Origin of the sequence: Arthrobacter terricola (assembly GCF_004354015.1) — a bacterium.
In the GTDB taxonomy this organism is placed as follows: Bacteria; Actinomycetota; Actinomycetes; order Actinomycetales; family Micrococcaceae; genus Arthrobacter; species Arthrobacter terricola.
The window spans coordinates 1-111692 of the sequence record NZ_SMRU01000012.1 but is presented as its reverse complement, the minus strand read 5'-3'; the positions used below and the strand labels follow the sequence as shown (position 1 = coordinate 111692).

Annotated in this window: 115 protein-coding genes, 5 tRNA genes, 4 pseudogenes and 1 riboswitch (1 of these 125 running past the window's edge); of the genes and pseudogenes, 62 read left to right on the top strand and 62 right to left on the bottom strand. The window is 62.0% G+C overall.

The genetic code is table 11. From position 1 onward, the window contains the following. The 6 genes from E1809_RS11805 to bcp form a co-directional block, all read right to left on the bottom strand. Positions 1 to 463 carry the beginning of an LLM class flavin-dependent oxidoreductase gene (locus E1809_RS11805; protein WP_133204425.1) on the bottom strand. 662 nt of this gene lie to the left of the window's left edge, so the window shows 463 of its 1125 coding nt (coding positions 1-463); its start codon is at positions 461 to 463; its stop codon lies off the left edge, out of view. Between the two features lie 167 nt (positions 464 to 630). Then, a complete protein-coding gene (locus tag E1809_RS11800; RefSeq protein ID WP_133204424.1) occupies positions 631 to 3870 on the bottom strand; it encodes an efflux RND transporter permease subunit in 3240 nt (1079 codons plus the stop codon). Positions 3871 to 3933: 63 nt separating this feature from the next. Next, on the bottom strand, positions 3934 to 5439 hold the full coding sequence (locus E1809_RS11795) for a malate:quinone oxidoreductase (RefSeq protein ID WP_133204423.1): 1506 nt from the start codon (positions 5437 to 5439) through the stop codon (positions 3934 to 3936). A gap of 79 nt (positions 5440 to 5518) precedes the next feature. After that, positions 5519 to 7159, bottom strand: coding sequence for an ABC transporter substrate-binding protein (locus E1809_RS11790; RefSeq protein ID WP_251599890.1), 1641 nt, complete (start codon positions 7157 to 7159; stop codon positions 5519 to 5521). A 163-nt stretch (positions 7160 to 7322) separates the two neighbouring features. Continuing rightward, a tRNA-Leu gene (locus E1809_RS11785) sits at positions 7323 to 7404 on the bottom strand. Positions 7405 to 7573: 169 nt separating this feature from the next. Beyond that, on the bottom strand, positions 7574 to 8047 hold the full coding sequence (bcp, locus tag E1809_RS11780) for a thioredoxin-dependent thiol peroxidase (RefSeq protein WP_133204422.1): 474 nt from the start codon (positions 8045 to 8047) through the stop codon (positions 7574 to 7576). A 119-nt stretch (positions 8048 to 8166) separates the two neighbouring features. Here bcp and E1809_RS11775 point away from each other — a divergent pair, with 119 nt between their 5' ends. Next, entirely contained in the window at positions 8167 to 8655 is a 489-nt protein-coding gene (locus E1809_RS11775; protein ID WP_133204464.1) for a MarR family winged helix-turn-helix transcriptional regulator, read from the top strand. 212 nt (positions 8656 to 8867) lie between these two features. On the opposite strand, the gene E1809_RS11770 is transcribed toward E1809_RS11775, so the two are convergent. The 3 genes from E1809_RS11770 to E1809_RS11760 all read right to left on the bottom strand — a co-directional run bounded on the left by E1809_RS11770 (position 8868) and on the right by E1809_RS11760 (position 10430). Further along, a tRNA-Lys gene (locus E1809_RS11770) sits at positions 8868 to 8943 on the bottom strand. A gap of 69 nt (positions 8944 to 9012) precedes the next feature. Further along, positions 9013 to 9088: transfer RNA gene (locus E1809_RS11765), tRNA-Lys, on the bottom strand. 319 nt (positions 9089 to 9407) lie between these two features. Beyond that, positions 9408 to 10430, bottom strand: coding sequence for a sunset domain-containing protein (locus tag E1809_RS11760; RefSeq protein WP_133204421.1), 1023 nt, complete (start codon positions 10428 to 10430; stop codon positions 9408 to 9410). A 222-nt stretch (positions 10431 to 10652) separates the two neighbouring features. Between E1809_RS11760 and ilvD the strand changes: the two genes are divergently transcribed. The 12 genes from ilvD (at position 10653) to E1809_RS11700 (ending at position 27943) form a co-directional block, all read left to right on the top strand. Then, positions 10653 to 12374 carry a dihydroxy-acid dehydratase gene (gene ilvD, locus E1809_RS11755; RefSeq protein ID WP_133204420.1) on the top strand — a complete coding sequence of 574 codons (1722 nt, stop codon included), beginning with the start codon at positions 10653 to 10655 and terminating at the stop codon, positions 12372 to 12374. A 358-nt stretch (positions 12375 to 12732) separates the two neighbouring features. Next, positions 12733 to 14634: an acetolactate synthase large subunit gene (locus E1809_RS11750; protein ID WP_133204419.1), complete on the top strand. Its 1902-nt coding sequence runs from the start codon at positions 12733 to 12735 to the stop codon at positions 14632 to 14634. Between the two features lie 3 nt (positions 14635 to 14637). Next, positions 14638 to 15150, top strand: coding sequence for an acetolactate synthase small subunit (gene ilvN, locus E1809_RS11745; RefSeq protein WP_133204418.1), 513 nt, complete (start codon positions 14638 to 14640; stop codon positions 15148 to 15150). A gap of 92 nt (positions 15151 to 15242) precedes the next feature. Beyond that, on the top strand, positions 15243 to 16268 hold the full coding sequence (ilvC, locus tag E1809_RS11740) for a ketol-acid reductoisomerase (RefSeq protein ID WP_133204417.1): 1026 nt from the start codon (positions 15243 to 15245) through the stop codon (positions 16266 to 16268). A gap of 192 nt (positions 16269 to 16460) precedes the next feature. Next, entirely contained in the window at positions 16461 to 18056 is a 1596-nt protein-coding gene (serA, locus tag E1809_RS11735) for a phosphoglycerate dehydrogenase (RefSeq protein WP_133204416.1), read from the top strand. A gap of 212 nt (positions 18057 to 18268) precedes the next feature. Beyond that, entirely contained in the window at positions 18269 to 21073 is a 2805-nt protein-coding gene (locus E1809_RS11730) for an ABC transporter permease (protein WP_133204415.1), read from the top strand. Continuing rightward, complete coding sequence (locus tag E1809_RS11725; protein ID WP_133204414.1) at positions 21070 to 21825, top strand: ABC transporter ATP-binding protein; 756 nt, start codon at positions 21070 to 21072, stop codon at positions 21823 to 21825. Before E1809_RS11730 ends, E1809_RS11725 begins: the two co-directional genes overlap by 4 nt. A gap of 77 nt (positions 21826 to 21902) precedes the next feature. Next, complete coding sequence (gene metG, locus E1809_RS11720) at positions 21903 to 23462, top strand: methionine--tRNA ligase (RefSeq protein WP_133204413.1); 1560 nt, start codon at positions 21903 to 21905, stop codon at positions 23460 to 23462. Positions 23463 to 23877: 415 nt separating this feature from the next. Next, positions 23878 to 24705, top strand: a complete 828-nt coding sequence (locus tag E1809_RS11715) for a hypothetical protein (RefSeq protein WP_133204412.1) — start codon at positions 23878 to 23880, stop codon at positions 24703 to 24705. A gap of 69 nt (positions 24706 to 24774) precedes the next feature. After that, on the top strand, positions 24775 to 25563 hold the full coding sequence (locus tag E1809_RS11710; RefSeq protein WP_133204411.1) for a class F sortase: 789 nt from the start codon (positions 24775 to 24777) through the stop codon (positions 25561 to 25563). 87 nt (positions 25564 to 25650) lie between these two features. Continuing rightward, positions 25651 to 26715, top strand: a complete 1065-nt coding sequence (locus tag E1809_RS11705; protein WP_133204410.1) for a 3-isopropylmalate dehydrogenase — start codon at positions 25651 to 25653, stop codon at positions 26713 to 26715. Positions 26716 to 26830: 115 nt separating this feature from the next. Continuing rightward, positions 26831 to 27943, top strand: a complete 1113-nt coding sequence (locus E1809_RS11700; RefSeq protein ID WP_133204409.1) for a branched-chain amino acid aminotransferase — start codon at positions 26831 to 26833, stop codon at positions 27941 to 27943. 157 nt (positions 27944 to 28100) lie between these two features. Here the strand turns inward: E1809_RS11700 and E1809_RS11695 are convergent, their stop codons facing one another. Beyond that, positions 28101 to 28808, bottom strand: coding sequence for an SGNH/GDSL hydrolase family protein (locus tag E1809_RS11695; RefSeq protein ID WP_133204408.1), 708 nt, complete (start codon positions 28806 to 28808; stop codon positions 28101 to 28103). A gap of 77 nt (positions 28809 to 28885) precedes the next feature. Between E1809_RS11695 and E1809_RS11690 the strand changes: the two genes are divergently transcribed. From E1809_RS11690 to E1809_RS11665, 6 genes are all read left to right on the top strand, one after another. Beyond that, positions 28886 to 29668, top strand: a complete 783-nt coding sequence (locus tag E1809_RS11690; RefSeq protein WP_235835556.1) for an MBL fold metallo-hydrolase — start codon at positions 28886 to 28888, stop codon at positions 29666 to 29668. 56 nt (positions 29669 to 29724) lie between these two features. Beyond that, positions 29725 to 30501 (top strand): fumarylacetoacetate hydrolase family protein, encoded by a 777-nt coding sequence (locus tag E1809_RS11685; RefSeq protein ID WP_133204407.1) that lies wholly within the window; start codon positions 29725 to 29727, stop codon positions 30499 to 30501. 106 nt (positions 30502 to 30607) lie between these two features. Beyond that, on the top strand, positions 30608 to 32128 hold the full coding sequence (gene gltX / locus E1809_RS11680; RefSeq protein ID WP_133204406.1) for a glutamate--tRNA ligase: 1521 nt from the start codon (positions 30608 to 30610) through the stop codon (positions 32126 to 32128). 12 nt (positions 32129 to 32140) lie between these two features. After that, positions 32141 to 32854, top strand: coding sequence for an HAD family hydrolase (locus E1809_RS11675; protein WP_133204405.1), 714 nt, complete (start codon positions 32141 to 32143; stop codon positions 32852 to 32854). A 200-nt stretch (positions 32855 to 33054) separates the two neighbouring features. Next, positions 33055 to 33126 (top strand) — tRNA-Gln (locus tag E1809_RS11670). Between the two features lie 138 nt (positions 33127 to 33264). After that, positions 33265 to 33337: transfer RNA gene (locus E1809_RS11665), tRNA-Glu, on the top strand. A gap of 97 nt (positions 33338 to 33434) precedes the next feature. Here the strand turns inward: E1809_RS11665 and E1809_RS11660 are convergent. After that, entirely contained in the window at positions 33435 to 33986 is a 552-nt protein-coding gene (locus E1809_RS11660) for a DUF1697 domain-containing protein (protein ID WP_133204404.1), read from the bottom strand. 36 nt (positions 33987 to 34022) lie between these two features. Next, positions 34023 to 34742 (bottom strand): IclR family transcriptional regulator, encoded by a 720-nt coding sequence (locus tag E1809_RS11655; RefSeq protein ID WP_133204403.1) that lies wholly within the window; start codon positions 34740 to 34742, stop codon positions 34023 to 34025. A 112-nt stretch (positions 34743 to 34854) separates the two neighbouring features. On the opposite strand from E1809_RS11655, the gene leuC reads away from it, so the two are divergent. Together leuC and leuD are read left to right on the top strand one after the other, a co-directional pair. After that, positions 34855 to 36309: a 3-isopropylmalate dehydratase large subunit gene (leuC, locus tag E1809_RS11650; RefSeq protein ID WP_133204402.1), complete on the top strand. Its 1455-nt coding sequence runs from the start codon at positions 34855 to 34857 to the stop codon at positions 36307 to 36309. A gap of 9 nt (positions 36310 to 36318) precedes the next feature. After that, the gene (leuD, locus tag E1809_RS11645; RefSeq protein WP_133204401.1) at positions 36319 to 36921 is read left to right on the top strand and encodes a 3-isopropylmalate dehydratase small subunit; all 603 of its coding nucleotides are present in this window, start codon (positions 36319 to 36321) and stop codon (positions 36919 to 36921) included. Between the two features lie 197 nt (positions 36922 to 37118). Here leuD and E1809_RS11640 read toward each other — a convergent pair whose 3' ends face one another. Further along, positions 37119 to 38060: a hypothetical protein gene (locus E1809_RS11640; protein WP_133204400.1), complete on the bottom strand. Its 942-nt coding sequence runs from the start codon at positions 38058 to 38060 to the stop codon at positions 37119 to 37121. A gap of 321 nt (positions 38061 to 38381) precedes the next feature. Between E1809_RS11640 and murA the strand changes: the two genes are divergently transcribed. From murA to E1809_RS11620, 4 genes are read left to right on the top strand one after another with little or no spacing between them, the layout of a single operon-like run. Next, positions 38382 to 39707: a UDP-N-acetylglucosamine 1-carboxyvinyltransferase gene (gene murA, locus E1809_RS11635; protein WP_133204399.1), complete on the top strand. Its 1326-nt coding sequence runs from the start codon at positions 38382 to 38384 to the stop codon at positions 39705 to 39707. A gap of 11 nt (positions 39708 to 39718) precedes the next feature. Then, on the top strand, positions 39719 to 40507 hold the full coding sequence (locus tag E1809_RS11630; RefSeq protein WP_133204398.1) for a lysophospholipid acyltransferase family protein: 789 nt from the start codon (positions 39719 to 39721) through the stop codon (positions 40505 to 40507). Then, complete coding sequence (locus tag E1809_RS11625; RefSeq protein WP_133204397.1) at positions 40504 to 41556, top strand: NAD(P)H-dependent glycerol-3-phosphate dehydrogenase; 1053 nt, start codon at positions 40504 to 40506, stop codon at positions 41554 to 41556. The genes E1809_RS11630 and E1809_RS11625 overlap by 4 nt, the downstream gene beginning before the upstream one ends. A 17-nt stretch (positions 41557 to 41573) precedes the next feature. After that, positions 41574 to 42731, top strand: a complete 1158-nt coding sequence (locus tag E1809_RS11620) for a D-alanine--D-alanine ligase family protein (RefSeq protein WP_374102694.1) — start codon at positions 41574 to 41576, stop codon at positions 42729 to 42731. Positions 42732 to 42801: 70 nt separating this feature from the next. Here E1809_RS11620 and E1809_RS11615 read toward each other — a convergent pair whose 3' ends face one another. Beyond that, a complete protein-coding gene (locus E1809_RS11615; protein ID WP_133204395.1) occupies positions 42802 to 43308 on the bottom strand; it encodes a DUF3515 domain-containing protein in 507 nt (168 codons plus the stop codon). Between the two features lie 141 nt (positions 43309 to 43449). Between E1809_RS11615 and thiL the strand changes: the two genes are divergently transcribed. Genes thiL through rsmD form a run of 4 tightly spaced genes read left to right on the top strand, consistent with a single transcriptional unit; the run spans position 43450 to position 48413 of the window. Next, positions 43450 to 44487: a thiamine-phosphate kinase gene (gene thiL, locus E1809_RS11610; RefSeq protein WP_133204394.1), complete on the top strand. Its 1038-nt coding sequence runs from the start codon at positions 43450 to 43452 to the stop codon at positions 44485 to 44487. Between the two features lie 22 nt (positions 44488 to 44509). Continuing rightward, positions 44510 to 45541 carry a DAK2 domain-containing protein gene (locus E1809_RS11605; protein WP_133204462.1) on the top strand — a complete coding sequence of 344 codons (1032 nt, stop codon included), beginning with the start codon at positions 44510 to 44512 and terminating at the stop codon, positions 45539 to 45541. Next, entirely contained in the window at positions 45531 to 47807 is a 2277-nt protein-coding gene (locus tag E1809_RS11600) for an ATP-dependent DNA helicase RecG (protein ID WP_133204393.1), read from the top strand. Before E1809_RS11605 ends, E1809_RS11600 begins: the two co-directional genes overlap by 11 nt. Positions 47808 to 47846: 39 nt before the next feature. After that, complete coding sequence (gene rsmD, locus E1809_RS11595) at positions 47847 to 48413, top strand: 16S rRNA (guanine(966)-N(2))-methyltransferase RsmD (RefSeq protein ID WP_133204392.1); 567 nt, start codon at positions 47847 to 47849, stop codon at positions 48411 to 48413. A 6-nt stretch (positions 48414 to 48419) separates the two neighbouring features. Here rsmD and E1809_RS11590 read toward each other — a convergent pair whose 3' ends face one another. Both E1809_RS11590 and E1809_RS11585 read right to left on the bottom strand, forming a co-directional pair. Continuing rightward, on the bottom strand, positions 48420 to 49208 hold the full coding sequence (locus tag E1809_RS11590) for a spermidine synthase (protein WP_133204391.1): 789 nt from the start codon (positions 49206 to 49208) through the stop codon (positions 48420 to 48422). A gap of 2 nt (positions 49209 to 49210) precedes the next feature. Next, positions 49211 to 50524, bottom strand: coding sequence for an aminotransferase class I/II-fold pyridoxal phosphate-dependent enzyme (locus E1809_RS11585; protein ID WP_235835555.1), 1314 nt, complete (start codon positions 50522 to 50524; stop codon positions 49211 to 49213). A gap of 20 nt (positions 50525 to 50544) precedes the next feature. Between E1809_RS11585 and coaD the strand changes: the two are divergent. The 7 genes and pseudogenes from coaD (at position 50545) to ftsY (ending at position 58583) form a co-directional block, all read left to right on the top strand. Next, positions 50545 to 51046 (top strand): annotated as a pseudogene (gene coaD, locus E1809_RS11580) (pantetheine-phosphate adenylyltransferase). A 131-nt stretch (positions 51047 to 51177) separates the two neighbouring features. After that, the gene (locus E1809_RS11575) at positions 51178 to 51705 is read left to right on the top strand and encodes a YceD family protein (RefSeq protein ID WP_133204389.1); all 528 of its coding nucleotides are present in this window, start codon (positions 51178 to 51180) and stop codon (positions 51703 to 51705) included. Between the two features lie 32 nt (positions 51706 to 51737). Continuing rightward, the gene (rpmF, locus tag E1809_RS11570) at positions 51738 to 51941 is read left to right on the top strand and encodes a 50S ribosomal protein L32 (protein ID WP_133204388.1); all 204 of its coding nucleotides are present in this window, start codon (positions 51738 to 51740) and stop codon (positions 51939 to 51941) included. 24 nt (positions 51942 to 51965) lie between these two features. Then, the gene (gene rnc, locus E1809_RS11565; RefSeq protein ID WP_133204387.1) at positions 51966 to 52697 is read left to right on the top strand and encodes a ribonuclease III; all 732 of its coding nucleotides are present in this window, start codon (positions 51966 to 51968) and stop codon (positions 52695 to 52697) included. 6 nt (positions 52698 to 52703) lie between these two features. Beyond that, a complete protein-coding gene (gene mutM, locus E1809_RS11560; protein WP_133204386.1) occupies positions 52704 to 53654 on the top strand; it encodes a bifunctional DNA-formamidopyrimidine glycosylase/DNA-(apurinic or apyrimidinic site) lyase in 951 nt (316 codons plus the stop codon). Positions 53655 to 53754: 100 nt separating this feature from the next. Further along, complete coding sequence (gene smc, locus E1809_RS11555; protein WP_205754164.1) at positions 53755 to 57348, top strand: chromosome segregation protein SMC; 3594 nt, start codon at positions 53755 to 53757, stop codon at positions 57346 to 57348. Positions 57349 to 57368: 20 nt separating this feature from the next. Continuing rightward, entirely contained in the window at positions 57369 to 58583 is a 1215-nt protein-coding gene (gene ftsY, locus E1809_RS11550; protein WP_133204385.1) for a signal recognition particle-docking protein FtsY, read from the top strand. Positions 58584 to 58614: 31 nt separating this feature from the next. Here ftsY and E1809_RS11545 read toward each other — a convergent pair whose 3' ends face one another. Continuing rightward, positions 58615 to 59862, bottom strand: a complete 1248-nt coding sequence (locus tag E1809_RS11545) for an MFS transporter (RefSeq protein ID WP_235835560.1) — start codon at positions 59860 to 59862, stop codon at positions 58615 to 58617. A gap of 226 nt (positions 59863 to 60088) precedes the next feature. Here E1809_RS11545 and E1809_RS11540 point away from each other — a divergent pair, with 226 nt between their 5' ends. Both E1809_RS11540 and E1809_RS11535 read left to right on the top strand, forming a co-directional pair. After that, positions 60089 to 61417, top strand: a complete 1329-nt coding sequence (locus E1809_RS11540) for an ammonium transporter (RefSeq protein WP_133204383.1) — start codon at positions 60089 to 60091, stop codon at positions 61415 to 61417. After that, positions 61414 to 61752 (top strand): P-II family nitrogen regulator, encoded by a 339-nt coding sequence (locus tag E1809_RS11535; protein WP_133204382.1) that lies wholly within the window; start codon positions 61414 to 61416, stop codon positions 61750 to 61752. Before E1809_RS11540 ends, E1809_RS11535 begins: the two co-directional genes overlap by 4 nt. 62 nt (positions 61753 to 61814) lie before the next feature. Here the strand turns inward: E1809_RS11535 and E1809_RS11530 are convergent, their stop codons facing one another. After that, complete coding sequence (locus E1809_RS11530; RefSeq protein WP_235835554.1) at positions 61815 to 63215, bottom strand: glucose-6-phosphate dehydrogenase; 1401 nt, start codon at positions 63213 to 63215, stop codon at positions 61815 to 61817. A 204-nt stretch (positions 63216 to 63419) separates the two neighbouring features. Between E1809_RS11530 and ffh the strand changes: the two genes are divergently transcribed. Both ffh and E1809_RS11520 read left to right on the top strand, forming a co-directional pair. After that, the gene (gene ffh / locus E1809_RS11525) at positions 63420 to 64985 is read left to right on the top strand and encodes a signal recognition particle protein (protein ID WP_133204380.1); all 1566 of its coding nucleotides are present in this window, start codon (positions 63420 to 63422) and stop codon (positions 64983 to 64985) included. Between the two features lie 61 nt (positions 64986 to 65046). After that, entirely contained in the window at positions 65047 to 65796 is a 750-nt protein-coding gene (locus tag E1809_RS11520) for an alpha/beta hydrolase (RefSeq protein WP_133204379.1), read from the top strand. Here E1809_RS11520 and thiC read toward each other — a convergent pair whose 3' ends face one another. Next, positions 65797 to 67620: a phosphomethylpyrimidine synthase ThiC gene (gene thiC, locus E1809_RS11515; RefSeq protein WP_133204378.1), complete on the bottom strand. Its 1824-nt coding sequence runs from the start codon at positions 67618 to 67620 to the stop codon at positions 65797 to 65799. After that, positions 67616 to 67723: riboswitch (TPP riboswitch) on the bottom strand. (Overlaps the previous gene by 5 nt.) A gap of 107 nt (positions 67724 to 67830) precedes the next feature. Here thiC and E1809_RS11510 point away from each other — a divergent pair. The 14 genes and pseudogenes from E1809_RS11510 to E1809_RS11445 all read left to right on the top strand — a co-directional run. Next, entirely contained in the window at positions 67831 to 68931 is a 1101-nt protein-coding gene (locus E1809_RS11510) for an amidohydrolase family protein (protein WP_133204377.1), read from the top strand. 73 nt (positions 68932 to 69004) lie between these two features. Then, a complete protein-coding gene (locus E1809_RS11505) occupies positions 69005 to 69877 on the top strand; it encodes a VOC family protein (protein WP_133204376.1) in 873 nt (290 codons plus the stop codon). A gap of 87 nt (positions 69878 to 69964) precedes the next feature. Beyond that, positions 69965 to 70408, top strand: a complete 444-nt coding sequence (locus E1809_RS11500; RefSeq protein ID WP_205754163.1) for a hypothetical protein — start codon at positions 69965 to 69967, stop codon at positions 70406 to 70408. 193 nt (positions 70409 to 70601) lie between these two features. Beyond that, positions 70602 to 71018 (top strand): 30S ribosomal protein S16, encoded by a 417-nt coding sequence (gene rpsP / locus E1809_RS11495; RefSeq protein WP_133204374.1) that lies wholly within the window; start codon positions 70602 to 70604, stop codon positions 71016 to 71018. A 1-nt stretch (position 71019) separates the two neighbouring features. Continuing rightward, entirely contained in the window at positions 71020 to 71262 is a 243-nt protein-coding gene (locus E1809_RS11490; RefSeq protein WP_133204373.1) for an RNA-binding protein, read from the top strand. A 143-nt stretch (positions 71263 to 71405) separates the two neighbouring features. Then, positions 71406 to 71951 (top strand): ribosome maturation factor RimM, encoded by a 546-nt coding sequence (gene rimM, locus E1809_RS11485; RefSeq protein ID WP_133204372.1) that lies wholly within the window; start codon positions 71406 to 71408, stop codon positions 71949 to 71951. Beyond that, on the top strand, positions 71952 to 72770 hold the full coding sequence (gene trmD / locus E1809_RS11480; RefSeq protein WP_133204371.1) for a tRNA (guanosine(37)-N1)-methyltransferase TrmD: 819 nt from the start codon (positions 71952 to 71954) through the stop codon (positions 72768 to 72770). It abuts the gene before it with no gap. Positions 72771 to 73055: 285 nt separating this feature from the next. After that, the gene (rplS, locus tag E1809_RS11475) at positions 73056 to 73415 is read left to right on the top strand and encodes a 50S ribosomal protein L19 (RefSeq protein ID WP_133204370.1); all 360 of its coding nucleotides are present in this window, start codon (positions 73056 to 73058) and stop codon (positions 73413 to 73415) included. A gap of 78 nt (positions 73416 to 73493) precedes the next feature. Next, complete coding sequence (lepB, locus tag E1809_RS11470; protein WP_133204369.1) at positions 73494 to 74168, top strand: signal peptidase I; 675 nt, start codon at positions 73494 to 73496, stop codon at positions 74166 to 74168. After that, positions 74169 to 75065 carry a signal peptidase I gene (gene lepB / locus E1809_RS11465; RefSeq protein WP_133204368.1) on the top strand — a complete coding sequence of 299 codons (897 nt, stop codon included), beginning with the start codon at positions 74169 to 74171 and terminating at the stop codon, positions 75063 to 75065. Beyond that, positions 75065 to 75760: a ribonuclease HII gene (locus E1809_RS11460; RefSeq protein WP_235835553.1), complete on the top strand. Its 696-nt coding sequence runs from the start codon at positions 75065 to 75067 to the stop codon at positions 75758 to 75760. Before lepB (E1809_RS11465) ends, E1809_RS11460 begins: the two co-directional genes overlap by 1 nt. 81 nt (positions 75761 to 75841) lie before the next feature. Then, entirely contained in the window at positions 75842 to 76195 is a 354-nt protein-coding gene (locus E1809_RS11455; RefSeq protein WP_133204366.1) for a DUF2469 domain-containing protein, read from the top strand. A 109-nt stretch (positions 76196 to 76304) separates the two neighbouring features. Beyond that, the gene (locus E1809_RS11450; RefSeq protein WP_133204365.1) at positions 76305 to 76661 is read left to right on the top strand and encodes a YraN family protein; all 357 of its coding nucleotides are present in this window, start codon (positions 76305 to 76307) and stop codon (positions 76659 to 76661) included. After that, positions 76662 to 77600, top strand: a pseudogene (locus E1809_RS11445) (YifB family Mg chelatase-like AAA ATPase); the annotation flags it as partial. It abuts the gene before it with no gap. Between the two features lie 100 nt (positions 77601 to 77700). Here E1809_RS11445 and E1809_RS11440 read toward each other — a convergent pair. Further along, positions 77701 to 78201 (bottom strand): hypothetical protein, encoded by a 501-nt coding sequence (locus E1809_RS11440; protein WP_133204364.1) that lies wholly within the window; start codon positions 78199 to 78201, stop codon positions 77701 to 77703. A 278-nt stretch (positions 78202 to 78479) separates the two neighbouring features. Here E1809_RS11440 and E1809_RS11435 point away from each other — a divergent pair, with 278 nt between their 5' ends. Further along, complete coding sequence (locus E1809_RS11435) at positions 78480 to 79358, top strand: hypothetical protein (protein ID WP_133204363.1); 879 nt, start codon at positions 78480 to 78482, stop codon at positions 79356 to 79358. Here E1809_RS11435 and E1809_RS11430 read toward each other — a convergent pair. Then, a complete protein-coding gene (locus tag E1809_RS11430; protein WP_133204362.1) occupies positions 79331 to 80221 on the bottom strand; it encodes a PIN domain-containing protein in 891 nt (296 codons plus the stop codon). The two genes, E1809_RS11435 and E1809_RS11430, sit on opposite strands and share 28 nt — an antisense overlap. Positions 80222 to 80318: 97 nt before the next feature. On the opposite strand from E1809_RS11430, the gene E1809_RS11425 reads away from it, so the two are divergent. Both E1809_RS11425 and E1809_RS11420 read left to right on the top strand, forming a co-directional pair. Beyond that, entirely contained in the window at positions 80319 to 80504 is a 186-nt protein-coding gene (locus tag E1809_RS11425) for a hypothetical protein (protein WP_133204361.1), read from the top strand. A 233-nt stretch (positions 80505 to 80737) separates the two neighbouring features. Continuing rightward, positions 80738 to 81055 (top strand): hypothetical protein, encoded by a 318-nt coding sequence (locus E1809_RS11420; RefSeq protein ID WP_133204360.1) that lies wholly within the window; start codon positions 80738 to 80740, stop codon positions 81053 to 81055. Positions 81056 to 81229: 174 nt separating this feature from the next. Here E1809_RS11420 and E1809_RS11415 read toward each other — a convergent pair whose 3' ends face one another. From E1809_RS11415 to E1809_RS26665, 34 genes are all read right to left on the bottom strand, one after another. After that, on the bottom strand, positions 81230 to 81715 hold the full coding sequence (locus E1809_RS11415) for a DUF3846 domain-containing protein (protein ID WP_165962284.1): 486 nt from the start codon (positions 81713 to 81715) through the stop codon (positions 81230 to 81232). Further along, complete coding sequence (locus tag E1809_RS11410) at positions 81712 to 81933, bottom strand: hypothetical protein (protein WP_133204358.1); 222 nt, start codon at positions 81931 to 81933, stop codon at positions 81712 to 81714. Before E1809_RS11410 ends, E1809_RS11415 begins: the two co-directional genes overlap by 4 nt. Positions 81934 to 82005: 72 nt before the next feature. Then, positions 82006 to 82383, bottom strand: coding sequence for a PDDEXK family nuclease (locus E1809_RS11405; protein WP_133204357.1), 378 nt, complete (start codon positions 82381 to 82383; stop codon positions 82006 to 82008). 43 nt (positions 82384 to 82426) lie between these two features. Beyond that, complete coding sequence (locus tag E1809_RS11400; protein WP_133204356.1) at positions 82427 to 82606, bottom strand: hypothetical protein; 180 nt, start codon at positions 82604 to 82606, stop codon at positions 82427 to 82429. 567 nt (positions 82607 to 83173) lie between these two features. After that, a complete protein-coding gene (locus E1809_RS11395) occupies positions 83174 to 83572 on the bottom strand; it encodes a hypothetical protein (RefSeq protein WP_133204355.1) in 399 nt (132 codons plus the stop codon). Then, positions 83565 to 83693: a hypothetical protein gene (locus E1809_RS27725; protein ID WP_268908676.1), complete on the bottom strand. Its 129-nt coding sequence runs from the start codon at positions 83691 to 83693 to the stop codon at positions 83565 to 83567. Before E1809_RS27725 ends, E1809_RS11395 begins: the two co-directional genes overlap by 8 nt. A gap of 122 nt (positions 83694 to 83815) precedes the next feature. Next, on the bottom strand, positions 83816 to 84055 hold the full coding sequence (locus tag E1809_RS11390) for a hypothetical protein (RefSeq protein WP_133204354.1): 240 nt from the start codon (positions 84053 to 84055) through the stop codon (positions 83816 to 83818). Beyond that, positions 84055 to 84390 carry a hypothetical protein gene (locus E1809_RS11385; RefSeq protein ID WP_133204353.1) on the bottom strand — a complete coding sequence of 112 codons (336 nt, stop codon included), beginning with the start codon at positions 84388 to 84390 and terminating at the stop codon, positions 84055 to 84057. Before E1809_RS11385 ends, E1809_RS11390 begins: the two co-directional genes overlap by 1 nt. Then, complete coding sequence (locus E1809_RS11380) at positions 84387 to 84584, bottom strand: hypothetical protein (protein ID WP_133204352.1); 198 nt, start codon at positions 84582 to 84584, stop codon at positions 84387 to 84389. Before E1809_RS11380 ends, E1809_RS11385 begins: the two co-directional genes overlap by 4 nt. Before the next feature lie 49 nt (positions 84585 to 84633). After that, entirely contained in the window at positions 84634 to 84852 is a 219-nt protein-coding gene (locus E1809_RS11375) for a hypothetical protein (RefSeq protein ID WP_133204351.1), read from the bottom strand. Positions 84853 to 84966: 114 nt separating this feature from the next. Continuing rightward, positions 84967 to 85752 carry a zincin-like metallopeptidase domain-containing protein gene (locus E1809_RS11370; protein ID WP_133204350.1) on the bottom strand — a complete coding sequence of 262 codons (786 nt, stop codon included), beginning with the start codon at positions 85750 to 85752 and terminating at the stop codon, positions 84967 to 84969. Between the two features lie 1030 nt (positions 85753 to 86782). Beyond that, complete coding sequence (locus E1809_RS11365; protein ID WP_133204349.1) at positions 86783 to 87028, bottom strand: hypothetical protein; 246 nt, start codon at positions 87026 to 87028, stop codon at positions 86783 to 86785. A gap of 192 nt (positions 87029 to 87220) precedes the next feature. Further along, entirely contained in the window at positions 87221 to 87460 is a 240-nt protein-coding gene (locus tag E1809_RS11360; RefSeq protein WP_133204348.1) for a hypothetical protein, read from the bottom strand. Then, positions 87453 to 88115 (bottom strand): hypothetical protein, encoded by a 663-nt coding sequence (locus E1809_RS11355; RefSeq protein ID WP_133204347.1) that lies wholly within the window; start codon positions 88113 to 88115, stop codon positions 87453 to 87455. The genes E1809_RS11360 and E1809_RS11355 overlap by 8 nt, the downstream gene beginning before the upstream one ends. Next, positions 88112 to 88603, bottom strand: a complete 492-nt coding sequence (locus tag E1809_RS11350) for a WhiB family transcriptional regulator (protein ID WP_133204346.1) — start codon at positions 88601 to 88603, stop codon at positions 88112 to 88114. The genes E1809_RS11355 and E1809_RS11350 overlap by 4 nt, the downstream gene beginning before the upstream one ends. Continuing rightward, complete coding sequence (locus E1809_RS11345) at positions 88593 to 88961, bottom strand: hypothetical protein (protein WP_133204345.1); 369 nt, start codon at positions 88959 to 88961, stop codon at positions 88593 to 88595. Before E1809_RS11345 ends, E1809_RS11350 begins: the two co-directional genes overlap by 11 nt. Further along, complete coding sequence (locus tag E1809_RS26680; RefSeq protein ID WP_165962282.1) at positions 88958 to 89119, bottom strand: hypothetical protein; 162 nt, start codon at positions 89117 to 89119, stop codon at positions 88958 to 88960. The genes E1809_RS11345 and E1809_RS26680 overlap by 4 nt, the downstream gene beginning before the upstream one ends. Then, a complete protein-coding gene (locus E1809_RS11340) occupies positions 89116 to 89337 on the bottom strand; it encodes a helix-turn-helix domain-containing protein (RefSeq protein WP_215279586.1) in 222 nt (73 codons plus the stop codon). Before E1809_RS11340 ends, E1809_RS26680 begins: the two co-directional genes overlap by 4 nt. 94 nt (positions 89338 to 89431) lie before the next feature. Then, positions 89432 to 89578 carry a hypothetical protein gene (locus tag E1809_RS26675; protein ID WP_165962280.1) on the bottom strand — a complete coding sequence of 49 codons (147 nt, stop codon included), beginning with the start codon at positions 89576 to 89578 and terminating at the stop codon, positions 89432 to 89434. Positions 89579 to 89629: 51 nt separating this feature from the next. Beyond that, positions 89630 to 90400 (bottom strand): prohibitin family protein, encoded by a 771-nt coding sequence (locus tag E1809_RS11335; protein WP_133204343.1) that lies wholly within the window; start codon positions 90398 to 90400, stop codon positions 89630 to 89632. Positions 90401 to 90430: 30 nt separating this feature from the next. Further along, on the bottom strand, positions 90431 to 90766 hold the full coding sequence (locus tag E1809_RS11330; RefSeq protein WP_133204342.1) for a hypothetical protein: 336 nt from the start codon (positions 90764 to 90766) through the stop codon (positions 90431 to 90433). 101 nt (positions 90767 to 90867) lie between these two features. Further along, entirely contained in the window at positions 90868 to 91953 is a 1086-nt protein-coding gene (locus tag E1809_RS11325) for an AAA family ATPase (protein WP_133204341.1), read from the bottom strand. Beyond that, complete coding sequence (locus E1809_RS11320) at positions 91953 to 92201, bottom strand: hypothetical protein (RefSeq protein WP_133204340.1); 249 nt, start codon at positions 92199 to 92201, stop codon at positions 91953 to 91955. The genes E1809_RS11325 and E1809_RS11320 overlap by 1 nt, the downstream gene beginning before the upstream one ends. Positions 92202 to 92368: 167 nt before the next feature. After that, entirely contained in the window at positions 92369 to 93022 is a 654-nt protein-coding gene (locus E1809_RS11315; RefSeq protein ID WP_133204339.1) for a recombinase family protein, read from the bottom strand. Beyond that, entirely contained in the window at positions 93023 to 93745 is a 723-nt protein-coding gene (locus tag E1809_RS11310; RefSeq protein ID WP_133204338.1) for a sigma-70 family RNA polymerase sigma factor, read from the bottom strand. A 229-nt stretch (positions 93746 to 93974) separates the two neighbouring features. Then, a complete protein-coding gene (locus tag E1809_RS11305; protein WP_133204337.1) occupies positions 93975 to 94475 on the bottom strand; it encodes a hypothetical protein in 501 nt (166 codons plus the stop codon). Between the two features lie 20 nt (positions 94476 to 94495). Continuing rightward, complete coding sequence (locus E1809_RS11300; protein WP_133204336.1) at positions 94496 to 94738, bottom strand: hypothetical protein; 243 nt, start codon at positions 94736 to 94738, stop codon at positions 94496 to 94498. Continuing rightward, on the bottom strand, positions 94735 to 95067 hold the full coding sequence (locus E1809_RS11295) for a hypothetical protein (protein ID WP_133204335.1): 333 nt from the start codon (positions 95065 to 95067) through the stop codon (positions 94735 to 94737). Before E1809_RS11295 ends, E1809_RS11300 begins: the two co-directional genes overlap by 4 nt. 229 nt (positions 95068 to 95296) lie before the next feature. Then, the gene (locus E1809_RS11290) at positions 95297 to 96088 is read right to left on the bottom strand and encodes a Rad52/Rad22 family DNA repair protein (RefSeq protein ID WP_133204334.1); all 792 of its coding nucleotides are present in this window, start codon (positions 96086 to 96088) and stop codon (positions 95297 to 95299) included. 102 nt (positions 96089 to 96190) lie between these two features. After that, entirely contained in the window at positions 96191 to 96451 is a 261-nt protein-coding gene (locus tag E1809_RS11285; RefSeq protein WP_133204333.1) for a hypothetical protein, read from the bottom strand. A 395-nt stretch (positions 96452 to 96846) separates the two neighbouring features. After that, positions 96847 to 99066 carry a type IV secretory system conjugative DNA transfer family protein gene (locus E1809_RS11280; RefSeq protein WP_133204332.1) on the bottom strand — a complete coding sequence of 740 codons (2220 nt, stop codon included), beginning with the start codon at positions 99064 to 99066 and terminating at the stop codon, positions 96847 to 96849. Between the two features lie 96 nt (positions 99067 to 99162). Next, positions 99163 to 99339 carry a hypothetical protein gene (locus E1809_RS26670; protein ID WP_165962279.1) on the bottom strand — a complete coding sequence of 59 codons (177 nt, stop codon included), beginning with the start codon at positions 99337 to 99339 and terminating at the stop codon, positions 99163 to 99165. After that, on the bottom strand, positions 99332 to 99559 hold the full coding sequence (locus E1809_RS11275; RefSeq protein ID WP_133204331.1) for a hypothetical protein: 228 nt from the start codon (positions 99557 to 99559) through the stop codon (positions 99332 to 99334). The genes E1809_RS26670 and E1809_RS11275 overlap by 8 nt, the downstream gene beginning before the upstream one ends. Before the next feature lies 1 nt (position 99560). Beyond that, complete coding sequence (locus E1809_RS26665) at positions 99561 to 99725, bottom strand: hypothetical protein (protein ID WP_165962278.1); 165 nt, start codon at positions 99723 to 99725, stop codon at positions 99561 to 99563. 172 nt (positions 99726 to 99897) lie between these two features. On the opposite strand from E1809_RS26665, the gene E1809_RS11270 reads away from it, so the two are divergent. After that, positions 99898 to 100509, top strand: coding sequence for a hypothetical protein (locus tag E1809_RS11270; RefSeq protein ID WP_133204330.1), 612 nt, complete (start codon positions 99898 to 99900; stop codon positions 100507 to 100509). A gap of 1 nt (position 100510) precedes the next feature. Here the strand turns inward: E1809_RS11270 and E1809_RS11265 are convergent, their stop codons facing one another. Then, entirely contained in the window at positions 100511 to 101968 is a 1458-nt protein-coding gene (locus E1809_RS11265; protein ID WP_205754162.1) for a recombinase family protein, read from the bottom strand. Positions 101969 to 102030: 62 nt separating this feature from the next. Here E1809_RS11265 and E1809_RS11260 point away from each other — a divergent pair. The 4 genes and pseudogenes from E1809_RS11260 to E1809_RS11245 all read left to right on the top strand — a co-directional run. Next, positions 102031 to 102642 (top strand): annotated as a pseudogene (locus E1809_RS11260) (ATP-binding protein); the annotation flags it as partial. Between the two features lie 11 nt (positions 102643 to 102653). Next, positions 102654 to 103877, top strand: a pseudogene (gene dprA / locus E1809_RS11255) (DNA-processing protein DprA). An 86-nt stretch (positions 103878 to 103963) separates the two neighbouring features. Further along, complete coding sequence (locus E1809_RS11250; RefSeq protein WP_133204459.1) at positions 103964 to 104893, top strand: tyrosine recombinase XerC; 930 nt, start codon at positions 103964 to 103966, stop codon at positions 104891 to 104893. A gap of 291 nt (positions 104894 to 105184) precedes the next feature. Continuing rightward, on the top strand, positions 105185 to 105688 hold the full coding sequence (locus E1809_RS11245) for a DUF3145 domain-containing protein (protein WP_133204328.1): 504 nt from the start codon (positions 105185 to 105187) through the stop codon (positions 105686 to 105688). Between the two features lie 110 nt (positions 105689 to 105798). On the opposite strand, the gene fabF is transcribed toward E1809_RS11245, so the two are convergent. The 6 genes from fabF to E1809_RS11215 form a co-directional block, all read right to left on the bottom strand. Beyond that, on the bottom strand, positions 105799 to 107034 hold the full coding sequence (gene fabF / locus E1809_RS11240) for a beta-ketoacyl-ACP synthase II (RefSeq protein WP_133204327.1): 1236 nt from the start codon (positions 107032 to 107034) through the stop codon (positions 105799 to 105801). Positions 107035 to 107174: 140 nt separating this feature from the next. Then, positions 107175 to 107420 (bottom strand): acyl carrier protein, encoded by a 246-nt coding sequence (locus E1809_RS11235; protein WP_028267518.1) that lies wholly within the window; start codon positions 107418 to 107420, stop codon positions 107175 to 107177. Between the two features lie 97 nt (positions 107421 to 107517). Then, entirely contained in the window at positions 107518 to 108579 is a 1062-nt protein-coding gene (locus E1809_RS11230) for a beta-ketoacyl-ACP synthase III (RefSeq protein WP_133204326.1), read from the bottom strand. Next, positions 108576 to 109505, bottom strand: coding sequence for an ACP S-malonyltransferase (locus E1809_RS11225; protein ID WP_133204325.1), 930 nt, complete (start codon positions 109503 to 109505; stop codon positions 108576 to 108578). Before E1809_RS11225 ends, E1809_RS11230 begins: the two co-directional genes overlap by 4 nt. Before the next feature lie 88 nt (positions 109506 to 109593). After that, complete coding sequence (locus tag E1809_RS11220) at positions 109594 to 110838, bottom strand: PucR family transcriptional regulator (protein ID WP_133204324.1); 1245 nt, start codon at positions 110836 to 110838, stop codon at positions 109594 to 109596. Between the two features lie 204 nt (positions 110839 to 111042). Beyond that, the coding region (locus tag E1809_RS11215) for a transketolase-like TK C-terminal-containing protein (protein ID WP_407921057.1) at positions 111043 to 111692 on the bottom strand (650 nt) is incomplete at its 5' end.

Here is a 111692-nt window from a genome sequence, read left to right as displayed (position 1 = left end):
ACTTGCCGCTCCAGTTCACGGTGTCTTCATCCCAGAGCCGGCGGAGGAGCGAGTAGTTCTCGATCGCGAGTTCGATCCCGTCCTGGATGTTCTTGCCGAACCACGGGTACACGGGCGCCGTATTTCCCCGGCCCATGATGAGGTCCACGCGGCCGTCCGCCAAGTGCTGGAGCATCGCGAAGTCTTCCGCGACCTTGACGGGATCGTTGGTGGTGATCAGGGTGGTGGCGGTAGACAGGGTGATGCGTTCGGTCTGCGCCGCGATGTAGGCCAGGGTGGTAGTGGGGGAGGACGAGAAGAACGGGCGGTTGTGGTGCTCGCCGATCGCGTAGACGTCCATGCCGATCTCTTCGACCTTCTTGGCGATGGCCACGGATGCCTTGATGCGTTCGTTCTCGGTGGGGGTCCGGCCCGTGGTGGGGTCAGTGGTGATGTCGCTGACGCTGAATACGCCGATCTCCATGATGTTTGCCTTTCTGCCTGCCCTGCTGGTGTTGAGGACCTACCAACAGTCTATCCCAAGATAGATGCATTTGCATGTATCGATGGCTGTAACAGGGCTGGGCAGCTATTTGTTCCCGGTGCCTCGGCGGTTCCCTGCGGCCTGTCCTAGTGCCCTATCCTGCGGATCTACTCGGCGGATCCGGACGCGGACCGGCGGCCACTGATCTTCGGAACCATTCCCGTCGTCCAGTCCAATTGCTCGCCTTGGGCGTTGGCCGGTCCGCCGTCCTTCGCCCCGTCGCCCTTAGTGACGTCGGGGCGATGGATCAGTACCTTGAGCAGGGCCTTCTTTTCGCGGCGGCCCTCCACCAACTTGTAGAGGACGGGCACCAGGACGAGGGTCAGCGCCGTCGACGAAACAAGGCCGCCGATAACCACGATGGCCAGTGGCCGGGAAATGAAGCCGCCTCCACCCGTGATGCCTAGCGCCATCGGAGTCAAGGCGAACACCGTGGCTAGGGCGGTCATCAGGATGGGGCGCAAGCGTTGGCGGGCGCCGTGCGTGATCGCCTCGGCCACGCTCATTCCCGGGGTGCCGTCGTGGGGTTTTCGGTATTGGTTGATGAGGTCGATCAACACAATCGCATTCGTGACCACGATGCCCACCAGCATCAGCATCCCGATCAGTGCGGGCAGGCCGAGCGGAACACCCGTCACCAGGAGCAAAGCGATAGCTCCCGTCGCGGCGAAAGGCACGGACACCAACAAGATGAGGGGCTGTATAAGCGACTTAAAGGCGGCCACCATGATCACGTAGACGATTGCGACCGCGGCAAGCAGTGCGAGGCCCAATTGCTTGAACGAATCGGCCTGCTGGGTGGTCGCCCCGCCAATCGTCGCCGTGACGCCCGCCGGAAGTTGGACGGACGCCAGGCGGTCCTTGACCGTTGCGCTGACCGCGCCAAGGTTGGACCCCGACGGCGTAATGGTCACCGTGGCGGTGCGCTGCCCGTTGCTGCTCGTGATGGTGACCGGAGTGTCCACTTGATCCACGGACGCGATACTTGACAGCGGTACCGGGCCCACCGGCGTCGGGATGTTGATCGCCCTGACATCGGCGATGCTGGTGAAATGGGTCCCCTCGCCGATCTGTACCGGGAAGTCGGTCGTGTCGATGCGGACCGTGCCCGCCGGGACGGGGCTGACGGTCGCGGCGAGGACACCGGCAACCTGTTCCTCATTCAGCCCTGCAGCGACGGCTTTGGCACGGTCCACGCGAACCTGCACCACGGAGGCGCTTGCGTCAAGGTTGGTGTCAACTTCGGAACTGCCCGGCACGCCGTCCATTGCCTTGACGACGGCATCACTGGCCGTCTTGAGGTCGGTCGAGGTGGCCGCGTTGATGGTGATATCAACGCTCGACGACGTTCCCAGGCCACCCTGTTGGGACCCGACCGTGATCTTTCCCGCGGCCGAAGCATCAGCTAGCCGGGTCCGGACCGTCTCCTGCAATTTCTGCTGGTCGGCTTTTTCGTCGGTCACCACCGTGAATGACGAATTGGACGCTCCGCTGGACGTCAGCGCGGCGAAGCCGGTCTGGGCATTGCCGGAGGTGACCTGGACGTCCTTGATGCCGTCAATGCCCTTCAGGACCGATTCGACCTTTTCTGCGGCGGCGCTGGTCTGGTCAAGGCTTGTGCCCGCGGGAAGGACTTGGCGCACGGTCATGCTGTTCTGGCCCGAGTCGCCGAGCAAGTCTGTCGCAAGGAGGGGAGATATGGCCGCCGTGCCGCCCAGGACCAGCACCGCGGCCACGATGGTGAGGACCGGGTGTTTCTGGGTCTTGGCCAGGATGGGCAAGTAGCCACGCTGCAGGATGCTGCGTTGCTCGGCCTCATGCGCTGCGGCGCGGGCCTTTTCGGCACGGACGACGTCCTCGGCGGCTTCCGACGGGGAAGGCGACTTGAGGAACCAGTAAGCCAGAACCGGAACAATCGTGAGGGACACCAGGAGCGAGGACAGGAGTGCAATGGTGACTGTCAGGGCGAAAGGCCGGAACAGTTCGCCGGCCAGGTCGCCCACAAAGGCGATCGGTAGGAAGACCGCGACTGTCGTCAGCGTCGACGCCGTGATGGCGCCGGCCACTTCCCGGATGGAATTGAGGATCGCTGCGAGCTTGTGCTCTCCGTAGCTCAAATGGCGCTTGATGTTCTCGATCACCACGATTGAATCGTCCACCACGCGGCCGATCGCGATAGTCAGGGCCCCGAGCGTGAGGATATTGAGGGAGTAGTGCGTCGCGAAGATCCCGATGAAGGTGATGAGCAGGGACAACGGGATGGATACGGCTGTCACCAGCGTGGAACGCACGGACATCAGGAAGACAAGGATCACGGCCACGGCGAAACCGAGCCCGAGGAGCCCTTCCGTGGTGAGGTCCTTGATGGACTTCTCAATGTAGGGGGCTTGGTCGAACACGGGGGTGAAGTGCGCGTTGGAGCCGAGTTCCGCTTCCATCTGGGGAATGGCGTCCTGGACGGCGTGTGAGATGGCGACCGTGTCGCCGTCGGGCTTTTTCGTGACGGAAAGCGCCAGCGTGGGCTTTCCGTTGGTCCGGGTGATGGACGTCGCGGCGTCGTCCTCAATGCTCACGTCTGCGACGGCGCCGATGGTCGTGCCCGCCTTGGCTCCCGTGAGCGGCAAGCCCTTGATGACGTCGAGGGAGTCAACCGGGCTCCCGACCTGCAGCGACAGGGTCTTGCCTTGGTCTTGGATGGTTCCCGCGGGAACCAGGGTTCCGTTGTTCTTGAGGGCGCTGGCGATCGACTGGACCGAGGCGCCGCTCGCGGCCATGGCGGGAACCTTGGGCTGGATCAGGATGTGCTGTGTCGCGCCGCCCGTCACGTCGGCGCTGCGCACGCCGTCGAGTTTTTGGAGCCGGGGAACGCTAAGCCGCTGCAAGTCAGTGTTGAGTTCGCTCAACGGTTTGTCCGACGACGCCGCCAGGTACACGATCGGGAAGTCGCTGATGTTGCCGGCGAAGGATTGGGGTTCGACGTCGGCCGGCAGCACCCGCTTGGCGTTGGAGATGGCGCGATCGATCTGGTTGCGGGCACGGTCCAGGTCCGAACCATACGTGAAGACCATGGTGATCTGCGACACACCGCTCCGCGACGTCGACGTGGTCGATTCCAAGCCCTCGACGCTGTTCAAGGCGGCCTCGAGGGGACGGCTGAGCTGCTTGTCAACGACGTCCGGGGAAGCGCCCGCCATGGACGTAATCACGGAAATCTGCGGAAACTCGACCGAAGGGATGAGTTCCTGCTTGAGCGAAGACATGGTGATCACGCCGAACACCGCCGCGAAGACGGTGATCAGCGCGATCAATGCCCTGTTCGCGAGTGAAAGCCTTGCCAGACGGAACATTGCCTTGTCTCCTGGATCTACGGTCTGTCTCGTGTCGGGAACCGGCCGTAGCCAGGACGGTTGCTAGCGCTGGACGGCGTCGACGGCCTCAAGCTGCAGGGAGCGGGCCGTGCTCTCTTCCAGCTCGGTGGCGAGCTCCGGGTTGTCGTTGAGCTTGACGCCGTAGCCAGGCATCATTTCCTTGAGCTTGGACTGCCAGCCCTTGAAGTTCTTGGGGAAGGAGCGCTGCAGCATCTCGATCATGATCGGAACTGCGGTGGAAGCGCCCGGGGAAGCTCCGAGCAGTGCGCCGATGGACCCGTCCCGGGCCGTGATGACTTCGGTGCCGAACTGCAGTACGCCGCCCTTCTTCGAATCCTTCTTGATGATCTGCACGCGCTGGCCGGCCGTGATGAGTTCCCAGTTGCCGCCTTCAGCCTGCGGGTAGTACTCACGGAGCGCCTCGACCTTGGCGTCGTGGCGCTTCGCCACTTCCTTGATGAGGTAGGCCGTCAGGTCCATGTTGTCCTTGGCCACGGCGAGCATCGGGATGATGTTGCCCGGGCGGATGGACAAGGGAAGGTCCAGGTAGCTGCCGGACTTCAGGAAGTTCGTGGAGAACCCGGCGTAGGGGCCGAAGAGGAGTGAACGCTTGCCGTTGACGTAGCGGGTATCCAAGTGGGGGACGGACATGGGCGGGGCACCCACGGAAGCCTGGCCGTAGACCTTGGCGCTGTGCTGGCCCGCGATGGACTCGTCGGTGCAGCGGAAGAACTGGCCCGAGACCGGGAATCCGCCGTATCCCTTGCTCTCGGGGATGCCCGAAGCCTGCAGCAGGTGGAGGGCGCCGCCGCCGGCTCCCACGAAGACGAACTTGGCGCGGATGTGGCCGTGCTCGCCGGAAGCCGGGTACTTGATCGAAAGGTCCCAGCCGCCGTCGGACGCCCTGCTGATGTTGGTGACGTCGTGCCCGTAGTTGACCTCTACGCCGTTGTTGGCGAGGTAGGTGGTGAGTTCACGCGTCAGGGCACCGAAGTCGACGTCGGTGCCCTCGGCCGCGCGGGTGGCGGCGACGCGCTGCTTGGCGTCGCGGCCCTTGATGATCAGTGGAGCCCACTTGGCGATCTGGGCCTGGTCCTCCGAGTACTCCATGCTGCGGAAAAGGGTGTTGGGCTTGAGGGCCTCGTATCTGGTCTTGAGGAAGTCCGCGTGCTTGTCGCCGATGACAAAGCTCATGTGCGGAACCGTGTTGATGAAGCCCTTGGGGGAACCGATCAGTTTGTTGTCCACGAGGTGGGACCAGAACTGGCGGGAAAGCTGGAATTGCTCGTTGATGTGGAGGGCCTTGGACGGGTCGACCGATCCGTCCTTCGCCGCGGGGGAGTAATTAAGTTCACAAAGTGCGGCGTGGCCGGTTCCCGCGTTGTTCCACGGGCCGGAGCTTTCAAGGCCGGCTTCGTCGAGCTGCTCGAAAAGGGAGATGGTCCAGTTGGGTTCGAGTTGCTTGATGAAAGCGCCCAGGGTTGCGCTCATGATTCCGCCCCCAATAAGGACGACGTCAGCGTGGTTTGTCTTGGAAATGAAGGTCACGATCTATCTCCGATAGCGGCGGCACTGGCTGTCACAGAATATCCCCGCGGTGGCACATAACTGAAATTGCGGCGGATCGTCAAGACTTCAGGCGAACGTTTGTAAAAACTTCGTTTAAGACTGGCGAGGCGGGGTACTTTTCGACGCGGTCGGAGAGGGCCAAAGCGGAGATGGGGAAAGCGATCGGGACGGCCGGGACCGTCGCGGCGATCTGGTTGTTGATGGTCTGGTACTGCGAGTTGCGGTCGGAACCGTCGGGGAGCCCGCGGGCGCGGTCGATCTTCGAGAACACCTGGGGATCGCTGTAGCCGAACTCACCGTTGTTTTCGCCGAAAAGCGTACTCACGAAGTTGTCCGGGTCGGAGTAGGAACCGTTGAGGCCCAGCAGGTGGAGCCCATGGTCGCCGGGGGACTGGACCTTCTCGAGGTATCCCTGGTCCCAGGGGACCGGTACCGGTTTGATGTTGAGCCCGACGGCGGTCAGTTCGGCGCTGATTTCCGCATAGATCTTTTCCGGCGTGGGCATGTAGGCGCGCGTGACGTTGAGGGGGTAGTAGAACTTGATTTCTTCGCCCTTGTAGCCGGCCTTGGCGAGCAACTGCTTGGCCTTGTCCGGGTCATATCCCAACGAAGGCGCGTTGTTGTTGAACCCGCTCAGCTTTGGCGGAACGAATTGCGAAGCCGGCGCGGTGTTGTCGATGAAGAACTTATGGATGAGCGTGTCTTTGTCGATCGCCATCTCGATCGCCTGGCGGACTTGGAGGTTGTCCAGCGGTGCTACTGACTGGTTGATTCCCAGGTACATCACGGAGAACGGATCCCGCTGGACAATTTGCATGCCCTTCTTGACCAACTGGTCGAAGGTGCCGGCGGTGACAAGGTCGTAGCCGTCGATCTTGCCCGCGAGGAGTGCTTGAAGCTCGGTCTGCGGATAGTCGAAGGGAATGAAGTTGACCGTCTCGATCTGTCCGCGGTTGCCCCAGTAGCCCTTGTAACTCGTGAGGGTGATGCGGTCCTTGCCCCAGGAGGTAAACGTGTACGGTCCCGTGCCCACGGGATGGGAAGCGTAGCTCGACGCCGGTTGTCCGGCCAGCTTCTGGTCCAGGATGTCTGCCTTGCCGTCCGCCATGGCTTTCGGAGAAGACATGGCGAACGCCGGCAGCGTCAACGCCTGGAGGAATCCGGTGAACGGCTTTGCCAGGTTGATCGTGACGTGGTCTGTCGAGACGGCCTTGCAGCTTTTGTAGATGGAGAGGGGAGCATCGTCCGCGAAGTACTTGAAGACGCTCTCGAAGGGGATCGCGGACACCTGCTGGCGGACGGTCGCGGGGAAATTGAACCAACGGTTGAAATTGGTGCAGACAGCCGCCGCGTCGAACGCGGTTCCATCCTGGAAAGTGACCTTGCTGCGCAGGGTGAAGTCGTAACTGAGTCCGTCGCTCCCTTGCGACCACGAGGTGGCGAGCAAAGGCGTCGGCTGGCCTGTCGCAGGATCAACCCCGACGAGGCCCTCCATGACCTGCCTTGTGATGCGGTAGGACTCGGAGTCGCTCGTGAGTGCCGGATCCAGGCCCAGCGGCATGGACGGCGTACCGAAGTTGAACGTCTTGCTTGGTGGTGCCTGGACATCACCCGACGACGACGTCGATGGTGCCGGTCCGGTGGTAGCTGTGCACGAGGTCAGGGCCACGGCCAGTAGGCCTGCGCCGATTTGTAGCATGGTTCGGCGAAGCTTGCTGCTTACCACTCTTGTCCCCTCAAGGCAGTTCGGACGGGTTGAGGGCCCGTGGCAGCCGGACCGCAGTCCAGTCTAGTTCAGGGCCCTGAGTCCAGGCTGAAAACGCGAAGTGCCCCGGTCCAGGACCGGGGCACTTCCAACAATGTGCGCAAGGGGGGACTTGAACCCCCACGCCCGAAGGCACAGGAACCTAAATCCTGCGTGTCTGCCAATTTCACCACTCGCGCCAGGCTGGTACCGGGGCTCGATCGTGCGTCCCGCGTATACCGGCCTCCAGTCTACCCGTGCTCCGCTGCACCGCAGACCACCCCCACCCCATGGAGTTTGAGTACAGCTAACACCCGTTACAAACCCTCTTAAAGGGTGGGACGTGTACACAAACTCGAGCGGGAGGGGTCACTTGTCGAGCTTGAGGTCCCTGCGGAGTTTCGCGACGTGTCCGGTGGCCCGCACGTTGTACTGGGCCACGGCGACCTTCCCGTCGGGGTCCACCACGATGGTCGACCTGATCAGGCCCTCGTAGGTCCGACCGTAGTTCTTCTTTTCGCCCCAAGCCGCGTAGGCGTCGGCAACCTGGTGTCCTTCGTCGGACAATAAGGGAAATGTGAGTGATTCTTCGTCGACGAACTTCGCCAGGTCTTCCACCGGGTCCGGGGATACACCGATTACCTCGTAGCCCGCAGCCTGCAGGCTTGCCAGCGAATCACGGAAGTCGCAGGCCTGTTTCGCACATGCCGGAGTGGATGCCGCTGGATAGAAGTAGACCACCGTGCTGCGGCCACGATACGAGGCCAAGCTGACGTCGCGGCCAGTGTGGTCTTTGAGGGTGAAATCCGGGGCGGTATCGCCCGCGGCAAGCCGTTCAGCCATGGTGTGCTCCTTGCTAACATTCGCGACCACCAAGCTTAGTGACACCTGGCTTGCTTCACGAATCTGCGCCCGCGCCAGCGAGGAGCTGTGCGACCGATATACTGGCCCTTATGCCCGATATGGAACGCTGGCCCACCGGGCGTCTGCTCTCCACTGCGGCGCGCCTTGTGGAGCACGCATGGAACGAGAAACTCCGCGGCATGGGTCTGACCCATGCAGGGGTCATTGTCATGGAAGTACTCGCCGTCAAGGGACCCACCACCCAGACGATGCTCGCCCAGATTATCCAGGTTCAAGCCCAGACGATGGGCAAGACCCTTGCGAGGTTGGAAGTCCACGGACACATCAGCCGCACGCGCAGCCTCTCCGACCGCCGTAGCCAGGTAGTGAGCCTGACTGAAGAGGGAGAGCGCACGCTGGGCCTTGCCAGCAGACTCGAGCTCGAAGTGCTTGCGCCGGTTCCAGTGGATACCGAGAAATTGCGCCGCGAACTCCAGGCCCTGGTGCGCGAATTGGCGAACAACCATTCTTCGGATGCCGCGAAGGAGATCATCGCCGCCGCGGACCCCGGAGTGGCACCCGTCGACATCTCCCCCTCGGGGTCTTAGCTTCCATTCGCCGCCGCACTTGTCGCGGCGCTGCTCCTGTTGCGAAGGCGCGCAGGTCCCGACGGCGGTGCTCCCTCTCCAACGGTTCCGTCCCGACGGCAGGTGGCTGGCGCCGTCGTCGGTACCTTTCGCCCGGCGCGCAAACTCCAGCTTGTTGTGAATGCAAAAAAGATCCTTGGAAGGCCATTCAACCTTCCAAGGATCTTTTCCCTTGGTGCACCCCCCGGGACTTGAACCCGGAACCCATTGATTAAGAGTCAATTGCTCTGCCAATTGAGCTAGAGGTGCAATTGTTTGTTGCTCACAACGCAAAGAAATAACCCTTGAGCAGCCGAAGCTGTTCAAGGGCCCTTCCCTTGGTGCACCCCCCGGGACTTGAACCCGGAACCCATTGATTAAGAGTCAATTGCTCTGCCAATTGAGCTAGAGGTGCGTTCGTTGATGGTGATCTCGGCAGGATTTTCTTCCTCGTTGATCTCCGCAACGACATGTAACTCTACACGACACTTGCCGAAGTGTGAAATCGACATGGAGCGTGTTCCCGTGCCTCCGGGAGGTGCCTGAAAAGCGGCGCGAAACCGGGGTTTTGGTTGTTGCGCGTCCTTCCGACCCGGGTCTTGTTTCCGACCCCGGCGCTTGAAGGGCCGGGACAGGAAACAAGCCGCGGGCACCGAGGCGTGAATCAACAAGCAAAAGGCGGGGCCGGAGAATGCTCCGGGATCCCGCCTTCGCCTGTTTCGTGGCCGAGCTGTTCAGCGGCGGCTTCTCCGTGGCGGCCGGAATCCGGCGGCCTCGGCATGGGCGCTTGAAATGAACCAGACCCCGGCCTGGATCTCGTGGTAAGCAGGGCTGTCCTCATCGTGGTAGATCATGGTGTCCACGTTGCCTTTGACGGTGTAGCCCTCGGGTCCGCTGCCATCCGCACCGGCAGCTGCAGAACCCTCACCGTATGGCTTGTCCGCGGCGAGATGGCCACCCAGGGACGCGGCCTGACCGCCCTCGGTTGCCGGTTCGTCCGTCTCCGCCGCTGCGGTTTCCGCGCCGGGAAGCGTCGGGGCGTGGGGTTCGGTGTACTCCCGATGGTGGACGGGCGCCGCAGGAGCACTCCCTTCGCTCCAGGTGGCTTCCCATTCGGCGCTGTCGGCCTGTTGCGCTGCGTTCGCAGAAGATGCGGTGTCGGTCGCAGAAGCGGTGCCGGCAGGAGCCGCCCCGTTCATCGTGCTTCCGGAGGGGCCGGAATCCGCGGCGGTGACGTCGTCGGCAGTGACTCCTCCTTCGAGTCCTTCGGGCTCCAGTTCGGGCGCGGAAGAAGTGGCCGGTTCGGGAACGCTTTCGGACAGGACTGGTTCGTCGAGCTGGGGCTCTTCGATGACGGGTTCTTCACCGACCATTCCGGCAAGTGGTTCTTCCGTGGGAGCTACCGTTCTGGATTCCGCGGCTCCGTCAGGCCCCTCCCAATCGTCGACGTCGAATCCGTCCTGTTGCGTCCCCTTCGGCTCGGCCTGGGGTTCGACCTGCGGTTCTGCGTCCGCTGCTTTTTGGGCGGGACGCGTCTCGTCGAGGGCTTGTTCGGAGGGGACTGCCGTTCCCAGCAGGGGAGCGGAGCCCGTCAACGCCGCGGTGGTGGAGTCCATTTGCGGGGATGCAGCGGTTGGCGACGGCGATGGCGGGGTGGTGGTGCCTGCTTGTGATGTTTTCGCGTTATTGCGGCTCAAGAGCCACCATGCAATCGCGACGATCAACACAATAACGATGGCCCAGATCAACCAATCCATGGAGGAGCCCTTCTGTTCGAGTGGCGCAGTTGTCGTAATTTGACGTTACGTGCGTGTCAGGGGGCTGTCTAGCTTTGTCAATGGCGGTCAAGCAGCAATGTGTTTCCCGAAGCGGAACGGACCTTCTGCCTGCGAATGAAACATTGACGGAAATTGGCCGAATTTGCATTAATTCCCCGGGCATGCTCGTTAGCTGGAGCCAAGCGCCATAGACTCGTGCCCATGAGTGACCAAACCCCAAGTGCGACTGACAGCAAGCCTGACATCAAGCCACGGAGCCGGGTTGTAACGGACGGCATACACGCCGCCCCGGCGCGCGGAATGTTCCGGGCAGTAGGCATGGGCGACGACGACTTCGCAAAGCCCCAAATCGGCGTCGCGAGTTCGTGGAACGAAATCACGCCCTGCAACCTTTCCCTCAACCGACTTGCCCAAGGAGCCAAGGAAGGCGTTCACGCCGGTGGCGGTTTCCCGATGCAATTCGGAACAATTTCCGTTTCCGACGGTATTTCGATGGGACACGAGGGCATGCACTTTTCGCTCGTTTCCCGCGAAGTCATCGCCGACTCCGTCGAAACGGTCATGCAAGCCGAACGCATCGACGGTTCCGTCCTGCTCGCCGGTTGTGACAAATCCCTGCCGGGAATGCTGATGGCGGCCGCGCGCCTCGACCTCGCCAGCGTCTTCCTCTACGCGGGCTCCATCATGCCGGGCTGGGTCAAGCTTGAGGACGGCTCCGAGAAGGAAGTCACGCTCATCGACGCCTTCGAAGCCGTTGGCGCGTGCGCGGCAGGCAAGATGAGCCGCGAGGACCTGGACCGGATCGAAAAGGCGATCTGTCCGGGTGAGGGTGCGTGCGGCGGCATGTACACGGCCAACACCATGGCGTGCATCGGCGAAGCCCTTGGCATGTCCCTGCCGGGTTCCGCAGCGCCACCGTCGGCAGACCGCCGTCGTGATGATTTTGCACGCAAGTCCGGCGAAGCGGTGGTCAACCTGCTCCGCCTCGGCATTACGGCGCGGGACATCATGACCAAGAAGGCGTTCGAAAACGCCATCGCGGTCACCATGGCCTTCGGCGGTTCCACCAACGCCGTCCTCCACTTGCTCGCGATCGCCCGTGAGGCGAACGTCGAATTGACCTTGGACGACTTCAACCGCGTCGGCGACAAGATCCCGCACCTGGGCGACCTCAAGCCATTCGGCCGCTACGTGATGACCGACGTCGACAAGATCGGCGGCGTGCCGGTCATCATGCGAGCACTGCTCGACGCCGGGCTGCTGCACGGCGATTGCCTCACCGTGACCGGCAAGACCCTTGCCGAGAACCTGGCCGCCATCAACCCGCCGGACCTCGACGGCAAGATCCTTCGCGCCCTGGACAACCCGATCCACAAGACCGGCGGCATCACCATCCTGCACGGTTCCATGGCGCCGGAAGGTGCCGTGGTCAAGAGCGCCGGTTTCGACGCCGATGTGTTTGAAGGCACAGCCCGCGTTTTCGAGCGTGAACAAGGTGCCCTCGATGCGCTTGACAACGGTGAGATCAAGGCCGGCGACGTCGTAGTGATCCGGTATGAAGGGCCGAAGGGCGGGCCTGGAATGCGGGAGATGCTTGCAATCACCGGTGCCATCAAGGGTGCCGGGCTTGGCAAGGACGTCCTGCTCCTGACGGACGGCCGCTTCTCGGGGGGCACTACCGGTCTCTGCATTGGTCACGTTGCGCCGGAAGCGGTCGACGGCGGCCCGATCGCCTTCGTGAAGGACGGGGACCGCATCCGGGTGGATATTGCTGCCCGTTCGTTCGACCTCCTCGTAGACGAAGCAGAGCTCGAATCGCGCAAGCAAGGCTGGGAGCCCCTTCCGGCGAAGTTCACCAAGGGAGTGCTTGCCAAATACGCCAAGCTGGTGCATAGCGCATCCACTGGCGCATACTGCGGCTAATTCCCGCGCCGGCGATGCGGCCGAGGGTCGCATCGCCGGTTCGTTGTGCCCAGCTTTTGGACAGCGAGGTCCACATAGTGAGATCGAGGGTAGGGCGTTTGACACCTATCTCACAAAGAGGGAACACTGAACGCATGATCGCATTCGTTACTGTCGGCGCCAACGTGGGCACTGTCGTCCTTACCAAGCGCGTGGCTTCCTAGCCTCGACCCGGTAACGAACCGTCACGCGCAACCCCTCGAAGAGCCGGAAGGCTGAGGGGTTTTTTTATTTCCCCCGGGAGATTGCGCAATTAGCAAGAACAAGCAGTACCTAGCAGTAACTTTCACTAACTGAAGATCCCCAAAGGAAGAGTCCGATGAGCAAAGGATCGCCGATCAGCCCCTCGCTGATGGCTGCAAAGTCCGCTGGAGCGCACAAAGCTCCGGAAAAGGTCGACCGTCCGGCTGACGCCGTCGTCGACAATGCTGCAACTCTCTCTCCTGTACTCGGGCCGAACAACGTTGTACCCCCAACGGTGATGACCGGCTCGGAAGCTATTGTCCGCTCGCTCGAAGAACTCGGCGTCGACGATATTTTTGGTTTGCCCGGTGGCGCGATCCTCCCCACCTACGACCCCTTGATGGCCTCCAAGATGAATCACGTCCTGGTCCGTCACGAACAGGGAGCCGGCCACGCAGCCCAAGGCTACGCCATGGTTACCGGACGGGTAGGCGTCTGCATCGCCACATCCGGTCCTGGAGCCACCAACCTCGTTACCGCCATCATGGATGCCCACATGGACTCCGTGCCGCTTGTGGCCATTACCGGCCAGGTGTCGGCCTCCGTCATCGGTACGGATGCCTTCCAGGAAGCGGACATCGTCGGCATCACCATGCCGATCACCAAGCACTCCTTCCTGGTGACGGACCCCAACGATATTCCGCATGTCATGGCGGAGGCTTTCCACCTCGCCAGCACGGGCCGCCCGGGTCCGGTGCTTGTGGACATCGCTAAGAACGCGCAGCAAGGCACCATGACCTTCTCCTGGCCGCCAAAGATCGACCTGCCCGGCTACCGCCCGGTAGTCCGCGGCCACAACAAGCAGGTTCGTGAGGCCGCCCGGTTGATCGCGGCAGCAAGCAAGCCGGTCCTGTACGTGGGCGGCGGCGTGGTCAAGGGCCACGCATCGGCTGAACTGCGGGAACTGGCTGAACTGACCGGCGCGCCCGTGGTGACCACCCTCATGGCCCGCGGCGCATTCCCGGATTCGCACCCCCAGCACGTTGGGATGCCCGGAATGCACGGAACGGTGTCCGCGGTCACCGCCCTGCAGCAGTCTGACCTGCTGATCACCCTCGGCGCTCGGTTCGACGACCGTGTGACCGGCATCTTGAGCACGTTCGCTCCGCATGCCAAGATCATCCACGCTGACATCGACCCCGCCGAGATTTCCAAGAACCGCATCGCGGATGTGCCGATCGTCGGCTCCGTCAAGGAAATCATTCCGGAACTGACCGAAGCGGTCAGGGCCGCCTTCGAACAGTCCGGAACCCCTGACCTCGACGCTTGGTGGGCATTCCTCAATAACCTGCGCGAGACATACCCGTTGGGCTGGACTGAACCGGAAGACGGACTCAGCGCTCCGCAACGCGTTATTGAACGCATCGGCAAGCTCACGGGTCCGGAGGGCATCTACGTTGCCGGCGTCGGCCAGCACCAGATGTGGGCTGCCCAATTCATCAAGTACGAGCGTCCGCACGCCTGGCTGAATTCCGGCGGCGCCGGAACCATGGGCTATGCGGTGCCGGCAGCCATGGGCGCCAAAGTCGGCGCGCCGGACCGTGTGGTCTGGGCGATCGACGGCGACGGCTGCTTCCAGATGACCAACCAGGAACTGGCAACCTGCGCGATCAACAACATCCCCATCAAGGTTGCCATCATCAACAACTCCTCGCTGGGCATGGTGCGCCAGTGGCAGACCCTCTTCTACGAGGGCCGCTACTCGAACACCGACCTCAACACCGGCCACGACACCATCCGGATCCCGGACTTCGTCAAGCTGGCAGATGCCTACGGCTGTGCGGCGTTGCGCTGCGAGCGGGACGAAGACATCGACGCCACCATCCAGAAAGCCCTGGAGATCAATGACCGCCCCGTGGTCATCGACTTTGTGGTCAGCCCGAACTCCATGGTGTGGCCGATGGTCCCCTCCGGTGTTTCCAATGACCAGATCCAGGTTGCCCGCAACATGACCCCGGAATGGGAAGAGGAGGACTAAGCCATGAGCCGCCACACACTGTCCGTTCTGGTCGAAGACAAGCCCGGCGTGTTGACCCGCGTGGCCAGCCTCTTCGCCCGGCGCGCGTTCAACATCAACTCCCTGGCCGTCGGGCCCACGGAGGTCACGGGTATCTCCCGCATGACCGTCGTCGTCGACGCCGACGGCGACCTCATTGAGCAGGTCACCAAGCAGCTCAATAAACTGGTCAACGTCATCAAGATTGTTGAGCTGACCTCAGAATCTTCCGTGCAACGTGACCACATCCTGGTCAAGGTACGTGCGGATGCCTCGACACGCCTGCAGGTCACCCAAGCCGCAGACTTGTTCCGTGCCTCCGTGGTCGACGTTTCCACAGATTCGTTGGTCATTGAAGCAACCGGTACTCCGGAAAAGCTTGCAGCATTGCTTTCAGTGCTGGAGCCCTTCGGCATCCGCGAAATTGTGCAGTCCGGCACCTTGGCCGTCGGGCGCGGATCCCGCTCCATGAGTGACAGGGCGCTTCGCTCCGCCTAAGCCATGGCTTCGCCCTGGGATTGGCGGCGGCGCGTCCGCTACCGCAGCACCAAAGACACCATCTACAAAACCACTCAAGAGGAGTTACGCAAGTGACTGAAATGTTCTACGACGACGACGCAGACCTGTCGATCATCCAGGGCCGCAAGGTTGCCATCGTCGGCTACGGTTCCCAGGGACACGCCCACGCGCTGAACCTTCGCGATTCCGGCGTCGAGGTCGTCATCGCGCTCAAGGAAGGCTCGAAGTCGATCGCCAAGGCGCAGGACGCCGGCTTCACGGTGAAGAACGTTGCCGACGCCGCCGAATGGGCCGACGTCATCATGATCCTCGCACCGGACCAGCACCAGCGCTCGATCTACAACGACTCGATCAAGGACAAGCTGACGGCCGGCAAGGCCCTCGCCTTCGCCCACGGCTTCAACATCCGCTTCGGCTACATCGAGGCACCGGAAGGCGTTGACGTCATCCTCGTCGCCCCGAAGGCTCCGGGCCACACCGTGCGCCGCGAGTTCGAAGCCGGCCGTGGCATCCCGGACATCATCGCCGTTGAGCAGGACGCTTCCGGTTCGGCTTGGGAGCTGGCCAAGTCCTACGCCAAGGCCATTGGCGGCACCCGCGCAGGCGTCATCAAGACCACCTTCACCGAAGAGACCGAAACCGACCTCTTCGGCGAGCAGGCTGTCCTTTGCGGTGGCGTTTCCCAGCTCATCCAGTACGGCTTCGAAACCCTGACTGAAGCCGGCTACCAGCCGCAGATCGCCTACTTCGAGGTGCTCCACGAGCTCAAGCTCATCGTTGACCTCATGTGGGAAGGCGGCATCGCCAAGCAGCGCTGGAGCGTTTCCGACACCGCAGAGTACGGCGACTACGTTTCCGGCCCGCGCGTCATCGACCCGCGCGTCAAGGAGAACATGGCCGGCGTCCTTGCCGACATCCAGTCCGGTGCCTTCGCCAAGCGCTTCATCGACGACCAGGACAACGGCGCCGTCGAGTTCAAGGAACTGCGTGCCAAGGCAGAGCAGCACCCGATCGAGGCCGTCGGCCGCGAACTGCGCTCCCTCTTCTCCTGGAAGCAGCAGGACGAGGACTACGTCGATGGCTCCGCGGCCCGCTAAGCCCCTTCACCCAGGGATCTTTGCGGTGCGGCAGTTGCCGTAGCAATTAAACAAAGAACGCCGTACGGGATAGGCTCGAAAAGAAGCCGCCCGGCATGGAGGCCGGACCCGGTATACCGGGTCCGGCCTTCGTCGTTACGGAATCGTTTCACCAAAACCCCACCTGAAAAAAGAGAGCTAAAGAGGTCACCGGTGACTAGCACCAAGCCAGTAGTACTCCTCGCCGAGGAACTTTCGCCCGCCACGATCGAGGCCCTTGGTCCGGATTTCGAGATCCGCCAAACCGACGGTGCGGACCGTTCCCAGCTGCTCTCCGCAATTGTCGACGTCGACGCAATCCTGGTGCGTTCAGCTACCCAGGTTGACGCGGAAGCAATAGCCGCAGCCAAGAACCTCAAGATCATTGCCCGCGCAGGCGTCGGCCTCGACAACGTGGACATCAAGGCCGCGACCCAGGCCGGTGTCATGGTAGTCAACGCCCCGACGTCGAACATCGTCTCCGCAGCCGAACTGACGGTCGGCCACATCCTTAGCCTTGCCCGCCACATCCCGCAGGCGAGCTCCGCCCTCAAGGGCGGCGAATGGAAGCGCTCGAAGTACACAGGCATCGAGCTCTTCGAGAAGAAGATCGGCATCATCGGCCTTGGCCGCATCGGAGCCCTTGTGGCGGCCCGTTTGCAGGGCTTCGAGACCGAGATCCTGGCGTACGACCCCTACATCACCTCTGCCCGGGCAGCGCAGCTCGGCGTCAAGCTCGTCACCCTGGACGAACTGCTGGAGAAATCCGACTTCATCACCATCCACATGCCCAAGACCCCGGAAACGGTGGGCATGCTGGGCGCGGATGCCTTCAAGAAGATGAAGGAAACGGCATACGTGGTCAACGTTGCCCGCGGTGGACTGATCGACGAAGCCGCCCTCCACGAGGCGCTCCAGGATGGCCAAATCGCCGGTGCCGGCATTGACGTCTTCGTCAAGGAGCCGAGCACCGACCTCCCGTTCTTCGGCATGGACAACGTCATCGTCACGCCCCACTTGGGCGCTTCCACTGATGAAGCCCAGGAAAAGGCCGGCGTTTCCGTCGCGAAGTCCGTGCGGCTCGCACTTGCCGGCGAACTCGTTCCGGACGCGGTCAACGTTGCCGGCGGCGTCATCGCCTCCGACGTGCGCCCCGGCATCCCGCTCATCGAGAAGCTCGGCCGCATCTTCACCGCGCTCACCCATGCCTCCCTGACCCAGATCGACGTCGAGGTTGCCGGCGAAATCTCCAGCCTGGACGTTAAGGTTCTCGAGCTTGCCGCGCTCAAGGGTGTCTTCGCCGACGTCGTCACTGAGCAGGTCTCCTACGTCAACGCTCCCGTGATCGCCGAGCAGCGTGGAATCAACACCCGCCTGATCACCACGGCGGAAGCGGAGGACTACCGGAACGTCCTGACCATCCGCGGCGCATTGAGCGATGGCTCGCAGATTTCAGTGGCCGGTACCCTCACGGGACCCAAGCAGGTCCAGAAGCTGGTCGGCGTCAACGGCTACGACGTCGAAATCCCGATCAGCGAGCACCTCGTGGTGGTTTCCTACGCGGACCGTCCCGGCGTGATCGGCACCATCGGGCACATCCTCGGCATGAACAACATCAACATCGGCGGCATGCAGGTTGCCCGCCAGAGCGAAGGCGGCCAGGTTCTCGCGCTGCTGACGATCGACAGCTCTGTGCCCCAGCAGGTGCTCGAGGCCATCAAGGCCGGCATCGGCGCTGAGATGGTCCGGGAAGTGGACCTGGAGGACTAACCTCTCTTTCCGCGTTCGCGGTAGCAAAATGTGCCCGGGTTCACACCGGACACAGATAGTTGGCCGGTCTGCCTACAATGGCTTGGTCCGAAATTCGGATCCGGCGGCAGGCCGGCCAATACCTTTTACACACGCCCGGTGGATTCCTTTTGCCTTGCATGGATCCAGGGAGAGCTGTGTGCACGCCCGCAATCCAGGACTCAGGGAGCCCTATGAACGCCGTCCAGAGGTTCATCAGAAGCCGTGTGCTGCTGCTGACCGCGGCCATTTTGATCGTCGCCATGTGCTTGTCCGTATTCATCCAGACCCAATCGCAGGCTGCGCTCAACCGGACGGTGGATGAAAATTCACGCGGTTTGTACGACATCCTTGTGCAGGCCAAGTCGGCCAATTCCAAGGACAGCGGCCAGCTCATCCAGCCGGATATCGCTACCGGCCAAGGCGGAATCAGCTTCCAGCAGCTTGAAAAGATCCGTGGCCTCGACGGCACGTCGGTCGCCGCACCGATCAGCCTCGTTTCGCGTGTCACCCAGAACCTGGAGACGCCCCGGCTCGACGCAATGGACTACCTGGGCTACAACGCCGGCCTTGCCGGCGGGGCCACCGCGGGAGACCCGACCGGAACGGATGCCAAGAACTGGCCGGCCCCGGAATCGGTCCTTTCCGACCAACCCAAGAAATACCGGCTGACGGCAACCGCCGTGAGTTCGGACGGAGTCTCCGACCACACCCTGTTCACCACCAGCGCAGAGGGCACCCTGGGCAAGGGAAAGGTTGTCGAGCAACAGACGGCCGGCGGCAAGAGCATCCAGATCACCGGTCCCGCGGGGGAGACCGGCATCAAGTTCCCGGCACCGGCGGGCGGTTCCGAGCACAATCTGTTCAACCTTTCAGTGGCGCTGCCGATGGCTCCCCAAGTGACCGAGTCCGTGGTCGCCGTCGACCCCACCGCCGAACGCGCCCTCCTCGGCTCGGCGGGTGACTTCCTGGCGCCTTTGCAGAAGGCACCGCCTGCCGATGCCCGGAATGCAGGGGCGATCGGACGCTACTTCGAGCAGCTCTTCGCCAAGAGCCCCACGCAGCAGGAACTCGAGGACGGCCCGGACTTCCTCGGCGTGAAGCTAAAGTATTGGGCGCCGCTCATGACCCAGTACCAGCAGGCCAAGCTCGCGGGGCAGCTCACCGATTCATCGCAGGCGATTCCGCTGATTGTCCGCCAGGGCACGTCGCTTGACCTCAAGTACTCGGTGAAGATCCAAGAAATCGACGATTCGGGCAAGGTCATCAAGGACGTGGGCACGGTCTCGCGTTCCTTGGACAAGGACTACCTGCCATTCGTTTCACGTTCGCCGTTCGCGCTCGAATGGCCCGGGTCCACGGACCACAGCCAATTGCTCGGGAACACCGGCAACTTCAGCCAGGGCCTGTACCAGCCGGCGCAGTGGACCACAGACTTCGCCGCCGCGCCCAAGTACAAGGATGGCGACACATCTGCCAACGGCGCGGTCCAAAAATCCGCCACCCCCGGCGACTGGGTGACGGTCAACAAGTTGCCCGAGAAGTCTGCCTTCGGGGCAATCGTGGACCAGGCCCAGCGCACGCCGGTGCAGGAACGCTCTTACCGCGACAACCTCGCGACCGGTTCCAAGCCTGCCACTCCCTTGCCCATGGTCTACGGGACATTCGATCCGGCCCAGATCCAGAAGGCCGCAGGCGACGTCAACAAACTGCCCTTGGGTGGCTACGATCCCGCTCCGATGACCCTTGAGAAGGATGGTTCGGGCAACAGCACGGCCGCCGATGTCCTCAAGCCGTCGTTGAGCGCCACCGGCCTCGTCAGCCAGTCCGCAGGCGCCATTACCGACTACTACGGTTTGGCTGCGGCCCGCGGCTACACTTCCAACGCCGATGTGATCGACGCCGTCCGCGTCCGCGCCAGCGCTCCGGGCAACTGGAAGCAGGCTCAACCGGAGGTGGACAAGTTGGCTGCCGAGATCCGCGATATGGGGCTTGAGGCGACCGTCGTGGCCGGGTCCGCGCGCGAAGACGCCAACATTTTCGTACCGGGTTACTCGAAGGACGACGCCGGCAAGGAAGCCGCGCTGGGCACCGTCCAGCAGTCATGGGTGCGGCAGGACGCGGCCGACGCCGTTTCGGGTTCGTTGACGAGCACCAACATCACTTTGCTTTTCCTGACGCTGTGCGGGGCCACCTTGCTGACCGGTGCGTCCACGGTGAGCTATATCCGGCAACGACGCAGCGAAGCAGGCATCCTGCGGGCCATGGGGTGGAACCAGAAAAAGATACGCAGCTGGGTCCTTGAGGAATTCGGCATAGGGGCGGCGATTATCGCCGTAGCGGGCATCGCGCTCAGCCTCTTGAGCTGGAACCTCGCGACAGCCATAGTTTCTGCCTCCGTGCTGCTCATCTATTTCGCTGCCGCTTTCTTCGCCGCCCAGCAATTGCGGCACCGGGATGTGGTGGACCAGGAGCCGCAGCACGATGAACGGCTCATCGCCATCGACTCGCCCCTCACGTTCGCCTATCGCCAATTGGCAACAAACCGCTTCAATTCGATCGCACTGGCAATTGCCGTCGGAGTGTTCGGCACCGCAGTCGGGGCCCTGATTGCCTTGCTGATCGACATTCCGCGGGCAGCTGGAGCGAGCGCCCTTAGCGGACTTGCCGCCGCTTCCGTTGCCCTGCCAAGCGTGATCCTCGCGATCGGCGGAGTGCTGGTCGGGCTGGTGTTGACCTTGGTGACGGGACGCTTCGAGCTCCACGCCAAGCGTGAACAAATCGGCACGCTCAGGGCCATGGGCTGGAACCCGGACATGCTGGGCCAGGTCCGGTTCTTCGAAAATGCCCTCGTGGGCGCGGTCGCGCTGGTCCTCGCCATCCTCGGCGCCCTTGGCCTTGGCCTCCTGCTCGCCCCGTATGCCGCCTTGTGGGCAGCCCTGGCCGGCTTGGTGGCTGTACTTTGCTGGATTCCCATTGCAACGAAAGTGGTCAAATGACTGACAATCTCAACCCCGAGTTGACTACGACGACGGAATCCACCGATGAGTCGCAGCTGACCCGTGCCAACACGATCGTGAGGGCCGAGGACCATGCGAGGCCCTTGCAGTTGAGCAACATCACCATCCGCTACGGTGGCGACAGGGGCGGCGCCGAGCCGGTCACCGTCGTCGAGGACTTCAACCTCACGTTGCACGCCGGTGAGATGCACTGCATCGCCGGCCGAAGCGGCTCGGGCAAGACCAGCATCCTGACGGTGGGAGCGGGACTCACGTTCCCGACGTCGGGCCGTGTGCTGTGGGAGGGCGACTCGCTTGAACAGATGGGCGACGACGAAATCGCCGACCGCCGTCGCGCGCTGATCGGGTATGTGGACCAGGGCGGTGCGTTGATTGACGGCATGAGCGCCTTGGAAAACGTGCTGCTGCCAGCGGTTCCCGACGGCGAGGTCGAACAGCGGACGGAAATGGCCAAGGACCTTCTCGACCTCGTCGGACTCGGGCGCCGCATGCGCCACCGTCCCGCGCAGTTGTCCGGTGGCGAACGCCAGCGCGTCGCGATCGCCCGCGCACTTATCTTGGGCACTCGCGTCCTGGTAGTGGACGAGCCCACGGCGAGCCTCGACCGGGCCTCGGCCAACCGCATCATCAGCATCCTCAAGGACACCACCAACGACGGCATTGCGGTACTTGTGGCGTCGCACGATCATGAGCTTGTCCGGCTCAGCGATACGCTGACTGAACTGAACTAGCAACCGATGCCATCGGGACCGGCCGTCAATTGCGGCCGGTCCCGTCTTCCATCTCCAAGAGAAGGTAACTTCGTAGAGTGACGTCTCCAGAAAAAACCCCGTTCTACATCACTACGGCCATCACGTACCCCAACGGCGAACCGCATATCGGCCACGCCTACGAGTACATTGCCACTGACGCGATGGCCCGTTTCAAGCGCCTCGACGGCTACGACGTGATGTTCCTGACCGGTACGGACGAGCACGGCATGAAGATCGCCCAGGCTGCCGACAAGGAAGGCATCACGCCGAAGGAACTCGTGGACCGGAACGCCGAAATCTACAAGGCCGCCCACGCCGCCTTGGGTATTTCGTACGACCGCTTCATCCGCACCACCGACGCCGACCACTATGCCGCCTCGCAGGCCATCTGGAAGAAGATGGAAGCCAACGGCGATATCTACCTGTCCAAGTACGAGGGCTGGTATTCGGTGCGCGACGAGGCCTACTACACCGAAGACGAGACCGTGGTGAAGGACGATGGCGTCCGCTACTCGGTCGGTACGGACACCGAAGTGACCTGGACGGCAGAGGAGAGCTACTTCTTCCGCCTCTCCGCGTACCAGGACAAGTTGCTGGCCCTGTACGAATCCCAGCCTGAGTTCGGCGCCCCGAACTACCGCTTCAACGAAGTGATCAGCTTCGTCAAGCAAGGACTGCAGGATCTGTCCATCAGCCGCACCACCTTCGACTGGGGAGTCCCGGTTCCAGGCAACGACAAGCACGTGATGTACGTGTGGGTCGACGCCCTGACCAACTACCTGACCGGCGTCGGCTACCCGGACGTCGAGTCGGAGCGCTTCAACAGGTTCTGGCCCGCGAATGTCCATGTCATCGGCAAGGACATTTCCCGCTTCCACGCCATCTTCTGGCCCGCATTCCTCATGAGCGCAGGCCTTGAGCTGCCCAAGCGCGTCATGATCCACGGCTTCCTGACGAACAACGGCGTCAAGATGTCCAAGTCCCTGGGCAACGTGGTTGCTCCGCAGGACTTTGTGGAGCAGTACGGCCTGGACCAAGTGAGGTTCTTCTTCCTGCGCGAGGTGCCGTTCGGTGCGGACGGCAGCTACAACCACGAGGCAATCGTGGGCCGCATGAACGCTGACCTGGCCAACAACTTCGGCAACCTCGCACAACGTTCGTTGTCCATGGTGGCCAAGAACTGCGAAGGCAAAGTTCCGGTTCCGGGCGAATTCACTGCGGAGGACTCGGCGTTGCTGGCGCAGGCTTCCGGGCTCCTTGATGCCGCCCGCGCAGCCTTTGAGAAGCAGGAATTCAGCCGTGCCCTTGAGGCGATCTGGTCCGTGCTGGGTGATACCAATGCGTACTTCGCCGAGCAGGCACCGTGGGTCCTGCGCAAGACCGACGTCGAGCGCATGAACACGGTTTTGTACGTCACGCTGGAAGTTGTACGTACGGTGGCGATCCTCGCCCAGCCGGTCATGCCGACGTCGGCCGCCAAGCTTCTCGAGGCACTGGGACAGCCGGAAGGGGAGGCGCGCCAGTTCGCCGCCATTTCCGCTCCGATCGTCGCCGGAACTGAGCTCCCGGCCCCGGCGCCGGTTTTCCCACGCTACGAAGAGCCCGCCGAATCCTAGACGCTCGCTTCGAGTTGCGTCTTTCAAGCGCTCCCTCACCTGGCCGGACCTGGCCGAGTGGGGGAGCGTTTTTGTTCCCGTCCGATGGCCTGCGTGCCTTCGGGGACAAAGCCGACAGCTCGTTGTGTTTCCAGGTGGTCTCTTCGTGCGGGCGAGTGGGGACCGGCCCGGTGCAGGTAGTGGCCCTGTCAAGACTCACTGGATCCTGTACGTAAACGCGTACACTCCACTCGGGTTAATCAAGAGGTAAAAACCTAGCCTGAAAAGCAAGCGAATTGATGGCAATTTCTGGGGAGTAACTGTCAAGATTCATCTCGCTGCTTGAGGTCCACCGCACTTATTCCTACTTGGTCTCGTAGATGGTTACTCCGCAAAGTCAGGTCAATTCGAACCTGATTTGCTGGGAGGAACCGAAATGAAAAGGACTATTGCGACCTTGGGGGTCGTGGGTCTGGGATTGCTGGGTGCCGCCGTGTCGGCCAACGCAGCACCAACAGACAAGATCACGATCTGCCATGCAACCCATTCAGCGGCGCACCCGTACGTGGAATTGACCATTGATCTCAGTGCATTGTCCGGGCATGCAGGGGATGCTAACGACATTATTCCCGCAAACTCCGGCAATATTCTGCCCAATGGCCAGAACTTGACTCCGGAAAACATCGCAATCCTCAACGCGGGGTGCAAGCTGGCCGACCCGCCGGTGGTTAGCCCGCCAGTGACGAGCCCGCCGGCGACCACACCGCCGGTAGATCCGCCAGCGACCACACCGCCGGTAGATCCGCCAGCGACCACACCGCCGGTAGATCCGCCAGCGACTACTCCGCCGGTGGATCCGCCGGCGACCACCCCGCCCGCGACTACTCCGCCGGTAGATCCGCCGGCGACCACCCCGCCCGAGAGCACCCCGCCCGCGAGCACGCCGCCAGGGGATCAGTCGGTGCCCGTGACACCCGTGGTTCCACCGGTCGCGGCGCCAGCACCCGAGGCCGCCGTACCTGGGGCCGCTCCGGTGTCCGTGTCGGCACCGGTCGCCGCTACTCCAGCTCCCGCCGGTGGAGCCCCCGCTGTTTCGCCTACAGCCCCGATAACCAATGTGGGCTACAACGTCCAGACAGCCGTCGGCGCGCGGCCGGGCGCCGGTATCCCGGCTTGGCTTGCCGGCCTGACCGGGCTTTTCGGCGCAGTTGCCGCCTTCGTGATCGCGAAGAGCGGTATGCGGTCCCGGAAGGCCCACCGCTAGGCAGACCCGGCTGGGTGCCGCACGCGAATGTTCGGCACCCAGCCCCTTGCACAATCTCCAGGAGTGATCATGGCCAGTCACCGCTCCACGCGGCCGTCCCGTGTACGTGGTATCCGCGGCCTTCTGATCAGTCCCCGGGATCTTCTCGTGTTGGCGATCTGCGTTGGCGGCCTGCTCGTCTCCTGGGTGGTCTATGGGGTTTCGGGCCCCGGCAATCCACCCGCGTTCGGCGCGGGCCAGACGGCGAGGGCATCGATCAGTCCGGCGGTCCCGCCGGATTCCCCGGCAAGTCCAGCGCCGGATGCCGTTGCCGGGACCCCGGCGCCGTCGTCGCCGGCTCCTTCGGACAAGCCCTCAGCGATCCACGCGGCTTTGGGCGCACCTGCTTCCCCGCCGGAAATCTCGTTGCCTGCGGCGTCGGCTCCCGTGCGGATTACATATCCGGCGGCCGACCTTGACGTGGCGATACACCCGCTTCAGCCAGACCCTGCTGCAGTGAGTGGGCAGAGCATTGAGCCGCCGGAGACGATGGACGGATATTGGCTCAGTACGTTTGGAACCCCGGGTGCTGGATCGACGAACACCACTTACGTGATCGGGCACAGTTGGGAAGGCCTCGACGCTCCGTTCAACCATCTCAGTACGGCGGCAGCCCCGGGAGATGAGCTCAATGTGGTCACGGCAACGGGAACGATGACCTACAAAGTCGAGTCCGTCACCACCTACACAAAATCGAACTTGAAGGACAGCCCTATCTGGAACGCGGTGGCCAACCGTTTGGTGATCATCAGTTGCTACACGCAGGACCTGTGGGGCAAGAATGTCGCAGTGGTTGCTTCACCGGTTCCCGGCCCATAACGCACCAGGAGGCCCGAAACGGGCGATAGCCGTTCAAATGATGAGACGATTTTGACCAGCATGTGGATGCCTTGGCACCCTGAAAACATGAGCGCAACGCACCCCTCCGCAACAATCAACCTGGCCGTCATCCCTGGGGACGGCATCGGCCCCGAAGTCATCGCCGAAGCCCTCAAGGTGTTGGAGAAGGTTGTCGCCGAGGAAGGCGTAGCCCTCGAGCAGACCGAGTACAAGCTCGGGGCCCAGCACTGGCTCGAGACCGGAGAGACGCTTCCGGACGAAGTCCTGGAGGACCTGCGCACCCGGGACGCCATCCTGTTCGGCGCGGTGGGAGCTGCCCCCGGCGATACCCGCATCCCTTCGGGCATCATTGAACGCGAGATGCTGCTCAAGCTCCGCTTCAGCCTGGACCACTTCGTGAACCTGCGGCCGTCCCGGCTGTACGGCACCGTCGGCAGCCCCTTGGCCAACCCGGGCGAGATCGATTTCATCGTGGTCCGCGAAGGAACCGAAGGCCCCTATGTAGGCAACGGCGGAACCCTGCGTGGAGGCACCCCGCACGAAGTCGCAACGGAAGTTTCGCTCAACACGGCCCACGGCGTCGAACGCGTCGTCCGGGACGCCTTCCGTCGTGCAAGCCAGCGGCCCCGCAAGCACGTGACCCTGGTCCACAAGCACAACGTCCTGGTTTTCGCCGGCCACCTGTGGAAGCGCACGGTTGAAGCCGTAGCCAAGGAATTCCCCCAGGTCACCCACGACTACCTGCACATTGACGCGGCCACGATCTTCATGGTGACCGACCCCTCGCGCTTCGACGTGATTGTCACAGACAACCTGTTCGGCGACATCATCACGGACCTCGCCGCAGCCGTCACCGGTGGCATTGGCCTGGCTGCTTCCGGAAACATCAACATGGACCGCACTGCTCCGTCCATGTTCGAACCGGTCCACGGTTCCGCTCCGGACATCGCCGGCCAGCAGAAGGCGGATCCAACCGCCGCCATTTTGTCCGCTGCGCTCCTGCTCGACCACCTCGGCTACTCGAACGCGGCCCGCAGGATAGAAACCGCGGTGGTGGCAGACATCGAAAGCCGTACGGGCGAAACCCGCAAGACGGCTGCCATTGGTGACGCCATCGCGGCCGCACTTTAGTTCCCCTACTCGGGCGTAAGCTTTACTTGGATTATTTACCTGCTGCCGTGGTCCGTCGCTGAACCATATCCTCCAAGAGAAGGTTCGCTCTGACAGGTAGCCGACTGGAGGAAACATGACTCAGACTGCCCACGGCGTCGAATTCAGCCAGCAACTCTCGGCGAACCCGAAGTCTGCTGAGGAGCGTGCGGAAATCCTGGCAAACCCGGGATTTGGCGACTACTTCACCGACAACACCGTCATCGTCGACTACAGCGTCGACGCAGAGGGCAAGGGCGGCTGGCACAGCGCCCGGGTCGAGGCTTACGGACCGATTTCCTTGGATCCTTCGGCAGCCGTTTTCCACTACGGCCAGGAAATCTTCGAAGGACTCAAGGCTTACCGCCACGCCGACGGCTCGGTGTGGACGTTCCGCCCGGAGGCGAACTCGGCTCGTTTGAACAAGTCGGCCCGTCGCCTGGCGCTTCCCGAACTCCCGGAAGAGTACTTCCTCGGCGCCATCCGTGAACTCGTCCAGGCGGACAAGGAATGGGTTCCGTCCGGAGATGGCGAGGCCCTGTACTTGCGGCCCTTCATGATCGCCACGGAGGCTTTCCTCGGTGTCCGCGCAGCCCGCGAAGTGTCCTTCCGGGTCATCGCTTCGCCGGCCGGCAACTACTTCGGCGGTGAACTCAAGCCGGTGTCCATCTGGATTTCCCGCGAATACGCCCGCGCAGGCCGTGGCGGTACGGGGGCTGCCAAGTGCGGCGGCAACTACGCCGCGTCGCTCATCGCCCAGATGGAAGCCGAAGCCAACGGCTGCAAGCAGGTCCTTTTCCTGGACCACTTCAACGACGACGCCGTTGAAGAGCTTGGCGGCATGAACGTCTTCTTCGTCATGAAGGACGGCTCGCTCGTCACTCCGGCGCTCACGGGCACCATCCTCGAAGGAGTGACCCGTTCTTCGGTCATCCAGGTGGCCAAGGACATGGGCCGCGAGGTTGCCGAACGGAAGATCACCCTCGCCGAGTGGCGTGAAGGCGTGGCCAGCGGCGATATCGCAGAGGTTTTCGCGTGCGGCACCGCTGCCGTGATTACGCCTATCGGCGTTCTGAAGGACGAGACGGAATTCATCGGTTCCGAGGACGCGAAGGCCGGTGAGACCACCATGGCCATCCGGGAGCAGCTCCTGGGCATCCAGACGGGAAGCATCGAGGATCGGCACGGCTGGCTGACGCGCCTCGCCTAAGTCCCCACCGGCTCCCAAGCCTCGCAAGCTCGGCTCGGGTCCCTCGCCGGCGTGGGCCCTGTCTTGGAGCCCGACGGCGGCCCTCCACTTCGGTGGCCGGGCCGCCGTCGGCGTTTCGCCCACATGGAGCGAGCGGAGGCACGAGCGGCGGGAGCCGCTACTGCGGCAGCGCCCGCTTGATCATCGGTTCCATGAGCGCTTCCATGTGCGCCTGCAGGTAATGCTGTCCCGCAACTGAAGGATGATCGCCATCAGGGCCGATGAGGTTCGCGACGTCGTCCACGATCCAGCCAAGCTCGATCGGGTCCACGAACTCGGCGCCTGCCTTCAAGGCAGCTGCCTTGTCTTCGTCCCTGATATCGAGGCGTTCCTGCTCGGGAGTGTTCGTGTAGGCGGGAGGGCCCACAACGAGGATCGCGGCTCGGGGAGCATGTTCCTTGGCGGCGGCGAATGCCTGCGATGCCGCGAGTTCGGTTTCCCCGGGCGCAGAGCCCATGTCGTTTTCGGAACCAAAGAACAGCACCAAACTGGCGTCGGAGGTTACCGACTGGACGACTTGTGAGCCGAAGGTCGAGCCGCCGTTGCCGATGCTCACGTAGCCGCTTCCGTCTTCTGCGGCGTTGACGATGGTCGCCTGGTACCGCTGGAAGGCGGGATCGTTCTCCACGAGGTTTGGCCAAGCGTCCGCGGGGGAGGTGCCGTGGCCTGTGCTGAGCGAGTCGCCGATGATCACTACAGTGGTCCGCGGGGTTGCCACGGGGGAGGGCAGGCCGGTGTCTACGGAACAAGCACTGAGGACGAGGGCGGCCGCAACTGCCATCGCCGCCCACCAGAGCCCCCTGCGGGCCCCGTGGATTCGCAACATTGAAATCCCCCTACTGCCTGGACCCATGCTACGTGGTTCGGGATTTCGGGGTTCGGCGCTTATGCAAAGATGGAGTCGTGAGTTCGGTCGATGATGCCTCCTTCGTCAAAAGCAGCACCCTGACCCGGTACCGGCTGGCGCCCAACCCGGGGCCGATGAGCCTCGACGGTACCAATTCGTACGTCATCGGAGCGTCTGGTTCTTCCGGGGTGGTGGTTGTGGACCCCGGGCCGCTCGACGAAACGCACCTTGCCGCGCTGGCCTCGAGTGGCGCCGTCGAACTCGTCCTCATCACGCATCGCCACAAGGACCACACCGAGGCTTCCGTGCGATTCCGGGAACTCACCGGGGCGCCCGTCCGGGCAGCGGATCCGGCACACTGCCACGGCGGCGAACCATTGCGCAACGGCGAGGTCATCGAGGCCGCCGGAGTCGCGATCCGGGTCTTGTCCACTCCCGGGCACACCTCGGACTCTGTCTGTTTCCACCTGCCCGGTGACGGTCCGGACGGCTCCGTGCTGACCGGCGACACCATCCTCGGCCGCGGCACCACTGTCCTGGACTATCCCGACGGCACCTTGGGCGACTACCTCGCGAGCCTCGACGCCCTTGAGGCACTCGGTCCGGCAACCCTGTTGGCCGCGCACGGACCGGTACTCCCGGCGGTGGATGCGGTGTGCCGCGAATATCGTGCCCACAGGGAAATGCGACTGGACCAGATCCGTGCCGCCCTCTCGCGAATCGGCGCGCAAGCAGACGTCCACGCCGTCACCGACGCGGTGTATCCCGACGTCGACCCTTCCGTGCGGTGGGCCGCGGAAACTTCCGTTGCGGCGCAGTTGGACTACCTCCGCGGCTGACGCGGGCGTGGCGTCCGGGCGCGGACCGGCTGCTCCCGGACGGTAGGGTAGGAGCCATGCGTATCGCCCGGTTTGTTGTTGATTCTGATCCCGTCTACGGCGTCGTCGAAGGTGAGCCCGGCAGTGAGTTTGTCACTGTGATCCACGGGGATCCCTTCTTCAATGGTGTTGAGCGGACTTCCGTCCGCCACAAGCTTGAGGACGTTCGCCTCCTGGCGCCCATCATTCCCCGCAGCAAGGTCATCGGCGTCGGACGGAACTTCGCTGAGCACGCGAAGGAACTGGGCAACGAGGTGCCGCAGCAGCCGTTGCTCTTCCTGAAGCCGAATACCGCTGTGGTGGGCCCCAACGATCCCATCGTCCTTCCGGAATTTTCGGAGGAAGTCTCGTTCGAAGCCGAACTTTGCGTCGTCATCGGCCGGATTTGCAAGGACGTGCCGGAGGACCGCGCCGACGACGTCATTTTCGGCTACACCTGCGGCAACGACCTCACGGCCCGGGATGTCCAGAAGACCGACCTGCAGTGGGCCCGCGCGAAGGGCTTTGACACCTCAGCACCGTTGGGTCCGTGGATCGAGACGGAACTGGATCCTGAAGACTTGGCGATCAAAGGCTGGCTCAACGGCGAACTCCGCCAGGACGGTAGCACCAACCAGATGATCCGCGGCGTGCGAGAGCTCGTGTCCGTTGTTTCGCAGGCGTTCACCCTGTTGCCCGGCGACGTAATCATGACGGGAACACCGGCCGGTGTAGGCCTCGTGCAGGAAGGCGACCGGTACGAGGTCGAGATCGAAGGCATCGGCCGCTTGTCCAACCCGGTGGTCCGCCGCTAGGCGGCACAACATGTAAGGTCCGACGGCGGCACTCACCCGGGTGCCGCCGTCGGGCGCTTCCCCCGTCGAATTCCGGTAGGTTCCACGCGGTAAAGTTGGAACCACTATGACTACTGCTGCCATGTCGAATTCTTCAACTTCGTCAATTCCCGCCGTCAACGCCGAAACCCCGGTCCGCGTCCGGTTCTGCCCTTCGCCCACGGGAACCCCGCACGTCGGTTTGATCCGTACGGCACTCTTCAACTGGGCGTACGCGCGGCACACGGGCGGCAAGCTGGTTTTCCGCATCGAAGACACCGATTCCGCCCGTGACAGCGAAGAGAGCTACCACCAGTTGCTCGAGGCGCTGAAGTGGCTCGGCATCAACTGGGACGAAGGCGTCGAGGTGGGCGGCCCCCATGAACCGTACCGCCAGTCGCAGCGCAGCGACATCTACCAGGATGTCATCGCCAAGCTGAAGGCCGGCGGGCACATCTACGAGTCCTACTCCACCCCCGAGGAAATTGAAGCCCGGCACCGTGCGGCCGGCCGCGACCCGAAGCTCGGATACGACGGATTCGATCGCCACGTGACTGAGGAACAGCTCGCGCAGTACAAAGCCGAAGGCCGCCAGGCTGTGTTGCGCCTGCGCATGCCGGACGAAGACTTGACCTTCAACGACCTCGTCCGCGGTGAAATCACGTTCAAGGCCGGTTCCGTGCCGGACTTCGCCGTGGTGCGCGCCAACGGTGCGCCCTTGTACACCTTGGTGAATCCGGTGGACGACGCCATCATGGGAATCACCCACGTGCTCCGTGGCGAGGACCTGCTCAGCTCGACCCCCCGGCAGATCGCCCTCTACCGCGCCCTGTACGCGATCGGCGTGGCCGAGTACATGCCGGAATTCGGCCACCTTCCCTACGTCATGGGCCAGGGCAACAAGAAGCTCTCCAAGCGCGATCCCGAATCCAGCCTGTTCCTTCACCGCGAGCGTGGCTTCATCCGCGAGGGACTGCTCAACTACTTGTCGTTGCTGGGATGGTCCCTCAGCGCGGACGAGGACATCTTCACGGTCGAACAGCTCGTGGAGCACTTCGACATCCACGACGTCCTGGGCAACCCCGCGCGCTTCGACCTCAAGAAGGCCGAAGCCATCAACGGCACCCACGTCCGTATGCTGACGCCCGGGGACTTCCGGGAGCGGCTCGTCCCGTACCTGCGCGCCGCCGGTTTCGTGGGTGAGATCCTGACCCCGCGCGAGGAGGAGATCCTCGCCGAAGCGGCACCCCTGATCCAGGAGCGGATCACCCTTTTGGGTGAAGGCCCGGAAATGCTCGCCTTCCTGTTCAAGGGCGACGACAAGATCGACATCGCCGAAGACGCACGCAAGGGCCTTCCCGGGAACCTGGACGAGGTGCTCGACGCAGCGCTGGCAGCCTTGGAACCGGTGGAAGACTGGAGCGCCGAGGGCATCCAGACGGCGCTCAAGCAGGCACTCGTGGAGGATCTCGGCATCAAGCCGCGCCTGGCGTTCGGCCCGGTCCGGACCGCCATCTCCGGCCGCCGCATCTCGCCGCCGCTCTTCGAATCGATGGTCATCCTGGGCAAGGAATCCTCGCTCACGCGTTTGCGTTCGTTCCGCGGCTAGACCAGGCAATCCGTGAGCAGCACATTCCACGCTTCGTTTGGCACGGTCAAGGGCGTCTTGTTCGACATCGACGACACCCTGGTGGACCTTGAGTTTGCCATGACCACCGCATTGCGTAACGTCAGCGAACATCTTCTGCCCGGCCTTGACCAGGCCGGGTGGGAGAAGTTCGGCCGTATCTTCACGCACGAGACCACGCATTTCTACGATCGCTACCTCGCCGGTGAATTGACTTTCAACGAGCAGAGGCTCCTGCGGGGCCGGGCGGCATTGGGTCATTTCGGCGTCGAACTCAGCGGCGAGGAATCCCACGTGTGGCTCAGCGACTACGCCCTCCTGCAGCCCAGCCTGGTGAGGCCTTTCAGTGATGTCGCGCCGATCCTCGATGCGCTTGACGCGGCTGGGATTCCATACGGCGCCGTCAGCAACAACGTTCACGATTACCAGCGGGTCAAGCTCGACAGCGCCGGACTCGAACGCGTCTCGGTTCTAGTCGGGACTGACACCGTCGGGGTGCCTAAGCCGGACCCTGCCATCTACCTCGAAGGCGTCCGCCGCCTCGGCACCGATCCGGCTGAGACCCTTTTTGTGGGGGACAACCGTCTGCTCGACGCCGACGGCGCCACAGCGGCAGGATTGCTCGGTGTTTGGCTGAACCGGACCGGGGAAGTCGTCGCCGATTTCAAGGGCACCGAAATCGACTCCTTGTCCCGGTTGCTTGCCTGAACAGTTGAACCCGGCCGCATCAGGTGCTGGCCGGGTTCGGCTGGAGCGGAGCTGTCCGGTGTGATGCAGCCAACAGGGCTTTTGCCCGAGGAAGACCATTCACGATTTGTGCGCATCGAAAGTCTCGGGTAGAGTAATTACTCGTGCTGAGGGGCACGGAGGGAAGGTTTAGGCCTGAATATCCGGCCTAAAAGCGCCAATGGGATATGGTGTAATTGGCAACACTACGGTTTCTGGTACCGTCATTCTAGGTTCGAGTCCTGGTATCCCAGCTCTGAATAACTCGGGTATATGCCCGATAATCCAGGAGTTTCGAAGAGGTTCGCCGATTTGAAACAAAAAAGAATGTGTGAAATACTCATTCAGCTTGAATAGCGGAAACGGTGTTCGAGTAAAGAAATAAAGTGCAAGGCCCCATCGTATAGCGGCCTAGTACGCCGCCCTCTCACGGCGGTAACGCGGGTTCGAATCCCGCTGGGGTCACAAATTCCCCCGGAAACCCAAAGGGTCTCCGGGGGTTTCTTTTTGCCCGAAACGGCCTTGGTAACGGGGTATTTACTCTTTTGACGTTTTCGCCGGCTTACGGCGCCGCTGCCGCGTCCCTGACCTTGATGAGGGTGCGCAGGTTCCTGGTAGTAGTGCTCACCTTGTAGCGGGCTTTCGAGGAGAGCTTGCCGAAGGGGCTGTCCAGCGTTCCTCCGGCGGGAGCCAGCCACGCCGTAGCTTCGGGACCCAGCCGAACCTGCTCGACGCCGCCATTGCCCGGCTCTCCCAGCGCGGCTCCTGCGTCGAACAGTTCATCGAGCATGGCAGTATCCGAAGCCAGCGTGACGTAGCTGTGCGTCGTTTTGTCGTCGGCAGGATAAGGGCAAGCGTCTACCAGCTCAGCGAGCCTGCCGGCAGGGAGGACAACGACCCAGGCGTCATAGCCGAAGGTGTCCCTCAGGCACTTTTCAAAGACCTCTTTGACCCGGGCGGCATCCAGTTCGCTTTGAAGCACGACGTTGCCGCTGGCCAAGAGGGTTTTGACGCCCGTGAAAGGGCAGGATGCGAGGGCAGCCTTGAGGTCGCCCATCTTGATGTTGATTCCGCCCACGTTGATGCCGCGGAGGAATACCGCAAAGCTGTTCATGCGCCAACCCTACTGGCAATGGTCGGCTGCACGGCCTCAGTCGTTGTTCTTCCGCAGGGCTTCGGTCAGGACGCGGGCAGCGTTGCACACTACTTCCGCGTGCAGCCGCCCGGGTTGGCGGGTAAGGCGTTCGATCGGACCCGAAATGGACACGGCGGCGATGACGCGGCCGGAAGGTCCGCGCACCGGTGCGGAGACGGAGGCGACCCCCGGTTCCCGTTCGCCGAGGCTCTGCGCCCAGCCCCGGCGTCGAACTCCCGCGAGGACCGTCGGCGTGAAACGCGCATTCTGGAGTCCGTCCAGGAGTCGGTCGTGGTCCTCCCAGGCGAGCAGGATCTGGGCGGCGGAGCCTGCCTTCATGGACAGTTGGGTGCCCACAGGGATGGTGTCCCGCAATCCGATGGGGCGTTCGGCGGAAGCAACACACACTCGCCAGTCGCCCTGGCGGCGGAAGATCTGCGCGCTTTCGCCGGTCGCATCGCGAAGTTGGACGAGGACGGGGCCGGCCGAGGCAATCAGCCGGTCCTCTCCCGCCGCGGAAGCCAGCTCGACAAGGCGGCTGCCAAGGACAAAACGGCCTTGGATATCCCGGCTGACAAGGCGGTGGTGGACGAGGGCCAGGGCCAGGCGGTGCACGGTCGGGCGTGCCAGCCCCGTAGCGGCCACGAGCTGCGCGAGCGTGGTGGGTCCCGCCTCAAGTGCGTCGAGCACTTGGGCCGCTTTATCGATGACGCCGACTCCACTAGAATTGTCCATGTAATGATATTGCCGTCTCAATATCTGAGATGCAAGTTGTTGCGCTGGCGCCGTTCGACGCGCTGATGTTCAGTTGAAGTAGTCAAGCCAACCGCACTGAAGGGAGCAGGCCGTGGGAAAGACACTGGCCGAAAAAGTCTGGGACGCGCACGTTGTGCGCAAGGGTGATGGTGAAGGAGCCAACGCCCAGCCTGATCTTTTGTTCATCGACCTGCACCTCGTGCACGAAGTCACCTCGCCCCAGGCCTTCGAGGGCCTGCGGCTCGCCGGCCGCCCCCTGCGTCGGCCGGACCTCACCATCGCCACTGAGGACCACAACACTCCGACCCTGGACATCGACAAGCCGATTGCCGACCTCACGAGCCGGACGCAGATCGAGACCCTGCGCAACAACTGCAAGGAGTTCGGCGTCCGCCTGCACTCCTTGGGCGATGCCGAACAGGGCATCGTGCACGTCGTCGGCCCCCAGTTGGGCCTCACCCAGCCTGGGATGACCGTTGTCTGCGGCGACTCCCACACGTCCACCCACGGCGCGTTCGGTGCACTCGCGATGGGCATCGGAACGTCCGAGGTTGAACATGTCATGGCCACCCAGACGTTGTCGCTCAAGCCGTTCAAGACGATGGCAATCAACGTCGAGGGCACGCTGCGGCCCGGCGTGACAGCGAAGGACATCATCCTGGCCGTCATCGCCAAGATCGGCACGGGCGGTGGCCAGGGCTACGTTCTGGAGTACCGTGGCTCCGCCATCCGGGCTCTGTCGATGGACGCCCGCATGACCATTTGCAACATGTCCATTGAAGCCGGTGCCCGCGCGGGCATGGTCGCTCCGGACCAGACGACGTATGACTACATGCAGGGCCGTCCCCACGCTCCACAGGACGCCGATTGGAACGCCGCTGTGGAGTACTGGAACACGCTCCGCACAGACGACGATGCACGCTTCGATGTTGAGGTGGACCTCGACGCCGAGACGCTGGAGCCCTTCGTGACGTGGGGGACCAACCCGGGACAAGGTGTCTCCCTGTCTGCCGAGGTCCCTTCTCCGGAAGACTTTGGCGACGAAAACGCCAAGCTCGCAGCCGAGCGCGCCCTGCAGTACATGGGACTTGAAGCCGGTACGCCCATGAAGGATATCCGGGTGGACACCGTCTTCCTCGGTTCGTGCACCAACTCCCGCATCGAGGACCTCCGCGCGGCGGCCGACATCATCCGCGGCCGGGAAAAGGACCCCAAGGTGCGCATGCTCGTCGTCCCCGGATCTGCCCGGGTCCGATTGGAAGCCGAAGCCGAGGGCCTGGACAAGGTCTTCAAGGAATTCGGTGCCGAATGGCGATTCGCCGGTTGCTCGATGTGCCTCGGTATGAACCCCGACCAACTCGAACCGGGGGAGCGGTGCGCCTCCACGTCGAACCGCAACTTCGAAGGACGCCAGGGCAAGGGCGGACGGACCCACCTGGTATCGCCGGTTGTTGCCGCTGCGACGGCCATCCGGGGAACGCTCAGTTCGCCGTCGGACCTCGAACCCGTCGCCGTCCCGGCATCCACCACCACCGACGCCGCCTAGGAGGATCCCATGGAAAAATTCACCACCCACACCGGTATCGGCGTCCCGCTGCGCCAAAGCAACGTCGACACTGACCAGATCATCCCTGCCGTGTACCTGAAGCGGATCACCCGCACCGGTTTCGAAGACGCCTTGTTCGCCGGTTGGCGGAAGGACGAGTCCTTCATCCTGAACCAGGAGCCCTTCAGCGCAGGTTCCGTGCTCGTGGCCGGCCCCGACTTCGGCACAGGATCTTCCCGCGAACACGCAGTCTGGGCGCTGAAGGACTACGGTTTCAAAGCCGTGCTGTCCTCCAGGTTCGCGGACATCTTCCGCGGCAACTCGGGAAAGCAGGGACTCCTCGCGGCCCAGGTGGCCCAGGACGATATTGAACTCATCTGGAAGGTGCTCGAAAACGCTCCCGGCACCGAAGTCAAAGTGGACCTCGTGTCCAAGACAGTGGAATGCGGCAATGTCGTGGCCCCGTTTGACATCGATGACTACACGCGTTGGCGCCTCCTCGAAGGTCTTGACGACATCGGACTGACCCTCCAGCACGAGGAAGACATCACGGCGTACGAGGCCACGAGGCCGTCCTTCAAGCCGAAGACCCTGCCCGCGCGCACGCAGTAGGATCCTGCCGGCAGTTTGTCGCAGTATGAACGCTCCCGCCTCTTGAAAGGACAGGCGCACCCGAAGCATCGGGTGCGCCTGTCCTTTTTGGGCATTTGGAGTGCCGAACTGTGGTGAGCAGAACTTTGAGGTGCGGAGCCGAGAGCAGCGCGAGCTGGCGCAACAGGCGCCTTGTGCGATGTGCGTTTGCCGGATTCTCATGGCCTGATTCCGGCGTTCCGGAGTTTGCGGAGCAACTCGGCTGGGTCCTTTGCAGCGGGCCACATCCATCGGACCACTGTCAGTCCTATTGCGCGTAGCCGATCCTCGCGTATCTTTTCCGCTTCCAGCACGTCTTCGGGTGTTCGTCCGGCCAGGTATTCGCCCCGGCTGTATTTTGCCCAACCATCGAATTCGCCGACCACACCGTGATCCGGCCAATGGAAATCCGAGTAGCCGATGCGGCCGTTCGAGTCGTGGTGCTCTGCCTGAAGCCGGGGATGTGGAAGACCCGCTTGGATCATGACAGCACGGCTGAGGGATTCGCCGGGTGAGCCGGAGGCGGGATCCGCCGCCGCGAGGACCCGGTAAGTTCGCTGCTGCTTTGCGTTGCTCAGCGTGCCAAGCGTGGACCGGATCGCGTCGCCGAATTCCTCCGGCGCCCGTCCTGTCTTCTGCCAAAGCCACGCTGCACGGTCCACAGCGGGCAACGATCCGGTCAAGGGCAGTCGAATGGCGAGATCCCTGATGGTCCGGTCCATGGAAGTCACCAACAAGCCGTCCATACGGGCTATTTCCGTATCTTGAATCCCGGCTATCCGGCGCCGGATCCCGTTCTTGGGCCTGCCTCCGCCACGGCCAGGTAAGACCAGGGTTTCCACTTCTTCCGGGACGTCGACGAGCGGGAGATCCCACAATGCCGCCGCTGATTGGCCGCAGAAGACGGGAGGTCTGTTGGCGGCGTCGTTGACAGCCTGGATCTTGACCCGGAATTGTTCCCACGGTTCAAGTTCCAGCCATCGGCTGCGAGGTAGGTACAGCCCTCGTCGGATCCGTACGAGGTCTCCGCGCCGGGCCGCCCGGGCGACGGTTCGCGCTCCGTGGTCATCATCGGGGTCGGAATGCGGGGTGACCCAGGGATCAGGGCTGAAAGGTGCCATGGCTCAAGCTTCTGGTGTGAAACCCGCGGTGGCCAGCCCGCCGTCGTCGTATGTGGAAAACCCCGGATACACGGACACCGGCGGCCGGGACGACAACGCTGCTCCGAACCAGGTACCCGCTGATGACCTGCCGACCCGCAAAGGACCGGCGCACCCGAACCGCTGGGTGGGTGCGCGGGGTGTTCGTGGACGTGTACGGGCACCGCGCCGCACCGCAACCCGGCTTGGCGCGATGCATTTCGAATCGGTAACGCCAGCTTTTATGCTTAGCTTGAGCCTTCGTAAGTGTGGGGGCATCAACGTGTGAGGAAACCGGTATAGATGAGTAGTGTCCTGACAATCCGCGGCGGAGTCCCTTTGACCGGCCGTGTCACCGTCAGAGGTGCCAAGAACCTTGTTCCCAAGGCCATGGTGGCTTCCCTCCTCGGCAACGAACCCTCGGTGCTGCGGAACGTCCCGGAAATCAAGGACGTGGAGGTCGTCACCAGCCTTTTGCAGCTCCACGGAGTGACTGTCGAAAAGGATCCGGTGACCGGCGATCTCACGCTGGATCCGAAGAGCGCCAAGACCGCGTCAAGCACGGCAATCGACGCACACGCGGGCGACTCCCGCATTCCGATCCTCCTGTGCGGCCCGCTGATCCATGCGATCGGCGAGGCGTTCATCCCCGACCTCGGCGGTTGCAAGATCGGTGATCGGCCCATCGACTACCACCTGAATGTCCTGCGCCAGTTCGGTGCCGTGGTCGAGAAGCGTCCCGGCGGGATCCACATCTCCGCGCCCAAGGGGCTCCACGGCGCCAAGATCTCCCTGCCATACCCGTCGGTCGGAGCCACGGAGCAAGTCCTCCTGAGCGCTACGCGTGCCGAGGGAATTACTGAACTCAGCGGTGCCGCCACCGAACCCGAAGTCGTCGACCTCATCGCTGTCCTGCAGAAAATGGGCGCCATCATCAGCGTCCAGACGGACCGCACCATCCGGATCGAAGGCGTCAAGGACCTCGGCGGCTATGACCACCGGGCCTTGCCCGACCGCAACGAATCGGCTTCATGGGCCTCGGCCGCACTCGTAACGCGCGGGGACATCTTCGTCGAGGGTGCGTCGCAGCGGGACATGATGACCTTCCTCAACACCTACCGCAAGGTAGGCGGGGGCATGGACATCCGCGAGGACGGCATCCGCTTCTACCACCCGGGCGGCAAGCTCAGCCCGCTCGTCCTCGAAACGGACGTGCATCCGGGCTTCATGACCGATTGGCAGCAGCCTTTGGTGGTTGCCTTGACGCAGGCCGAAGGCGTTTCGATCGTGCATGAAACGGTCTACGAGAACCGTTTCGGATTCACCGACGCCTTGGCCCGCATGGGCGCGACCATCCAACTCCACCGCGAGTGCCTGGGCAGCGTGCCGTGCCGCTTTGGCCAGCGCAACTTCCTGCATTCCGCCGTGATTTCGGGACCGACTCCGCTCAGGGGCACCGATATCGACATCCCCGATCTCCGCGGCGGATTCAGCCACTTGATCGCCGCGCTCGCCGCCACGGGTACCTCAAGGGTGACCGGGATCGACATCATCAATCGCGGCTACGAGCGCTTCACCGAAAAACTGGCCGCTTTGGGCGCCGATTTCGACATCAACGACGCCAAGTAACGGGGGATACCTTGAAGGAATCGGCCAAGAGCCGTGCCATGTTCGCTGTTCTCGCAGGCGTTGCGCGTCCGCTGATGAACCTCTTGATGGCGAAAGAGTGGGAAGGGACGGAAAAGCTCCCCGCCGGGGGCTTCATCGCCGCCCCCAACCACTGCACCGAGATCGACCCCGTCGTTGTAGGGCACATGCTCTACAACAACAAGCGCCCGCCGCACTTCCTCGCGAAAGCCGGTCTCTTCAAGGCACCCATACTGGGTTCGTTGCTGCGCGCCACCAACCAGATACCAGTGGAGCGTTCGACGACGGGTGCGAACCGATCGTTGCAAGCCGCCCAGGCGGTGGTTGATTCCGGTGGAGCGATCATCATCTATCCCGAGGGAACGCTGACCCGCGATCCCGATTTGTGGCCGATGAAGGGGCACACGGGCGCAGCACGCCTGGCTATCAAGACCGGAGCCCCGGTAGTGCCGATCGCCCATTGGGGTGCCCATGAGGCGTTCCCGCGATACGCGAAGCGCTTTTATGTCTTCCCCCGGAAGACTTCGAGGATCCTGGTGGGAGACCCTGTGGACCTCAGCGCGTTCAGGGACCGGCCCATGGACCGCACCACCCTGATGGAGGCAACGGACGTCATCATGGACGCCATTACCGAACTGCTTTCCACTTTGCGGGGGGAGGAACCGCCTGCCGAGCGTTGGGACCCCGCGGCACACAACCAGTCCAAGCATGGTCGCTTTGAGAGCCAGGGATCCCAAGCCGGCGACTCCGCCGACCGCAACGGCACGGACGGGCCGAAGTGACCGCTGGCGAATTGCTTGCTGCCGACTCCGCCGTTGTCGCGGTGCTTGGCGCCGGTTCGTGGGGTACTACTTTCGCGAAGGTCCTGGCCGATGCCGCCACGGCAACCGGGGTGCAGCGGGCTATCCGCATGTGGGGCCGGCGGAGCGAGGTTGTTTCCCAAATCAACTCGGAGCACCGCAACGAGCAGTACTTGAAAGAGGTCGCGCTTCCCGAGTCCATCACGGCGTCAACGGATGTTTCCAAAGTGCTGGACGGCGCCGGAATCGTGATTCTGGCTGTCCCCGCCCAGTCGCTCAGGCTGCAGCTACGGGAATGGAAGCCGTATGTTGCGCCGGGAGCTGTGGTGGTGTCCCTTATGAAGGGCCTCGAACTCGGTACGGATTCGCGCATGAGCCAGGTCATTTCCGAGGAACTGGATATTCCGCACGAGCGGGTCGCGGTCATTTCCGGTCCCAACCTGGCCATGGAGATCGCACGCCAGGAGCCAACGGCCTCCGTTGTGGCGTGCAGCGATGAGCCCACCGCTGCCGCGATTGCGCACTGCTGCACGGCGCCCTACTTCCGCCCTTACACGAGCAACGATGTGATCGGCGTCGAAATCGGCGGCATCGTGAAGAACGTGATCGCCCTCGCCGTCGGCATCTGCGAAGGCAAGGAGATGGGGGACAACACCAAAGCCTCGGTGATCACCCGGGGCCTCGCGGAGACGACGCGCCTGGCCTTGGCGTTGGGCGGCGAAGCACACACCATGGCCGGACTCGCCGGCCTCGGAGACCTCGTGGCCACCTGTTCTTCGCCCCTGTCCCGGAACCACACGGCAGGTCGACTGCTCGGGCAAGGCCTGACGCTCGAACAGGTAGCCGAGCGCATGACGCAAACCGCGGAAGGCATCAAATCCGGGTACGCTGTCTACGAACTGGCCGGAAAGCTCGGTGTTGAAATGCCGATCACAGCCGCAGTGGTAGCCGTCCTTGAAGGCAAATTGTCCGTTGATCAACTTGGGCCCACACTCTTGGCCCGATCCCTGAAGTCCGAAGGCGATTACTGACCGTGACCAATGAATCCATTTCCGCCGGAACCGCTGAGCCTGCCGGTGCCGAGAGCCCGGCCGAAAGCACCCGCCCGCGCGTCGCGATCTTGTTCGGGGGCAGGTCCAGCGAGCACGCGGTGAGCTGCGTGACGGCGGCGGGAGTCCTGGGGGCCATCGACAACGAAAAGTACGACGTCATCCCGATCGGGATCGCCAAGAGCGGCCAATGGGTTATTCCCTCCGGCGATGTCAGCCAATGGTCGCTAAGCGCTTCGTCCTTGCCCGAAGTCGGTCCCTCCACGAAGACCGTCACGCTCGCCGAGGTGGGCGGATCCCACCAACTCATTGTCACGGCTCCGAACGCCGTGCCCGAGGAACTGGGGGCCGTCGACGTCGTTTTCCCGCTCCTGCACGGTCCCTGGGGCGAAGACGGCACAATCCAAGGACTCCTGGAGCTCTCCGACACCCGATACGTCGGCGCCGGAGTCCTGGCGTCCGCAGTCGGGATGGACAAGCACTTCATGAAGGTCGTCTTCGAAGCGGCCGGCTTGGCCGTGGGTCCCTATGTGGCCGTCACGGACCGGGAATGGGTGAACGACGCCGAAGCGGTTCGCAAGCGTGTGGACCGCCTCGGTTTCCCGGTGTTCGTGAAGCCGGCCCGCGCAGGCTCGTCCATGGGCATTTCCAAAGTGGATTCCATGGAGGGGCTGGATGCCGCCATCGAGGATGCCCGCAAGCACGATCTCAAACTTGTGATCGAGGCAGGTATTGTTGGCCGGGAAATCGAATGCGCCGTGCTCGAGGGCCGCGGTGCCGAAGCGCCTCGCACGTCGATGCCCGGTGAGATCGCAGTCGCTCCTGGCGAACATGAATTCTATGATTTCAACGCCAAGTATGTGGAAGACGGCGCAGCTGCGCTGAGTTGCCCGGCGGACATCCCGGAAGAGGCCATCGCGCGTGTCCGCGAGCTCGCCGCGGCGGCATTCGACGCCGTCGGTGCCGAAGGCCTCAGCCGGGTGGACTTTTTCTACACGCCCGAGGGCGAGCTCATCATCAACGAAATCAATACGATGCCGGGGTTCACGCCCAAGAGCATGTATCCGCAGATGTGGGCTGCCTCGGGCTTGGCCTATCCGGAACTGATTGACGAACTCATCTATTTGGCGCTCCACCGGAAAACCGGCCTGCGTTAGCAGCGGCCTGCAGCCGCCGGCAGCGGACTGCAACTGCCCGCAGCTGCACTCCGGACGGCGCCGGCGTCGGTTACTGGCCGGTCGGCAGGCCCTGCAGCAGCTCCGGCTGGCCTACGCACTTGCGGACGGCTTTGATCTTGGCCGCCGCCGGTGCGAGGTCGGCGAGGACCGTGGCGGAGCTGATCTTGTTCGGATCCATGAGGATTTCGGTCGCTGGTTCGCGCCCGTAGGTGGTGAGCGTCCAGACGGGGTCGCCTTCCTTGATGACCCAGTCGACGTCGTTGACCGTGACGCAACGGTCGGTGGTGGGGCCCGGTATGTTGACACCGCAACGGAGGATCAGCACCGACGGGTCGCCCCACGCTGCCGTAGCCTGGCTGTTTGTCTGCCGCAGGGACGCGTCGCCCACCTTGTCGGGGAGGGCCACCATCATGGGCGCACACGCGGGATTGGCGGCGTCGGAGGCCGCTTGGACGTCGACGGCGGGTGTACAGGCTGAGAGGCCGAGGACCGAAACCGCGGCGGCCGTCACGGTACAAAGGGCGCGGACGTACACGGCGGTTTTCGTTTGTTGCATTAGTCAAGCGTATCGCGGCTGCGGGGCTCCGGAATCTCGACGGAGGCGCAGCATCCCATATCCGGTTCGGGCATGGCCAGTCACATCCTGTCTATCGAGACCCGCCCGTTCGTTGTCGGTGGTTCGCGATAGCGTAGAGCTGTGTCCAGAGAACAACTGACTGTTGCCGAGCTGTCCGAGGGGGAGCTCCTCGCGCGCATATTTCCGCGACTGAACAAGCCGCTGAACCAGCCACTAAACGCTGGCGGCAGCCTGCTGCTCGGACCGGGCGACGACGCCGCCGTCGTCGCAGCTCCGGATGGACGGACGCTTATTTCGATCGACACGCAGACCCAGGACCAGGACTTCCGCCTGGAATGGAACAACGGGTACCGGACCACCGGGTACGACGTCGGCTGGAAGTCGGCGGCACAAAACCTCAGCGATATCAACGCGATGGGCGGAACCGCTTTGTCGCTCGTGGTGAGCTTGACCATGCCGCCCGGAACTCCGGTGGAGTGGGTCGAAGACTTCGCCGACGGACTGACGGCCGGCATAGCAGGCCTCGGAGCCGCCGAGTGTTCGGTGGCAGGGGGAGACCTGGGCCGCGGCCGCGAACTTGCCGTGACCGTCGCGATCGTCGGCACCATGCACGGTCTTCCCGCGGTCTTGCGCTCCGGTGCGCGGCCAAGCGATTGCTTGGCCCTTGCCGGTACTGTCGGCCGTGCCGCCGCAGGCCTCGCATTGCTTGAAAGTGAGGTGCCTTTGGCCGGGCTCACCACCGTGCAGCGCGCAATCATGGACAGTCAGTGCCGGCCGAATCCGCCCCTTGCGGCCGGCCCGCAGGGCGCGGCCGCCGGCGCCACGGCCATGATGGATGTGTCGGACGGGTTGTTGCGCGATGGTTCGCGGCTCGCGGCGGCCAGCGGCGTGATTCTCGATCTTGATCCGGTGGCCCTTAAATCACTTGCTGTCCCTTTGGAAGCCGCTTCCGCCCTGCTCGGAACCGATCCGATGGACTGGGTGCTTGGCGGCGGTGAAGACCACGGCCTGTTGGCGACTTTTCCAGCCACTGTTCAGTTACCTTCCGGCTTCACTGCGATAGGCTCGGTCCATGCCGTTGCCGAAGGGCAGCACAGCGGCGTCCGGATTGCCGGCATGCCCGCTGACACCGTGGGATGGGATCACTTTGCAGACTAAGATTGCCGCCAACGCGCACGCCATGAAGCGGTGGCTGGGCAAAGCCGAGACGACGCTTGGCAACCACAGCGACCGCATCAATGCGATCAACATTTTCCCGGTGGCCGACGGCGATACCGGCACCAACCTCTACCTCACGGTCCGTGCGGCGGCGGCTGCGCTGGTCCAAGGCCCGGGCGGCGAACCCACCAACGACGTCGGCGCCGTCCTTGGCGCCGCAGGCCAGGCTGCCATGGAACAGGCGCGCGGAAACTCCGGAACCCTGTTCGCCGTCTTCCTGTGTGCAGCGGCCGAGCCCCTCGTCGGACATGCGCGCTTGAGCGCGCCGTTGCTCGCCAGTGCATTGAACCGGGCACAGATCCGGGCGTGGTCGGCGCTGAGCGAACCCGTCCCCGGCACCATGCTTTCCGTCCTCGAAGCTGCTGCGCGAGCCGCTGGCGAATGCGATTCCGCGCACAACGGAGATGACAGCAACCAGGCGCTCGGCCTGGCCCTCGATGCCGCGGTGAATGCCGCGCTCGAGGCCGTGGTGCGGACCGAGGACCAGCTCGCCCCGCTGCATGCAGCCCATGTTGTCGATGCCGGCGGAGTGGGCATGTTGTTGATCCTCGACTGCCTTCGTTCAGCCGTTCTCGGCGAAGAACTCCAGGACGAATTGCTCGACGGCCTTCATGGTTACGACGTCCAGGATCCGCATATCCACACCGGGATGCCGAACGACGACGGCGTGGAAGTCATGTGCACCATCAGCCTTCCGCCGCTGGCGGCGGCAACGCTGCGGCAGCGGTTGGATGAACTGGGCGACTCAGTGATCATGAGCCAGTTGGGAAGCCGCCCGGGTCATGGGGAAAGTGCTTCGGCCCGCGACGTTGACGACGATGACGACGCTCCCGAAACAAGCTACCGCTGGCGCGTGCACGTACACGTGCCTGAGGCGGAGCCTGCAGTGGCGCTCATCCGGTCCTTGGGCGACCCCACGGACATCACGATCAGCCAATTGTCCATGCCGCGCGATCCGGGTCTCCCGGTAGTCCATAACGCGCATGAATCCTGAGCTCCAGCTTCCCCTCGAGCGGAGAATCGGCAAACGCTCGGCTTCGGTCATCGAGAAACACCTCGGCTTAAGCACAGTCGGGGAACTATTGAATTACTTTCCCCGGCGCTACTTGACCCGCGGGGAACTCACTCCCATCAGCAAGCTGCCTTTGGACGAGGAAGCCACGCTCATTGCCAAGGTCCTCTCCAACTCGACCCGGCAGATGCGTGCCCGGCGCGGCTCACTGACCGACGTCACGGTCACCGACGACGCCGGCGGTGACCACGTTCCAGGGACGTTGAAGATCAGTTTCTTCAACGGCTTCCGCGCGCGCAGTGAACTCCAACCGGGTCGCCGGGTGATGTTCTCCGGCAAGGTCGTCCGGTACGGCGGATCATTGAGCATGACCAACCCGGACTTTATCCTGCTCGACGAAGACCCGGACCTCGGCGGGACGAACGACCCGGAAAAGCTCGCCGCCATGCCCATCCCGGTCTATCCGGCCACGGCGAAACTCACCAGTTGGTCCATCCATAAGGCAATCACCACGCTGCTGGACACCATTGAACTGGACGCCATCGACGATCCTTTGCCGCCTGGGATCGCCTCGCGCGAGGCATTCCTCTCCATAGGGCAGGCGTACCGCCTGATTCATTCGCCGGAGACGACCACGGATTGGCGCCGTGCCAGGGACCGGTTCCGCTACCAGGAAGCCTTGGTGCTGCAGACCGCCTTGGCCCGGCGCAGGTCCCAGCTTGCCGCGGAAGAAGCCACCGCCCGGCGGCCGCTGCCGGACGGCGTCCTTTCGGCATTCGACCGGCAGTTGCCGTTCACACTGACAGCCGGCCAGGCCGCCGTCGGGAAGACGCTCTCGCACGAACTGGCGCAAGACTCACCGATGAACCGCCTGCTGCAGGGCGAGGTGGGTTCCGGGAAGACGATTGTGGCCCTGCGCGCCATGCTGCAAGTGGTCGACGCCGGAGGGCAGGCCGCGCTGCTCGCCCCCACCGAGGTCCTGGCCGCGCAGCATTTCGACTCCATCCGGCGCACGCTGGGTGACCTCGCTAGCGATGCCGTCTTCGGCGGTGCGGGAATGCTGGGCCAGGATTCCGGGAGCGGCGCGGGCTCGGTCCACGTCACGTTGCTGACCGGTTCCATGCCCACCGCCGCCCGCAAACAGGCGATGCTCGACGCCGCTTCGGGCAGCGCGGGCATTGTCATCGGCACCCACGCCCTGTTGAGCGACAAGACCACTTTCCAGGATCTTGGCTTGATCGTGGTGGACGAACAGCACCGCTTCGGGGTTGAGCAGCGCGATGCGCTCCGGGCGAAGGCGAACCGGCCACCGCACCTCTTGGTGATGACCGCCACTCCGATCCCGCGAACCGTGGCCATGACCGTCTTCGGCGACCTCGAAACATCTGTGCTCGATGAGCTTCCTGCAGGCAGGGCACCCATCTCCACCCACGTCGTCGGGCTGGCCGAAAACCCGGGTTGGGCCGCAAGGATCTGGAAGCGCTCGCGGGAGGAGATCGATGCGGGCCACCAGGTGTACGTGGTGTGCCCCAAGATCGGAGATGACGACGACGGCGACTTCAGTCCCGGGGAAACGGAACCAAGCGACGCCGGGCTTTCCGACGACGGCCTTTCTGATGAGGGGCCGGCGCGCGAGCTCGCGTCGGTGACCGCCGTCGTCGAAACCCTGGGCCAGGAGCCGGCGCTCCGCGGCGTAAAGGTGGAACCCCTCCACGGACGGCAGGATCCTGCGCTCAAGTCCGAAACGATGACATCGTTCGCCGCCAACAACACGCAACTGCTGGTTTCCACCACGGTGATCGAGGTCGGGGTGGATGTCCATAACGCCACGTTGATGGTGATCCTGGATGCCGACCGCTTCGGCATTTCGCAGCTTCACCAGTTGCGGGGCCGGGTGGGTCGTGGTGGGCTTCCGGGGACGTGTTTGCTGGTCACCACGCTGGAGCCCGGCCACCCGAGCCGCAGGCGCTTGGACGCTGTGGCTTCGACCACCGATGGCTTCGTGCTTTCCCAGGAAGACCTCAAACTGCGCCGGGAAGGCGACATCCTTGGTGCCTCGCAATCAGGCGGCCGTTCCACCCTGAAGCTTTTGCGTGTCCTGGAGCATGAAGAACTCATTGCCCGTGCCCGTACCGACGCGCAATTGCTGGTCGCAGACGATCCGGCGCTGGATGCGCAACCGGCGTTGGCAGCAGCAATCGACGAGTACCTCAACCCGGAGAAGGAGGCGTTCCTTGAACGCGGCTAAGGAACCCAGAGCGATATACCGTGTTCGGGGGACACTCCAGTGAGCAGGATCATCGCGGGAGTCGCAGGCGGAAACCCCTTGGCGAGCGTTCCGGGGAATGCCACGCGGCCCACTACGGACCGCGTCAAGGAGGCGTTGTTTTCGCGCCTTGAGGCACTTGACGCGATTGACGGCGCCAGGGTCCTCGATCTGTATGCCGGCTCTGGTTCGCTCGGGATCGAAGGGGCCAGCCGGGGAGCCAGGACAGCGGAACTAGTCGAGTCCGACGCCCGCGCCTCGGAGGTGTGCCAGCGCAACGCCGACATGGCGAACCAGGTTCTCGGCCACAGGACCGTATCCGTGCACCGGTCGAAGGTGGAATCGTTCCTGGAGCGGGCCGCGGATAGTGTCCTGTGGGACCTTGTGTTCCTGGACCCGCCATATCCCCTCGACGAACCTTCCCTCAAGGCCGTCCTCACGAAGCTGGCTTTCCATCTGGACGAGGGCGCGGTGGTTGTCGTCGAGCGGTCTTCACGGTCACCTGAGCCGGACTGGCCGGACACCCTCGAACGGTTTGCGGACAAGAAATACGGCGAGACCAAGCTCTGGTTCGCTGAACCCGTCTAGTGCACCTCAGTCGGAGATGCGGTCCAGGTCCACACCGCTAAGCACGGTTGCGGGGTGCGGTCCGCGGGCCAGTAGTTCCGCCGACCACTCAGTAGGCCACGGTCGCCGGGTTCCAACCACGATGATGTTTCCCGGGTACCGTCCGGCGAACATGCCGCTCTCGGCGAAGGCGGCGACGTCGGTCATCGCCTTGCGCATGGCAGCGACCTGGCTGCGGACCAACGTCAAGGCGGCTTCGTCGCCGATGTTCACAATGAGCACGCCGTCTGGCCGGAGACGGGCGGCGGCTTCCTCGTAGAATTCCTGGCAGGCGATGTGCGCCGGAGCCTCGGGGCCGGAGAAGATGTCGAGGATCACGACGTCGAAATCGAGTTCCGCGGGCAGCTCGGCGAGGGTTTCGCGTGCGTCGCCGATATGGGTCGTCAGCCGGGTGCCTTCCGGCAACGGGAGTTTCTGAAGGACGAAGTCCAGCAGTTCGCGTTCGAGTTCGACAGCGTGCTGTACCGATCCCGGGCGCGTCGCCTCTATGTAGCGGGCAAGGGTCAGGGCTCCGGCCCCGAGATGGAGCGCGGAGACCGCTTGTCCCCGGGGTGCGGCGAGATCCACGACGTGGCCGATCCGGCGGAGGTATTCGTAGAAGATTTCCGCGGGTTCGGCGAGGTTGACATGGGATTGTTCGGCGCCCCCGATCCGCAGGATGTAGGCCCCGTCGATCAGCGTGTCGGCTTCGATCCCGGCATGTTGGCCTGTGGTCCGGAGGAACCTGCGTCCTTCATGGCTTTCCTTGGCAGGCACCGTCACAGCTTTTCCCGAAGGGTGGCGAGCCGGGTGGCCGCTTCCTCGAGCACCTCGGTTCGCTTGCAGAAGGCGAAGCGGAGCAGGCTCCTTGTGCGCTCCGCGCCTTCCGGGTGGCAGAACACGGGAACGGGAATGGCCGCGACGCCCACAAGTGATGGCAAGCGCCGTGCCAGCTCCACGGAATCGCTGATGCCAAGGGGCGCTGTGTCCACGTTGATGAAGTAGGTTCCGCGGGGCGTGTAGACATCGAAGCCAGCTGCCCGCAGCCCGTCCGCGAGAATGTCCCGTTTGTGCTGGAGTTCGGAGATGATTCCGGCGTAGAAGTCGTCCGGCAGGGACAAGCCCTCGGCGATCGCGCTTTGGAAGGGGGTTCCTGAACTGTACGTCAGGAATTGCTTGACCGTGCGGAGGGCTGCGACGAGGTGCGCCGGCCCGCTCGCCCACCCGACCTTCCAGCCCGTGAAGGAGAACGTCTTTCCCGCGGATGAAATCGTGATGGTCCGCTCGGCGGCTCCGGGGATGGTGGCAACAGGAAGGTGCGGCACGCCGAAGGTCATGTGCTCGTAGACTTCGTCGCTGACAATTACGGCGTCGTGGCGTCTGGCGAGCTCGACGACGCGTCCGAGGACGGCGCGCGGGAAGACCGCACCCGTGGGGTTGTGCGGGTTGTTGAGGAGAACTACTTTCGTGCGTTCGGTGAAAGCCGATTCGAGGGCGTCGAGGTCCGGAAGGAAATCCGGGGCGAGCAGGGGAGTCGTGACGTGCCGCGCGCCGGTGAGTCCGATGATTGCGCCATAAGAGTCGTAGAACGGCTCGAAAGTCAGGACTTCATCGCCCGGCCCGACGAACGCAAGCACCGCCGCCGCGATGGCCTCGGTTGCTCCCGTGGTCACGACGACCTCGGTCTGCGGATCGAGCGCCAGCCCGTAGAAGCGCTCCTGGTGCGCCGCGACGGCGCTCCGAAGCTCGGGGATGCCTTTGCCTGGAGCATACTGGTTGGATCCCGCCGCGATGGCCGCTTGGGCCGCTGCCTTGATTTCGGCCGGGCCGTCTTCGTCGGGGAATCCTTGGCCCAGGTTGATAGCTCCAGTGGCGAGCGCCAGGGTGGTCATCTCTTCGAAGATCGTGGTGCCTAGCTCGCCCTGGGCTGAAAGGAGGTTGGCGCCGCTGGCCGCACGCTTCCACGGGGAGGCAGCTGCGTTCACGCTGAGGGGGACCGGGCTCGTCACGGTGGGATTGCCTTCCTGAACGGGGCTCCGGCTGGTCCGGACGGCCCTGCCAGCCATCGTATCGCCCATAGTGCGGCCGGCCATGGATGCGATAGGTTCGAACCATGAGACGCGCAGTGTGCCCCGGATCCTTTGACCCCATCCACAACGGACACCTGGAAGTCATCGCAAGGGCCGCTGGATTGTTCGATGAAGTGGTGGTGGCGGTTTCCACAAACTACGCGAAGAAGTATCGTTTCAGCCTCGAAGAACGCATGGACATGGCGCGTGAAACCCTGGCGTCCTTGCAGGGCATCATCGTTGAGCCGATGGGGGACGGACTCCTGGCAGAGTACTGCCGGCACCGCGGAATTTCAGCGATCGTGAAGGGCCTGCGCTCCTCGTCGGATTTCGATTACGAGTTGCCGATGGCCACCATGAACCGGCAATTGTCCGGTGTGGAGACTGTCTTCCTTCCGGCGGAAGCCCATTACCTGCATTTGTCGTCCACGCTCATCAAGGAAATTTCGGTCCTTGGTGGCGATGTCTCGGATTTCGTCCCCAGGTCCGTGCTGAGGAGGATTCTGGCTGGCGAGTCCGGCAGCGGAGCAGCCACGTAAAGGGTAAGCTGGGTCGGTACCTCTGGCGGGGCGCTCCGCGACGGACCCGGTTTGAGTCCGTTCCCGCGTTCAGGCTAAGATGGTACGTCGGTCATATGTTCTACAGGAGTTCTCATTAATCGAGATGTAAGTTCGCCTTTGACGCTCGACGTCAGGGACCTCGGACGCAGTCCAGGAAGCATGCGGACGCTCAGTGAACATGTACCCGCGCCAAGCGACCTTGGCGTGGCACTCATTGGCGTTCAGGAAGGCTCGGATATCGAGCTCGACCTGAAGCTCGAGGCCGTACACGAAGGAATTCTGGTATCCGGAACCGTTTTCGCCGAAGTCAAGGGCGAATGCGGACGATGCCTGGATCCCCTTGCGTATGACCTTGAGGTCAATGTGCAAGAGCTTTTCTTCTATGAAGGTGTTGAGCTTTCGGACGAAGAAGACGATGAAGAGCAACGTCGAGTCGAGCACGATCTAATCGATCTTGAACCGGTGTTGCGGGACGCAGTTGTAACCATGCTGCCGTTCCAGCCGGTGTGCCGGGAAGACTGCCAGGGCCTTTGCTCCGAATGCGGAGTGCGTCTGGAAGACGAGCCGGGGCACCACCACGAGGTCTTGGATCCTCGCTGGGCTGCCCTAGCTGAACTGGCTAAGCCTGACCGGCAAACTGATTAGTAAGTGTTGACTAAGAGAGAAATGAGATAGCCGTGGCTGTTCCCAAGCGGAAAATGTCTCGCGCAAATACCCGCGCCCGCCGTGCCCAGTGGAAGGCAACTGCCCCCCACCTGGTCAAGACCATCGAAAACGGCCAGGTTGTCTACAGCCTGCCGCACCAGGCAAAGGTCGTAACCGACTCTGCCGGCACTGCGCTGTTCCTTGAATACAAGGGCCGCAAGGTCGCAGACGCCTAAATCCGCCACACAGGCTGATAAAGGATGTCTTCAACTGAAGAGCTTCTGAAGCGTCTCGGTGTCTCAATTGACGCCGAGACGCTTCGTCTTGCTCTGACACATCGTTCCTACGCGTACGAAAACGGCGGGATCCCCACCAACGAGCGCCTCGAATTCCTCGGCGACTCCATCCTGGGCTTTTCCGTGACCGATTCCCTCTACCGGGACAACCCGGACCTTCCGGAGGGTGAACTCGCCAAGCGGCGTTCCGCCGTCGTGAGCACGCGGGCGTTGGCCGGTATCGCCAGGGAACTCGGAGTGGGGGAGTTCATCTACCTCGGGCAGGGCGAAAGGCTCACCGACGGCAAGAACAAGTCCTCGATCCTCGCCGACACCATGGAAGCCCTCATCGGCGCCACCTACCTGTCCAACGACATCGAGACGGCGCGGCAATTGGTCATGCGCCTCGTTGGCCCCTTGCTGAAGGACGCCGCAGCCTTGGGCGCAGGCACCGACTGGAAAACCAGCATGCAGGAGCTCGCCGCTAGCCGCCAGATGGGCTCCATCTACTACGCCGTAGAAGGTTCGGGCCCGGACCACGCGCGCAATTTCGAAGCGGTGCTCCAGATCGCCGGCACCGCCTACGGCAAGGGCTCAGGCCACTCCAAGAAGGAAGCCGAACAGGAAGCCGCAGCGGATGCGTGGCGCACCCTGAACAGCAAGAACAAGCCGCAACACACGGCAGGAGCTTCGGCTGATCCTGCCCACAGCGCCTGAGGTACCGTGCCGGAACTTCCCGAAGTCGAAGTGGTCCGTCGAGGCCTGGCCCGTTGGGTGCGGGGCCGGACGATCACCGGCGTCGACGTCATGGATCCCCGCTCGATCCGCCGCCATGCCCTCGGCACGGAAGACTTCATCGGCAACCTTGGGCATGCAACGGTGCTGGACGTTGTCCGGCGCGGCAAGTTCCTGTGGATGCCGCTGCAAGCCGAGGGATCGCGCGAAGGCACGCTGCCCGGCGTCGCGCTGATGGCGCACCTGGGCATGAGCGGGCAATTGCTCATGCAGGATCCGGATGTCCCCGACGAAAAGCACTTGAAAGTCCGGCTTCGGCTCAGCAGTTCCGACGGCATGCCGGAGGAATTGCGGTTCGTGGACCAGCGGATTTTCGGCGGACTTTTCGTTACCTCCCTCGTCCCGACCCCGGATGGGCAGCCAGGCGGCCAAGGTGAAACACCTCTTCCGGAAATCGCGGAGGAAGCAGCACACATTGCCCGTGATCCCCTCGATCCGTATTTTTCCTTCGACGATTTCTACACCAAGGTCAAAGGACGCAGGACCGGGCTCAAGCGCGCTTTGCTCGATCAGGGCCTTATTTCGGGCATAGGCAATATCTACGCGGACGAGGCCCTCTGGAGGGCGAAGCTCCACTATGCGCGGCCCACAGACACCCTTCGGCGTGCCGATGCCTTCCGGATTGTAGAGGCTGCGAGGGAAGTCATGGGAGACGCCCTGGCCGCCGGCGGAACGAGTTTCGACTCCCTCTACGTGAACGTCAATGGAGACTCGGGATACTTCGCACGCTCCCTCGATGCCTACGGGCGTGCCGGCGAGCCATGCAGGCGATGCGCCGCCGTCGGGCTGGCGAGCATCATCAAGCGCGAACAATTCATGAACCGCTCGTCGTATCGTTGCCCCGTCTGCCAACCGAAGCCCCGCAACGCCCGCTGGTAGCCGACGTCCGCTGGGCGGTAGGCCAGTAAATCCGCGGATTTTCGCTCCTGGGCAGTAAATTGGGAGGGGGATATCAGCCACTCAGGAGATCCGAAACACTTTGCACTTGAAAAGTCTGACCGTTCGCGGTTTTAAGTCGTTCGCGTCAGCCACGACGTTCGACTTCGAACCGGGCGTCACAGCCGTGGTCGGCCCCAACGGTTCGGGCAAGTCCAATGTGGTGGATGCTTTGGCCTGGGTCATGGGCGAACAGGGGGCGAAGACCCTTCGCGGCGGAAAGATGGAAGACGTCATTTTCGCTGGGACATCCGGCCGTCCGCCCTTGGGCCGCGCGCACGTATCCCTGACGATCGACAACGCCGACGGCGCCCTGCCGATCGAGTACAGCGAAGTCACCATTTCCCGTACCCTCTTCCGCGCCGGCGGATCGGAATACGCCATCAACGGCTCATCGTGCCGCCTCCTGGACATCCAGGAACTGCTGTCCGACTCGGGCCTTGGCCGGGAGATGCACGTAATCGTGGGCCAGGGCCAATTGGACCGCGTCCTGCACGCCACTCCGGAGGACCGTCGCGGGTTCATCGAAGAAGCCGCGGGAATCCTCAAGCATCGGCGCCGCAAGGAAAAGACGGTCCGGAAGCTCGAAGCCATGCAGGCGAACCTCCAGCGGCTCGGCGACCTCACGGCCGAGATCCGCCGCCAGCTCACGCCCCTCGGCAAACAAGCCGAAGTCGCCCGACGGGCCCAGACCGTGCAGTTCGACCTCCGGGATGCCAAATCGAGGTTGCTCGCGGATGAACTTGTCCGGCTCACCATGGCGCTGGAAAAGGATGTTGCCGACGAGGCAGCGCTCAAGGAACGCCGTGAAACCGTTGAAACGGAACTGGGCGCAGGACGCCAACGCCAGGCGCGGCTCGAGCAACTCGCGGCGGAGGCCACGCCCCGGCTCAACGCGGCGAGGGACAACTGGTACCAATTGTCCGCGTCCAGGGACCGGCTTCGGGCGTTGGGATCCCTCGCGAGAGAGCGAAGGCGCCTTTTGGGGTCTTCGGACGCAGCGCCGGAATCGGGCCGCGACCCGGATCATCTTGATCGCCAAGCCGCGCGTGTCAGGCAGGAGCAGGCTGAACTCGAGCACGATATCCTCGCCAAGCAGGCTGCACTCCTGGATGCAACCGCGGCGAAGCAGGAAGCGGAAAACCTCGCGGCCGAAGAAGACCGGCGCCTCACAGCCGTGCTGCGGGCGGCAGCTGATCGGCGGGAAGGCCTGGCGAAGCTGGTCGGTCAGCTCGCGGCCGCCCGTTCGCGGGCAGAGGCAGCCGAAGCCGAACGCGGCCGGCTCCGGGAGTCGCTGTCCGCGGGCGAAGAGCGCCGGCGCCAAGCACAGAGCGAGTTCGTCGCCCTTGAATCGCAAGTGGCAGGCGCGGAGGACGGTGAGGAAAGCCTCGACGCCGAGTACGAGGAAGCAGGCACCCTCCTTGACGGGATCGAGGCTGAGATCGAGGCTTTGAAGCTTGCCGAGCAGCGTGACGTCCGCGATCGCGACGCCCTCACCGCCCGCCGTGATGCGCTCCAGCTGGGGCTCAACCGCAAGGACGGATCCGAACGCATCCTCTCTTCCGGGCACCCCGCGGTCCTCGGGCCGCTGGCTTCGCTCCTGACCGTGCAACCGGGCTACGAGGCCGCGGTGGCGGCGGCCTTGGGTGCTGCGTCGGACGCCGTGGTGGTGGCCGACGGCGCGGGAGCAGTTGCCGCGCTGCAGCTGCTGAAAAAGGTCGACGCCGGCCGGGCTTCGCTGGTGCTCTCGCGGCCGGTTGAGTCGGCGGAGCCGGAGCCTGGGCCCACGGAGTTGCCGGTCCTGCCAGACGGGGCCCGTTGGGCCGCGGAGCTGGTCACGGCGAACAATGACCACGCTAAAGGCGCGGTGCAGCTCCTGGCGCGCACCGCCGTCGTCGACGGTTTGGATGAGGCGGCAAGCCTCATTTCCGGCGACCCCAGGCTCACGGCCGTCACGTTGGACGGGGACGTGTTCGCTGCGTTGGCCGTGCACGGCGGATCGGCAAGCGCGCCGTCGCTCCTTGAAGTCCAGGCGGCAGTCGACGACGCCGAAATGCGCCTTCAGGAGACCATCTCACGCTTGGAACGGGGACGGTTTGCGTTGGCCGGTGCCCAAGCGCGCAGGGCCGAAGCCCAGGAACGCGCCGACGCCGCCCTCGATAAGCTCCACGACTCCGATGCCCGTTTGGCCGCCGTTGCGGAACGGCTCGGGCACTTGAACTCCCAGTTGCGAAGCGCCGTGGCGGAGAGGGATCGCTTGGCCGAGTCCCTGGCCAAGGCGGAACTGAACATCGCGGTGGCCGAGGAATCGCTTGAAGTCGCGGCCGAGCGCCTGGCTGCGGCGCAGGAAGCCCCGGCAGAGGAAGAACCGTCCACGGAGCAAAGGGATGCGTTGTCCCGCGCGGCGAGCGAAGCGCGGGCGCATGAGATGGAGGTCAGGCTCGGGTTGCGCAGTGCGGAGGAGCAACTCACAGCAACCAGCAACCGTGCGGCATCCTTGGAACGCGCCGCGGCGAGCGAGCGGCGTGCCCGCGAGGAAGCTGCCCGGCGGGCAGCGCGTCGCAGGGCGCAGGCCCAACGGGCTTCCGCCGTCGCTGCCGCTGTTGAACAAGCGGTGCGGTTTGTCGACGTTTCGGTGGAACTGGCAGCCCGTGCCCGGGATGACGCCGAATCGGTCCGTGAGCAGCGCGAAAAGGAATTGGGAGAGGTGCGCAGCAGCAACGACGCCTTGGCCCGGGAACTGGCGCAGCTCACCGATTCCGTGCACCGCGACGAAATGGCGCGTGCCCAACACCGCTTGAAGATCGAAGCACTGGAGGCCCGGGCCATCGATGAACTGGGCCTTTCGGCGGAACAACTCGTGGCCGGCTTCGGGCCCGATCAGCCCGTTCCGGTTCCCGCCGCTGCCACGGACAAATGGGCAGAGCTGCGGGCTCCCGTTGACGAGGACGGCAACCCGGTCATCGAGGGCATTCCCTTTGTCCGGTCGGAGCAGGAGAAACGGCTCCGCAAAGCCGAACGCGACCTCGCCGCCCTCGGCAAGGTCAATCCCTTGGCGCTTGAGGAATTCGCCGCCTTGGAAGAACGGCACCAGTTCCTCAGCACCCAGCTTGAAGATCTCAAATCCAGCCGGAAGGACCTTCTGGACATCATCAAGGAAGTGGACAACAGGGTCCAGCAGGTCTTCTCTGAGGCGTTCGCCGATACTTCCAAGCAGTTCGACCACGTGTTCGCGCGGCTCTTTCCCGGCGGGGAAGGCCGGCTGGTCCTGACGGATCCCGAGGACATGTTGACCACGGGCATTGAAGTGGAAGCCCGGCCGGCGGGAAAGAAAATCAAGAGGCTGTCCCTCCTGTCAGGCGGCGAAAGGTCTTTGACCGCCGTCGCCCTGCTCGTTGCCATCTTCAAGGCGAGGCCATCGCCGTTCTACGTCATGGATGAAGTGGAAGCTGCCTTGGATGACACCAACCTGGGCCGCCTCATTACCATTTTCGAAGAACTTCGAGAGTCCAGCCAGCTGATTGTCATCACCCACCAGAAGCGGACCATGGAGGTCGCCGACGCACTCTACGGGGTGACAATGCGGGGCGACGGGGTGTCCACCGTCATCAGCCAGAGGCTCGCTGCCGAGGTCTAGCTTTGTGAGAAGCTAAGGGAGTGAATGATCTCCTTCCGATAATCCTGGCCATTGTCGCTGTCATCATCGTGGTCGGAGGGTTGATTCCCGTCTTCCTTAAGAGGCGGAAATCCACTTCGACCTACGCGGGACCGCGCGATGCAAACGACCCCGCCGATGCCGCGCCGGCAGGCGGAACAATTGTCGAAGATGCCCCGGGCACAGCCACCCCGGCGCCGGGTACCGTCGTCGAACCGTCCGATGCCGTGCTGCCGGAGATCGACGTACCGGACGACGCCGCGGGCCTGGAAGTGGTCCCGGTGGAGACCCCCGCTCCCGTAGAGGGGCGCCTCAACAGGCTGCGCGCCCGGCTCGTCAAATCCAACAACATCCTCGGCAAGGGCCTTCTCGCCTTGCTTTCGAGCGACAAGATCGACGAAAACGTCTGGGACGAAGTCGAAGAAACCCTTCTCCTCGCCGACCTCGGAACCGAGCCGACCACGCAGCTTGTCGATTCCTTGCGCGACCGCGTGAAGGTCCTGGGGACCCGCGATCCCGAGCATGTCAAGGCGCTTTTGCGCGATGAACTCGTCAAACTGGTTGATCCCGATATGGACCGCAGCCTGAACGTCGATCGCAAGGGCGGCCATCCGGCCATCATGATCGTCGTCGGCGTCAACGGCGTCGGCAAGACCACCACGGTGGGAAAGCTCGCCCGTGTCCTTGTTGCAGAGGACAAGGACGTCATCCTCGGCGCCGCCGACACGTTCCGAGCGGCGGCCTCGCACCAGCTCGCGACATGGGGCCAGCGCGTCGGCGTACCCACGGTCATGTCGGACATCGACGGCGCCGACCCCGCCTCGGTCGCTTACGAGGCAGTGAAGGCCGGCATCGAGCAAGAAGTGGATGTGGTGATGATCGACACCGCGGGCCGCTTGCAGAACAAAGTCGGCCTCATGGACGAGCTTGGCAAAGTCAAGCGAGTCGTCGAGAAGTTGGCCGAAGTGGATGAAGTCCTCCTCGTCCTTGATGCGACCACGGGCCAAAACGGGCTGAACCAGGCCAAGGTCTTCGCCGAGGTAGTCAACATCACGGGCATCGTCCTGACCAAGTTGGACGGTACAGCCAAGGGCGGAATCGTCGTCGCGATCCAGAAGGCGCTCGGCGTTCCCGTCAAGCTTGTCGGCCTGGGCGAGGGCCCGGACGACCTCGCACCTTTCGAAGCCGAGGCTTTCGTCGACGCCCTCCTGAACTAGCCGGCCCCAGGAACTAGGGGCCGGCCAGGAACTAGGGCCGGCCTGAATCGACCGGTACGGTCGCCCGCAGCATGGGTTCGCGGGCGACCAACCAGCCGGCGGCGGCCAGCAGGACGATGCCTCCCGTGGCCCCGAATGCCCAACCATAGCCAAGCCCGTCCGCCAGGAGACCCACGAGGACCGGCCCGACGATCGCTCCGGCGTCGGAGGCCATTTGGAAGACGGCCAGCACCCTGCCGCCCGAGCGACCGCGGCCAATGATGTCCCCGACGCCGGCCTGCTGGGCAGGGTTCAGCAGCCCGGCGCCGAATCCCGCCACGGCGGACGCGGCGAAGAACGTCGGCAGGGCCGTAGTCAGCCCAATGGTCGCCGTCGCAAGGCCAGTGACCGTGAGCCCAATAAGCAACATCGGCTTGCGTCCGAAAGTGTCCGCCAAGCGCCCGGAAAACGTCAGGGCCGCGGCGTTGCCCCCGGCAAAAACTGCCAGTGCCCAACCGGCCGATGCCGGCCCCGCCGCCAGGACCTCCACGGCGAACAACGGTACGGTGGCCATCCGCACGCCGAGGGTCGCCCAGCCGTTGCTGAAGCTCGAGAACAGCGCGGCGCGGTACGCCGAATCACCCAGGGCTTCCTTCATGGGCATGGCCGGAGCGTCCGTACCAGCCTTCAAGGCCGAGCCAGGCGTGCTTTTGAGTTGCGTGCGCACCACCGCGGCAGCTACAAGCAATGCCCCGGCATACGCGAGGAACGGCACCCGCAGGCCGAACCCTGCCAACAGCCCGCCGACTACCGGGCCCAGCACGCTTCCCACCAGGAACGCCGAAGCATAGGCCCCCGAGACCCTGCCGCGGCTTTCCGGCGGGGCAAGCCTGATAAGCAAACCCATCGCCGCAACCGTGAACATCACGGAACCGGCACCACCGAGACCCCTGAACACCAGCAGCTGCCAGTAGCTCTGGGCAAAGGCGCAGGCCGCCGTCGACGCCGCCACGATGAGCAAGCCGGTGATGTAAACGGGCCGCTCGCCGAAGCGGGCCATCAAGGCCCCTCCGGCGGGAGCGAACACCAAACGCACGAACGCGAAAATGCTCACGATCACAGCCGCGGCCGTCGCTCCGACGTCGAACGTTGTCGCAAACTGCGGAAGCACGGGGGCCACCAAGCCGAAACCGAGCGCGATCAGGAACGCGGCCACCAACATCACCTTGATGTCCCGTGGTATTTCGGCCTTTGTGGCCCCGATCCGTTGGCCTGAGGCGGATTTAGGGCTTGCTGTCATCGTGTTGGCGTCCTCCGGTTCGAGCTGGTTTTTCGCGAGGTGCGGAGGATGAAACACCAGCGTAACAAGTGTGATATGCACCATTTACGTTCGAGAAGTTCTTGTAACAGCCCCGCAATCTAAAACCTTCGCAGGTGAAACACTGCCCCGCAAAAATCTTACGTAGAACGCAAATGGCGTTGGGATAGGCGGCTCAGTCCGCATCTAAAGCAGAGAGGACGTAGACATGGATTTCACCGCCGGTCTCGTTTGGCTCCTGGTCGCCTCAGCCTTCGTGCTGTTCATGACCCCGGGCCTGGCATTCTTCTATGGCGGCATGACCCGTGCCAAAGCCGCCCTGAACATGATGATGATGAGCTTCATCGCCATCGGCACAGTGACCCTCGTTTGGGTTCTGTGGGGCGCATCGATGTCCACGAGCAACACGGACAACTTCTTCCAACTGTTCGCCAACCCCTTCAGCCACTTCGGCCTGCACAACTTCACCGACCCGGCTGACCTGCTCCACGTTGGCTACGCTGCCACCTTCGCCATCATCACCGTTGCCCTGATCTCCGGCGCCATCGCGGACCGCGCGAAGTTCTCGGCGTGGACCCTCTTCACCCCCATTTGGGCGACCCTGGTCTACGCACCCCTGGCCTACATGGTGTGGGGCGGCGGCCTCTTCTCTGCGACTGGCTGGTTTGGCAAGACGTTCGCTCCCGTCATCGACTTCGCCGGCGGAACCGTGGTCCACATCAACGCCGGTGTGGCCGGCCTGATCCTGGTCCTGATCATCGGCAACCGCAAGGGCTTCGGCAAGGACCCGAACCACCGTCCGCACAACGTGCCCCTGGTCATGCTCGGTGCGGCCATCCTCTGGTTCGGCTGGTTCGGCTTCAACGCCGGTGCCGCCGCTACCGTTCAGCAGGCCGGACTCATCTGGATCAACACGCTCGTCGCACCGGCTGCCGCCATGCTCGGCTGGCTCGTGGTGGAACGCATCCGCGACGGACACCCGACCTCCCTCGGTGCCGCTTCTGGCGTCGTCGCCGGTCTTGTTGCCATCACCCCGGCGTGTGCCAACGTTTCCCCGCTCGGTGCCATCGCCCTCGGCGTCGCTGCAGGTGTCGCATCGGCCCTCGCCGTCGGCCTCAAGTTCAAGCTCGGCTACGACGACTCCCTGGATGTCGTGGGCGTCCACCTTGTGTCCGGCATCATCGGTACCGTCGCCATCGGCTTCCTCGCCACTCCGACCCAGGGCGCAGCCGGCCTCTTCTACGGCGGCGGCACCACCCAGCTTGTTGCACAGTCCCTGGCGGCGCTCTGCTCGATCGTCTTCACTGGCGTCATGACCTTCGTCATCGCCTACCCGATCCACAAGATCATGGGCTTCCGCATCTCCGAGCGTCAGGAAATCGCCGGTGCGGACCTCAGCCTGCACGCCGAGACGGCCTACGAGTTCGGTGTCGGCGGCCACGGAGGCAGCTTCCAGCCGCTTCACGACCTCATCACCGGCAAGTCATCAGCTGAGTCCGAAACACCTGCCAAGGGCAAGGAGAGTATCCAGGCATGAAACTCATTACGGCGATCGTCCGCCCGGAGAAACTCGACTCCATCCGCGAGGGACTCGAAGCATACGGGGTACAGGGTTTGACGGTCAGCGCTGCCAGCGGTTACGGCCGGCAGCGCGGGTACACCGAGGTGTATCGCGGGGCCGAGTACAACGTCGACCTCCTTCCCAAGATCCGCGTGGAGGTCCTGGCCACGGATGAGCAAGCGGACGACATCCTCGATGTCCTGATTGCCTCCTCCAACACGGGCAGGGCGGGCGACGGCAAAGTCTGGACCGTCGATGTCTACGAGGCCGTCCGGGTCCGCACGGGCGAGCGGGGCGCGGCAGCCATCTAAGCATCCGATATATACAAAAGCGGTCCGGTTACCTGGAAGGTAGCCGGACCGCTTTTGCTTGCTTAGCCCCCGACGGCGGTGGGCCAGTCCGCGGGACCGGCACCACCGGCGTCGTACTCCTCGAGCGGAACCGAACCTTCGGTCCAGGCCTTGAGCACGGGCTCCACGATGCGCCAGCATTCCACGGCGGTATCGCCGCGGACGGACAACAGGGGATCGCCCTTGATGATGCCCTCCAGGACTTCGCCGTAGGGCAGGAGGTCCGAGGCGCTTAGCTCCGCGTCGAGGGTAACGCGGTCCAGGGTGAAGATATCGCCCGGACCGTTGACATCGACGTCGAGCTGGAGGGTGTCCGGACCAAACCCGATTCGCAGCTGGTTCGAGGCATCCACGCCTTCGAAACCGGATGGCAGGTGCGGCACAGGACGGAACGTGATTATCGCCTCCTTCCGCATGAGGCCGAGGGCCTTGCCGGAACGAAGGATGAACGGAACGCCCTTCCAGCGCCAGTTCTCGATGCCGACCTCAACCTCAGCGAGGGTTTCGGTGTTCCGGGATGGATCCACGCCGGCTTCTTCGGCGTAGTCGGGCACCTTGCGATCGCCGATTGTGCCTGCCGCGTAGCGGGCCCGGCGCGTGGATTTCGCGTACGGTGCCTCCACGGTGCTTGCGCGCAGGATCGTGGAAATCGCGTCGCGGAGGTCGCGCTCGCCGATGGTCGCGGGGGCATCGATGGCCAGCAGGGCCATGATGTGCAGGAGGTGGCTCTGGATCATGTCCCTGAGCGCGCCGGCGGTGTCGTAGTAGCGCGCACGGCCTTCGAGCGCGAGGTCTTCGTCGAAGATGATCTCGACTTTTTCGATGTGGTCCCGGTTCCACACCGGCTCAAGGAAGCGGTTGGCGAAACGCAGTCCCAGGATGTTCAGGACGGTGGCCTTGCCGAGGAAATGGTCCACCCTGTAGATGTGTTCCTCGGGGACGAGCCGGGCGAGGGTCTTGTTGAGGTCTTCGGCCGATTCCGGGCTCGAACCGAAGGGTTTTTCGAGCACAAGGCGCGTTCCCGGCGGCAGTTGGTCAGCGGTCAGGACCTCGCAGGCTTTTTGGCTGACATGCGGAGGAAGGGCGAAATAGACGGCCACTGGCGCTTCGAGCCCGGCAAGCAACCCGGCCAGTTGGCCGTCCGCGGTGACATCGACCTGGTGGTATTCGGTGTTTGCCTCCATGTCCGCGATCGCCTCGCGTCCGGCCGCGTCGGCATCTTTTCCGGCATCATCAAAGGCGCTCCGCACACGGTCCGTCCATTGTTCGGCGGTCCAGGGGTCCGAGCCCGCCCCGGCGAGTTTGAGGCCGTCAGCCATGCCGCCTGCAACCAGCCGGGCAAGGCCCGGCAACAGCAGCCGGCCAGTAAGGTCCCCCGAAGCGCCGAGGATGAGCAACGTTTTGACAGTTGTTTTGTTGGTCACCGTGCCAGCATGCCATCTTGTTGGTGATAGTTGGTGAAAGTCGGGTACCCATGTTGGTGTAAGAGCACCTAAGTTGGTGCTAGTTGGTACCCTAGATAGTCGAGTCCCTTCGTTGAGCCAGATCTGTTTGGGGCAGGAATCGTCAAGAAGCTGGCGTGCCGCCTTGGCCGCCATTCGTAGACCATTGAAAGAAGTGCACGGCGCGTGTTCAATTCACTCTCTGACCGGTTGACAGCAACCTTCAAGAATCTCCGCGGCAAGGGCCGCCTCACGGAGGCCGACGTCGACGCCACTGTCCGGGAGATCCGCCGCGCCCTCCTGGACGCGGATGTTGCCGTTCCCGTGGTGCGTGAGTTCGCTGCCCGCATCCGTGAGCGGGCTCTGGGCGCCGAGGTTGCCGCGGCCCTCAACCCGAGCCAGCAGATCGTCAAGATTGTCAACGAGGAACTTGTGGAGATCCTCGGCGGCGAGACCCGCCGTATCCGCTTGGCGAAGACCGGCCCCACCATCATCATGCTCGCTGGCTTGCAGGGTGCGGGTAAGACGACGCTCGCCGGCAAGCTCGCCAAGTGGCTCAAGGCACAGGGCCACAGCCCGATTCTGGTGGCTTGCGACCTGCAGCGGCCAAACGCCGTGACCCAGCTTCAGATCGTCGGCCAGCGCGCGGGGGTTTCCGTTTTCGCGCCGCACCCCGGCACCACCTCGGAACATGACGTTCCCACCGGCGACCCTGTCGCCGTCGCGCGTGCCGGCGTCGAGGAAGCCCGCCAGAAGCTGCACGACGTCGTCATTGTGGACACCGCGGGCCGCCTCGGTGTCGACGCCGAGATGATGGACCAGGCGCGCCGCATCCGCCAGGCGATCATCCCGAACGAAGTGCTCTTCGTCATCGACTCCATGATCGGCCAGGATGCCGTAAACACGGCGGTCGCGTTCGACGAGGGCGTCAACTTCACGGGCGTGGTGCTGTCAAAGCTCGACGGCGACGCCCGCGGCGGTGCCGCCCTTTCGGTCGCGTCCGTCACCGGAAAGCCGGTCATGTTCGCGTCCACGGGCGAGAACCTGGACGACTTCGAACTGTTCCATCCGGACCGCATGGCCTCGCGCATCCTCGACATGGGCGACGTCTTGACCCTGATCGAGCAGGCGGAAAAGGCGTGGGACAAAGAAGAAGCCGCCCGGATGGCGAAGAAATTCGCCGACCAGGAAGACTTCACGCTGGATGACTTCCTCGCCCAGATGCAGCAGATCCGCAACATGGGTTCAATGAAGAAGATGCTCATGATGATGCCGGGTGCCCAGAACATCCGCCAGCAGCTCGAGCAGTTCGACGAGCGCGAGATCGACCGCGTCGAAGCCATCGTCCGCTCCATGACGCCGCACGAACGTGTTGCCCCGAAGATCATCAACGGCTCGCGCCGCGCGCGTATCGCCCGTGGTTCTGGCGTGCATGTTTCCGAGGTCAACGGGCTCCTGGAGAGGTTTGCCCAGGCCCAGAAGATGATGAAGAAACTTGCCCAGGGCGGTGGCATGCCGGGCATGCCCGGTATGCCCGGGCTTGGGGGCGGCGGCGCCCGCAAGGGGAAGAGCGCTCCGAAGAAGAAGGCGCGTTCGGGGAACCCAGCGAAGGCCGCCCAGGAACTGCGCGACGCCGAGAACAGGCGGTCGAAGTCGGTTCCGAGCGGTGCAGCGTTCGGCCAGCCCGGCGCGGACTTCGACCCGTCGCAGCTGAACCTGCCCAAGGGCTTCGACAAGTTCCTCGGCAAGTAAAGTGCCCGCCGCCGGCTTCGTCGGCAGCGGTGATGTCGGTCCCGTGACCTAGGCTTGAGGAATGCAAAAACAGCGTGTTGTCTTCGTCCATGGGGCGGGCTCGTTCGGGGCCGCCGCATGGCCGAAGCAGCATGGCATGGCATTGCGTTATGACGCGCTCTTCCTGAAGCGCCACGGTTTCGATGCCCAGACCGAGCCCTTGGAATCGGATATCCCGGCCGATGTGGACATGCTCCTTGAGTGCCTTGGAGCCTCCGAAACCGTGCCCGACGGCGGTTCGGCGCGGGGCGGCCACGTCGTGGCGCACTCCCAAGGCGCGATTTCCGCCATGCTTGCCGCGGTGGAGCGGCCGGACCTGGTTCGTTCGCTTGTGCTGGTGGAGCCGGCGTGCTTGTCCTTGACGGCGGAGCTTCCGGCAACTGCCGCCTACAAGGCGCTCATGGAGCCGCTGTTCCTTGTCAGGCACGAGCTCAGCGATGACGATTACCAACGCGAATACCTGCGCCGGGCCTTTTCTTCCGAAGCGGCGGTCCTCGATACCCCGGAGGCCCGGCGGACGGCTCGCCGCCTTCGCTTGCAAGCCCCTCCCTGGGAGGCGCCCTTGCACATTGTCCCCGGCGTTCCCACGCTCGTCCTGACGGGCGGTTGGGAGCCGCTCTATGAGGAGATTGCCGGCTACCTGCAGGAAACCGGTGCCCTCCACCGCGTTGCGGCAGGAGGGCACCGGCCCAATGATTCAGTTGAAGGAGACCGGATTATCCGGTCCTTCATCGCGGACGTCAGCCGTGCAGGATCTGTCCACTCTTCCTGATCAGTTCACGTTTCCCGTGCCCGCGGCTGCGCCGGGCACTGCCAATTCCGGCAGGTAGACCTTGCCGCCTGAAGCGAGGAATTCCTCGCTCTTTTCGCGCATGCCGCTGTACATTTCCGCGATGGCCGCCTGGGAATCTGCGGAACCGTACTCGTCGCGGATGTCCTGGCTGATGCGCATGGAGCAGAACTTCGGTCCGCACATGGAACAGAAGTGTGCGGTCTTGGCCGGTTCTGCCGGTAGCGTCTCGTCATGGAATGCTTCGGCCGTGACGGGATCCAGTGACAGGGCGAACTGGTCGCGCCAGCGGAACTCGAAGCGTGCCTTGGACAAAGCATCGTCGCGTTCGTGCGCACCCGGGTGTCCCTTGGCGAGGTCGGCTGCGTGGGCGGCGATCTTGTAGGTGATCACGCCCGTCTTCACGTCGTCCTTGTTCGGGAGTCCGAGGTGTTCCTTCGGCGTAACGTAGCAAAGCATGGCCGTGCCGTAGCGGGCGATCTCGGTGGCGCCGATCGCGGAGGTGATGTGGTCGTATCCCGGTGCGACGTCCGTGACGAGCGGGCCGAGCGTGTAGAACGGGGCGCCATCGCAGAGTTCCTGCTGGCGCTCGACATTCTCGCGGACAAGGTGGAACGGAATGTGGCCCGGACCTTCGACCATGACCTGGACGTCGTACTTCCATGCGCGCTTCGTGAGCTCGGCGAGCGTGTCCAGCTCGGCGAACTGCGCGGCGTCGTTCGCGTCCGCGGTCGCTCCCGGACGGAGCCCGTCGCCGAGCGAAAACGCGACGTCGTACTTGGCGAAGATTTCGCACAGTTCGTCGAAGTGGGTGTAAAGGAAGTTCTCCTCGTGGTGCGCCAGGCACCAGCCCGCCATGATCGAACCGCCGCGCGAAACGATGCCCGTGACCCGGTTGGCCGTCAGGGGGACGTAGCGCAGCAGCACACCGGCATGGATTGTCATGTAATCCACGCCCTGTTCGCACTGTTCAATGACAGTGTCCCGGAAGATCTCCCATGTGAGCTTGTTGGCTTCGCCGTTGACCTTTTCCAATGCCTGGTAGATGGGGACGGTTCCGATCGGAACGGGCGAGTTGCGGATGATCCACTCACGGGTGGTGTGGATGTCGTCGCCGGTGGACAGGTCCATGACCGTGTCCGCGCCCCATTGCGTAGCCCACTGCAGTTTGTCGACTTCTTCGGCGATCGAACTGGTGACCGCGGAGTTGCCGATGTTGGCGTTGATCTTCACCAGGAAGGCCTTGCCGATGATCATCGGCTCGGACTCGGGGTGGTTGATGTTGTTCGGGATGATGGCCCGGCCGGCAGCGACCTCGCTGCGCACCAATTCGACGTCGCAGTTCTCGCGGAGGGCGACGTACTGCATTTCGGGCGTCACGATGCCCTGCTTGGCGTAGTGCATCTGGGTGACGGTCTTGCCGTCGATGGCGCGGCGGGGGACCGGTTGCGCGCCTTTCCACTCATCCGAGGCGGCGCCGCGGCGCACGGCGGACTTGCCGTCGTCGAGCAGGTTGCGTTCGCGGCCACGGTACGCTTCGGTGTCGCCGCGGGCTTCGATCCATTCGGTGCGGAAAGGCTGGAGGCCCACCACGGGATCGCTGCCGGGGCCGGCCGTGCGGTACACCCGGAAAGGAGCATTCTCCTCGCCGTTCGGCGACGGTTCCAACGCGATTTCCGTAACTGGTACACGGATCCCGGTCCCAGCGTCCTCGATGAATGCAAGCGAATGCGATTTCAGCGACTGCGTCACCTCGCGGTCCGCTTCATTTTGGGTAGGGCTAAGCTGTGCTTCTTTGGAGCTCAATTGAGTACTCACTTCCTTCGCCGGCATTACCCGGACAGGTTCGACGGTCGCAGGCTGCGTCAGCCTGATCTCAGCCCCTGCAAGGGCCCCCGTGTGGTCGTAGACGAAGCTACCACACGCGGCAGCTGCTGTGGCGTACATGACAGGAAGGAACATGCTCGCGGCCGGGTAGGGCTCGGCCGAAATGCGCTGCGGTCCTACTCTGGAAACATGCCAGAGATCATCGAATTCAGCGGCGTGGCGTTGACCGGCCCGGAAGAAGAACGACGCGGTTTGTGGTCGGTCGACGGACGGTTGACTTTTGTCCGGCCGGACGGCGTGCCGTCGGCGGTCCTCGATGGATGGGTGCTGCCGGGACTCGTGGACGCCCATTGCCACGTGGGCCTGGGCAAAGGCGGAGCGGTGGACGAAGACACCGCCCGCGTGCAGGCCGCAACCGACCGGAACGCCGGAACCCTCCTCATCCGGGACGCCGGATCCGCCAGCGACACCCGATGGTTGCAGAATCGGTCGGACATGCCCCGCATCATCCGCGCCGGACGGCACCTTGCCAGGAAGGGCAGGTACATCCGGGGACTGGCGGAAGAAGTCGAACCGGAAGGCCTGGTGGAGGCGGTGCGCAAGCAGGCCCGCTTCGGGGATGGGTGGGTCAAGATCGTAGGGGATTGGATCGATCGTTCGGTCGGGGACCTCGGCCCGTCGTTCCCCGCGGCGGTGGTGAAGGACGCAGTCGCCGCCGCGCACGACGAAGGCGCCCGGGTCACAGCCCATTGCTTTGCTGAACAGACCATTGACGACGTGCTGGACGCCGGGATCGACTGCATCGAGCACGCGACCGGCTTGCTTCCGCGGCATATTCCGCGATTGTTCGATCAGGATGTCCCCATCGTTCCCACCCTCGTCAACATCGCAACCTTCCCGGACATCGTGCAACAAGCCGCGCCGAAATTCCCCTTGTACGCCGGCCACATGACTGCGCTGTGGGAGCGGCGATACGAGCGGGTCCGCGAGGCGCATGAAGCAGGAATCCGGATTTACGCGGGAACCGACGCGGGCAGCGTCATCAAGCACGGCCGCATCGGCGAGGAAATCCTGGAATTGCACCGGGCCGGGCTTCCTCCCGCCGCGGCCCTCGATTCCGCGTGCTGGTCCGCGCGGAACTGGCTCGGAGCGGACGGCATCAGCGAAGGTGCCAGTACCGACGTCGTGCTCTATGCAAAGGATCCGCGCGCGTCGCTCGAGGCCGTCCTGAATCCGCAAACGGTGGTCCTTCGGGGGCGCGTTGTAGACAAAGACGTCGATGAGGAATAAATTGAAGCTTCAAGTAATTTAGATATGTAAAGGGCCGTCGATACGCGGCGACCACAAGAGCCGGGAGTTTCACATGACCACCACACCCAGCCAGGATCTCCTTCCTGCCGACCTGACCATGGGCACCGTGATGCTCAAAGTGGGGGACCTGAAGCTCATGGCCGACTACTACCAGCGGGCCTTGGGTTTGGAGGTCGTCGCGGAGCAGGACGGCGGGCTCTACTACGGCAGGCTCGGCAAGCCGCTGGTGCACCTGGCGCCCGCTTCGGGGCTGCAGAGTCCGGGCCGGGGAGAAGCAGGCCTCTTCCACACGGCGTTGCTCTTCGAAGACCGCTCGTCCTTGGCCGCGACTGTCGCAACGGCCGCCCAATATGAGCCGCACGCCTTCGTCGGAAGCGCGGACCACCTCGTGAGCGAAGCTTTCTACTTCACCGACCCCGAGGGGAACGGCATTGAGCTCTACTACGACAAGCCACGCGAAGGCTGGGAGTGGAACGGCACCTCCGTAGTGATGGACAGCCTGCCGCTCCCGCCGCAGCGCTACCTCCAGCAATACCTGAGCGAAGAATCAGTGACCGGCCAGCATGAGGCCGGTGCCGGCGTCGGGCACGTCCATCTGCAGGTCGGCGATGTCCAGACCGCCCATGACTTCTACGTCGACACCCTGGGCTTCGAGAAGACTGCCGGTTGGCACGGGCAGGCGCTCTTCGTATCTGCCGGCGGCTATCACCACCACATGGCCATGAATGTCTGGAACAGCCGAGGCGCCGGTCCGCGCAAGGACACGCTCGGCCTCGGCGAAGTGGTGATCGAAGTGCCGTCAGGTGACGACGTCGGCGCGCTCGCCGACCGCCTCAAGGTCGCCGGAATTTCTTCCCACCACACGGGAGCGGAGTTGCGCTTCGAAGACCCGTGGCGCAACCGTCTCCGGATCGCCGTCCGCTAGCAAGCTAAACTTGGGGCTTGATGGCGTGGCGTCTGTTTCAGGCGCCGCGCCGCGCTCCGTCGGCACCACTGAATGAGGGTAGTTTCCATGGGCTTTGCTGAAATTTTTGTTGCCACCCACGATGAAGCAATCAAGCGGGCATCCGCCCTTGAGAAGGGGAGCGGAGTTGCGGGAAGCGCGGTGCGGATCCCGGACATCAGCGACTTCGAAGTGGAGCAACTCGGCGATCTTGCCGGAACGGCCGTACATGCCGCAGGCGCAGACTACGAACTCGCCTTGGTAGATGTTGCCAGCGATGCGTTGCTGGGCGTACCCGAGGCCATGGTTCGGGCCTTGTCCGAACTGCTGAGCTACGAGACCGAGGGCGAAGGAAGCGTACTCGAGGATGTCGCGGATCAGTGGGCGGCTCAGGAGGACATGCCTTTCGACGCCAGGCAATCGCGCCTGTACGTCCAGCAGTTGGCCGCGCTCGCCACTGATGTGGACAAGGTCGACCGCGCCGGGCTGTACGTCTGGTCCGCAGGGGAGTAGCCGCCGCCCGACCCGCCTGGCCGGCCGCGGTTCGAAATACTGTTCGCCATCTGGCACAATGGACAGGTACTTGATCCTCGCGGCCCCTCTCTCCGTGGGTGCATCTTGTCCTTGGAACCCTCAAGTATGGCCCGCCCCACGGGAGCAGAACGACGGGTTCAACCCCGTTTCAGAAACAGGAGTGACCACAAAAGTGGCCGTAAAGATTCGCCTCAAGCGCTTCGGTAAGATGCGCGCACCGTACTACCGCATCGTCGTCATGGACTCCCGCGCCAAGCGCGATGGCCGTGCAATCGAAGAGATCGGCAAGTACCACCCCACCGAGGAGCCCTCGTACATCGAGGTTGCCTCCGAGCGTGCCCAGTACTGGCTGTCCGTCGGCGCGCAGCCGACCGAGCAGGTTGCCGCGATCCTCAAGATCACCGGTGACTGGCAGAAGTTCAAGGGCCTCCCGGGCCAGGAAGGCACGCTGAAGACCAAGGTCGCGAAGCCTGCTTTCGTTGCACCGGAGAAGGGTTCCGTCATCATCCCGGAAGCCATCACCAAGAAGGCCAAGCAGGCTGAGGCTTCCGAGGAAGCTGCAGAAGCAGAGACCACCGAGGCTGAGTAGATTGCTGGCAGAAGCGCTCGAACACCTGGTCCGTGGGATCGTTGACAGCCCCGAGGACGTCAAGGTCACTGCCAAGAACAACCGCCGTGGGGAGTCCCTCGAGGTGCGCGTTCACCAGGACGACCTCGGACGGGTGATCGGTCGCCAAGGACGCACCGCGCGCGCATTGCGCACCGTGATTGCGGCCCTGGCGGGCGGCGAACAGGTCAGGGTCGACGTCGTCGACACCGACCGCCGCCGGTAACGCGCTCAGCAGTACTTGTCTTAGGTCCGGCCCCTTCACCGCACGTCGGTGGAGGGGCCGGATTGTTTTACGAGCGCCGGACTGTTTTGCAGCCAGGTCCGGCCTTGCCCGTCCCCGGCCCAGCGAGAAATCAGAGGAATCCCATGCAGGTCCAGGTTGCCCGAATCGGCAAACCCCACGGAATCCGTGGCGAAGTTACCGTCCAGGTGCTCACCGACGCTCCCGACGAGCGATTCGTCCGGGGAACCGAATTCGTGGTGGAACCGGCAAAAGCCGGGCCTTTGACCATCAAGAGCGCCCGCTGGAACAAGGACATCCTGTTGCTCGGCTTCGAAGAAGTCGCCACACGCAACCAAGCCGAGGAGCTCCGCGGCGCGAAGCTGTTCATCGAGACCGAGGAGCTTGACGAGGACGACGACGAAGGCTGGTACGAACACGAACTGCTCGGACTCGACGCGCGCGTCGGCTCGCAGACTGTGGGCAAAGTAGCCGCGCTTAACACGATGCCCGTGCAGGACCTCCTGGTCATCGAAGACGCGGCGGGCCGCGAGATCCTTGTGCCGTTTGTCGAAGAGATCGTCCCCGAGGTCAACCTCGAAGAAGGCTACGTCCTCCTCACCCCGCCGGCCGGCCTCTTTGAGCTGAACGCCGACGACGCCGAAGGCGCCGGCTCCTCGAACGGGGATTAGATGCGCATCGACGTCGTCAGCATCTTTCCCGAATACCTGGCCCCGCTTGAGCTTTCGCTCATAGGGAAAGCCCGGCAGGACGGCCTCCTGGAATTGAATGTCCACGACCTGCGGACCTTCACCACGGACAAGCACCGAACTGTGGACGATACCCCGTATGGCGGCGGCGCCGGCATGGTGATGAAGCCCGAGCCGTGGGCCCAGGCTTTGGAATCCATCGCGAAGAGCGGGATGACCCCTGAAGACGGGGCTGCGAAGAAACCTGTCCTGATCGTCCCGTCACCGGCGGGGGAGCGCTTCAACCAGGCCCTCGCCTACGAGTTGGCTGATGAGGAACAACTCGTTTTTGCCTGCGGGCGGTACGAGGGGATCGACGAACGCGTCATCGAGTGGGCGGCCGGCCATTTCACCGTTCGGCCCATGAGCTTGGGAGATTACGTCCTCAACGGCGGAGAAGTTGCCGTCCTGGCAATGGTTGAGGCCATCGGGCGGTTGCTTCCCGGCGTCGTAGGCAACCCCGAGTCGCTCGTGGAGGAGTCCCACTCGGACGGCTTGCTGGAGTATCCGGTGTACACAAAGCCATCGTCGTGGCGCGACCGCGAAGTCCCGGCCATCCTCTTGAGCGGCAACCATGGCAAGATCGCGCAGTGGCGCCGCCATGAGCAGTTCCGCCGCACCGCGGCGCGCCGTCCCGACTTGCTGGCAGAGTTCGACGCCGGTGGGCTTACCCGGGCGGACAAGGCAGCTTTCGGGGAACTGGGGTACGACGTCGTTGACGGCCGGCTGCGCCTCCGCCCGGAGGCCGGATCCGCGGACTGAGCCCGCCGCCGTCGGGCACTTTCCCCTGATGTGCCGCCGCAACGGGCGCCCCGCGCGCGGGATTGGCCGGAACTTTCGAGGTGTGGCAGAATTAACCCTTGTGTCTACTGGGTTCGCGCCTGCCACAGGGGGAGCGACACCAACAGCATGACAACCCGGAACCATCAAACAGCGGTGGGATCGGGCTTTGAATCTTCGGCGGTTATTTCCGGATGGCCTTGCGCCCCGGGCTTGCCCGCCGTGACCCAAAGTGGATGACCTGTGGCGTTCACCAGGAGTGGATTAATGCATATCCTCGATAGCGTAGATGCAGCTTCGCTGCGCACCGATGTTCCCGTGTTCCGCGCGGGTGACACCATCAAGGTTCACGTGAACATCATCGAAGGCAAGAACACCCGTGTCCAGGTCTTCCAGGGCTTCGTCCTTGGCCGCCAGGGCGATGGCGTCCGCGAAACCTTCACCGTCCGCAAGGTTTCCTTCGGTGTCGGCGTCGAGCGTACCTTCCCGGTACACTCCCCGATCATCGAAAAGATCGAGGTCGTCACCAAGGGTGACGTCCGCCGCGCCAAGCTTTACTACATGCGTGCACTGCGCGGTAAGGCTGCGAAGATCAAGGAAAAGCGCGACTTCACCGCTGCCAAGTAGGTCTAGCGACCGCCAGCGGATTCTGGATTCGTGACCGGCCCGTGCCGGAGAAATCCGCAACGCAATAGGAAACGAATCATGGACCACGCAGAACGCCAGCCCCGGAAACGGGGCTGGCGTTTTGTTTTGCTCGCTTTGGTCCTCGCGGTGGCCATCAGCGGACTTGTCCGGTCCCTTTGGCTCGACGTCTATTTCATTCCCTCGGAATCCATGGAGCCGCTCCTGGGCACGGGAGACCGAATCCTCGTCTCGCGGACGGACTTCGCCGCCGACCCCATCCGCCGCGGAGACATCGTGGTCTTCGACGGCAGGGGCACTTTTGCTCCATTGAACAGCGGCAAGGGACCGCTCGCTGATGCAGTCGGTGCAATCGGGCACTGGCTCGGCCTGACCGGCAGCGACACGACGTATGTCAAACGCGTCATCGGGCTCCCCGGCGACCACGTTGTATGTTGCGGGGCCGGCGGTAAGCTCACAGTCAACGGACAGCCGCTTGAGGAACCCTATCTTTATCCGGGGGACACACCGAGCGAGGAGAAATTCGATGTCATCGTGCCGCAGGACAGGTTGTGGCTAATGGGGGACCATCGTTCACGGTCCGCGGACTCGCGTAGCCTCCTAGGCGCGCCGGGCGGAGGAATGGTGCCGCTGGAGCGTGTCATCGGGCGTCCGGTCCAGATCCTCTGGCCGCTTGATAGATTTGCAGCACTGCCGCGCCCCGCGCAGGCCACACCTTCGAAGAACGGACAGTAGATGCCGGACATAACTCCCGGGAAGCCAGAACGGCACGAAGACGAGGCCGAGCTCCTGGGCGGCGCGCAGTCTGTTCCCGGTAGCGAGGCCGATCCCGACGACGTTCCCGGCCGGACGGAACCGGCCCCTCCACTTTCCCGGCGTGCCGCCCGGCGCGGAGCCGCCCCGGGCAAGGAGACTGCCGCCCAAGGCAGCCCTTTCCTCAGCTGGCTCCGGGAAATTGCCACGGTGGTTGTCATTGCCGTGGTGTTGTCGTTCTTGATCAAGACATTCCTGTTCCGCGCGTTTTACATTCCCTCCGAATCCATGGTCAACACGCTCGACGTGAACGACCGGATTTTCGTCAACCTCCTGGTGCCGCAGCCGTTTGCGCTGCAGCACGGAGACGTCGTGGTCTTTAAGGATTCTCAGGGTTGGCTGCCGCCGACTCAAAAGGCGACGCCGGGCCCGTTCACGTGGGTCCAGGACGCCCTGGTCTTCGTCGGCTTGCTTCCCGACGAGACCAACCAGCACCTCGTCAAGCGGGTCATCGGACTCCCGGGCGACCATGTGACGTGCTGTGACAGTTCGGCGAGAGTAAGCATCAACGGAACCGTCCTCAACGAAACCTACATCAATCCAGCCCAAGTCCCCGAGGCCAAACCCTTTGATGTAGTGGTCCCGCAAGGGAAAATCTGGGTTATGGGAGATAACCGCAACAACTCGGCGGACTCGCGCGAACATACGACGGTCAACGGCGGATTCATCAACATCTCCGACGTCGAGGGCAAGGCCACGGTTATCGCCTGGCCGATCAACCGCTGGCAGATCATCGACAACCATTCCGACGTCTTCCGCAACGTTCCTGCGCCGTCTCCCCAAAACACGTCCTCGCCTACGGCTCCAGCGAGCAAATAGTGGCCTCCGTCGCCGCACGGATCCGAAAGGTTCCGGGCTTTCCCACCCTCGACGTCGAACGGGGTTTCCTCGCCCCGGGCGTCAGGCTGCTCGCGGGCGTGGACGAAGTGGGTCGCGGGGCCCTCGCGGGACCCGTGTCGGTGGGAATTGTGGTCGTAGACCTCCAAGACCATGGATTGCTCGCCGACGTCCGCGACAGCAAGTTGCTCAAGCCCGACGACCGGGAGCGGCTGGAACCCCTGGTCCGGGAATGGGCCCTAGCTTCCGCCGTGGGCCATGCGAGCTCTGCGGAGATCGATACGCTCGGGATTATCGGGGCCCTCCGACTTGCAGGGACACGGGCATGGTTCGAAATTCTTGCCGGTGGTGTGCGTCCGGACGTCGTATTGCTCGATGGGAGCCACAATTGGCTCTCGGTGCCGAGCCAAGGCTCCCTGTTCGATGCTGAGCCAGCCGTGCCGGCATGCGAGGCGCCCGTACATACCCGGGTCAAAGCCGACATGAGCTGCCTCAGCGTCGCAGCTGCGAGCGTCCTCGCCAAAGTGGCCAGGGACCGCATTATGGTCGAACTTCATTCCGAGTACCCGGGTTTCGCCTGGAACGAGAACAAAGGCTACGCAACCGCCTCGCACCGCGATGCGCTCCGCCTGGCCGGCCCGACCCCATACCACCGGACCAGCTGGAACCTGATTTAGCTTCTGATTGGTTCCCGTCATGGCCTGTCCCGCAAGGGGGAGCTGGCGGCACTCAACCGCTCCATGGTGCAAGATGGAACTATGAGTGCCGAGGATCTTGAGAACTATGAAACCGACATGGAGTTGCAGCTCTACCGCGAATACCGCGACGTCGTCGGATTATTCAGCTACGTTGTCGAGACCGAACGCCGGTTCTACTTGGCGAACCACGTTGACTTGCAAGCCCGCAGCGCGGACGGCGAGGTCTACTTCGACCTGACTCTCCAGGACGCCTGGGTCTGGGACGTGTACCGCTCGGCCCGTTTCGTGAAGAACGTCAGGGTCATTACCTTCAAGGACGTCAACGTGGAGGAATTGCCGCGGAACGAGGAGCTCTCCTTGCCGAAGGACGGCGACCTCGGAGACTTGGGCGACCTCGGCGATTTGGGTAACTAGCCCTACCCGCTGCTCCTCCACACCGTTCGTTTGACGGAGTTTTCCACATAGCCGATCCGACACCTGCCATGGGACCTGCCGAACCTCCACGCTAGTAGCGGAGGTGGTTATGAAAGCCAAAGACTTGTTGGGCCGGCATGGTGAAACATTGGCTGTCGGATTCCTTGAAGACCAAGGAATGCGCATTGTGGACCGCAATTGGAGATGTTCCGACGGCGAGATCGATATCGTGGCGCTCGACGGCGACACGTTGGTCATCGCCGAGGTCAAGACCCGGAAGAACTTGGCCTACGGGCATCCATTCGAAGCCATCGATGCTGCCAAACTCGCGCGCCTTCATCGCCTGGCCTTGAACTGGTGCCGCGAGCACGAGTTCCGTACTGCGCTGCGGCGGGTAGACGTGGTGGGCATCGTCGACGACGGCACGGATGAACCAACGCTCGAACACCTCAAGGGCGTGGGCTAGATGGGCGTTGGCAGGAGCTACTCCGTGGCGTTGCTCGGCCTCAACGGCTATATCGTGGAGGTAGAGGCGGACATCGGCCAGACCCTCCCGAACTTCGTGATCCTCGGATTGCCGGACGCGTCCCTCAACGAAGCCAAGGAACGGATTCGATCGGCAGCGCAAAACTCGGGAATTCCTTTGAGTCGACGAAAGATTACGGCAAACCTCATTCCTGCGTCCTTGCCAAAGCGAGGCTCCGGTTTTGACCTTGCCATCACTATGGCGGTCTTGCGCGCTGCCGGCGATGTCCGCTCAACGGAAGGTACCGTCTTCCTGTCCGAACTGGGCTTGGACGGCAGGCTCAGGCCTGTGCGGGGCATCCTGCCGGCTGTGATGGCTGCCGTGCGGGCAGGCCACCACGAGATCGTCGTAGCCCAAGCCAACGTCGCCGAGGCGCGGCTTGTTCCCGGTGCTGTGGTCCGCGGCTATAAGACCCTCGCCCGCCTTGCTTTCGATTTCGGCGCCGAACCCAAGGACCTGGCCCTGGACTACGACCCCGTGGAAGAGGAGCCGATCAGCGACGCCGACACCGCTGACCTCGCTGCCCCGGACTTGTGCGACGTCTCGGGACAACACGATGCCCGGCGGGCCCTGGAAGTGGCTGCTGCCGGAGCACACCACGTACTGCTGTGCGGTCCGCCCGGGGCGGGCAAAACGATGCTCGCGGAGCGACTTCCGGGACTCTTGCCGGACCTGGGTGACCAGGAAGCCATGGAAGTCACCGCGATCCATTCCCTCTCGGCTGTCCAGGTCGCTTCAGTCCACCTGCTACGCCGCCCACCCTTCGAGAACCCGCATCACAGCGCTACGGCCGCGGCGATCATCGGCGGAGGTTCGGGCCTTCCACGGCCCGGTGCGGCATCCCGGGCACACCGCGGCGTGTTATTCCTGGACGAGGCTGTCAAGACTTAGCACCCTACGGTAGGGTACCGGCCATTCCAGATGATTTCCACAATCGAGTCGACTGCGGGTATCGGGAGATGATCGGCATAGGCGCAGTCTACGGATGCCATGCGACGGCGGCTGGTTTCCCAGTTTCCCAGTTTGCCCATAGTGACTGAGGGTCCAGTGACCCGCTACGGGCACGACGGAGCGATACGACGGCTCCGAACTGATACCCGTACCTGTCCATCCAATCGAGAACCTTGGCCTTGTCCTTTTTCTCGGCCTCTGCAGAATACTTGTTCTTGAATTCAACAACTAGCAAGTTGTTCTCGCGACCATAGTCACCACGTCGATGGATGATGAGGTCAGGCGTTCCGTATGTCTTGCTCTCGACATTTGGTAGCTTCTTCGTAGCGCCCAGCTGACCCTCTCTGTTCCACTCCAGGTCCACATTCCAGGGCGGCGGTACCTTGCAACGCAGATCGAAGAAGATTTCGGCGACACGGGCGGGCTCGCCTAGATTCCAGTTCCATAGTTTTGGCTGGCCCTGAAACACAGTATGTATTGAGCTAGAAAGCCACTGCTTGACGCAATCTTCCGTGGGTTCGATCGGCATAGTGAAACCCTATCCGCAAGACCTTCACTTGAGTTCGCTTCGTCGAGGAACACGCTGGCCTCCCCCAGCGCCAATGACACCCACTCAGACGGCCGAACTGATCGACTGGGAGCGATGCTGTATCGGACTGAAGAGAGACCCTTAGATCACGTCGTACGGCGCCACGCCTCCTCTCGGGAGTTCCGCCGTGTTGAGCTAGCTTACGTTGGTACTGTTGCCTGAGAAACGGTGCACCTGAGTTCGTTGGAACTCTCACTGACCCTATGGGAGAGCATTAGATGAGTTCTAGCAGCCGCGGTCCCCGTGACTATAGTTCTGGCACTGTAAAGGGCCTCTTCGCGCTTTCTGGAACTACCTGTTACTTTCCTGATTGCCCAAGGCCTGTTGTCGTCTTTATCGACGATGAGGCATTCACCGAGGCAAAGATCGCTCACATCTACGGTGCCAACGAGGGTTCGGCTCGATACGACCCCGGGATGACGGATAACGAACGGCGAGCATTCGCCAACTTGATGCTCCTGTGTGGACCTCATCATGAGCTTGTCGACACTAGGCATCCTGATGCCTACCCGGCGGAGACTCTGCTGCAGTGGAAGGCCGAGCGTGAAGCGGAAATGGGGATCGACCGCAACACTCTGGCTGGAGTGACCGAAGAGGGTCTTGTCGATGCAATATTGAAGGCCATAGCGTCTGTACCGCCGCAGCGGACTGCTGTCGTGGAGTTGGGTCTCGGCTTGGCGAGCCCTGGCGGATGCCTATCGTTTCCAGTCGAGACCGCAAAAGATTATCTATTCCTAGACATGTACAAGGACGTAGGTATGCCTGTGCTCATACTGACCGTGCGAAACACAGGGGCCTTGAAGGCATACGTGAACAACCAATCCGTTCACTTCAATCCTTACGGGGCAGCGCTCTTTGATCCAAACCACTTCCCATATAACCCGTCCATGCCAAAACAACTCGACGCGGGCGAGTCCTCGCAGTGGTTCTATGACCTGTTCGCTGTCATCAAGATGGTGTCATTCTGCCGAGACATGAACGGTGTCGTCGAAGACCTTGTAGCGAAGGTCGGCCTGGGATCGGGCGAAGAATTTGAGTCGGACCCGCTTCCCGTCGACTATCTCCCAGGCTATGATCCGGTACCTTCAGCGGACTGATCGTCCTTTTCTTCTTCGTAGTCTTTGATCCTGAGTGCTTCAAGGCCAGCCTGTCTGGACCGGTAAACCATGCCGTAGTCGGTCGTGACGATCCGGACACGATTGGCATAAGGCATGATGGACCGCGCGCGATCGATGATCTCCAGGTCAGCGTCGGGGAGAGGCGGTCGGTCAAGCGGCTGCTCAAGTACAACAAGGTGGATAGTTGGAGTCGGAGGCTGACTTGAAATGCTGCCTTCTTGGAGCATCTTACGTTCACCTGGGAGCCAGGCATTCGCCTCGAGATACTTCAACGCCAGTCCTGCCCTGCGACGAATCGGCTTGCCGCCGCTGGGCGCATTTGCTCGATTGCGCTTGTGCCGGTCAAGCTCATCGACGACCTTCATAGGGACGGTCACCACAAGAGGCACGCTCGGGCGCTCGTCGAGGGACTCGAGCCAGTCGGCATCCTTGATCGGGTCATTGAAGTGCTTCAACCACACATTGGTATCGAGCACGACAGCTACCGCCTCTCCGTCGTCCCATCGCCGCATTTCGTTAGTGATTCGCGTCTTGGCATCCTCGAGTGCAACGGAGCGCTGCTTCACCTCGCCGTCGACGAGTTCGGCCAAAGTCTCAGGCAACACGGTTGTCGTATCAAGCGACAGAAGCGACCAGTACCGTCTCGTAGTGATGAGGCGGTCGACTTCATCTGGATGTAGCTGATGTGCGAGTAGATTTCCCTGTTGCGAGGCCCAGGCGAGGTATCGGTTGTATCGATCGGTGGCTGAGATGCCGCTCGACACGTTCGTCAGCATGTTCGCTGCGTCGGAAATCACCTGTAGGGCATTTTTCGGGTTGGCGCCTGGAACGAGTCTGATCATGGGGCCAAGGTTACCCTCTGTGGGTTCGCCATCATGAGAGCAGCGACGGCCGACATTGCGGCTACCGCTAAACCGCGACTAATGCGAAACTATACGCATGGTCATTGGCGTGATTTTCGGGTTTATCCTGCTGCTTATCGCAATGGGCGTAGCATCTCTTATCGGCATACCTGTCTGGATTGTCTTTATCGCGCTTTTAGCGGCTTATTTCGTCGCGCTGGGCGTTGTGGTCTATAAAGACAGTTGGATGTATGAGAAGCGGCACAATAGAACCACGCATTAGCGAGAGATAAGCGCGGCGATAGTCGTAAGTTTAGCCTTCGCCTTTACACGCAGTGGCACGCCGCTCTTGGCGGCGCTCTTCTTCACATAAGCGTGCAGATTAAAAGCTTGATTCATCTATACCCTTATTATACGCCTTTATCGTTGACTATTTAAGTGCAATCCCCCATAAATAGGGCTGAAGTCTCACATACCGTGATGGCTCGCACCTATCCCTAAAAGGGGGTGAGATAGATGGCTTGGCTATCCAAGAAGATATCCGATCTAACGGGCACAGAAGGAAGGGCAGAGGATTTCCTCGAACTTACCGTGCGCTCTGCTCCTGGATTGAAGGAGCCGAAGAAGCTCGATGTGCTACCGGAGGAAATCAAAACCCTCAAGGGAGCCGGCGAGCTGGTAATCCTTGAGATCGGAACAAATGGTGACCGCAAGCAGCTCATCGTGACTTTGGCAGAGTGGAAGAAACTTTCGCCAAAGATCGACGAGATCGTTGCAGCTGCACCTGGCCTGAAAGGTCGGCGTCCCGGCCAGCGTCCCAACCTAGGAGGGTGATCACTCATCAAGGCCTCACATATGTCGAGCAAATAGTGGCTCTGTATGTCTGGCCTCATAGACGGCCCTAGTCCTGCGCTTGAGTAAAATCGCGCGGGGCTAGGGTCTTTACCTTGTCGACCAAGTACGAATAGACATTGAAAAAGGGCAGCTCACTAGGGCTGCCCTCTCTCATTACGCAGGAACAACGCGAACGTCATCGACCAGAGCCCACTTGTGCGCGAGCACCTGGCCGGCGTTGTATGCCTCCCACACATCCGTGAAGCGCCGTTGGTTGCCGCTCCACGTGTCAGGATCGCTGATCGTGGTGACTTCAATGCGATACGTCTCCGTGTGAAAGAACAGGTTCACCAGCTCGTCAGGGACGCTCGTGGTATCGCCGTCATCGTTTGGTCGCCCAACGATGATCACGTCGCCCAGAAGCGCGTCCATGCCTCGCCAGCGGGAAAGATGCGTCCAGCACGCGAGAGTGGCTCTACGGTTCATTGGGAGGCTAATCAGCTTGCCTTCTTCATTGATCACCAACGTTGCGTCAGGCCGATCAATGTCCATGACTTCAATCAACCCGCCGACGGCCCTCTGCATGTCCCTGAGACCATCTATGTCGATGAGCGAGATTGGTGTCTCTTCATCTGCCGGAATCAGGATCGCGCTTATCACGGCTGTTCGTCCGATTCTTGGGACGGAACAAACTCTTTCGCCAGGATGCTCAAGTTGCCGAGCTGCTCCGAAAGTTGTTTTGCCTCATCCGCTCCCATGCTGAGGACGGCGATCAGCTTCTCGTTGTGATGCATGTACACCTCAACGAATGCTTCGTCGGTGTAGACCACCAGTTCTGCGGATATGTTTCTCAGGTCAAGACCGGGGATTCCGTTCATCTGACCCACTTCCTTTCGTAATGAGATGTGCTAACTGTGTCCTCGGTTGAAGGCACAGTTCTTCTAGCTCATTTAAAAGAAGGTTGGTTTACCGCCCGTCATGTAGAGATCGATCTTCTCTCGCGCCTGATCGAAGCCGACAGCGAAATGAGCGTCGTAACCTCGCTCACGTAGCTTTTGAAGCACGGCGGCCTGCTCTTCGACGTGTGGGTTGGCTCGCAGTGCGCCGTCTTTCTTGTACAGCTCGACACCCTCGGCCTTCAGCTCTAGCGCCAGACCGTGATATTCGCCGTACAGGACGTGCGCAGGCTCATAGATGAAGAGATCCGGGAAGCCAGAGCCACTTTGCAGCTTGCTGTGACGGATGGCGACCGCAGCCGGCAGCTTGAGGCCAGCGGCAAAATCTGTTCGGAATATCGCCCAGCTATACCGGAGCTTGAGGTAGTCCACTACTTGCTGATGGACCATCTGCTCTGACCCGAACTTGACGACCCTACGCGGCATCACCGCCCTCGTCAGGAGCACCGCGCTCGATGGCCAAGATACCTAAAATGCGCCGGATGTCTTCGGCGCGACGTTCAGCTTTTTCGAGCTGTTCCCACCAGTACTCACGCTGGTCGATTGTCTCGACCTTCGGCGTTGGTAGGTAGATGATTCGTGCAGTCTCACTCATAGCTAGTTCCGCCTACCAGGTGCCTCATAAGCGGGACTAGATGCGCCAAGGGGTGAGCCCTGGCGCGGTTCAACATAAGTTTTCGAAATCACGGGAGGTGAATTCGGTCGTGTAGTTGGTTAGGTGCGAGATAGACGATCAGTGGCCGATCCTCTATCCATCAAGCGCCAGGTAAGGGTGGGCATCACCCGACGCTAGATGGTAGCCAAGGTCAAAACGGGTGCTGATGTCTGCACATCGCGGTCTTTTACGTCTCGTCCCTGATATTTTGGAGAACATCACTATAAGGAGTGGGTCGAGTCGGCGAGCACCTTCGGTTTACTTGGCTGCTTTTGCCTTGCGTCGCTGGTTCACTTTGTGGAGTTCCACAAAGAACTGTTCGGACGGCAACGCTTCATATGCGATTGTTAAAGTGGAAAGTTTACTAATAGCATTACTCCTGGCCTAGATTATAAGTGAAAGTTCTCACAAATCAAGGTGGTGGAAAAGTGCTGAATTAACAGATGGTGCCATACGCGATGATGTGGATAAGTCCATCCCGCGGATGCGGATTGCGCCGCGAGTCGATCACATGCCACACGAAGCTTTCGCATCCGAGGGCAGTCCCAACTTGATTCGAATTGCCTGGGCCTGTGTGCCGCCCTCGGCCTCAGGCTCTTTGTTCCACGCATTCACCAAGCCGCCCAGGGTCGTCTGCTGCGCGATGGTTTCGGTGTTCGACACGTCGGTGTACAGGGCATTGACGAACGAATCAACGTCAGGCTTTACGGACTGCGGCCATGCAAGCGGGGGACTGGCGAGGCCTTTGGCAGTGGCTGCGAGGGCGTCTCGATATGTGGCCGCCGCGTCGTGAGCCGTCGTGAAGTCCACTGGCTTCGCGGCAAACGCAGCATCCAACGGCACAACTAGCCTGTTCGCAGGGCACATGGTATCGAGAAAGAACTTCCCGGCTGCCTGGTCAGTCATTACGGTTGGGGTCGGCGTGGGCGTCGGTGTTGGTGATGGCGACGCAGTCGACGGAGTAGTTGTTGGAGTAGCCGCCGACTGAGGCTGTGGAGACCCACAACCGGCCAGGGCAACTGCGCATGCCAATGAGACGACGAGACCGAGCTTCTTCACGAGATTCCCCCAATTAAGGCTGGTTGGACAGGTCCAAGAGTATCTTGATGTGTGGCTTCGATCTGGGAAGCTATTTCTCGCCCCGCGCGATTAAGCGGACTTGCTATGAACCGGTGGTCTCATCCCGGCGTGACACGTAGGAGAGCTGTATCCTTCCTTGACGTCGATAGCCAGCTCGATCAGCTCATCCAACTCCCGCTTCTTGTTGAAGCAGTCCTCGATGAAGTCGTCGAGCACCTGTGGGCTCAGGCCCTCTAGTACGGCACGCTTCGGGAACAGTTCGGGGCCATCTTCGTTCTTGCGGGGTAGCTGGTAAATCAGCTCAGTCATTAGTAGCTAACCTCGCCGCCTAAGTTGCCGAGACTTATTTTCTTGTTGCCGTCATCAATGACTAGGGTAGTACCGTTCGAGTAATAGCCATTCTGTTCAGAACGAGCTTGTACCCATTTTGGGATGCCGTCGATGTCTTTGACGGCGAAACCGTCTTCTTTGAGCGTGATGCATTCGGCAAACTCGCCGGCGGTCTTATCGGGCAATACAGTTCCAACTGGCAATTGCTCGAAGTCAAGATAATTATATGCGCAGCAATCTATATCTCCATCGCCAATGATGCAGAGTCCGTTGTCAAATTGCAGCAAACTATCCTCTGACTTAGTTACTTTCATCTGTTCATATCCTCCTCGATTCGTATTAGGTCGTTCATCTGGATGATCTGTGCGATCACCTCGTTGTATTCGCTGGTTGCCTGGTTCAGCCGTATGGCCACCTCGCCGAGTTTCCTGCCCAGCTCTTGGCGCTGCCAGAGCATCTCCTGGAGCGGGTGAGCTTGGGCAGAAATTTCGACGTAATTGTGACGCATGGTTATCGCTGATTATGCGCTCAATGCGTCGAATTGCAACCTTGATTTTTTAGCTACCTAGGCCTCTCTTCGCTATCTCGGAATCAAGCACGTTATAGGCCGCACCGATATCCATAGAGAACTGGGCCACCAGCTCGGCGCACTCGGTCAGCTGCTCGTCGGTCATCTCAGTGGGCTCAGGCAGCACAGCGATCAGCTCGACGAACTTGGCGCGCACCGTTGCAGCGACTGGCTCTGTTGGTCGGTAGAGGTTCTTATTTGCTTCCATGGTTACTCCTTCTTGTTTAGTGCTTGGCGTCGATACGTTCACTAAGGTGATCGGCGCGACGTCTTAATACTTCAATCTTTCTTAGGAATATCTCCCGAAGCGCTTTGTATATCACTACTCTTTCTCCTCCGGCTCACGGCCGGACTTCAATATCTTGTCGGCGGTGCTAAACACGCGCTTGATGCTCTGCTCGCCGGGTTGCTCGTCTCGAAGCCATGTCTGGATATAGTGACGAGATTCAGCGGCGTCGAACTGATCTGTCGCGCCCAGCTCATTCAGCACCAGGTATGCGCTGCCCTCGGCTTCGAACTCATACGTACCTCGGTGGGTTCGGTACTCCTGCAAGCCGCTTTCAGTGGTGTGGCCAGCGACGATATGACTGATTTCGTGTTGGAGGGTCTTGAACGGATAGGCCGCTACGGGGTTGATCGCGAACTCACGGTCCTTCGAGTAGCCCTGGGTATTTGCGGACATCGATTCGAACGCCACCTGCGTAATCGCCAGCGCTCCCAGGGCACGCTCTTTGCTCCATGTGGGCGGCTCGTACTCAGGGAGGTCGTCCCCCTCGGTGTCGCTGACGCCGAACATGCAGTTGACTAGCTTGAAGCCGCTCAGGTGCTGCGCCTCGGTTCCGTCTTGCTTCTCTTCCTTACGGAACATCGGCACATAGATGGCCTTGGCCTTGCTGCCCTTTTTCACCTGCCTAGAGAGTGTCAGCCAGCCGCGGTACGTGTGCTGCGGTTCGACGATCTCAGATTGAGCGAGGAGCAATGCTTGATTACCGAGAGACAAAGTGCGAAAGCGCGAATATGTTTCTCCCGCACGCGGCGGCAGCGTTAGCGCTTCGTGAAGCAGCTGCTCCCATTGTGGTTTTTTTACGTCAAACTTCTCTTGAGCCATTACATTGTTACCTCCTTATATTCGAAATTCAGTTGCACCCCGTCTCCAAGTAGTTGACTTGCGTATTGATCACGCATCGATGCGGCCTCTGCCTCATCCGTGTAGGAACCGACTGTTATCTGTAACCCATCGACGGTTACATATGCTCTCCAGTTCTTTAGTTGTTTATTGAAGGTCACACCTACGTGTTGCGACGATGTGACGCGCTTTGGGCGCGGTGGCTTCTCTTTCCTAGAGCGCTGTATGACCTTGGCTCCAGCCGGAAGTGTAAGAGCCTGCTCGACAGTCCAGCCCCTATTGAGTCGGTCTATCACTCGAAACTGGTTTAGGCTTAGCAGCTCGGACCACTCGACGATTGTTTTGGTCTCGCCGCGAAAGGTAATGCGGCGTGATGTTCTACGATTGCGGGCCTGCTCTATGCGTGATGCCCACTTCACGTTTGAGGGCCACCCATTCACCTGACAGTCTTCGCAGTGGCCACAGGTATAGCCACCGTCATTGTCAACTCGGTCGAGTGACATTTCATGGGAGGGTCGAGGTCCCATATCGGCGATGAAATGTGTGTACGAGCTACGCCATGCTAAGCAGACCCATACACCTCGCGCACCATAGTCGATGTAGCTCTTCACATTAGTGTTGTAGCACCGTTGCTTCATGCCATTCCAGACGGCGTATAGCGATGTATCTACGCTCGATAGGTCAGTTATGGGTGGCTTGTAGATAGGGTCGCCGTAGCGTTGGAGTCTGTGGACATGCGGGCTGCAATACCCATGCGCAACAGCTTTCCGTTCGCAGTCTGATACGCCACATTTTCGTTCATACATTCGCTGTGGCAAGTCTAGAGACCCCCTGGTCTTTAGTCGAGCATAGTGAATATTGCAATATCCCTTTGCGTGATATTGGCGCTCACACCCTAATGCTATGCAAATTCGATTTTGGTTCTTTTCATTCATATCCGCTGGTTATTATGAGCCTGCGGCTATAAAAGTCAATGATCGCTTTCCATTCAAGGTCTCAAGCCGCTCAGCACTCATAGAGGCTCGTCCGAGTTAGGTTGCACCTCCTCAGCGGGATCAAAGATCAGGACTCTGTTCTGCCGTGACCAGCGCCAGGAGAGGCCGACACTTCCGAGTCGTCGATTCAGTTCTACGGCTTCATCGTCGTAGCCAAAGTCAGGAGCAGCATTCATACGACGGATGATGTCTGCATCGGTCAGTCCGGCGAACTTGTCTTTGATCGCCTGCTCTAGGTCAGGGTTGGGGAAGCGCTCAGTCATTGGTGCTCTCCCGTGTGCGCGCTGCTATCTGTATCAGAAAGGTGAGCGTAGGCACAACGAACAGCAGGACATTGATGGTCCATACCCACATCGGCGCAAAGAGGAAGCTCTCAGTCAGCATTATGGCGTTCAGGCCCAATATCCAAGCGTGCATGTTGAATATGAGTCTCGCCCCCTTTATGTCAGCGTGATTCATCGCTCTTTCGCCTCGTCCCACGGCAGGCAACTGATGCCGCCACTCGCTTCGTAGAGCCAGCACTTCACCTGGAACTTATCGTCATCAAATCGACGCACGTCCTCGGTTCCACTGATGTCCATATGAGGAGTCAGTGTCGAATCAAAGACCTTCTGCATCGCGCTAGCGGCCACGGGCGCTAGCGCGATGCCTGCTATAAACGCTGCCGTGGCAGCAATTATCACTCTCTTACTCATCTCGTAATTCCTCCACGCGGTCTCTGCCGCCTAATTGTTCTTGTAGTTCTTCCGGCACGTCGTCCCAGTAGTCGCAGATCATTGCCGCGATGTCTTGGTGGTCGTTGACGGCCAACCCCATCGCGAAGTCGATAATCGATTCTGCTTCCGCTGGCTCCGCACCGCTGGCTTGGTAGATAGCGAGCAGGGCGACCGCATACCGGGCCACCTCGCTCGCGGTGCGTCCGTAGCGGCTGCACGGAACGGCCAGGTCAGCGCCGGCCAGGGTTCGGTGCCATTCATCCGGGGTGAGGCCGGCTATCTTGGTTTCCTCTTTCACCCACAGCTCATGCCAGCCTGCTCGTGGCTCGACATCTACACCACGGTTGTCGATGTAAGCGCTCAGGGCTTCCAGCTGGCCCAGGACGCGGGGATCGTGTTTGAACTCCCGCGCGTCCAGGCGTAGCTCGACTTCAAGGCCTTCACGGTCAATCGCACCGGATGAAGCAAGGCTGTAGAGCGCTGACGCTTGTCCGCCGTGAAGCTGCGCTGCGATCACGCGGGCTGCGGCGTCGTCGATGACGCTCTCACGCTCTCGTGCTCGCTGGATGGCCTGGTCGATCAGATCGTCGTCGGTGAGCCGTGGTTGTTCGGGTTGGTTCAGTCGCTCACTCATGACTGTGCTCCTTCAATCACCTGACTATGGATCAGCGCAATATCGCCAATGGCCTGGTTGAGCGTCTGGTACTTTCCCTGCTTCACGTCCAGGAAGACGCCGTAGACGCGCTCCTCGAATGACAGGTCTGCCTTGCTTCGGAACTCAGCCGCGAACTCACTGGCTGGCGACGGTTCATAGTGAGGCACCATAGGCCGTGAACGCTTCGGCGGGTTGTCTCTGAGTCCTTTGTCGTAGGCGTCCCACTCTTTGACGGCGCGGATCTCATTGGCGCTTAAGCCGCCGACGACACCGCGCTCTGGGTAGGTCCGGTTGAGCGCTGCTTCCAGGCAGGCCGGCTGGATAACACAGCGGGCGCAGATCGCCTTGGCGGTCTTGGTTAGGAAGGGTTGCTTGTGGCCATCTGCGTCGAAATACTTAGAAGCGATTCCAGGGGCCAGGTCAGTGCAAGCGCCGCCTTCCAAGTCTGGATATCGCTCAGAGGACATCACCGGCCTCTTTTGCAATGACTGCTTTCAATTGCTTGCCGCGGTCGCAGTCGCAGTACTTGATGCCTGACGTGTCCCACGACATGCGCCGTGCAACAGCTCGACTACTCTGTGTTGCATATCCCTTTCCATAGCAGTTGTGACAGCCACCGTAAGCCTTCTCGATCTCTTGGACTGCCTCTTTTGTATGCGCCGTTATGAGCTGGATTGTCTTCGGGAACGCCGCGTCTTCTAGTTCGTAAGGGTCAGTCCCTTCGTATGTGTAAACATAACGACCGTCAACTATCTCGTGCTTCATGTTGAGGTCGCTGAAGACCGTTTGAAATATCCTCATGTCCCCAAGGATTCGCTTGTTCATATCACCTCCTTTTTCTGCTCTTCTATCTCTTGCTTAGCGTCGCGGCGCTGGGTGACGATCCATTCCTTGCTGTACCAGCTGTCACCAAGTCGGCGGATGCGGTTTCGCATCTTCCTGAGTGCGTGCTTGGCGTTCTTGATGCGTCGGTATTTGCTCATGCTGCCTCTTTTCCGTCATCCTCGTCGCCGTCATAGATGTAGAACCACTTGGCCCCGGTATCGTGAACGCTGCGGATCTTGTGGCCTTCATGCTTTAGATCGAGCACCCGCGCCGGATAGCGCCAGGCAATCTTGCGCAGCTCGAAGTTGCTGACCTTGCCCTTAGTCTTCAGCAAGCGGAGGATGCGCGCGGTCTGAGTGAGTTTGTCGCCCGCCATCACCACCCACACCTTCCTGGTGCACCGCTACATGGGTGGCCGGCAGCCTGGGGGGGGCACCTGCCGAGCCGATGGAAAAGGCGTTGGAGGAGGGTCATTGCCCTAGTCTCCTCAGTTGCTCTGCTGTGTTCTCAAGGTTCATCGCCCATCCGAAGGCGATCATCAAGACAAATAGCCGCCAGTCGTACCAGACGAGCGTGAAGGCGAGCATGGCCGTATAGACGGCTGTAGAGAGTAGCAACCTCTTCGTTGACTTCTTCATATTCAGTTTTTCCCTGGTGACTCGCACCGATTACTTGTTCATCGGGATACCGAAGATCCCATTCGCGCCGACGTACTGCGGCATTTGACCATTCCACTTCTCGATGGCCTTCAGGGTGAGGTAGTCAGGCGTGAGCGTGGTCGCCTGGACTTGTTGCGCCTTCGCCTCTTGTTCAGCGGTCTGGAGGTCGTACTGGGCCTTCTGTGCGTTCTGCTGCGCTACTTGCTTCTGCTCAATGGCTTGGTTGAACGCCTGGCTGAAATCGAAGTTGACGATGCTCAAGCCGTCGACTGTGATGCCACGGCTCGCTAGTTTGTCGGTGATCGACTTCAGCGCTGCTGCCTCGACGGTTGGACGCTTCGAGATCAGCTCTTCGGCGTTGTACTGGCTGACGGTCGCTTTGACGGACTCCTGAAGCATCGGATCGATGATGCGCGACTTGTAGTCGGTCCCGACTTCTCGAAAGACCGTGCCTGCGGTCGCTGGTGTCAGGTGGTAGTTGAGCGCCACGGTGGAAGTGACCGTCTGAAGATCGTTGCTTGCCGCACTGGCGTCCTGCTGTTCTTTTTGGACCTGCACGTTCATCGCGGTCATCGACTGGATCGGCCACGGTGCCTTGATGAGCACGCCTGATCCTCGTTGGTCGGTTACGTTGCCGAAGGTGGTGATTATCGCGACGTCCCCGACGCCTACGACTCTGAAGCAGAAGACTAAGAACCAAACAATCAGGGCGACGATGACGCCGGTCCAGACTAGGGGCTTCGTGACCTTGAAGGTTGGCGTTGATGGTGAGTTGTACATATTCAGATGTCCTTGACGGTCGAGCCGTCGTTAGTTTGTAGAAGCCTGGACCTTGTGTCGCATGACTAGCCGCTGGTGGTTACTGATCGAAGACGGGTGCGCTGGTGCGAAGGGCTCGGAGCCGTCCTTGTGACGCACTCCCTTGGCGGTATATCGCTTGCCGGTAGTGTCGTGCTCGCCCTTGTAAAACCTGGCCTCAACCTTCCGGCGCGCGACGCTTCGGCTTACTTTTTGTACGGTGCCGTTCACGAGAGCTACGTGGCTCGTCTTGGCCGATTCGGTCAGTGTCCCTTTGCTTTGTTTGTCGCCCTGGCCACGTTCGCCGTTCATGCGTCGCTTCCAGTAGCTGTCTTTGTCGAAAATCATTCAAATGTTCTCCTTATGGTTAGTTTGTCTCGCTGCCCGCGCCCCGCCATCGTGTAAGAACTGTTATTAGTCGATGGGGGAGTGCGAGCAGCGAGGATGTTCTATCTCTTTTGGTGGAGTTTCAACTGCTCCTTATCGGGAGCTTCCTGGCCTTCCACAGCGGCATGTTCGCTCTGCTCGTACTCCATGAGAGCCATCAGCTCCTGCTTGAGTGCTTCTTTCAGCACGGCGAAGGTGATCTCACTCTCCTTGCGGAACGCCGCGATGCGCGCCGCGCGCAACACTGTGTTTTTCACGTAGCCCCCGGTGACCTCGTATGAGGCGAGAAGGTCCCAGTCGATGTCGGCGGCCAACGGTGCCTTCTTCGGGAACATACGTCGCCAGATCTGCTTGCGGAGTTCCTGGCTCGGCATCTCGAAGCGCACTTTCACCGCGATGCGGCGATCGAGCGCTTTGTCGAGGTTGGTCGAGTGGTTCGTGGTGAAGACGGTGACGCCGCGGTGGTTCTCGAGCTTGTTTAGGAGCACGTTGACCTGGCTTACCTCCCAGGACGCGCGGGCCCGCTCACGGCTACCAAGGAGGGAATCGCATTCATCGAAGAGGATGACGTCGTCCTTGTGGTCGTCGAACAGCTCAGCGATCTTCTTCTCTGTCTCACCGACGTATTTGTCCATGACCTCAGCCGCAGTGATGGTGATCAACTTCTTGCCGAGGTAGTCAGCGATGGCCTGGGCCATTAGGGTCTTGCCTGTGCCAGGAAGGCCGTGAAACAAAAGCGAGACGCCTGTGCCCTTCTCGATCGTGTCCTTGAAACCCCACTGGTTGAATATGAGGTCGCTGTTCTCGACAAGGGACAGAGCTTCGACGATCATCTGCTTCTTGTATGGCTCGATGATCACAGTCTCAAAGAGGCTTTTGTCCGCGGCACGGAAGTACTTGCCGTCCTTATATTCGTCGCTGATGACGTAGTCGTATCCGGCGACCTTTGGTGGCTTCGACTTCCTCCCTTTGCCGTAGCTGCACTTGTTGCAATACCAGCGCCTCTCCGCAACATCTGCGCCGCACTTCGGACACTCTGAGAGACCGTTTACGAAGTCGAACTTCTGGCCGTCAGGTTTGCTTGGCCCGATGGAAAAGTAGTTGTCGAAGAGAATGCTGCTAGAGGTAAAGCTAAACTCGTTCGCCATTAGTCGAGTTCTCCGAGATCGTGCTTCCGGGTGCTGACTTGGCGCGACGCGCGGTCGACGCTCTCGCTCATGGTGTTCACCGCCTCAACTTCGAAGGTCTTGACGATGAGCATGGTGAGAGAGTCAGCCACGTCGCTGGCTTCTTTAGCCTTACCTTCCTCCAGGAACTTGTCGACGGCCTTGGCGAGGCTGCCCATTAGGTCAATCGTGACTTGGGCTCGTTTGTTAGTTAGGTCTTCGCTTATCATTTTGTCCTCCTTGGACTTGTTACATTTTTAGTGCCTCCTCGTGTATGCGAGAGTAGGGATTTGCGGAAGGTGCAAGCTTGTGACTTGGCTTGGCTTCTACTCCACGGGCTTGCGTTATGTGCAAGTGTGTTGCGTACCTATTGCGCCGCGGTGCTTCGAGTGGGTATTTAGAAATTGGTGGTTTTCTTGTGGAGCTTCCACAGGACTTCCTTGTCCAATTCCTGCCGTAAAACGTAGCGCCGCAACGTTTCGACGTTCACGTCAAACATGCGGGCGATGGCGGCTTTTGGCACGCGCTTCATGCGAAGGGCGATGTATTCCTCGTCTTTGCCATAGAGCTTGAGGTTCTTTGGGTCCGCGGAGCCGAGCGGCCGGCCCAGGACCACGCCGTCGGCCTTCTTCTTTGCCAAGGCCTCGCGGGTCCGGGCCGAGATGAGGTTGCGCTCGATCTCGGCGGCGAGTCCGAAGGCAAACGCCAGCACCTTGGAGTTGATGTCGTCCTTAAAGACGATGCCTTCCTTGACAGCAATCACATTGATGCCTCGGTCTATGAGTCCCTGGATCGTGTTGAGGATGTCCATTAGGCGACGGGAGATACGGCTCGTCTCGCTCACGATGAGCGTGTCGCCTTTCTCAAGGTCAGCCATGACGTCGCTTAGCTTGCGGTCGTTGAGCTGAGTCTTGTACCCCGACGCCGTCTCACCAATCACTTCGTCGATCTGGATGCCGCTGCGCTCGGCGTAGCGGTTGATCTCGTAGCGCTGGTTGTCGACGTCCTGGTGGCTCGTGCTGACACGGATGTAGGCGACAACCCGACTCATCTACGCCGACTTCTGAGCTGCCTTGGCTCGCTTCATCGTCTTCAGCGTGTGTCCGCGGCGTAGCGCGATGTGTTTGTAAGCGTGCACGCTTCCGACATTGATCTTCATCTTGTCGGCTGTTGACTTGGTAGTGCGGCTTGAGTTGTATACACGTACGAACTTGGCCAGATGCTCATCGCTAAGAGTGTTGGCCTTCTTAGTGACCTCTGGTTTGCTTTGAGTATCAGCCACAAGCACCTTCCTACTCTTGGCTGGCTGGGCTGCCTTGAACGCTTCCCACTTGTCTAGCTCTTCGCGCGTCATGTATTGAGGTTCCACTTGGAGGACTTCGACGAACCACTGGGGCTGTTCTTCAACGAGCTTGCGGTCCTTGATTGAGAAGTCGTCGTATTTGGCAGGGTTCAGCACGATATATGGCTGTGTGCCGTCGTCGCACTGCTCTTGGAAGAGTGTGCCCTTTTTGTGGATTGGTGTGTCTTTGATTAGTTTGAATGTTCGTCGTGCCACTTTTGTAGTGTCTCCCTCTATGATGCTTATTTCTCCTTCGCCGTACCACCAGCCACTGTCATCAGCGACATGAACATCTGATGCAGAGCCACCGCTGTGACCGCCACGCCAAGCATCGTGTTCCACAAGGTAGGGTTCGAATGAACCTTTGATGTCACGAATCGTTCCTACTCCATGAGTAGTTGATACTCGATCACCCGTTCTAAATTTGCTCACTTATCACCTCCTTCTTATTGCGTCGGCTGGTAAAGCCACCACGCTTACCCGCGCACTGTGCTTTGTGGTGCTCGCCTGGAATATCGGCGCAGTCGCAGGGAGCCTTTTTAGCGAAGCCGCCAGTCGATGAGCGCTTGCCGCCAATTTGGCCGATGCGTTTATAGAAGTCTGGCTCCCTTGCTATGTTCTTCTCGGCAGCACGAATACCGCCAGACCGGTTGCCGGCCACTTACGCAGCCCTCCGGAATCGAGCCAAGAGTGAACGGCCAGCGCGCGCCTTTGCGACAGTGCGGCGGATTTCTTCGGTTCGGTAGGCGTCGACTTCAGCCTGCAGTTCCTTGACGTGCTTCTTGCTGATTGCGAGTGCGTTCTTGTAGCTCTCTGCCTCAGTGCGGGCTTCGAGGAGGTCTTGTGCGTATTTAGCGGCTGCGCCCGGCTTCTTCGTCTCCAGCTTCGCTGTGACTGACTTCACTGGTGCGGTTGCGGGGTTGACTGTCTGGGCAAAGCTATTGACCGCTTCGTAGGCAGTCAGTCCGTCTACTGGTAGGTATTCCTTGCCAGTGCTGCGCCCGCGGTAAGTTGCGTAATCCTTGCATCCACTAATGAACTTGATGGTGGATACCTTCAGCCCGTGGCGCTCTGCGACGGATTCCTTGGTGTTCGCCTTGACCTTTAGCTGGCGCTTGATGGCGTTGAATCTTTGTTCGGTGACCTTGAGCTTTTTACTCATGTCTGGTTACTCCTGGGCGTCTAGCGCCCTTTAGTTGATTGTGCCTCCACATAGGCGGCGTACTGCAATAGCTCCCAGGGGAGACTGATGTTGTGCTTGATCATGCTGTCTATCTGCTTACGGCTCAGGCTGAAAACCCAGCCGAACTCACGGACAGACTCTTCGGGGTCGACCGGCATATTCGCGGCGAGTCCTCGCAGCTGATCTGGTCGTAAGTTACGGACTCGCTCGATTATGAGGACGATGGCTTCTTCTCTGGTCATGGGGTGTCCTCTGTGATCTGGTTGATGCCGCCGTCGATGTAGCCTCTGCGGTAGGCGGCTTGCTCACGGTCAACGGTGAATACCGCTAACAGTCGTCGCATGTCGTTGATACGACCCCCTTTGCTCATCTCGTCTAGTCGGAATGCCATCTCTACAAATGGCTCGATGTCATCTACTTTGTGTAGCGCATGATTGTAGTATTGGTCGCCTAATTGATCATCTGGTATGCGGTTAGGTGTCATACGCAGTCCCTCCTCTCGTTCTTTAGTGATGATGAGAACGCCACGATCGGCGCTGCGGACTTCTTCGAGCACCTCATATAGCGTCATGTGGCGTACTCCTCGGATCGGCGATCATATTCATTACGAAGTTCTCGCTCGATGTTCCAGTAGTCTGGACTTGGTTCAGTCGGTGCATCGTGGGTGTAGGAGATGTACTCCATACCGCCACTAATGCTTGGGAGTCGGACGTGTCGAGTTCGTTTAGCTCGACGGAATCGCCAGGTCTGCGTGACAGATACGGCCTCATAGGTTTCATCTTCGAATCGCTCGGCATCCATTAGGACGCATCCTCTTGTTCGGCCGTTCGGCGTTCGATTTTTGCATCAAGCTGGCGGATGGCTTGCTCAGCCTGTGCCTTAGTCTTGATCACCTTTACCCACTCGTCACGCGCTTTGACGTCTTTACCGCCTGCGGCGATCCATTTGGCACGTATCTGAATGATCTGCGCACCTGTTGGCGCGTCCTCGAGCGGCTCTTCAGGTACTGTCTCGACATTTAGAAGTGCAGCCGCAGAGCTTTTCACTTGCGGTTCAGCGGCGCTAATACGCACCGGCAGAGCTCGCGCTGGTAGTTTTGGTGCTGACCAGTAGCCAACTACTTTTGGCTGATCTGTCTTCCTATTCGCCCCATACGCCCAGATCTTGATGTGGTAGTCGCCATTAGGTCCTACCGTCGCATAGAGGCTCTCGACGCTGTAAAGATAGCGTCCGATTCCCCACTGTACAGCGGCGCGTTTCATTGAATCAGAGAGGCCACCCTTGACGGCTTCAACATCGGTGTTGTCTGCGCCGTCCCATTTGGTGATCCACTCGCCATTGAGTTTGATCGAGATGCCGGCGATGACACCTCCGGCTGGACCTGGCTTGTATTCGTTCTTCCAGTTCTCAGCGCCGCACACATCGTCGAGACGATTCTGTACAGCTCGGTTGTCGATATAGGCCGTAGCCTGCACCCAACCCTTGTTGTCCTTGATCCCGCTGCGCTGTACTCGCCAATCAATATCTGATGGCTCGAACGGTGCGCGGAGTAGTTCTAGCTTGGGTTGCTTGTCTTGTGGGTCTCCGTTCATAGGCAGCTCCGTCGCGTTGGCGCGAATACGGCCGCCTTGGCTGCTTCTCGTGCCTTACGCGCTGTGCGGCGCGCCTGGTCGGCTCGTAGGCTCTTTACGAGCTTACTTGCGTGCCCTGGTCGTTTTAATACCGTCGAGGTAACTGGTTGCTTGTCCATAGACTTTCTCCTTAGTCGTCAGTCGTTTTTGTTCGATGCGGGTGTATATCTTGCGGAACACGTCATTGTGCTGCAAGAGCGCGGTTTGAAATATGTCGCTTTGGGATGGCTGGTAGCCATGTTTCGCCTTGTGCGCCGCCTGGTACTCAGTGAGTGCGTCGGCGAACTCTTCCGAGGTGCGGATGGTAATGGCCACCTGTTTCATGCCGACCCCTCTCATGATTCGGGTACGGCGTGGATATGGTGAGTCGGGCATCTGCCCTCCTTTCTTCTTAGTTGCTATTCCAGTTGTTAAGGCTCGTTAGGTGCTTTCGCCTTTCACTGCCCGTAGTATGCGCCGCAGCGTTATATATTGCAATACATAAACTGACGTACTATTTACAACTAGAATGTGGAAAACACGGATTTATTCCGTATGTTGTTCGATATGCTGTTACCCTCGGTCTCAGAACATGCCAAACAGCCTACTGACCTGCGCAAACACTGCCCTCGACCGCGGGGCTAGCCCAGCCTCACTGTTAGAGGCGGGGCTATTGCTATGTTTGTCGGATCTTTACGTCATCGGCTAAACCGTACATTGCGTCAGCTATGCCGGCTGGATCACGAAACATCTGAGTTTCCTTCATTTCGTTGGTTGAGTTTGCGGCGGTACAGCGGGCCATCGGCAGGCGGGGCTGTGCCCACGGATCGGCGAGCCGCGATCTCGGCTTCCACCTCAGCAACAGGCCGGCCGTATGTGGCTCGGGAGTGGGCAAGTGTCTCTTGATACGTTCCAGTTGGCGGGCTGGCATCACGGGTACGGAGGGTAAAGGCTGATGACACACCGGTATCCGTTGCAACGCGTGCAATGGCTTCCCGTGTCTGGAGATTCTGAAGATCATCGGCCGTGACGCCTGAGCCCATCTCACCGGCCATGCGACGCGCATCCTCTGCACTGGTCTGAAAGATAATCTTCGATCGCGCGTTGGCCAGGACCGCCGCACGCAGTTCAGGGTTGGTGAGCTGTCCAAGGTGCTGATGGCTGAGTACCATGCCAAGACCAAACGAGCGAGATTGGGCCAACATCTCCGATGGGTCAGTTGGCATAGTGAGGAAGTCTTGAAACTCGTCCATAAACAGCATGACCGGCCGCTCGTGAGGCGTGGTGCGAACCGCGGACCAGAGGGAAGACATAATCAGACTGGCCATCATGCCGGCAGCTTGGCGTCCGATTCGTTCCCTGTTGAGACGTACCACCAAGATCTTGCTGCTGCTTACAACATCATCCATGGTGAAGCTTGACTGCTGCTGACCGAGTGAGTTTCGGATTTCCGGCCTTGAGACGAACGGCCATATGCGACGTTGCAAGGTTGCAAGATCGCGGTCGATGGTGCTGGCCTGTTCAGATTTGCCCTGCTGGGTGTAGTTCTCCCAGAACTTCTTGACCTGAGGGTCTTTAAGCTGCCGGATGATCTTGTTTCGCCACGCAACTTCATCACCCTCAGGGCGAATGAAGCTCGGCAGGTCAACGAAGGTGCCGTGTTCTGCTAGGGCGTGCAGTCCGAAATACATCATCTGTGGGACGCTCAGGGTGTCCGGGAACAGGTTAGTTACCAGGTTATTGAGTTCATCAATCGCCGCTCGACTGTTGCCTTGCTGCAGGACATTGAAGCCAATGGGACTATCAGTGTCACCAAGGTCCCACACAATGACATCTTTGACGCGGTCTCGTGGCACTCGTTCAAGAACTCGCTGAAAGAGGTCGCCTTTCGGGTCGATGACGACCACGCCGGAGCCGTCTTTCATGTCCTGCTCAGCGATTGAAAGTAATTCCCATGTCTTGCCCGAGCCGATAGGTCCAATGATATGGACGTGCTGTAAACGAAACCGTGGGTCGATGGCAATGGCACGGTCGCTACCTGGCACTGTTGAGACGCCAATAGGCGATCCGGCACGGGGAACGGCGTTGGTGACGTGCATGTGACGTGTGCGAGATGACGGTAAACCAGCGATATTTGGGGAGCCGATCGGCCAAGCGATCAGCGGAACCAGTTCGCTGAGGCCGAGCTGCGAGGTGAAGAAGAACGGCGTTGCCGCCAGCGTGGCGTGCATCAACTTATTCGGCTTGATGAGCTTCGCCCTGAATGCATTAGCTGCTGATCCCACCGACCGGTAGGACTGCACGACACCTTTGACGATCTCCTGCGCACGGATAGGGTGCGGTGCCACAACAGCAACGCGGGCCGTGGCCTGCATATTAGGCTCGGACAACTTGGCGCGGCGGTCGTCGATCTCTTCAGCGGTGGCCTGGTCGTGAGCCGTCATTGACCGCCAAGCGCTCCAGTGGTCGGACTTAGGCGGCGCTTTGGCGTTCGGCAACGGCTGGTGCGGAGCCGGCGTGACGATCCACTGGGTAACGACAACCTCGCCCTCTCGCAGGCCTTGCATCGAAGTCAGGATGCTGGCAGCGACATCAGCGGGTTTGGGCAGCGCAAGCTGGCGTGAGGCCGCCGTCATGTGGAGGTCGACACCAAGTGTGAACTGATACTCAGGAGGTGCCGGAACTGCTTCGGCGTGAATGCCGGGTACCAGGCTTTCAAGGTGGCCAATAATGTAGCCGGCGTCGCGCTTCGGCAGACGCAGGTAGTGCGAAATAAGGGCGTCGGTGGCGACCGTCTCGAAGACGATCGAGGGAACGCCCAGAATCCGTGAGTGCTCGATGTGCATGGTGCCGCCCAGCGAGCTGAGCCATGCGCCGATGCGCTCGTCGGAGAGGCCTGAAGGGAAGATCAGGCGGTAAGTGGTCCGGCTTTGGTCATACGACTTTTGATAGAGCGTCATAGCACTGTCCTCTCGATGAGAAGTGGTAACGGGAGACAGTGAAAACGCCTGGTCATGCCTACCTCCAATGTGGCACGACCAGGCGTTTTCGCCTAGCTAGAAGCGGCGGCGATGGAGGATGCGCCAGACAGCGACGACTACGCCTCCGATGATGGCGAGGCAAATGCCAAGGCCAAGCGCCGGCAGATACGGCGTCACTGCACTGAGCGCGACACTGCCAATGATGGCGAGCAGCAACAGCCCCAGGCCAAGATCGACGATGCGCTTAGTCACGGCCATACTCGCGTTCGTAGACCGTCCGTGCTGCCTTGTAGGCAGCTTGTTGCCGACGCATGTGAATCTCCATCAGGCGCTCAAGTCGGCGCTGGTGAAAGAAACTGGCGTACTGCTTGCCGTACTTCACAAACAGCGTGAAGAACAAGACGACTACGAACAGTGCGCTGTAACCGACGATCGCTTCGCCGATCGCTTCGGTGTTGAGGGTGACGTCCATGTTAGTGCTCCCATCTGGTTGGTTGTGTGAGGTTCATTGCGCGCTCTCGCCGTACCTTCCGCCGCCGCTGCCAGATGGCAATGAGCGCGGGGCTGAGCGCCAAGGTGAGGAGCACCAGGTTGACCACGGTGCTGAAGATGATGTTTACGAGGTCGAACAGTTTCATGATGAGTACCGCCTTTTAGTGGTGCCCGCCCGCTCCGGTTGAAGCGATGGGTTCACCGTAGGCGAGCTGCCATAAAAATGTCAACAGTCAATGTCAAGTGATTTGGCAGGCTTGTGGGCGAGACTCGTGGCAGGTAGGATGGCGAGCATCGTCAACTACACAAGGAGGAGCAATGACTGTTATGGAGAAGAGCGGCCAAGAGGTGCGGCGCGAGCGGTGCATCACCGAGCTAAGAGAGCTGTGCAAGGGGGAGGGGCTTGAAGCTGAAACCATTAATGGCTCGCCTAGTGACTCACCGGAGATGCGCCGCATCTTCGACTACTTCGAGTTTGACCTGAAGGATGCTCCCCGCTTCATCAAACTCTGGATGGATTCCTTGCCTACGGACAGCGTTTTCACCGAGGCGTTTTTCAACGCTCTGTTCGCCGATGAAGGGCTCAACCTCACTGACCGGCGCGAGAAGTTCCTTACCAAGCACGGCGACATCAGTGCTCGAACGTTGATGCGCTATGAGATCGAGGGCGCAAGCATTGTCGTCCGTCATCTGGAGATGGCCGAGGATACATTGCGGCGTGAAAAGGAGTTCCAGGAGTCTGAGGATGCCGCCCGTGACTTGGACATTGCCACGCTTCGCAGCCGTATTACTGACCTCGAAACGCTTGTCGTTCAGCTTCTCGACGAAAAGATGTCGCACACCCCGATGCGTCCGGACGACATGCACAAAGCGTGGAGGAATGTTAAGGGCCGGTTCGATGCGCGCGGAGGAGTTGTGCGCGGCGAGTGATTCATGCGCGCCACCTGATCTCAACCCTTTCCGGGTTAAAGATGAAGCCGGCGTACCGCACCTTCTGGTCACCCTTCTCCCGTGGATAGATCAGCACCCTCTCAATAAGTACATCGAGCAGTTGCCGCCTCCACTCAAGATCGCCCGCTTCCCACGCTTGCCGGACTGTCAGGCCGGCCGGGAGGTGGGCGATCGTGCGTCGGCTGGTGAGCTTGGCGATGTCTTTGTCGAGCTGGTCAAGTCGCGCCTGGGCGGTTGCCTTGGCCGTCTTCCACTCGCTCATAGTGAGGTCGCCGCTTGCGTAGGCGTCGAGGATCTCTTGCAACCGGGCGCTCTGCGTGGCGTGTTCACCTAACTTGGTGCGCAGTTCTCCGTCGTCGTGTTCGGACTGTCCAAGGAGTGCGCCGAGGTCCGGCGTGTCGAGGCGGTAGAGGAGCGACTCAATCACCAAGTGTTCGACTGGGTCCTTGCGTCGCTTTACCTTTCCGCAGCCTGTCGGATTGCCGAACTGGTCAATCTTGCGGCAACTGAACGCCGGCGAGTACGAGCCGTCTCTGTTTTGCGCGTTGATGATGGTCATGCGGTTCCCGCACAGGCCACAGAACACGAAGCCGGTGAGCAGATGCTTCTTGGCGTAGGAGCGGCGCTTGTCTTGTTCCTGGCGACGCTTGGCGGTGGACTGGAGCTGTTCGTAAGTGTCGCGGGTGATGATCGGGGGCCAGGTAGCTTCATAGAGCACACCGTGATGTTCTCGGTAGCCAGCGTGGCGGGGGAGGGTGGCCATGTTGCGGACGTTGATCGCTTTCCACATGTTGCCCTTGGCTGTAGTGATACAACGCCGGTTGAAGTCGAGCGCAATGGTACGCCAGGAGTCTCCAGCGATGAATCGGTCAATCGCCTCAAGGACAAACTGCGCCTCGTTTTCGTCGATGACCATGCCACCTGGACGGTAGCCATAGGCTCGGTTGCCACCAGAGGTCTTGCCAGCTTTGGCAGCTTGGAGTTTGGCCGCTTTGACACGCTCGATGGCGTGCTCAACCTCATGCCTGGCTACAGCCCCATAGATCCGTGCGGCCATGCGGCCGGTCGCGGTCGTCAGGTCAAGCTCGCCCGCCTGAACAGTTCGTACTTCGACCCTGTTCTGTTCACAGATGTCGATGAACTCCTCAAGCTCGACGGGGGAGCGGTGGAGCCGATCGGTGTGGAGAGCGATGACGGCGCTGACCTGGCCCGAACGCATGACGTCGAGGAGTTGGTTGTAGAGCGGCCTCGGCTTGCCACTGTACGCACTAAGATCGTTCTCGCTGAAGGCTGCATATACTTCCCAACCAAGCTGCGCAGCTAGGGCTCGACAGGCCTCTTCCTGACGGTCAACACCAAGGCTCAGGCCCTTCTTGTCCTTGCTGATGCGGAGGTAGAGGGCGCACTTAAGACGCCCAATGGTTGGGGTTGATGACAATTGCATAAATATTCGTTCCTACTAGTAATTATACTCCGGTGTAGGGTGTTATGCAATGTTTTGACGAGGCTCCGGAGTACGAACGCCGCGTGCTCGACGCTTTGCGGCAACCCTTGGAGAGCGGCGAGCTTGTCATCCACCGCTCAGCGGGCACTGCAGCGTACCCGGCCCGCTTTCAGCTTGTCCTCGCCGCCAATCCCTGTCCGTGCGGGAAGGCGACTGGCAAAGGCGTCGACTGCACGTGCACACCGGTGATGCGGCGCCGCTACTTCGGGCGCATGTCCGGGCCATTGCTCGACCGCGTTGACATCCAGCTTTCCGTGGAACGGGTGTCCCTCGCGGACTTCGGGCAGGCAACCGTGGACGAGGACACCGCCACTGTCGCACAAAGGGTAGGGGCCGCGCGGTCCCGGCAACGCGAACGGCTGTCGATCTTCGGCATGGAGACCAACGCGCAGGTTCCCGGGCGCATCCTGCGCGGTGAACTGCGCCTTCCGGCCGCTACCACTCGCATCCTGGACACCTCCCTGGAACGGGGAATCCTCACGGCAAGGGGATATGACCGCGTTTTGCGTCTCGCATGGACATTGGCGGATCTGGACTATCGCGATCAGCCCAGTGCCGACGACATCGGACAAGCCCTCGGATTGAGGCAGGCGGTAGCGGCCGCATGAAAGGAAACGCCATGACTGACCATGAACTGGCCCTGGCCAAACCGGAGGCGCCTTCAAACGAGCGTTTGGCTCGGGCGGCGTTGTCGCGGCTGATGGAACCGCAAGACGCCACTGGACTCGCCTTGGTGCGTGCAGCGGGACCTGCCGACGCCTTGAGGATTGCGAGCGGTGAAGTGGCTTTCGGACCAGCCCTTCAGCAGGAGGTCACCTCCCTTTTGGTGGATAGCGGTGCCGCTCCGGCAGCTGCCAGCCTGGCCTCGGCATTGCAGCGGTGGAAGCCGCGTATTGGCGATCTGGCCCCTGAGCGGGACCTAGCCACCATGCAACGCCTCGGTGGCCGCTTGCTCGTCCCCGGAGACCGGCTATGGCCGGCCCAATTGGCCGATCTTGATCTCCATGAACCGTTGTGCTTGTGGTGGCGGGGGAGCGAGCTGGAGTTCCCCGTCATGCAGAAGGCCGTGGCAATAGTCGGCTCCCGCGACAGCACCAGTTACGGCTCCTCGGTCACCGGCGACTTCGGTTACGCCCTCGGGCAGCGCGGCTACACGGTGGTCTCGGGTGGCGCTTATGGAATCGATGCGCATGCGCACCGCGGCGCCTTGGCAGGAGGGACCAACGCCATGCCGACCATAGCTGTCATGGCCGGTGGCGTGGATCGATTCTACCCAGCTGGAAACGAAGACCTCCTCCGTGTTGTTGCGAACCAGGGCGCCGTGATTGCCGAGGTTCCACCGGGGTCTGCGCCAACCCGGTACCGCTTCCTCCAGCGGAACAGGATCATTGCGGCCTTGGCATCCGTGACGGTTGTGGTTGAGGCCCGTTGGCGCTCGGGAGCCCTGAACACGGCGCACCACGCCGAATCCATGGGCAGGGTGGTCGCAGCCGTCCCCGGCTCGATCCACAGCGCCAATTCGGCGTGATGCCATCGGCTGCTCCGGGACGGCGGAGCTGTTTGCGTCACGGATGTGGGCGAAATCGTCGAACTTGCTGGAGCGAGTGGTGAGGGACTCGTCGGCGACAAAGACACAGAGGCTTCCGAGCGCGACGGATTGACACTCGAAGATTTGATTCTTCTGGACGCCCTGCCACTCCGGTCCACGAGCTCGGTCGAGAAACTCGCTGTCGTCGCGGGACTCAGCCAGAATTCGGTCAAAGCGGGGCTCGGGCGCCTCGGCTTGCTCGGCCTGGCCGTCTCGGTCAGTGGTGGCTGGAAGCGCTCGGGGAAGAAAGGCTGAACCGGCGTAAAGTTGTGCGGGGCGTGGAGTGGTGCAGCCTGGCCGTGGCGATGCCAGCCGCACCGCCCCAGAGCTGGCAGAGTGGGATGGTGCAGGAGAATCCGCTTCCCGAGAGACTCGACCGGTCCGTGCAGGATTTTCGCCGGTACCTGGAGGGCGAGCGCGCCCGGTCGGTCCATACAGTGCGGGCCTATGTGGCCGACGTCGAAAGCCTGTTGTATTTCGCCACTGCTGAAGGCGTCGTCGATCTTCCTGCCCTGGAACTTGGTACGCTCCGGCGCTGGCTGGGTTCGCAGAGCGAGGGCGGCATGTCCCGGGCAACCCTTAGCCGTCGGGCTGCCACGGCCAGGGCGTTCACCTCCTGGGCGCTAAGGGAGGAGCTGATTTCAGTCGACCCGGCTCTTCGGCTCCAAGCCCCTAAACGCGACCACCCGCTGCCCGGCGTACTCCACCGGCAGCAAATCGGCAGGATTCTTGAACGCTTGGAAGAAGACGCCAGTGAAGGTTCGCCGATCGCCGTGCGGAACCGGGCCGTCGTAGAGCTCCTCTACGCGACGGGAATCCGGGTTGGCGAGCTTGTCGGCTTGGACATCGACGACCTTGACGCGGATCGCCGGACCCTTCGCGTTCTGGGCAAGGGTAACAAGGAGCGGACGGTCCCCTTCGGCGTGCCGGCGGCACACGCCGTGGACGATTGGCTTCGGCGGGGCCGCGGGCGGCTCGTGACGGAGCTCAGCGGACCTGCGCTTTTCCTCGGTGCGCGTGGCAACAGGATGGACCAGCGCCAGGCCCGGACGGTTGTCAGTGAACTATTGGAAGCTCTGGGAGATACCGCTTCGAGCGGTCCCCACGCCTTGCGCCACACGGCCGCCACACACCTGCTCGACGGCGGGGCAGACCTCCGTGCAGTCCAGGAAATCCTTGGCCACAGCAGCCTTGCGACCACCCAGATCTATACTCATGTATCTGTGGAAAGGCTCCGAAATAGCTATCAACAAGCCCATCCGAGGGCGTAAATTATGCCCGCTCGTGAACCCGGCTCGACCCATAACGTCGCAAATGTCCCATGCCGGAATCGTACTGGCGTTATTCCGGCGGGTACGGCAAAATGAAAGCAAGATCGGGGAACCCTCAACTCCTACTTGAATGTTCCTCCAACGTGCAAAAAATCGAATTCGACGCAAAATTCAAATATCGCAGGAAGCAGGGATAGCCAGGATCAACCGAAGCGCGTGACACCCGCGCAACAAACTTTCATCCAGGCGGAGGTCGTTGGGGAAGACGTACCTACAGCTATGGAGGATGGAATGTCTGTTGCAATAACCCGGGGTGTCTTATTCGTGCATTCGGCCCCTACGGCGCTGTGCCCTCACGTTGAGTGGGCCATCGGGTCGGTCGTGGATAAGCGGACCGACTTGGAGTGGACTGCTCAGCCTGCTGCGCCCGGAATGTTTCGTTCCGAGCTTTCGTGGACAGGAGCCCCCGGAACGGGTGCGCAACTGGCCTCTGCTTTGCGTGGCTGGGCGCACCTTCGGTACGAGGTGACCGAAGAACCGAGCCAGGGCGTGGACGGCGGCCGCTGGTCGCACACTCCCGAATTGGGCATTTTCCACGCGGTCACGGACGTACACGGCAACATCATGGTGACCGAGGACCGTATCCGCTATGCCTATGAATCCGCAGCAGGCGATCCCGCAGCCGTATACCATGAGCTTTCCCTGGCCTTGGGCGAGGCATGGGACGAAGAGCTTGAACCGTTCCGGCACGCGGCCGAGGGTGCCCCGGTTCGCTGGCTCCATCAGGTCGGCTAGGCCGGGTACAGCCATGGCTTCCGGTCCCGGACCGTAGCCGGCTCTTCCATAGCAAAAGAAGAGGGCCCCACCACGGTGGGGCCCTCTTCTTTCGCCATGACGCAAATTCGTCAGAGGCTTCGGATAGCGATGACGGCGTTGTGCCCGCCGAAACCGAAAGAGTTGCTCAATGCCACGATGTCGCCGGCAGGAAGGGTCCGGGCGGATGTGACAACGTCGAGCGGGATCTCGGGATCCTGGTTTTCCAGGTTGATGGTCAACGGAGCCCGGCGTTCGTAGACGGCGAGCACCGTCAGCACGGCTTCCACGGCTCCGGACGCACCCAGCAAGTGTCCCATTTGGGACTTGGTGGCAGAGACGGCGACGTTGTCGACGTGCGTACCCAGCGCCGCGCGGAGGGCAGTGTATTCAGGCTTGTCACCCACAGGCGTGGAGGTTGCGTGTGCGTTGACGTGCACCACGTCCTCAGCCTGGATCCGGCCATCGAACATGGCGGCCTTCAGCGCGCGGGTTGCGCCAAGTCCTTCCGGGTCCGGAGCGGTGATGTGGTAGGCGTCGGCGGTAACGGACGTGCCGGCGAGTTCCGCGTAGATACGGGCGCCGCGCGCAATGGCGTGCTCTTCGGCCTCGAGCACGAGGGCACCGGCACCTTCACCCATGACAAAGCCGTCGCGGTCACGGTCGTACGGGCGCGACGCGTGTTCCGGATCGTCGTTGCGGCGGGAGAGTGCCTGCATGGAAGAGAACGCGGCAAGGGGCATCGGGTGGATCGCCGCTTCGGCGCCACCGCACATCACGACGTCGGCCTTCCCCGAGCGAATGAGGTCGAGCCCGAGGTGGAGGGCCTCGGTTCCGGACGCGCAGGCTGAAACCGGGGTGTGGGCACCAGCGCGTGCGCCGAGGTCGAGGCTGACGGCGGCTGCGACACCGTTCGGCATCAGCATGGGCACCGTCATGGGCAGCACCCGGCGGGGGCCTTTTTCCTTCAGCGTGTCCCACGCGTCGAGGAGGGTCCACACACCGCCGATGCCGGTGGCAAAGGCCACCGCCAGGCGATCGTGGTCGATATCCGTGATACCGGAATCGGCCCAGGCCTCGCGGGCCGCGATGACGCCGAATTGCGTCGAGGGATCCATGCGCTTGGCCTCGACGCGGGTCAAGACATCAAGTGCCGGAGTCGAGCACCGGGCGGCAAAGTGGACCGGAAGGTCATACTTGGAAACCCACTCGTCCTCGAGCGTGTGGGCACCGGAGACCCCTTTGAGCGCGTTCTTCCACATCGTGGGGACGTCGCCGCCGATGGGCGTGGTTGCGCCCAGACCGGTTATGACTACTTTGCGTGCCATGCGATCACTCTCTGTTGGATCGGCCTGCCCGCGTGCTGTTTCCAAGCGGGCGCCAAAAGAAGACTTTGGGAGATAAAGCAGCTGTGCCGGGCTTCGGACGCAACAGGGCGCACCCGAAGTCCGGCACAGTTGAGGCCAGACTAGGCCTGCGCGTTGGAGATGAAGTTGACGGCGTCGCCGACGGTCTTCAGGTTCTTGACCTCTTCGTCCGGGATGCGGACGCCGAACTTCTCTTCAGCGTTGACGACGATGGTCATCATCGAGATCGAGTCGATGTCCAGGTCCTCGGTGAAGGACTTGTCGAGCTCGACGGCTTCAGTGGCGAGGCCCGTCTCTTCGTTCACGATTTCAGCCAGGCCGGCCAGGATTTCTTCGTTGCTAGCCATTGTCGGCTCCTTTTCTTGTTATGCCGGCTGCTGCCGGAAATGGGGCAAACCGCGGATACGGCTTGGGTTTCGAAGTGCTATTCAGTTGCGGACGGAGCTACGGAAGTACTACTACCTGGGCGCCGAAGACCAGGCCCGCGCCGAACCCGATCTGCAGGGCGAGTCCGCCGCTGAGCCCGGGGTTTTCCTGCAGGAGGCGGTGCGTGGCGAGGGGGATGGAAGCCGCGGACGTGTTACCGGCGTCGGCGATATCGCGGGCAACCACCACGGTTTCGGGAAGCTTGAGCTTCTTGACCATCTCATCAATGATGCGCATGTTCGCCTGGTGCGGGACGAAGGCAGCAAGGTCCGTCGCTTCGATCCCGGCGGAGTCCAGTGCTTGCTGGGCCACCTTGGCCATCTCCCACACGGCCCAGCGGAAGACCGTCTGGCCGTCCTGGCGCAGGGTCGGCCAGATGTCCTGCGTCGCCTCGATGATCGCTTGGTCGTCCGATTCGTCCGAGTGGCGGGCGGTCTCGCCCAGCTTCCGGACGTCGTCGAGCGAGTGAGTCATCCCGATCGCGTTCCACTTGCTTCCGTCGGATCCCCAGACTGACGGGGCGATGCCGGGGGTCTCGGAGGGGCCGATCACGACCGCGCCGGCGCCGTCGCCGAGGAGGAAGGAAATCGTGCGCTCGTGGTTGTCGATGACATCCGAGAGCTTCTCGGCGCCGACTACCAGGACATACTCTGCGGCGCCCGAGCGGACCAGGGCGTCGGCCTGGGCAATGCCGTAGCAGTAGCCCGCGCATGCCGCGGAAATGTCGAAAGCCGGGGCCGGCGTGGCGCCCAGACGGTCCGTGAGGGCGGCCGCCGCAGATGGCGTCGCGAAGGGGTGCGTGACGGTGGAGACGATCACAGCGCCCAGTTGCGAGGCTTCGATACCCGCTTGCTTGAGGGCTTCGCGTGCGGCGCCTTCGGCCATGTCGATGACGCTGACTCCGGCCGGCGCGCGGTGGCGGGTCACAATTCCAGTGCGCTGGCGGATCCACTCGTCGGAAGAGTCGATCCACTGGCAGACGTCGTCGTTGGTGACGATGACCTCTGGGCGGTATGCCCCGATGCCGATGATCCGCGAGTATTCGTGGGTCGGTGCTTGCTTGAGTATGGGGGTGCTCATGCTTGTCCCTCCAATTCCGCGAAGAGCGCCAGTGCCGCGGACAAATCGTCCGGGGTCTTGACGGCGACAGTCTTGACTCCCGGCATCCCGCGCTTGGCCAGGCCTGCCAAGGTTCCTGCGGGGGCGAGCTCGATGAGGCCGGTGACGCCGCGCTGGACCAGGTTCTCCATGCAAAGGTCCCAACGGACCGGCCGCGACACCTGGGCGATCAGGCTTTCGACGGCGGCACCGCCGTCCGTGACCTGCTGGCCGTCGAAGTTGGAAAGCAAAGGAACGGTAGGCGCCTGCGGCTTGAGCGAAGGCCGCAGCGCTTCCAGGGCGTCGACGGCGGGTGCCATGTGGGCGGTGTGGAATGCACCGGCAACCTTCAACGGGATGACCCTGGCTTTGGCCGGAGGGTTATCCGCGAGGGCCTGGAGTTGCTCGAAAGTGCCGGCGGCCACGGTCTGTCCCGCACCGTTGACGTTCGCCGGGGTTGCGCCTGCGGCCTCGATAGCCGATAGCACTTCCGCGGGATCGCCGCCCACCACGGCGCTCATGCCGGTCGGGGTGACGGCGGCGGCAGCAGCCATGTTGTTCGCGCGTTCGCGGACGAACGTCATCGCATCGGATTCGCTGAGCACTCCCGCGAGGGCGGAAGCGGTGATTTCGCCGACCGAGTGACCGGCCAGGACGATGGGAAGCGTGCTGAGTTCGACGTCGAACAGGGACTTTGCCGCCACGAGTCCTGCGGCGACGATCAACGGCTGCGCTACGGCGGTGTCCTTGATGGTTTCTTCATCGGAGGTGGTGCCGTGGGCCTTGAGGTCGATGCCTGCGATTTCGCTCAGCGAGGCGAGGTGGCCTTCTACGGATGGGAGCTCCAGCCACGGGGCCAAAAATCCAGGGGTCTGGGAGCCCTGTCCAGGGCAGACGATTGCAAGCACGTAACCAGCTTTCCAAATTGCCGCGTGAACTTCCGGTGTTTGCGTACACCAAGCTCACTGGGTCAGTTTGTAGGAAGTCTACAACGGTTCACCCCGCGGATCGGGTACCGTGACGCTCCGACGTCGCCTTCGGCTGGGCCGAAAGCCTGCCCACAACCAGGGCAGTTTGGAGGACGAACGCCTCCCGGGGCAAGAGCGGATCCCACCCCGTGACGTCGCAGACGCGCTTGAGACGATACCGCACTGTATTGGCGTGGACGAAGAGCTCCCGGGCCGTCGCTTCAAGCGAGTGGCCGAGCTCCAAGTACGTTCCGAGCGTTTCGACGAGTCCGTTCGATGCCGCGAGTAGCGGCCGGTAGATGTTCTTGATGAGGGAACGGCGGGCCGCGTCGTCCCCCGAGACCACGCGTTCCGGCAAGAGATCGTCGGCGGCTACCGGCCGCGGGGCCGAGGGCCAGGCCTTCGCGGCCGTGAGTCCCGCGAAGGCAGCCTGGGCCGAGCTGCTCGCTTCCACGAGGGTTCCGGCCTCTGGTCCATAGACCACGGCGCCCGGGGCGAACAGCTCGCTCAACTTCACATACGCGTTGTCGCGGTCCTGCAGTCCGCCCAGGATGAGGATGAGGCGGTCGCCCTGGATGCCCACAAGCGCGTCCTCCGCGTAGCGGCCCGCGGTGCGGCGCAATTCGCTGACGTAGCTGGCGCTGGGTTCGGAGGGGGAGTTGCCCACCATCACGGTGAAACGTTCCTGGGCCTTCCAGCCGAGGGCGGCAATGCGGGAGCGAAGAGCGTCGGTGTTTTCGCCGCGGAGGATGGCATCGACAATCAGCGCTTCGAGCCGGGTATCCCACGAGCCGCGGGATTCGGCGGCACGGGCGTAGACGTCCGCGGCGGCGAAGGCCACCTCACGGGAATAGCGCAGCACTGCTTCGCGCAGGGAGGGCTGGTCTGACTCGGGCGCGATGACGGGTACCTGGTCCTCGACTACTTCCACCACGATCCGGATCAGTTGGAGGGCCTTTTGCAGGCTGATGGAACGGGTCAGTTCCGTCGGCGCGTTGCCGAAGACATCCGTCAAAATCCACGACGGCGAACTGGGCCTTTCGTACCACGTCACGAACGCCGCGATGCCGTTTTGGGCAACCAGGCCGAGCGCCGATCGTTCATCCGAGCTCAGACGGCTGTACCAAGGCAGCGACTTTTCGAGCTTTCGCATGGTGGTGGTGGAGAGTTGCCCCACATTTGCGCGCAGCCGCTTAAGGGTCTCCGCCTTCTCCGGCGACACTGCGCGCGTAGCAGCTCTGCGTTTTGCGGGAGTTTGAATCGGCTCGGCCATGCCTTGAGCATACGGCTGATCCTCAGCAAGCTCCATTTGTGCGAAGGCTACAACTTCGCGGAGCCTTCGTCTGCCGCTGGCAGGTGTCGTCACCTTCTGCCCGCGGCGGGGTTAAAGCCCGACGGCGGCCCGCACCTTCCGGTACGGACCGCCGTCGCGGTATTGCTGGTTTCGCCAGCTCCTGGTTCTTCCAGCTTCCAGTGGTTAGCTTTCGCCTCCTGCTCCACCGGTGGTTCCGGCGTTGACATCCAGGAGACGGTACTTCTCGATGGCCTGGGCCGGAGCCTGGGCATCAACTTCGCCGCGTTGGGCGAGGAGTTGGAGGGTTTTGGTGACGATGGAGTGGGTGTCGTTTTTGAAGTAGCGTCGGGCGGCTTGGCGGGTGTCGGAGAAGCCGAAGCCGTCGGCGCCGAGGGAGGCGAAGTCGTTGGGGATGAATTGGCGGATTTGGTCGGGGACGGCTTTCATGTAGTCCGAGACGGCGATGACGGGGCCGTGGGCTCCGGCGAGTTGCTGGGTGACGAATGGTGTGCGTGGGTCCTGGCCGGGGTTGAGGAAGGCTTCTTCTTCGGCGGCGAGGCCGTCGCGTCGGAGTTCGTTCCAGGAGGTCACGGACCAGACGTCGGCTGCGATGTTCCAGTCCTCGTTGAGGATTTGCTGGGCTTCGAGGGCCCAGGGGACGGAGACGCCGGAGGCGAGGATCTGGGCGCGGGGTTTGGTGCCGGGCTCGGGGGCTTCGGCGAGTTTGTAGATGCCTTTGATGATGCCGTTGGTGTCGAGGTTGTCGGGTTCGGCGGGTTGGGTGATGGGTTCGTTGTAGACGGTGAGGTAGTACATCAGGTTCCGGTCTTGGG

Excerpts from the sequence above, each read along its gene's own strand:
- E1809_RS11730 (WP_133204415.1), top strand. The coding sequence starts at position 18,269 with ATGAACGCCGTCCAGAGGTTCATCAGAAGCCGTGTGCTGCTGCTGACC.
- E1809_RS11430 (WP_133204362.1), bottom strand. The coding sequence starts at position 80,221 with ATGATCAGACTCGTTCCAGGCGCCAACCCGAAAAATGCCCTACAGGTG.
- E1809_RS11270 (WP_133204330.1), top strand. The coding sequence starts at position 99,898 with ATGACTGTTATGGAGAAGAGCGGCCAAGAGGTGCGGCGCGAGCGGTGC.
- E1809_RS11280 (WP_133204332.1), bottom strand. The coding sequence starts at position 99,066 with ATGACGCTCTATCAAAAGTCGTATGACCAAAGCCGGACCACTTACCGC.
- E1809_RS11285 (WP_133204333.1), bottom strand. The coding sequence starts at position 96,451 with ATGAAACAGGTGGCCATTACCATCCGCACCTCGGAAGAGTTCGCCGAC.
- E1809_RS11315 (WP_133204339.1), bottom strand. The coding sequence starts at position 93,022 with ATGAGTCGGGTTGTCGCCTACATCCGTGTCAGCACGAGCCACCAGGAC.
- E1809_RS11710 (WP_133204411.1), top strand. The coding sequence starts at position 24,775 with ATGGCCAGTCACCGCTCCACGCGGCCGTCCCGTGTACGTGGTATCCGC.
- E1809_RS11535 (WP_133204382.1), top strand. The coding sequence starts at position 61,414 with ATGAAACTCATTACGGCGATCGTCCGCCCGGAGAAACTCGACTCCATC.
- murA (WP_133204399.1), top strand. The coding sequence starts at position 38,382 with ATGAGTAGTGTCCTGACAATCCGCGGCGGAGTCCCTTTGACCGGCCGT.
- gltX (WP_133204406.1), top strand. The coding sequence starts at position 30,608 with ATGACTACTGCTGCCATGTCGAATTCTTCAACTTCGTCAATTCCCGCC.
- E1809_RS26665 (WP_165962278.1), bottom strand. The coding sequence starts at position 99,725 with ATGAAACTGTTCGACCTCGTAAACATCATCTTCAGCACCGTGGTCAAC.
- rimM (WP_133204372.1), top strand. The coding sequence starts at position 71,406 with ATGCAGGTCCAGGTTGCCCGAATCGGCAAACCCCACGGAATCCGTGGC.
- E1809_RS11380 (WP_133204352.1), bottom strand. The coding sequence starts at position 84,584 with ATGCGTCACAATTACGTCGAAATTTCTGCCCAAGCTCACCCGCTCCAG.
- E1809_RS11800 (WP_133204424.1), bottom strand. The coding sequence starts at position 3,870 with ATGTTCCGTCTGGCAAGGCTTTCACTCGCGAACAGGGCATTGATCGCG.
- E1809_RS11615 (WP_133204395.1), bottom strand. The coding sequence starts at position 43,308 with ATGCAACAAACGAAAACCGCCGTGTACGTCCGCGCCCTTTGTACCGTG.
- E1809_RS11390 (WP_133204354.1), bottom strand. The coding sequence starts at position 84,055 with ATGACTGAGCTGATTTACCAGCTACCCCGCAAGAACGAAGATGGCCCC.
- rplS (WP_133204370.1), top strand. The coding sequence starts at position 73,056 with ATGCATATCCTCGATAGCGTAGATGCAGCTTCGCTGCGCACCGATGTT.
- E1809_RS11330 (WP_133204342.1), bottom strand. The coding sequence starts at position 90,766 with ATGATTTTCGACAAAGACAGCTACTGGAAGCGACGCATGAACGGCGAA.
- E1809_RS11505 (WP_133204376.1), top strand. The coding sequence starts at position 69,005 with ATGACCACCACACCCAGCCAGGATCTCCTTCCTGCCGACCTGACCATG.
- E1809_RS11335 (WP_133204343.1), bottom strand. The coding sequence starts at position 90,400 with ATGTACAACTCACCATCAACGCCAACCTTCAAGGTCACGAAGCCCCTA.
- E1809_RS11360 (WP_133204348.1), bottom strand. The coding sequence starts at position 87,460 with ATGAGTAAGAGAGTGATAATTGCTGCCACGGCAGCGTTTATAGCAGGC.
- E1809_RS11450 (WP_133204365.1), top strand. The coding sequence starts at position 76,305 with ATGAAAGCCAAAGACTTGTTGGGCCGGCATGGTGAAACATTGGCTGTC.
- E1809_RS11410 (WP_133204358.1), bottom strand. The coding sequence starts at position 81,933 with ATGAACGGAATCCCCGGTCTTGACCTGAGAAACATATCCGCAGAACTG.
- E1809_RS27725 (WP_268908676.1), bottom strand. The coding sequence starts at position 83,693 with ATGCGCAGTTGCCCTGGCCGGTTGTGGGTCTCCACAGCCTCAGTCGGC.
- E1809_RS11605 (WP_133204462.1), top strand. The coding sequence starts at position 44,510 with ATGAAGCGGTGGCTGGGCAAAGCCGAGACGACGCTTGGCAACCACAGC.
- E1809_RS11435 (WP_133204363.1), top strand. The coding sequence starts at position 78,480 with ATGAGTTCTAGCAGCCGCGGTCCCCGTGACTATAGTTCTGGCACTGTA.
- leuD (WP_133204401.1), top strand. The coding sequence starts at position 36,319 with ATGGAAAAATTCACCACCCACACCGGTATCGGCGTCCCGCTGCGCCAA.
- E1809_RS11715 (WP_133204412.1), top strand. The coding sequence starts at position 23,878 with ATGAAAAGGACTATTGCGACCTTGGGGGTCGTGGGTCTGGGATTGCTG.
- lepB (WP_133204368.1), top strand. The coding sequence starts at position 74,169 with ATGCCGGACATAACTCCCGGGAAGCCAGAACGGCACGAAGACGAGGCC.
- E1809_RS11345 (WP_133204345.1), bottom strand. The coding sequence starts at position 88,961 with ATGAACAAGCGAATCCTTGGGGACATGAGGATATTTCAAACGGTCTTC.
- E1809_RS11355 (WP_133204347.1), bottom strand. The coding sequence starts at position 88,115 with ATGAGTGAGCGACTGAACCAACCCGAACAACCACGGCTCACCGACGAC.
- E1809_RS11705 (WP_133204410.1), top strand. The coding sequence starts at position 25,651 with ATGAGCGCAACGCACCCCTCCGCAACAATCAACCTGGCCGTCATCCCT.
- E1809_RS11245 (WP_133204328.1), top strand. The coding sequence starts at position 105,185 with ATGTCTGTTGCAATAACCCGGGGTGTCTTATTCGTGCATTCGGCCCCT.
- E1809_RS11275 (WP_133204331.1), bottom strand. The coding sequence starts at position 99,559 with ATGGACGTCACCCTCAACACCGAAGCGATCGGCGAAGCGATCGTCGGT.
- E1809_RS11325 (WP_133204341.1), bottom strand. The coding sequence starts at position 91,953 with ATGGCGAACGAGTTTAGCTTTACCTCTAGCAGCATTCTCTTCGACAAC.
- E1809_RS11640 (WP_133204400.1), bottom strand. The coding sequence starts at position 38,060 with ATGGCACCTTTCAGCCCTGATCCCTGGGTCACCCCGCATTCCGACCCC.
- E1809_RS11440 (WP_133204364.1), bottom strand. The coding sequence starts at position 78,201 with ATGCCGATCGAACCCACGGAAGATTGCGTCAAGCAGTGGCTTTCTAGC.
- E1809_RS11500 (WP_205754163.1), top strand. The coding sequence starts at position 69,965 with ATGGGCTTTGCTGAAATTTTTGTTGCCACCCACGATGAAGCAATCAAG.
- rnc (WP_133204387.1), top strand. The coding sequence starts at position 51,966 with ATGTCTTCAACTGAAGAGCTTCTGAAGCGTCTCGGTGTCTCAATTGAC.
- ilvN (WP_133204418.1), top strand. The coding sequence starts at position 14,638 with ATGAGCCGCCACACACTGTCCGTTCTGGTCGAAGACAAGCCCGGCGTG.
- E1809_RS11370 (WP_133204350.1), bottom strand. The coding sequence starts at position 85,752 with ATGGCTCAAGAGAAGTTTGACGTAAAAAAACCACAATGGGAGCAGCTG.
- E1809_RS11350 (WP_133204346.1), bottom strand. The coding sequence starts at position 88,603 with ATGTCCTCTGAGCGATATCCAGACTTGGAAGGCGGCGCTTGCACTGAC.
- E1809_RS11700 (WP_133204409.1), top strand. The coding sequence starts at position 26,831 with ATGACTCAGACTGCCCACGGCGTCGAATTCAGCCAGCAACTCTCGGCG.
- E1809_RS11375 (WP_133204351.1), bottom strand. The coding sequence starts at position 84,852 with ATGGAAGCAAATAAGAACCTCTACCGACCAACAGAGCCAGTCGCTGCA.
- E1809_RS11685 (WP_133204407.1), top strand. The coding sequence starts at position 29,725 with ATGCGTATCGCCCGGTTTGTTGTTGATTCTGATCCCGTCTACGGCGTC.
- E1809_RS11250 (WP_133204459.1), top strand. The coding sequence starts at position 103,964 with ATGGTGCAGGAGAATCCGCTTCCCGAGAGACTCGACCGGTCCGTGCAG.
- E1809_RS11660 (WP_133204404.1), bottom strand. The coding sequence starts at position 33,986 with ATGAACAGCTTTGCGGTATTCCTCCGCGGCATCAACGTGGGCGGAATC.
- E1809_RS11750 (WP_133204419.1), top strand. The coding sequence starts at position 12,733 with ATGAGCAAAGGATCGCCGATCAGCCCCTCGCTGATGGCTGCAAAGTCC.
- E1809_RS11300 (WP_133204336.1), bottom strand. The coding sequence starts at position 94,738 with ATGACCAGAGAAGAAGCCATCGTCCTCATAATCGAGCGAGTCCGTAAC.
- E1809_RS11230 (WP_133204326.1), bottom strand. The coding sequence starts at position 108,579 with ATGAGCACCCCCATACTCAAGCAAGCACCGACCCACGAATACTCGCGG.
- E1809_RS11520 (WP_133204379.1), top strand. The coding sequence starts at position 65,047 with ATGCAAAAACAGCGTGTTGTCTTCGTCCATGGGGCGGGCTCGTTCGGG.
- ilvD (WP_133204420.1), top strand. The coding sequence starts at position 10,653 with ATGAGTGACCAAACCCCAAGTGCGACTGACAGCAAGCCTGACATCAAG.
- E1809_RS11400 (WP_133204356.1), bottom strand. The coding sequence starts at position 82,606 with ATGAGTGAGACTGCACGAATCATCTACCTACCAACGCCGAAGGTCGAG.
- E1809_RS11220 (WP_133204324.1), bottom strand. The coding sequence starts at position 110,838 with ATGGCCGAGCCGATTCAAACTCCCGCAAAACGCAGAGCTGCTACGCGC.
- trmD (WP_133204371.1), top strand. The coding sequence starts at position 71,952 with ATGCGCATCGACGTCGTCAGCATCTTTCCCGAATACCTGGCCCCGCTT.
- E1809_RS11600 (WP_133204393.1), top strand. The coding sequence starts at position 45,531 with ATGAATCCTGAGCTCCAGCTTCCCCTCGAGCGGAGAATCGGCAAACGC.
- E1809_RS11695 (WP_133204408.1), bottom strand. The coding sequence starts at position 28,808 with ATGTTGCGAATCCACGGGGCCCGCAGGGGGCTCTGGTGGGCGGCGATG.
- E1809_RS11235 (WP_028267518.1), bottom strand. The coding sequence starts at position 107,420 with ATGGCTAGCAACGAAGAAATCCTGGCCGGCCTGGCTGAAATCGTGAAC.
- E1809_RS11425 (WP_133204361.1), top strand. The coding sequence starts at position 80,319 with ATGGTCATTGGCGTGATTTTCGGGTTTATCCTGCTGCTTATCGCAATG.
- E1809_RS11395 (WP_133204355.1), bottom strand. The coding sequence starts at position 83,572 with ATGACTGACCAGGCAGCCGGGAAGTTCTTTCTCGATACCATGTGCCCT.
- E1809_RS11790 (WP_251599890.1), bottom strand. The coding sequence starts at position 7,159 with ATGCTACAAATCGGCGCAGGCCTACTGGCCGTGGCCCTGACCTCGTGC.
- E1809_RS11290 (WP_133204334.1), bottom strand. The coding sequence starts at position 96,088 with ATGAACGGAGACCCACAAGACAAGCAACCCAAGCTAGAACTACTCCGC.
- bcp (WP_133204422.1), bottom strand. The coding sequence starts at position 8,047 with ATGGCTGAACGGCTTGCCGCGGGCGATACCGCCCCGGATTTCACCCTC.
- E1809_RS11655 (WP_133204403.1), bottom strand. The coding sequence starts at position 34,742 with ATGGACAATTCTAGTGGAGTCGGCGTCATCGATAAAGCGGCCCAAGTG.
- E1809_RS11295 (WP_133204335.1), bottom strand. The coding sequence starts at position 95,067 with ATGACGCTATATGAGGTGCTCGAAGAAGTCCGCAGCGCCGATCGTGGC.
- E1809_RS11585 (WP_235835555.1), bottom strand. The coding sequence starts at position 50,524 with ATGGCCGGCCGCACTATGGGCGATACGATGGCTGGCAGGGCCGTCCGG.
- E1809_RS11455 (WP_133204366.1), top strand. The coding sequence starts at position 75,842 with ATGAGTGCCGAGGATCTTGAGAACTATGAAACCGACATGGAGTTGCAG.
- E1809_RS11385 (WP_133204353.1), bottom strand. The coding sequence starts at position 84,390 with ATGAAAGTAACTAAGTCAGAGGATAGTTTGCTGCAATTTGACAACGGA.
- E1809_RS11305 (WP_133204337.1), bottom strand. The coding sequence starts at position 94,475 with ATGAGTAAAAAGCTCAAGGTCACCGAACAAAGATTCAACGCCATCAAG.
- E1809_RS11545 (WP_235835560.1), bottom strand. The coding sequence starts at position 59,862 with ATGACAGCAAGCCCTAAATCCGCCTCAGGCCAACGGATCGGGGCCACA.
- E1809_RS11540 (WP_133204383.1), top strand. The coding sequence starts at position 60,089 with ATGGATTTCACCGCCGGTCTCGTTTGGCTCCTGGTCGCCTCAGCCTTC.
- E1809_RS11320 (WP_133204340.1), bottom strand. The coding sequence starts at position 92,201 with ATGATAAGCGAAGACCTAACTAACAAACGAGCCCAAGTCACGATTGAC.
- E1809_RS11725 (WP_133204414.1), top strand. The coding sequence starts at position 21,070 with ATGACTGACAATCTCAACCCCGAGTTGACTACGACGACGGAATCCACC.
- E1809_RS11365 (WP_133204349.1), bottom strand. The coding sequence starts at position 87,028 with ATGACTGAGCGCTTCCCCAACCCTGACCTAGAGCAGGCGATCAAAGAC.
- lepB (WP_133204369.1), top strand. The coding sequence starts at position 73,494 with ATGGACCACGCAGAACGCCAGCCCCGGAAACGGGGCTGGCGTTTTGTT.
- E1809_RS11420 (WP_133204360.1), top strand. The coding sequence starts at position 80,738 with ATGGCTTGGCTATCCAAGAAGATATCCGATCTAACGGGCACAGAAGGA.
- E1809_RS11510 (WP_133204377.1), top strand. The coding sequence starts at position 67,831 with ATGCCAGAGATCATCGAATTCAGCGGCGTGGCGTTGACCGGCCCGGAA.
- E1809_RS11760 (WP_133204421.1), bottom strand. The coding sequence starts at position 10,430 with ATGGATTGGTTGATCTGGGCCATCGTTATTGTGTTGATCGTCGCGATT.
- fabF (WP_133204327.1), bottom strand. The coding sequence starts at position 107,034 with ATGGCACGCAAAGTAGTCATAACCGGTCTGGGCGCAACCACGCCCATC.
- E1809_RS11340 (WP_215279586.1), bottom strand. The coding sequence starts at position 89,337 with ATGGCGGGCGACAAACTCACTCAGACCGCGCGCATCCTCCGCTTGCTG.
- E1809_RS26680 (WP_165962282.1), bottom strand. The coding sequence starts at position 89,119 with ATGAGCAAATACCGACGCATCAAGAACGCCAAGCACGCACTCAGGAAG.
- E1809_RS11775 (WP_133204464.1), top strand. The coding sequence starts at position 8,167 with ATGGAACGCTGGCCCACCGGGCGTCTGCTCTCCACTGCGGCGCGCCTT.